Below are 115343 nucleotides of genomic sequence, written 5' to 3'. Positions count from 1 at the left end.
CTCCGACAGTGTGCAGCTCGCCGCCGGCTGCACCGAGCCGTCCGGCGGCAACGCCCAGCAGGGAGTGGACGTCACGTTCGCGTCGCTCATCGTGTTCGGGCTCCCCCAGCTCAACGTGACCTACCACTGCGAGGTGTTCTTCCCGGAGGGGATCCTTGCCACTCAGAACCCCGGCGAACCGCTCCCGGAACTTACGTACAGGGGCTACGAGTGCACCCCAGCCTGACCGGGACACACGCGTGACATGGTGCGCCGCTCTCCTGCAGAGCGGCGCACCACCACGGCGCAGTTTCCCGCCATGGACGGCCACCACGACGCATCCGGGACGCGCCATGGCGATGCCGTTTCGTCATGAGAAAGACCCGCGCAGGCGGGCGATGCGGAGGGCTTACCAATTACGGGTACAAGTTGTCTACTTAGTGGGTCAGACTTTAGGGGAACTTGAATCGAACTGGGTGACATCCGTGCCAGTGGCCAAAGGGGCGACACGTGAAGTCGAGCGAGCAGATGGCCGCGTTGGAGGAGCTCCTGCCGGAGGTGCTGGCGGTGGCGTTGGAGTATGTCCGGGGACTTCCGCAACGGCAGGTGCGGACCGAGGTGCCGGACGAGGAGCTACGGGCGATCCTCGACGACGGGCTTCCTGCTGACCCGTCCGAGCCTGCCGAGGTGGTACGCCAGCTGGTGGCAGCTGGTGGGGGCCTGGTGCCGTCGGGGAGCGGGAAATATTTCGGGTACGTGGTGGGTGGGACGCTGCCGGCGGGATTGGCGGCGGACTGGTTGACGAGCGTGTGGGACCAGAACTGCATCGTCCATGACGGCTCCCCGTTGACGGCGGTGCTGGAGGAGATCTGCGGGCGGTGGCTGGCGGAGCTGTTCATGCTTCCGGCCACGACGAGCTACGCGTTCACTCCCGCCTGTACCCACGCCGACCTGCTGGGGCTGACCGTCGCGCGCCACCAGGTCTTGGCACGCCACGGCTGGGACGTCGCTCGGCAAGGGCTGCAAGGAGGACCGGCCGTGGCGGTCCTGGTCAACGAGTCGATACATGCGGCCGTCACCCGGCCTTTGCAGGTCCTCGGCCTGGGCGGGTCTATCCGCTCCCTGCCGACCGACACTGAGGGCCGCATCCTCCTGCCTGCCCTGAGGGAAGAGATTGACGCCGTGCGAGGGCAGCCGCTGATCGTGTGCGGGCATGTCGGGGAGATCAACACCGGAGGCGTCGACCGGCTGCGCCCGCTGGCCGAGCTCACCCATGAGGCCGGCGGGTGGTTACATCTGGATGCCGCGTTCGGGGCCTGGGCGGCCGCCTCACCTCACCTGCGCCACACTCTCCTGGACGGGCTCGAGCTGGCCGACTCCCTGGCGACCGACGCCCACAAGTGGCTCAACGCGCCCTACGACTGCGGCATCGCTCTCATCGCCGATGCCCAGGCCCACCGCGAGGCGCTGCCCCTGAGCGCCGACTACCTCAACCTCCCGGACGACCAGCGCCACCCCGTCCAGTGGGGCCTGGAGGTCTCCCGCCGCTCTCGCGTCATCCCTCTCTGGACCATCCTGCGTCAGCTCGGAGCTGCCGGCGTCGCCCAACTTGTCGAGGAACGCTGCGCACAGGCCCAGCGGCTGGCCGGACATCTCCGCGCCGAGCCCGGCATCGACGTCCTCAACGACGTCGCCCTCAACCAGGTCCTCGTGCGCTTCCACCACTCCTCCGGCCCGGACGACGACACCCACACCCAGGACGTCGCCGACGCCTTCCAGGAGCACGGGCAGGGCTGGGCCGGTACGAGCCTCTGGAAAGGTCGCACCGTGCTGCGCCTGTCCCTGTCGAACTGGGCCTCCACCAACGACGACATCGACCAGGCCGCCCGCTCCCTCATCGCCACTCACCAGAACCTCACCGTGACCGGGCAGTGACTGTGACGGTGGCGGATACCGCCGCTGGCGCCGTCAGCTGAGCCGGTGCACAGTGCCGCGGCGAACCGGTCGGCGGCGCTCTCGGCATAGCCGAGGAAAAGGAACAGGGCTATCACACGGGCGGCCGTCGGGAGGGGCGGAACCACAGCGACCTCTTTCGGTCTGGTACGCCGCTGCTCCACGGGCGAGCCGCAACACATCGGCCACCAGGGAAGCCGCACGCCGCGGTCTCGGCCGAGGCCGACGGCTCCGCACAGCGAGCGGCCCCGCCAACAAGACGGATCGATCACCATGACACGGGGGACATGCGAGATGACCGAAGACCACCGGACAGTGACCGTTGGAAAGTACCTCGCGCTCAGGCTCCAGGAACTGGGAACCAACCACCTGTTCGGCCTTCCTGGGGACTTCAACCTCGCGCTGCTGGACGAGATGCTGGACGGTACCGGGCTGGAATGGGTCGGTTCCACCAACGAGCTCAATGCCGCCTACGCCGCCGACGGCTACGCTCGCATGCGCCGCAGCGTGGCAGCACTGGTGACGACGTACGGGGTGGGCGAGCTCTCCGCGATCAACGGGATCGCAGGGTCCTATGCGGAGGACGTGCCGGTCGTGCAGATCACCGGGGCGCCTTCCACGCAGGCCTCCTCTGACGGAGCGCTGCTGCACCACACGCTGGTGGACGGGGACCATGGCCATTTCGAACGCGCTTACCGAGAGGTCACCGCGCACACAGAGGTGCTGCGCGCCGAGTCAGCCGTGCAGCAGATCGACCGTGCGTTGATGACTGCTGTGCGTGAGTCGAAGCCCGTATACATCTCGGTGCCAGCAGACGTCGCGGTCGCCGCCGCGGACGGCGGGAACCTGAGTCGGCCGTTGCCATCACCGCGAAGCGACCCAGCCATGCTCGAAGACTTCCGGTCCGCGTTGAAGGAACGCCTGAGCGCCACGGCATCCGTCACCGTCCTGGCGGGACCCCGCTTGCACCGGCGTGGGCTTGAGCGGGAGGTCCAGCTTCTGGCGGAGTCGCCGGGCGTCCGCATCGCCTCCCAGCCGGGCTCGAAAGCGATCTTGGACGAGGAGCATCGTCGCAGCCTCGGCACCTACATGGGCCAGATCACCCGCTCCTCGGCGGCGCGCGCGACCGTCGACACAGCCGAGCCCATCGTGCTTGCCGGCGTCGTGCTCAGCGACGTGCTCACCGGACTCTTCTCGCACCGGTTCGACGTCGCCGACGCCATCGCGCTCGACGTGGTCGACGCGAGGATCGGCGGGAGCCGGTTCTACGGAGTGCTGCTCGAGGACTCCGTACAGGCGTTGCGCGACGTCGTCACAGAGCTGGACCTCGACGATCAGCTCGTCGATCCCGTCCGTCTCGGAGTCGCACCCGCGGCCCTGGACGAGCAGCCCCTGACACAGGCGCAGTTCTGGACAGCGATCCAGCGCTGGCTGCCGAGCGGCACAACCGTCATCGCCGACGCCGGAACCGCCTTCTACGGCGCCCTCGAGCTCGCGATGCCACCCGGCTGCGACCTGCTCGGCCAACCGATCTGGTCGTCCATCGGCTACACCCTCCCCGCGACACTCGGCGCCTGCCTCGCGCAACCGGACAAGCGAGTCAGCCTGTTCATCGGCGACGGCTCCGCACAGCTCACCATCCAGGAGCTCGCCACCGTGCTGCACCGAGGTCTCGCGCCCGTCATGTTCCTCATCAACAACGCCGGATACACGGTCGAGCGAGCCATCCGAAGCCCGGACGCTCCCTACCAGGACGTCACGAGCTGGGACTGGCTCGCGCTTCCCGGCGCACTCGGTGCACCGGACGCGGCCATCACGATCCGGGCATCGACCGGAGCCGAACTGACAGCCGCGCTCGCGCTGGCCACGAGCCGCACCGATGTCCTCGTTCTCATCGAAGTAATCATGGACCGTCTCGACACACCGACGATCCTCACGGAGCTCACGGCAGGGCTGGCCGCAGCCAGCCCAGCACCATCCCACGCGACCACCAGCAGAAGCACTCAAAAACCCCCGGAGGAACCGCACGTCACCGATCACTGACCATGCCCGGCAGGGGCTGGCACAGGAGCACACACGCGCCAAGCAGACCCGCTCCACAGACGGTCCGGCTCCCACCGCTTCGAGTTAAGGCCCGCCCGGTTCCGACGATCAACGGGACCGTTACACGGACAGGGGGCGACAGCCCTCTTTACGGGCTGGCTACCTGCGCATGCACGTCGATGTTCCGGAATTGCGGGGTTTCCCACGTGTCGGATGTGACCCTAGTAGCCGTCTGGGCACTCCGAGCGCGCTGACAACGGGATCTGGACGCCAGACGCCTCTGTCGCACGCCACGCGCGATCTCGACCCCTGGAGGATCCGTTCAGACAGCGCTTCAGGCGCCTGTCGGCAGCCAGACCAGGGCTGCTAGGTCGGCGGCCAGCGTTGGGCCGGACTACATCGGGCGCCGAGTTCAGCAGGTGGCGAGCATGCGGTCCGGCCCGCGCATGCCGAGCTTCAGGGCCTCAGCTGGCACCCGCTCGGCCACGCCGTGGAGATGCCAGCGAGGTCGAGGTCATTCGTGACCCAAGGCGGAGCAGTTCGAGGGCGATTGCGGGAGGCTCAGTAGACCTGGGGTATGCGGGTCCGCTGGGTGGCGCGATCCTGCTCGTTGGCCGGGAGACCAGCGGCCTGGCCGACCCCCTGCCCCTGGGCTCGGAGCCGCTTCTCGAGCGCGATCTGCTCGCGGAGCTCATCCTCGGTGGGCCAGAGGCCGATCCCGAGGATGAGGAGGAACGTGACGATGCTGACCGCCATCACGAGCGGCACGAGCAACTGCATGGTCGACGCACCCGCGGGCACGGTGTCGACCGGATTGACCACCGAGACACCGGCCATGCCGGTGTAGTGCATACCGGTCACCGCGATCCCCATGACCAGTGTCGCGACGATGGTCGCGAGCGTGCCGCGGATGTGGACCGTGCACCACAGCGCCGCGGTGGCGGCCACGACCGCGATGACGACCGAGGTGATGACGTAGGTCGGGGCGTAGACGATCTGCGCCGACATCTCCATGGCCGCCATGCCCATGTAGTGCATGGCAGCCACTCCGACACCCGCCAGGACGCCGCCGAGCACCAAGGCGGGCAGCTTGCGCTTGCCCAGCTCGGTGATGAACAGGCCCGTACCGACCATCACGATGGCGACGGCGGCGCTGAGCAGCGTCTGCGGGATGTCGTAGCGAATCTCGACGCCGGAGGCGGAGAAGCCGAGCATGGCGACGAAGTGCATCACCCAGATCCCGGTACCACCCAGGGCGATAGCTCCCAGGACGAGCCAGACCGCTCGCGCGACGGGGGTGGCGGCACGTGCCCGCGAGGTGCACGCGAGGCCCGTCGCCGCGCCGGTGCACGAGATGGCGTACGCCAGGACGGGGGTCAGGAACCCGAAGGTGAAGTGGTCGATTGCGGGCATGACGAACGAGGGCCTCTCGCTGATAAGGCTCGCGCGCTTCTTGCGCGAATGCCGGAAACCTCCCGACCGGGTGAAACCTAGCAGCCCTAGGTTGCTCGCCCGCGAACGGAGCAGGTCCAACGGCAGCGATCACGACAGGTCTGGGGATGTCTACCGCCCGACATGACGCAGCCACCGCAAGGCCAGCACGCCATGACCCGTGCGACCCCAGGCGCCTGCTCACCAGCCAGCCCGGGGTGGTGAGCTCCAGGCACCGTCGACGGAGGGTCGTGCGTAGGTCGGGACTGCTGCACGGATAGGCGACGACTGACTCGTGGCGCCAACAGGCATCGTTGGAGGCGGTGTTTCACCGTGCGTGTGCGCAACCTGCAGGGCCACATCCCTCACACCAAGGCCGAGCCCCGCACAAGTCGCCCCGCCGGCAACTGCCCCTTTCGCGCTGGTGTTAACCGATCAGCACCGTGGCACCCGCAGCCGCGAGGTGCAGCAGCGGATCCGCGGTGCTCCTCAGCCGCGCCCCTCGACTTCGGGATCGATCCGTGGCGGTTGCACGCCTCGCCGGTCGAAGAACCTCCTCATCGCACCCGAGTAGGGCGCCTCGATCGCGAACTCGCCAAACCGCTCTTCGAGCTCGTCCCACGCTAGGTCAAGCAGCCCTCGGCCCCGTTCGTGCGGGTGAAGCCAGATCCAGGTCAACAGCCAGCCGCCGTCGGTGCGCGACAAGCCCGCCGCACCAGCCGCCAGCGGGAACGACGCCTGGAACCGAGAAAGGATCAAGACCGTCTCGGACTCAGCGTCCGTAGCCTCGTACGGCTCCAGTGTGTAGCCGAGCTCGCGCCGGAACTGCTTACCGAAGTACTGCGCAGCCTGCCGGTGAGCGCTTGAAGTGACGGACACCAGCAGACTCCCATCGTTGCCAGGCTCGTCCTCCAGCAGGGGGACCATCGCGATCTCGTACCGCGGAGGCCTTCCCAGCGCCCGCAGGTCGACCAACCGCTCCGGATCACACGCGAGCCTGCCGAGAACCTCCGTGATCGTCAGGTCACGCCGGTCCTTGTCACCGCCCCACATCTCCAGCACGGCCTCGGCAGCCCGGGCCTGGACGTCGGGAAGACCAACACTGGTGAGCGTCTGAGAGATCTCGTCCATCTCCGGTGCCCATCGCCACGCACGTGCGGCGACACCAGGCACTGCGTCCACGGCGGCCAGGATGTCACCAGGCATCGTCGCCGCCTCCTCAGCCAGGAACTCACCGACGTCGTACTTTCGCGCCAGCGCGTGCGCGACCGCAGCCAGCGGGCGTGCAGCCTTCTGGAAAGAGGCGAACGCCATCTTCAGCGCAGACGCAGCCCCTATATCGGACCCGACGTCGCGCACCGTGACGCGCGTTCCCGCGAACAGCCCGGCCACGACCGCAGTCAGCTCTGATGGTCCGGCGAGGTAGAGCCGGGCCTCGACCTCACGGGGCGGTGGCCCGATGATCGCGCCGTCGATCACTCGACCAAGGCCCGGCAAGAAGCTGATACGCGCGTACTTCTCAGGACTGATCGCATTCGCCTCGACATACAACCCGGCGTACCCGATCTCACTGACCTGATCAGCGACCTCTCGGGCCACGGCCGGTGGGCAGATCGACAACACAACCTCCGCGTGGCTTAACGCGTCCTGCAGGCTCGCTGCCGGCGTCAAGCCTGCTTCAGCTGCGCGTCGTGCGGTGGACTCGGACCGATCGGTCGGCACCCACAGCACGGTGTGCCCGTTGGCCACCATGTTGGCGCCCACTGCGGCACCCATGTCACCAGGGTGAAGAAGGCAGACGGTCGTCATAGAACTCCGATCCTCAGACAGCCAGGTGCCGATCGAGCCTCCCGCATGTCACAGATCGCTCGCGGCCAATCCGATCCACGGCACCAATCGTTCCAGAGCAACAGTGCAGGTAGGCGCTACAACACGCCCACCGCCGCCCCGGTTGGACCCCCCCTCGGCTTCGACGGCCACGCGCGGAAGAGGCCGAGTAAAGCCGACCTTCCCGGCAATGCAACACCACGAATCCCCAGCGACCAGCGCGCTGCAACCATGGTGCACTGATCTTCGCCACCGCCACTGCCAGCGCCCAGCCGCGGCACTCGCGACGGCGCGGCCGGCTACGACTCGGCCCGGCCGGCCGGCCGGCCGATCGTAGGCTGCACCCTCGGGGCATGTGAAAGCGTTCTCATAATCTTGGTCTTGTAGCCCTCTGTTTTGATTGCCACCGACCGCGGCGCGACTGATGATGAAGCTGTGACTACAGATCCTGCGTCAGGAATCGAGTCCCCAGGATACGAGAGCAGCCTGGAAGAAGTATTTGCGGCGTACCCAATACCGCTCGCCGAACACCAGATCTTTCAAACTTCCGATCCCAACATTGCCCGTGAACAGGTATCTCGAGCGCTCTTTCCGCACGAACTACGCGTCAAAGATGACAGCCGCTATTTCGAGGCTTCGATCCGCAACGCTCGACTTCGGGCGGTGAGCATCACCGTCCTCGCTTACGGGGCCGAAGTCGAACTCGTCACGGGGCGAGCAGATGCCTCGTTCATCGTCGCCCACGCACTCGTTGGACGAGCGACATTCAGCTTCGGCGCGCAGTCGGTCACCGTTCGGCCCGGGACTGCGGCGGTGTCCACGCCGGGCAGCCCTATCCGTATCAAGTGGTCGCCCGGGAGCGTCATGATGGTGATCGCCATCGACCGCGCCGCACTGGAAGCGGAGTTCGAGACATGGGTCGACGCCGAACCGAGCGTCCCCCTTCGCTTCGAGCCCGTCGTCAACGCTTGGGACATGCCAGCCGCTAGTTGGTGGTCCGCCGTCGACAACCTTGTCGAGGACATCGATTCATCAACACCGATGCTCCGCCATCCTGCCGCGACGGCCGTGGCCGAACGAGGATTGATGGTCGGACTGCTACTTGCCATGCCGCACAACTATTCAAGCCAACTCTGGGAGGCGCGGCCACCGATCGGCCCCGAATGGTTCAGCCGCGCAGTCGATCTGATCGACCAGCTTCCGGAACGTGCGTGGACAGTGCCCGAACTAGCGCGAGCATCCAACACGAGCACGCGGGCGCTGTATGACGGATTTCGGCGGTGGCTGGGTACAACCCCCATGGACTACCAGCGGCAGATCAGGCTGCGACGTGCCTGGATCGAGCTACGAACCGCCGATCCCAACGCAGAGACCACTACGGTTACTGCGATCGCCTCCCGGCTCGGGTTCACCAACCTGGGGCGATTCGCCGCAGAGTATCGTCGGCGCTTCGGCGAGCTTCCATCGATGACGTTGCAACGTGGCCGTGACGGCTACTGATCCTCTCCCCCTCCCGCCTCGTGGTACATGCGCGCCGTGCATGGCGGCGGACCATCGGCCGTGTCAGCTCGTAGGCCGCCCGTTACCGCGCTCCCACGTTTTGGCGCCGCCGATGGTCCGCCGCTTTCTCTACTTGACGGCTCCGGCGGTGAGGCCGGCGATCACCTGGCGCTGCAGGATCAGGAAGAGGCAGATCGGTACCATCATCACCAGAGTTGCCCCGGCCACCGCTCCGGTGACGTTGAATCCGAACTCCGACTTGAACCCTGCCAGCACCAGCTGGACGTTCCGGTTCTCTTCCGATACCAGCAAGAGGTTTGCGAAGAAGAACTCGTTCCAGATGTTCACGAACGCTACGACCGCCACGGTCGCCAGCGCGGGTCGCGTCAACGGCAACACGATGCGGAACAGCGTGGTGAAGTATCCGGCGCCGTCGATCATCGCGGCCTCCTCCAGCTCAGGCGGGGTTGAGACGAGGAAGGACCGCAGCACGACGAACGTGAACGGGAACTGCAGCGCCGAGTAGAAGATCACCATCCCGAGCCGTGAGTCGAACATCCCCAGCTCGCGCACGACGAAGAACACCGGAGTCGCCAGACCGACCAAGGGAAGCGCCAGCGCTAAGGAGAATAACGCCACCAGCGCGTTGCGCCCACGGAATGAGAACCGCGCCAACGGGTAGGCCGCCAGGAACGCCGCCCCCAGCGCACCGACCGTTCCAAACCCTGCGTACAAGAGCGTGTTCAACATGTATTCGTGTAACTGGATCTGGGTGAACGCGTCGATGAACCCTTGGAATGTAAAGGGCGATGGCCAGAACCCGTTCCCGGAGAAAATCTGGTTCCCGGTCTTGAAGCTTGAAAGCATGACCCACGCCGTCGGGGCCAGTGCCAGCAGCACAACAGCACCCAGGAACCCGTAGATCGCGACGTTCGCCAAAACTGATCGACGTTGGGCGGTGGTATTTCCTATGCCGTTCATAGTGTTCGTTCTCCGATCCGAAATACCCGCCGGACGGTGACGATCAGCACCAGACCGATGACGATGATCACGGAGCCGACTGCGTTGGCGTACCCCCATTCCCCGTTCAGGTATGCCCGGTACGCGTACAGCGCCAGCGTCGCTGTCGCGTCGTCCGGCCCTCCGGCGGTCAGGATGAACACGAGGTCGAACATGCCGATGTCCACCAGGAGTCGGATGAGGATCGCAGTGCCGATGACGTTGCGCAGCAGCGGCAGGGTGATTCGCGTGAGCTGCTGCCATGTGGTGGCGCCGTCGACCGAGGCCGCCTCGTACAGCTCGTTCGGGATCGACGCGATCTCGGCCATCACCAGCACGACGACGAATCCGATGATGAACACGAAGGTCCCGGCCACGGCCCATCGCGCCGTCGCGGTGTCGAAGAGCCAGTCCCTGTTGCCGGGAAGACCCAGTGCCCCGAGGGCGTTGTTCAGCAGGCCTGCTCTCGGGTTGTAGAACATGGAGAAGATGAGGGCGTAGGCCGCGCCGGAGATCACGAACGGCACGAAGATGATCGTCCGTAGCGTTTTCCACCCGCGCGGCCGCAGCGCGAGCACCAGGCCGACGCCGATCCCGAGGGGGACCTGGATGAACACCGACGCGGCGGCGTAGAAGAGCGTGTTGGCCATCGCCTTGAAGAACACGGGGTCCTGGAACATCTTCTGGTAGTTGTCGATCCCCACCCATGCGAAGTCCAGACCGCTCCATCGGGCGAATGCCGTCCCTGTCAGGACCAGGAACGGCACCATGAAGAACGTGCCGAAGAGGACCAGCCCCGGGAGCAGTGACACCGCGATCGGGCCCCGCATGCCCCGTGGGATTCTCGTTCCCGAGGAGGGTTTAGGGGGCCGCCTGGGGGATCGCAGTTTCACCTGTTCGCCGTTCGCGTGCTCGACGGTTGGACCTCGGCCGTTGCCGGAGCCCGAGCGTGGCGGCCGGTACTTTGTGAGAGCGCTCATCGTCGGCCGCCTACTGCGCGCTCGACGCGGAGTCGTCGGTCAAGCGCTGCAGGAACTCGTCCGTGTCCATGTCGCCCTTTACATATGCGGGCCACAGGTTCTTCCACGACGTGTCGAGTCCCGCAGGTCCGTGCACGCGCGCGTGTGGGTAGATGTACGTCAGGCCAGTGGCCTGCTCGATCAGTTCTGTAGCCAGTGGTTCCAGGTCTGCAGCTTCAGTGGCCGCAGCATCGACCTGCACTGGAGGGTTGGCACCGGTCGCCTGTGCCTGCGTGAGCACCTCGTCCTCAGATGTCATGAACTTGACGAATGCCTCGACGGCTTCGAGTTCTTGCTCGTCGGTCGTACTGGAAACCCATCCCGCACCGGAGACGACGACGGTGCCCTGGCCGCCAGCCGTCCACCCTGGTGCGGGCGCGTAGCCCGTCTTCTCGTACAGGCCCGGGGCGGCTTCCGCCGTGAGGTTGGTCTTGACGAACCACGGTCCATTGGGAACGATCGCCGCTTCCTCGGTCAGGTATGGCGCGGACGCGTTCTGGAAATCGCCGGAGAACGCGTCCGCGTTCACGTAGCCCTGGACGTGCCAGTCACGGAGCCGTTCGGTGGCCTTCACCACCGCGGGTTCGTCCCCCCAGTCCTCGAGATCGACGATCGTCTTGCTGAGGAACTCGGCTCCCCCGGGTTGGGTCCCGATCAGGTTGGCCCACATCAGCTTCGTCGCCCAGTCGCCGTCCAGTGCGATGGCGATCTTGTCCTGCTGCTTCAGCTCTGCGGCCAGATCCTCGAGCTCGTCCCACGTCGCCGGGAACTCGTCGTATCCGGCCGCTTCGAGCAGTTCCGAGTTGTAGTAGATCCCGATCGCGTCGCGCTGCTGCGGGATCGCCCAGATCTGGCCTTCCGGGCCCGTCAGCGCGTCGAAGGCCTGGTCGTGGAAGCTTGTCGCCCACTTGCTGTCGGCCTCCAGACTCGGCGCGAAGTCGTGGAGCTTGCCGGTCTCTTGCATCGCCTTGATCTCGCCGGAGTTGAGCTGGAAGAGATCAGGCAGGTCGTCGGCGAGGGCGAGACGCTGGTAGTACTGCAGCCGGTCGTCACCCGAGCCTGCGTTCGGGTTCTCGATGGTCTCGATCCGGTATTCGCCGGCGAACTCCTCGTTGAACCGTTGAGCAGCCTCGTAGTTGTACTGCAGGAACGGATCCGTCGGGCTCTCCTGGCACGTGGCGCAGGTGACCACCACCTCGCCAGAGCCGGAACCCTCCGAAGCGGAACTGCACCCCGTGACTACCGCCAGCATGGCGGCGGCCGAAACTGTTGCCATTGTGGTCCTACAGGTCTTGTCCATGACATCATCTCCTTTGATGATCTCGTCGTGAATAGAGGTTGTCGTCGCCGTCGACGTCAGCCGCTACTTTTCCTTAGTAGCCTGTGATCCGCGGCCAATGCCGCTCGATGCCGGCCTCGTCGATTTCCCGCGTGAAATCGGCCAGCAGCTCTTCATCCGCTCGGACCTGGCGCGGCGTTGCCTTGTGTTGCACACAGAACGCGATCAGGTGACCGGTGACCTCGCCGATGTTCCACTCCATGAGCGGCATGCGGTAGGCGCCGTTCGTGATGTGCGTCGTGCCGATGTTCTTCGCCCCCGGGAGCAGGTTCTCCACGCGGATCGGCATCAGAGCGCCCAACGGCAGCTCGAACGGGCAGCATCCGATGTCAATGTACGGATCTCCGCCAGTGGAGGGGTGCAGGTCGATCCGGTACATCCCCACGCCGACGCTGTCGGGGTAGGAGACGGCGCCGGCCTCGCCCCGCACCGCGAGCGAAAGCTCTTGTTCCACGATGGTGTGCTCGGCTCGAATACGGCGCGACTCCCGGATATATGGCGTCTTCGCGAGTCCGTCGTCAGTGTCACCGACGATGTCGCCGCGCAGGCGCAGCCCTGGCCATCCGGTGCCACCGTCGGGTCGGGGCGCCTCGCTCTGCAGCCAGTACAGGAACGATCGGCTCAGTTCCCGTGCGGCACGCGCGTGCGCGTCGGCCTCCGGATGGTCGAAGACCGGCCCACCCCAATAGTCCATCTGCGGCCAGTTGACCAGGGTGAGGTCGCTTGGATAGGTGTCCGGCTGGAAGTTCGCCCTGGCTGCGATCCGGCGGAACGTCCAGAGGTTCCGGTCCATCGCGCCCACCCGCTGGTCCGCGTAGTCGGGTCGGATCAACGCGGGGTCGTCGTCGGGGTTCGGCCAGAATTGGTGCTGGACCGGTTTGCGTGTCTTCGGGTGTGGCGCGGTCAGCGAGAGCTGGCCGTTCGGCCAGTCAACGGCACGGTTGGCCTTGAACCGGTCGTATGCCTCCGGTTTGTCGATGGTGTGGTCCTCGTCGGGCCGGTAGTCGAGCACGAAGCACACCGACACCGGCTGCATGTTGAGAGGGTCGGCGACTTCGGCCGCATGGGGTTCACCGGTCTCGTCTCGGGCCTCGGAGCCTGTGACGTACTCGACGCCCGCCAGCGGCAGCAGTTCCCCGGTCTCGCTCGCGTCGATGACCCACTGGGCTGATATCGCCGTCGACACGCCGGTGCGGCGGCTGCGCACCGTCACCGCCGTGATGCGGTCGCCGTCGGTCTCGGCGGCGAGGGGCTCGTGCTCCATGAGGATGCGCAGCTGCCCCGAGCCCCTCAGCGGCGCGACCAGGCTTTCGAGCACGGCCACCGTGACCCGCGGCTCATGGCAGAGATCCGAGACCTTCGCGCTGCCGGGATTGAATGCGCGCCGTCGCAGCGAAGCGTCGGTCAGGGGGTAGTGCCGTCTGTAGTAGTCGCGCACCGAGTTTCGATACTCACGATAGGTCGCAGTGCTGCCGAACTGCTCGATCCAAACGTGTTCGTCCGGCGGAACCGCCTGAGCGGTCAGCACTCCGCCCAACCAGTCGGTTGGTTCGGTGAGCATCACGCGGATACCGCGGCGGGCCGCGGTCACGGCGGCCATGACGCCGCCTACGCCGCCGCCGACTACCAGGAGCTGTGTCTCAGTTTCATGCATACGAATCATGACACCAGGATTTGAGCGCCATTAACATGACTGCAATACACTGGTCTGTGTCTCAGTTTGATGCCAACGCCCGTCGCCTCCGTGTCGTAGACGCCACGGCGAGACATTTTGTGCAGCCCGCTGGTTCCAGGATCGGGCCACGCCAGCAGCAGGAGATCCAGCTGATGCTGATCCATTCGGGGTCGATGGACCTGTGCCTTGACGACGGCGCCCCTCGTCACGTGTCGGCCGGCGAGATATGCATCCTCCTGCCGGGTCACACGGAGGAGATCACGTTCGACGAGCATCTCGACACCAGTGAAACGCTGGTCCGGGGGCGGATGGAGGACGCGACGGCACAGATGCGCGCGTGGCTCGATTCACTCCGGCCCACCAGGACTCTCTCGTCTGCCCTGACCTATCTGGCCCGTGAAGCCGTCACCACGGAGCAAACTCGGCTCACCGCCGACGGAGCACTGGTGGACGCGCTCGCGACAGCGCTGCTGTGGCGGTTCATAGCGGAGTTTAGGAACCTTCCCGCCGCGCTGCCCGGTTCGATCGAGAACGCCCGCCTGTTCATCCACAGGCACCTCGAACAGCCGATCACACTCACCGATATCGCTGGGGCCGCGTCGGTGGCCCCAGCTCATCTGGTGCGGATGTTCCGCGCTCACATGGGCACCACGCCGATCCAGTATCTCTGGGACCGCCGTGTCTCCCTCGGTGTCGAGCTGTTGACCTCCACAGGCCTTTCGGTCGGCTCTATTGCTGTCCGCTGTGGGTTCAAGACCAGCTTCCACTTCTCCCGGAAGGTCAAGGAGGCGACCGGCCTCTCACCAACCGAACTGCGGACTTCCACCGCGCGACGCGATCTGGCTTCCGCCTCACCTGCTGCACCTGAGTCATCAGACACGACAGTCGATGACGGTTCACGCTCGTCGGCGCTTACCGCGGAGGCCTAGCGCGGCGACGCCGACGAGGACGACTCCAGCCCCGCCCATCGCTGCATGCGGTCCGGAGAGAGTCGTCACCCACCCACCCAGCAGGCCGCCCAACGGGTATCCGACGCCATAGGCGGCCATCCGGGCCGCCGTGTTCACCCGTGACCTCAGCCCGTCGGGAGTGCTGAGCTGACGCCATACGACCGTCGCCAGCACGACGGCGAGATATCCCGAGCCCCAGACCGCGGTGAACGCCAATGCCACAGGCACCACCGTCGCGATCCCACATCCGACCGCACCGGCCGCTGCCACCCACATTCCTGCGAGTGCGACGCGCTGCTCCCCCTTGCGTGTAGCCATGGGGACGACGACGGTGGCAGCCAGGCCGCCGACGGCCCACGCTGCGAACAGCATCCCGGTCGTGGCTCCGTCTGCTGAAGCATCGAGCCGCCGCACTGCCCAGGGAACCACCTGGGATACGAACACTCCTTGGCTGACCGTTGCCGCGACACCGAGCACAACGGTCGATCGCACCTGCGGATGGGAAACCAGCCAGCCCGCGCCGTCGAGTATGGCGCGGTACATACTCCGCGGTACCTGTGATGCCGCGCTTCCGCGCGGCAAACGCCCGAACCGGAAGCAGAGGTAGGCCAACACCGAAGCTGATGCACCAAAAGCCATGATGGACGAGCTGGGCAAGTAGGCCGACATCGCGCCAACGAGTCCGGGGCCCGCCATCTCCACAACGCTGCTCGTGGCGAACAGCAACGCCGTCACAGCGGCGAGGCGGCCCGGGGGCGCCAACGCGGGCACCAACCCGAAGTTGGCCGCATCCGCGAAGACGAAGGCCGTACGCGCGACAGCCACAGCAATGACGATGTGCACCGGCGTGAGCCGATCCACCGCCGCGGCGACCGGAATCGTAGCTATTGCCAGCGCGATGATCAGTTCGCAGGACCGGAGTATGAGCGACCGATCGCTCCGGTCGGCGACCGCCCCGGCGACCGGCCCGAATACGAGGTAAGGGATGCCGTGAACCGCAACCAGAGCCGAAACCCACAGCGCCGAAGAGGTCAGTTGGTAGACCGCCATCGGCGTGGCGACCAGGACCACGGAAGCAGCGACCAGAGACAGAACCCGCCCCAGCCAGTACCACCGCAGTGCCCGGTCGCCCAGCAGCCGAACCCACTCCCACACGGGACTTAGAAAACCGTCAGGGTTTCGAGCCGGACTGCCGCTGCTGGATCGATCGCCTCCTTTGGATCGATGAGGCCAAGGTTGCGTCCGATCTGGAGCACCCGCTGTGAGAACTCAACGTTCGCTTCCCGAGCCTGCTCGAGCGCTTCGGGAGCTGGCTGTGCGTTCTCGACCGCCATGAGCCAGTCAGCCTGGCTCGCGTAGGAGATCGGCCACCGGAACCCATGGAAGCGGGTGGAGTTCGGCTCGACCGCGACCGCACCGCGGCCGAGCATCATCGCCCAGTAGAGGGCGTGATATGAGTTCGATACCACCACCTTCGCCGACGCGAGCCGCGTCAAGGTTTCGAAGATGTCCTCGGTGTTGTTCGTGATGTGCTCGAACTCAAGCCCCTCGGCCAGCGGCTGAGTCGTGTCTATGCCACGTTCGTAGTGGTTGAGGACGATGAACTCGTGCTCCGGTTCACGCTCTCGCAGCACGTCGAACGCTGGCAGCATGCAACTGGCACAGGGCACCCAGGGCATACCTGCGTCCCAGTCGCGGACGCCCACCACATCCGCCTTAGCCAGCCACTCAGGCCAGAGCCTGGTGATGCCGTCCTTCAGCACACGCCTGCGCCACCCCGTGGTCGGGTCAAGATGAACACCTTGCTGGAAGTTGTGGCCGATACCCCACAGCGCAACGGATGCCGGCCGCTGGCCGAAGACCGACTCCACAGAAGACTCGAACCTTCCTGGCCCGATCAGACCGCTCCCCCCGATGATCACGAGCTTTCCCTGAAGGGGTGAGTACTTGCCCAGACCTTCGAGGGAAGCCGCCTCATACAGGCTGATCGTCTGACCTAGACGTTCAACCCACTCGACCGTTCTGCCCACCGCGGACCAGTGGTCACCAACGTTGCGCATGCTGTTGCTCTCGGAGACCGCAATGACGGGTGCATCCTTGAGTAGTTCCACGAGCTCAGGGACGCTCCTCATCGCGGAAGCCGTTCCCGCGGCCTGAGATGAGAACGCCATTGTTCCCTCGATATCAAGGCCGCGCGACACTTTCTCGAATTCCTTACTGGCGCGCGTCACATGCATGGCTCTGAATCCTCTCGATCATGACGGGTCCGACCGCAAAACATGTCGGGCTGCCAGAAAATCCGGCATGACCACGATGCTATTAGCCAGAGGGCCAGCGGCCTGTACGTTTCGTGCTGATCTTGCGGCCGATAATTGCAGCGACCCCATCGCATACGCAGATTTATAGAATCTAGGTGGCGGCACTGTTACGGCTGTGAGAACAACGTTCCTCCGCGACGCTCAGTCTCCGGAGCGGGATAGCTCATCGGGGGTGAGCGCCGGCGCCAGCATGGGGACCAGGTCGGCCAGCGCCAGCCGCAGGAACCGGTCGGCAGCGCGCCGCCTGCCGCCGGACATGTCGATGCGCATCGCGATGGCCAGCGCGAGGTTGTCAGACGTGCGCGGTCCGGTCCGCACGATCACCGCGGAGCAGGCGACGTCACTGCGCCACTGGCCGTACTCGGTGTAGACCCCCGTCTCAGCGGCGATGCGGAGCTCGTCGTCGAGTTCGTCCTGGCTACGAACGGTCCGTCCGGTGAAGGGCCGCAGTCCGGACGCCTTCAGGTAGCGATGGCGGTGTTGGGAAGGCATGGCGGCAAGCAGAGCCCTTCCCGCGGCGGTGGCATGGACTGCCTCGGCCAAGTCGTCTGCCATGCCGTCCAGACGGAGGGCTCCAGTGGTCTCGCCATGGGCGATCACAGTCAGCCGCTCATCTCGGAGCGAGGTCAGAAGTACTCCACATCCGGTGTCGGCCGCCAGACGTTGGAGAACCGGCTGGACCCGGTCGAGACGCACGGTCACGTCAGCGACGGAGCCGAGGGCGTCCGGGATGAAGTAGTGGCGGCCATCTTCGCCGCGCCAGGCCCACCCCCGGTCGATGATGGTCTTCAGATGGTGGTAGACCGTCTTCACCGGAATGCCAGTGCGGCGGGCGAGCTGCTTGGCCGTGAGCCCCTGCGGGCTACGGCTGAGGTGCTCGATCAGCCGCAGCGCCCGGTCGGGGCTGCGGAGCCCTGAGGAGGCGCCGGTCGGATCCGAGGCAGATAACAGGTTCGCTCCAGGGAGATAGTTGTGTGTAGATCGGCTCTCTCTTGATCGCCGGCGAATCTCTCGGCTACGCACGGAACCACTCCATGGTCGTTCCACCCGGCACAAGAACTCAAAGAATTTCACGCCCAGGTTTTCCGTCATGAGAAACCGGCGTGATCATGATTTGCGATTTATTGAGCAACCTTGGTGAGCGCTCTTCGGTGACTGTGGCGAAAACCGCACGCGGCCCGGGAACATCCAGATCGCCACGCGGATGACGGGTGCAGGCTCGATCGGGGTCGATGGTTAGGCCAAGGCACGGCCAACTGACCGGGACGCCGGTTCTCCGGTCGGCACCAGGGCAAGTGCAGCGGCGCGACGCCCAGTGCGACGAGTAGACGAGTGTCGCTGCGCACCCGTCGCGATGAAGCCTGGCTAGCGTCTCAGCCGTGGCACTCCGTGACGACGCCTCGGCACATGCGTGTCGGCGAGCCCGCGCAACGCTATTGAACACGTCCACGCGCGGTGGAGACCAGGCGGCGAATCCTGAGCACTGCGGGATGGCGTACGTCGCCGTTCTTGCCCAGACCTGGGCCGCCGTCGAGCCACGGCAGCGGTGGGTCGAAATGGATACGGCACGGCACGGACCATCGACCAACTTGTCAACGGCTTCCTCCTGGCCAACGATCCATTCCCCGTTGGCACCGCGGTGTTCGCGGCCCGATGGCAGCCAGGGCAGGGGCTGGCCTCCGTCGTCAGCCGAAACGACATGGACGAGTGGGCCGTGGCGTTCATCGACGGCAGCGGGAAAGTCGTGCGCGACCACGTTGAGCTCTGCCCCGCGCGCTCTGACCGACCGAGCAAATGTTCCGGGCTCGGAGCGGTCTTTGCGTCGCACCCGCAGTTCGACCAGGTGGCAATCAAGCCCGTGAAGACCATCACAGAAAAGTGCGGGCGCCAGTACGCCTATGACGTCATCGTCCATTCGGGCGTAGTCGACGCGACGTGGACAGCCCTCACAGACGTTGCAGACAATCCGCAGCACTACTGAAGCCGCGACGCAGGTGCACAAGGCTGGGCTGGTTTCGGACGTTCATCCCGCCCGCCTTCGGGCCGCGCTGTGGAAATTTCTACCAGCCCCAGCCGCCGACCTGCTCGGATGCCCGTTCAGCGGCGTCGCGTCGGGCTCGTTCGTCTGCGTCGCGGCGTATCTGGGCGGCGCGGGCTCGCGCGTCGGCCAGGACCACCGGGACACGCTCCATCGACCGCCGCGGTCCCGAACTGCTTAGCTGCAGGGCCGGTTCCTGGTTGGTCGTGATGGTTTCCAGGGCTCGTGCGGCGGCAGCGTACTCTTCGCCTCGTTCCCCTTCGGGCACTCGTGGTCCGAGCGGGCTGACCTGGTCGGTGACCTGGTAGCGGTCGCGGTAGGCCACGACCTGGCGCATTGCCGCCTGCCATGCCCCGCGTGCCCGGACGTCCGGAGGCGGCGAGGCGATGCTCTCCATCCACAGCTGCGGATTCGTGACCGCGTCCTCCACCAGGGCGTCCAAGCGCGTCGCGATGAGGTCGGCATGCCGGGCAAGCCACGCCCGTACGAGCGGATCGATGACCGGTCGCTCGCTCGCTGCCGGTGCGGTGTCGCTGGCCTGGACTGCGCCGTCGACTCCGAAGCTGGCATCGGTCTGAGCTTCGTTGGTGATGAGGTCGGCGAGGTGGTCGGTCATGACCTGGCGGGCCGCGCCGACATCGAGCTGCTCGTGGTTCTCGGCAGACGTGTGGCCGACGGTGTGGGCGACGTGCTCGACCAGGGGCCACCAATGGTCCAGCTCGACGCGCCCGTAGATGTGGTCGACCAGCGCACGCAGCATCGGGATCTGCCGCTCGAAGTGGTCCAGACCCCGGATGGTCTGCAGGTTGGGTCCCATCGCGAACCAGGTCAGTGGAACGGTCCGTGCCAGTGCCGTGGCGAGCTTCTCGGGGGCGTCAGTCGCGGTCTGGGCGGGGTCGGTCGGCAGGTCGAGTGCTTGGGCGTGGGTGGCTTCCTCGGGAGTGAGCATGGCCCAGACCCGGGCCGCTGCGGTGCGCCCGGCGGTGTCGGGGTCCAGGGCGACGATCAGGTCGGTGAGGTCCCGGCCGGTCGCGTCCCGCAGTGCTTGCAGGTGCTGCTCGGTGATGCCGGTCCCGCCTGCGGCGACCGGCACGATCTGGACCCCGGTCTGCTCCGCGAGGTGGTCGGCGGCCAGATGGAGGGCGGCGTGGTCGGTCGGTCCCTCGACGAGCACCGGCCGGGCTCCCGCGGCCAGGCGTGTGATGGCGTCGGGGTCGAGGCCGTAGACGAGCTCGCCCTTGCGGTACGCCGCGGTCTCGGGGGTGTTCAGGTACTTCGGGGCACGCCCGTCGCCCGTGTCTGCCTCGGCGGGGTTGATACGGCCGGTGACGCCGACGACCTGCCCGGTCTGGTCGCGGTAGGGGAACACGACCCGGTTGCGGAACTTGTCGATGATCCGCCCGGTCCGGGTACGGGTCGCCACCCCAGCTGTGACGAGCTGGTCGGGCGTGTACCCCAGGGACTGCAGGTGGTCAGTCAGGCTGGTCCACGTGCCGGGGGCAACACCCCACTCCGCGTCGGTCAGGCCTCGGCTGGTCATGTACCGGGTGGCCCAGTGCTGGGTGGTCTTCTGCTGGGTCCACCAGGTCCAGGCGTGGCCGGTGATCTGGACCACCAGGTCCCGCTCCCCCACGTCCACTGCCACGGGCTCCTGGGCGTCACCGACCTCGGTCGCGTTGCGATTCGTGCCGGTCGGGACGCCCGGTGGGGCCGTGGCGCCGCTGTCGGTCCCAGCCTCTTGCCGTGGTGCGTCATGCGACGACGTGGTCGCGAACAGGTCACCAGGACCGTCCGCACCGACCGTCGTCGCGGCAGTCGGCGCGTCATCGGCCCAGACAATCTTGTCCGTGGTGTCGGGCGCGGTCGTGATCCACACCGGCAGACCCCGCTCGTCGTTGTCGTGGGTTCGGGGTAGGCCGATGCGATGGTGCAAGACCTTCGCGATCGACCGGGCGTCCCCGAACCCTGTCCCGGCCGCACGCCGGACCACGGACGCGGGGTCAGCGCCGGCCGCCTCGTGCATAGACAGGCGCTTGGCCAACACCGGCCAGACCTCGTCGGCCAAGACACGGTCTGCGACCCGCTCAGGCAGCACCGACCGCACGGCCTCGGCAAGGCGCCCGACACGGCCCGGCTCGAGGAACGCGAGGTACGCGTCCTCGTACTCCGGCACCAGACGGGCCAGGGAGTGCGCGTAGTCCCACTCGTCCTCGATGACCCGGGAGGCGGACTGTTCCTCGCCGTCGCGGTCCAGGACGCCCTTGAGCGCGTTCAGGACCGCACGCTCCAGGTCCGGCTGCCGGTGCGGGTCCAGGTCTAGGACGTCGTCGGTCTCCACGTAGACCCGGTTCGAGTCCCGGCCGCGGGTGATGGCGGTGTAGAGCTCGTTGCGGGTCATCCCAACCCCGACCATCGCGTGGCTGGTGTCGATGGTCATGCCCTGCACACGGTGGATCGTCGCCGCGTACCCGAGCTCGACGTGGGCGGCCACATAGTCCGCCGGCAGCACCACCACCGCCCCAGACTCCATGTGCCGGGCCTGCAAGGCACCGTCCTCGTCGCGGGCGACGACGCGCCACAGGTCGCCGTTGCGGACCCAGTCACGGCCCCAATCGATGTGGCCGTCGTCGTGCTCGGCGCGCAGGTGGCGGTTGTTCAACCGGGTCACGATCACGTCGCCGATCCCTGCCCGGTTCTCGTCGCGCAGGACGACGCCGTCTTCCTCGACCTCGCCACGGGTCACTCGGTGCAGCCGCGCACGGGCGGAGAGCTCGGTGACGAGGGTGTTGGTCGCGGCGATCATGATCGTCTTGCAGCCGTGGTCGGAGTCGGTCTGCCAGTTCGCGAACATCTCCTCCGCCATCTGCGCGGCGGACCCACCTTGGGTGCGGTGCTCGGTGATGTAGAAGTCCAGGCCCCGGTGGTCGCCGTCCCGGATCTTGAGGGAGGCGTCGGCTTCGCCGGGGGTGTGGAAGCGGTGGATCTGGGTCAGCTCGACCGCACCCGCCTGTTGCGCGATCAATCGCAGAGCGCCACCGGCGGCGACGGCACCGAGCTGGGCCGGGTCACCGAGCAGTCGGACGCTCCCGCCCGCGGCCTGGGTGATCGACAGGACGTGGGCCAGGGCGAGGGTGCCGGCCAGGCTGGCCTCGTCCACCAGCACCACCGTCCCCGGCTCGACCGTGAGGCGTTCGCGCAGGCGTTCCTCGCCTGCGCCGTGGTTGGCCAGGAGGAACATGTCCAGGGTCTCCGCGGTGATCCCCTCGCCGAGGTCGGCACCAAGGACCTCCGCGGCCGCAGCCGACGGGGCCAGCGCGATGAGCTTGCCACCCGATCCCTGGACCGCGTCCGCGAAGGCGCGCATCGCGGTGGTCTTCCCGGTCCCCGCCGGGCCGATCCCCGCCACCAGGACCGTGCTGGCCGCGAAGTGCGCCACCAGGTCCCGCTGCCCACGGTTCAGGACCTGCCCCTTGCCCAGCCGGACCTGTTCGATCGCACCCTCGACCACGGCTGGGTCGATGATCAGGCCACCAGGGGTACGGGCTGCAGTCAGGAGCTGGTCTTCGGCCTCCAGGACCGCCAGGGAGGTGTATCGGGTCGAGCCGTGCACGAAGTAGACCGACTCGCCGTCCTTGCGGCGCATCACGTCCGGCGGCTCGTTCAGGTCCGGTGGCGTAATCACGAGGCTGCCGGCTTCCGCGTGCCCCGAGATCGTTGCGGCCAGGGCGAGCAGGTCGGTGCCCTTGGGGGCGTGCTCACGTGCCAGGCGGGTGGCCTCGGCCTGCAGGTGGTAGGTGGTCCACGTCGCCCTCCGGCCGGCCACGTTCGTGAGGCAGGCGTCGACCAGGTCGCCCTGGGCGAGCACCTGCGCGGCCAGATCCGCATGGACGATCTGGCGGCCGGTTGGTGTGCGCCACCGGAGCTCTCGGAAGGCCTGCGCGCGCGGCCATACCGCCGCGAGGCGCTCGACCGCGTCAGTAACGTCCTGGGCCGCCCACCGGACTATTCCCCGACCGGCGAGGTCCTGGGCGACGGCGGGCCACAGGTCTTTGAGCTCGTCGACCACTACCTGCCCCGTGTCCGGGCGGGGATGGAGCGCACGGGCGAGCATCCTCGCTACCGCGTCCGGGCCGCCCAGGATCTCGGCTGCCATCCGGGCCCACTGCGGCAGCCTGTGCCGCAACCCGACCGGGGCACCCTTGCCCTGCCGGGTGTCCAGGTTGGCCTGCTGCGCCAGCCCGAACGCGGTCTTCGTCGCGGGCTCGTGCCCGTACTTGGCTCGGTAGGCGGCTTGGAGGGTCTCGTAGGACTCCTGGATCGCGGCGCGGCGTCGGGAGAAAGCGTCCCGCAGTGTCTTGGGGATGCCGACGATCTCGCGGACACCTTGCTTGCCCCGGCCGCGGGTCTCGGTGTGGAACGCGACCCCGAGACGCTCGACCAGGAGCTGCTCGATCCGGGTGTTGTACCGCTCCGAGGCAGCAGCGCCCAGCGAGTACAGGACCCGGCCGTCCAGAGCACGCCAGATCCCGTCCATTCCCAGCACCTTGGTGGAGACCGCGACGTGGGTGTGCAGGTTCGGGTCCCCAGCTCGGGAGTCGAGGTGGTCGAACGCGACGGCGGTCAGGCCGTGGGTGTCGATCTGCCGCACGCCACCTGCGCCGCCCCGGGTGAGCGCACCTTCGGCTTCGATCCAGGCGAGGGTCTCCTTCCAGGCCTGGGTGTGCGCGCTCGTGATCGCCTCGCGTGTGGCCGAGTGGCCTAGGCCCCACAGGACCGAGATGCTCTTGGACGGCGTGAACACCAGGTCGTACCCCGCGACCGCTTTGCGGGGCTGCTGCCCACGCTTGGCCATCCACCGCGTGACATCCGCATCCGACAGCTCGCCCGAGCCGCCCTTGTCGGTGTGCTCCCGCTGAGCGAGAGCACGGGCGACGTTCCAGCGGATCAAGTCTCGCTCGACCCCGGCTTCGGGCGGGCGATCGTTCTCGGCGGCGAACGCAGCGAACGCCGCCTCCAGCGCGGCCGTGTACCCGTCGTCGGGCCGGGCCTTGAACTCGGGGAACGCCCGACCCAGCGCGCCCACCCGGGCCGCGTCCTGCTTCGACATGCCCCGGGCGAGGGCCTCGACCTCCAGCCGTTCCGCGTCCGGGTGCCGGCCTTGACCGAACAGGGACTTCATCTGCTTCTCGAGCACCTGCCCGGACACCCCGAGCTGCTCCAGCCCGGTGCCGACCCACTGGCCGGGTGGGTTGCCGTGCTGCATGTAGTAGTCCGTCAACGACATACCCCGGCCCCGCGGCACGTCCCCCGAGGCGACCTGCTGGGTCAGGTACGTGTAACCGCTCCCAGCGCTGAGCACGTGGACCGTCATCATGTCCCCCACCCCCTCCCCTGAGGCTTGTCGGGCTGTTCCGGGTCGCTCGGCGGCCCCCGCTCACGGCTTGTGCAAGAGGTGTGTGGCCTTCGTCGGGCGGTCCGCGGGACCCGCTGTCCCCTGCCTCGCCTGCCCTAGCCACGCCGCCGCGTACGTCGTGTCGTGTCGTGTCGCCAGTCGCGCGTGTGCGTCGTCGCGTGCGTGTGCGTCGCCGTCGCTGCTCGTCGCTTGTGTCGCTGCTGCCGAGGACCACGGCAGCGGGATCCCAACGGGGGACTCCCATGCGGGGTCTCGCTGCACGCCTCCCAGGGCATGCGAAAGGCCGCCATCCCCGATCCGGGGATGGCGGCCTCCTGACCCTGATGCTACGCGGCGGGCACTACCGGGACCCGGCGGCGGCGGGCTGCGCGCTGCGAGCCTGCTTCTGGTCCTTCGGCACGACCGGCTGCCGCTTCCCGGCTCCCTCCTCGGTCGCTGCCCCGGCGTCCGGGGTCGTGGCCCTGGTCGGGTTGAGGACGGGCTTCTCCAGGGCCTTAACCGCGTTGTTGTCGGTCGTGGTCGGGACCTGAGGCTTGGCCTGGCCCTTGTTTGGGGTGGCAGCCTTTCCGGGGCTGGCCACCTTGGCGGGGTTGGTGACCGGTGCCGGGTTGTCGGCCTTGGGCTGCGCCCCGGACTTGGTCGCCGGTGCGGCCGGAGCCGGGTTGGTGGTCGGGGCCGTCTTCGGGGTCGTCTGCTTCGCGGCGGGGCATGCCGGGGTCTCCTGCGGGCCGCGTGCGATCTGCTCGACGTCCGACAGGTTGTACCCCCACACCTCCAGGGCACGCAGGTAGCGGGACTCCGTGCCGGGCCTGCGCCAGGTGTGCAGCCCGGTGCGCTCTTCGATGGCTGCCAGGGCCAGGACGAGCGCGATGTGCAGGGCGCGGGCCGGGGTCGCCTTGGCGATCAGGTCGTTCAGGGCCTGCCTGCTGCCCCACCCACCGGTCGTCTTCAGACCGAGCCACTCGCAGGCCAGAGCGTGGGCGCCCGAGCCTGCCTTCTCGATGCTGTGCGTGTCGGCCGTGAACGACCCGGCGATGAAGTTGGCTGCGTCCTTCGGGGCGCTCTTGCGCTTGGCGAACTGCGCCAGCCACTCGCGGCGGACGGTCTCGGCGGACTTCCAGGCCTTGTTGTTCGTGATGACCTCGGCTCGCTCGGCGCTGGCGGCCTGCTTCTCCTGCTCGGTGCGGGTGTCGTTGACGTTGGTGCGGTTCAGCTTGTGCCCAGCGGCCTTGTAGTCCAGGCACACGTGCCGGGTGTGGATGTCACCGTTCCAGGACGTGCTGATGTAGGCGGCGCGCTGCGGGCAGATCGCGTGCCCTTCGGGGGTCAGGGTCTTGCCCTCCCCTGTCTGCAGCTTGTCCAGTTCCTGGGCTGCCCTGTTGTCCTTGACCTCGGTGTTCCAGTTGGTGACCTGCTTGATCCCGGCGTCCGCCAGTGCCTTGACTGCCTTGGCCAGCCGGGCGGCGGCGTCGCGGTCGTCGCGCCGCTGCTGGGCAGCGTGGGCGAACCGGTCCGGGCTCTTGATCGCGATCTCGGTCAGGGCCTTGACGGCCTCGGTGTCGTTCTCGAACTCGGCCAGGACGGCGGCCTGGTCCAGGGTGAGGTCGTACTTGGCCTGCACGGCCTTGGCCTTCTTCGTCTTCGCGACGGTCAGCGCAGCCTGCACGTCGCTGGTGCTGTGCCCTGTCGTGTTCGCGATGTCCACGGCGGACACGCCGAGCAGGGACATCTGCTCGAACGCTGCCACGCGGTCGGCGTGCCGCAGGCCCTGTCGGTCGTCGTTCTCGGCCATCTGCTCACGGATCCGCCGGACCTGGTCCTCGTCGCCCTGGACGATCATCGCCGGGATGGTCTCCAGGCCTTCCTCGATGGCGGCCAGCGTGCGGCGCTGCCCGGCGCGGACCCGCAGGCCCTGCTCGGTCCGCTGGACGAGGATCGCGATCAGCACCCCGTTGTCGCGGATGCTCTTGAGGAAGCGGGGCGTGAGGTTCGCCTCGGTGCGCACGTTGGTCTCCACCAGAAGCGTGCGGGGGTCGAGGAGGCCGAATTCGACCTTCACTTCCGGGCTGTTTCCAGCCCGCTTTTCGACGTTCTTGTTCTCGATCTGCACAGACATGCTCGGCTCCTTGTGCCGTCCTGACCCGGGGCTTCTCCCCTTGGCCTGTACCACAATTCTACGACACCAAGCGCCGCTCAGCGATTCGAAACCGCTTCAAACTGCCGATTTATCTGTGTATTTGAGTTTCTTGTTCATAGTTCGCTGTCGATGGCGTCGAAATCCGCTTGCGTGCCGATCCTGGCTCCGGGCACCTGGGCCTTGGCCTTGCTCGCGACGCCCCGCCACCAACGCACCCCGAGCCGCGCCACGTCTCCCTGCTGGGGCCGCTCCCCTTCCCCGTACACCACTGCGCGCGGTCGCGGCATCGCCCGCAGTTCGGCGACAAGGTCCGTGACCGCCCGCTCGGTCGCCTCCTCCAAGAGCGCCTCGACCTCGGCGAGCTGGGCAGCGAGTCGCACCGGGGTGAAGGTCTTCCCGCGCTCCCAGTCCCGGATCGTCTCGGCGTTGTTCCCGAGCAGTCGCGCCAGATCCGACTGCGTCAGCCCGAGCCCCTCCCTCGCACACAAGAGCTCGGCGCTCGTCATTCGCTCCAACACGTCATTCGCTCCAGCCTTGCGTCCTGAGTCCGCAGCTTGTCTTCGTCACCATCACCCGGAAGCCCCGAGAGTGGGCCTGATCCTAGTTCGGCGCAGGTTTCCGCGACGAGCGGCGTGGGATGCAGGGCCGCGCGCCGACGACTCGGCGCACGCCCTTTCCACCAGCAGCGGCGGCATGATTTCAGATAGTGAATTCATGGCGCTATGGCCTTGCAAAGCCCGCACACCTATGGCGTGCGGGCTTTTTGGACATTCGTCCAAAAAGGCTGAGGTATGGGCACAGCGACCACGTGAGGGATCGAGCGGACGACTTGGTGTGCGCCCCTGACCTGCGCCGATGCTCGCGCACACCATGGTGTGCGCGCAACATGGTGTGCGCAGAGCGTGCGCTCATCTGCCACCGTTCCACGCATGACGCCCGCGACCAATTCCACGCCTGCGCTCGGCGCGCACTGCTTTGCGCTCGTAACGGAAAGGCTATTTGCCTTGCACCAACGATCCGGATCGGCGGTAATGGTCTCCCCCAGTTTTCACTCGCACGACATTCTTGAGCTCGTCGGCGATCACGGCGCGCCGTCCCAGCGGCACGCCGAGGGAGGCAGGCCCCCCAGCATGCGCACCACACGACCTGTTCTCACAGCAGCATTGCTGCTTGCGCTAGCCACCGGGTGCACGACCGGCGCCGGGTCAGCCTCGCCCACCCCGATTGATTCGCCACCAGCACCGACTCCGTCAGTCTCTGCGGTGCCCTCGCCGAGCCCGACCGATCCGAAGGCCCTCGCTCGGGCATCCGCCGAGGATCTTGTCCGCGAGTACTACGCGGTCACGGACGAGGTCGGCGCGAACCCCGATGCTCCGATATCGCGGCTCAAGCGCGTTGCGACCAGCTTGGAACTGAGCACCCGACAACAGATCTTGGAGCAGTGGCGTGCCGACGGCTGGCGCAAGACAGGACAGACTCAGATCGCCGACCTGATCGTGCAGTCGGTGAGCTTGGACAACTCCGATCCTGAATCGGGGCGTGTTCCGAACGTCCAGGTCGATGTCTGTTATGACGTCAGTGACGTCGGCCTTGTGGACAGGTCCGGAGCCTCCATGGTGAGCCCGGACCGGCCAGACCGGGCGTGGGAGCGCCTTCAGGTCGCCAACTATGACTATGAAGCAGACCCCTTCAATGGGTGGCGTGTGGCGTCACTGGAAACGCTGGAGAAGGCCCCGTGCGCGGGCTGACGGCAGCCGCTACTGCTGCGGCGGTACTTGCACTCAGCTGGGCAGCGATGCCGGCCTCTGCAGACCCTCACTGCAGGACATTCGATCGTGATGCCGGCGTCTGTGTCATCAAGGCACAGGACCCTGGTGTATCCAGCGGTCCAGGCACCAGCCAACCGTCTTCCGGAACAGAGTCGCGCTCCGAAGCAGTGACCAAGCCGGCGCGCCAGTCGAGCACGGGATCGGCTTGCACGTGGGAGCCGCAGGGCAGCATCACGATCCATCTCGAGGCAGCGCGTGGGCCCGTGCCGTGCACGTCCGAGCACGGGGTGTGGAGCGAGCGGTGGAACTGTTACCTAAGCGTGGCCATGCCGCAGCCGCCCGCCACTTCGCCTGAGTGGGAGGGCCACGAGCCGGGCGACGGAGCGATCTACGAGTGCCGCCTCCCCAGCGGCGGGCTCCTGGGCGGGATCTGGTTGGCTGCGCCACCTGACGCAGCAGACGCCGGCCCTTCACCCGGTGAGGTGGCGCAGGTAGCGGTGGAGCGAATGAACCTGCGCGCGATCGAGATCGGGATCTCCCCAGAACCTGATGGTCCCGGGATTGTGGCGTTGCCGACGTGGCTGTGGGTGCAGAACCCGGGCGAGCAGACGTTCGGTCCGATCACCCGCACGGCGTCGGCGGGTTCGGTGACAGTGACCGCGACGGCCCGGGTGGAGCGGATCGTGTGGGACATGGGCGACGGCACCCAGGTGGTGTGCACCGGCCCGGGCACGCCGTACGAGCCCCGGTTCGGTCGGTCGGAATCGCCGGACTGCGGGCACACCTACACACGCGAGTCCGGACACGAGCCCGGGCAGAAATACACGGTCACGGCCACCAGCGAATGGGTCGTGGACTGGGAAGGCGCCGGACAGTCCGGGTCTTTGGACGTGGACAACCTGTCGCGCAGCGTGCAGGTCGCGGTCGGCGAGGCGCAGGTACTGGTGAACTGACGGGCTGCCAGGCAGGGCGGCCAAGGGAGTAGCGAAGATGACGACCACGACCACGCGAGGACCATCGGCGCCAGGGGTGCCACCGGCAGGAGCAAGGCTGGCACCACCGAAGCTGAAGCGCCGTCCCATCCTGGCGATCGTGATGATCGCGGCGATCGGCGTCGGCGCGCTGGGTGCCGTGCTGCTGTGGGCGACGCTGACCGACACCCGCACGGTGCTCGTAGCCAGGGACACGATCGTGCGCGGCTCGGTCATCACCGCCGAGGACCTGACCGAGACCCAGGTCGGAGCAGACGTTGCTCTGAACCTGATCGGCGCCGGGGCGCGAGCCGACGTCGTCGGGCAGCGGGCAGCGTGGGACGTCGCTGCCGGTGCCCCGCTGACGACAGGTGTAGTGACCGAGGAACTCGTGCCGCCGGCGGGCATGTCGGTGCTCGGCATCGTGCTGCCGCCGCCGGCCTCCCCTGGCCTGGCCCTGCTCCCCGGCGACCGGGTGCGGGCGGTGGTCACGGCGCCCGATGGTGGAAGCGAGCAGACTCCGACGTTCCATGAAGCCGAGGTGGTCGCGGTCAACCCGCCCGCTCCGGACGGGCAGACCGTCATCGACGTGCTGATCTCCCACGAAGAGGCCATCACGCTTGCTGCCGAGGCCGCCGCCGGGAAGGTGACGCTCGTCCTGGACTCCCGCGAGCTCGACGAGCAGAACACCACACCACCCGACGACGGGACCGAACCTTCCCCCTTACCCAGCGGCTCGCCCACGACCGGGGAGGGCTGATGGCTGTCATTGCGCTCTGCTCCGCGTCTGGTTCGCCGGGAGTCACCACGACTGCGGTCGGTCTGGCCATCGCGTGGCCGCGCCCGGTCCTGCTGATCGAGGCCGACCCGGTGGGCGGGTCGGCGATCCTGGCCGGGTGGTTCCAAGGTGCCCGGGACCACGACGCGGGTCTGCTGGACGTCGCGTTCGCTGCCGAGCCGGTTGCCGCCGCTCTGGACCGGGTGGCGATCCCGCTGCGTGACGGGGTGCGGTTCGTGCCAGGTGTGCGGTCGCATCTAGAAGCACGAGAACTAGGCGGCCTGTGGGGGCCGCTGGCCGATGTGCTGGCCGGACTGGACGCGGCCGGGCAGGACGTGATCGTCGACGCCGGGCGTCTCGGCATGGCCGACTCCCCACGACTGCTGCTGGAGCGCGCCGACCTGACACTGCTGGTGACCCGGACCGATCTGCCCGCCCTCGCGGCGGTCCGGTCGTACGCCGACCTCGTCGTGCGGACCAGAGCGTGGAAGCAGGCCGGGCTCCTGGTGATCGGTCCAGGCCGCCCCTACTCCGGGCGGGGTGCGGCCAAGCTTCTCGGGCTGCCGCTGGTCGGGAAGATCGCCCACTCCGCCAAGGACGCCGAGACCTACCACCAGGGTGTGAGACCACGGGCTCGGTTCCCCAAGGGAGCCTTCGCCCGATCCCTTCACGCGACCGCGGGCGCCCTGCACCAGCGGACCTCCCTCGGCACACCCTCGACTACCGCGCTCTCCGCCGAACCAGACGGCGCAACGGACGTGGCCCAGGGGCGGGTACCGGGTCCAGGAGCGATATGGGCCACCGCTGCTGATCGGCGACAGGAGCAGGCATGACGGCCGAGCCCCGCACCGAGACGCCCGAGGGAACCGACCCGGCGGACGTTCCCTACTTCACGCGCCCCGTGCCGCACGAGCTACCGCCGAACCTGCGCCGCAAGGCCAACCCCTGGGTCGGCTCCGGGCAGCCGGAGCCCACAGACCCGGTCGACGGGCCATCCCCCACAGGTTCAGCCCCAAGGCGCGACGGGCGACCCGGTGACCGCTCCGCTGTCACGATGTCGCGGTCGGTGCCGGTGGACTGGGCCCTGGTCGCCGCGTTGCGCGACCAGGTCTCCACCGAGCAGGCCGAGCGGTTCGAGCCAGGCACCGACGCCCTGGTCCGGGAGGAAGCCGGCAAGGAGGCCATCAACCGGCTGGTGAAGCAGGCCTCCACCGACCGCCGCAACGACGGGAAGACGGAGTTCACGCTCGCGCAGCGTGAAGCGCTGCGTGACGCGGTGTTCAACAGCCTGTTCCGCATGGGCCGGCTCCAGCCGCTACTGGACAACGACGACGTCGAGAACATCGAGATCTACGGCCACCGCAACGTCCAGCTCCAGTACGCCGACGGCACGTGGGTAGCCGGCCAACCGGTCGCGGACTCCGACGACGAGCTGATCGGCCTGGTCCAGGACATCGCCTCGAGGACCGGCTCGGGCGCCCGGCCGTTCTCGGAGCGGAACCCGTACGTGGACATGCGCCTGCCCGGTAGCGGTGCCCGCCTGGCCGCTTCGGCGTGGGTGACCGACCGGCCGGTCGTGGTGATCCGGCGTCACCGCCTGGTCCAGGTCACCCTCGACGACCTCGTCGAGCTGGGCATGCTCTCGCCCGTGGCGGCGTCGTTCCTGGCCGCGGCGGTCCGGGCACGTAAGTCGATCGTGGTCTCCGGCGCAGCCAGCGCCGGCAAGACCACCCTGACCCGCGCGTTGTGCGATCAGATCCCGGCCGGGGAACGGATCGCGACGTTCGAGACGGAGTACGAGCTCGGGCTGCAGGACCTGCGCCCGAACGTGATCGCGTGGGAGGCCCGCCCTGGATCCGGTGAGGTCGGCCTGGACGGGCGGCAGGCCGGGGAGTCCACCATCGCCGAGGCCCTGTGGCGGTCCTTCCGGTACAACCGGTCCCGCCTGATCGTCGGCGAGGTCCGCGGCGCGGAGGTCTGGCCCATGATCAAGGCGATGGAGTCCGGCACCGGATCCCTGTCCACCACGCACGCCACCAGCGCGGTCGCCGCCATCCGGAAACTGGTCACCTGCGCGATGGAGGGCGAGGAACAGGTCACCCACGACCTGGCGACCTCCAAGCTGGCGCACGCAATCGACCTGATCGTGCACGTCGACCTGTCCTACGACCCCACCAGCCAGGCACCACGACGCCAGGTCGCCGAGATCATCTCCGTGGCCCCCGGCGAGCGGGAGACCGGGTACGCCACCACCCGGATCTTCGCACCCGGGCCGGACGGCGCCGCAGTGCCCAGCACCATGCCGGACCTGGACCACCAAGGCCTGGAGGCCTACGGGTTCGACCTGCACTGCTTCACCGAAGCCCTGCACCAGGCGGGCCCGGCGGGCCGGACCACGACGGCGGTCCGCTCATGATCATCGCGGCCCTGTGCGGTGCCCTGATCTGCGGCGGCCTGGTCGGCCTCGTCTACGCACTGCGCCCCGCACGTCAGGTCCTGCCGCAGACCACACGTCCACCCCGGACCAGCCTCCTTGTTCGGGCTCGGGCGGGGCTTCGCCGGATGCCGCGGCGGACCCGGATCCTGATCGGGGTCGGGCTCGCCGCCGGCCTGGTCGCGTGGTTGATCACCGGCTGGCCGCTGCTGCTCCTGGTCGGACCGGTGGTCTCGGTCGGGGTCCCGTCGATGCTGTCCAACCGGGCCCAGGGCGAACGGATCGAGCGCCTGGAAGCGATCCAGGACTGGACCCGGTCCCTGGCCGGGTCGCTGTCCGGCGGCAAGGGCCTGGAGAGCGCCCTGCGGTCCACGGCCTGGACCGCGCCGGCCCCGATCGCACCGCAGGTCCAGGCTCTGGCGGCACGGCTGGAGTCACGATGGGACCCCCGGGCTGCGCTGTTCGCGTTCGCGGACGACCTGGCCGACCCGACCGCGGACATGGTCGCCCAGTCCCTGGCCACGGCCATCGAGCTGCGCGGCCCGGTCGCGACGGTGCTGGACGATCTCGCCGACGACGTCGCCGACCAGGTCCGCGCCCGCCGTGAGGTCGAGGCCAGCCGCGCCACCTACCGCGCCACCGCGACCTGGCTGACCGTCATCACCGTCGGCACCATCGCCGCGATGCTGCTCAACGGCACCTACATCGAGCCGTACCGCACCCCACTGGGCCAGCTCGTCTTCCTCGTCCTGGCCAGCTTCTTCGCCCTGACCCTGTTCTGGTTCAACCGGATGTCCAACGGCACAGGACCCACCCGCCTCTTCACCGCCGGAGGCCGTTCATGACCGGGCTCTTCTGGGCCGGCCTGACCGGCGGATCTCTCGCGCTCGCGCTCGCGCTCCTGGTGATCCAGCTCCTGCCCGCGCACGTCGACCTCGCCGACGGCCTGACCCGTCTGGCCCCGGCAGCCCATCCGTCCCGCTCGCGGCCACGGGAGCAGTCCGTGCCGGGCGGCACCGAACGGCTGGGCCGGTGGGGTCGCGACCACCTCCCGGCCGGGCTCTGGTTGCGCACACCACACCGCGACCTGGCACTGCTCGGTATCTTGCCCGCACGGTTCTACGGTGAACAGCTGGTGTGCGCCGTCATGGGCGTGGTCGCTGCTCCCCTGCTGTCCCTGGGCCTTGGGGTGCTCGGCATCCAGGTGCCGTTCACCGTCCCTGCCCTCGGTGCCGCGCTGCTGGCCGCGGCGCTGTTCCACATTCCGCACTACACGGTGGCGGACAAGGCGACCAAGGCCCGCACCGAGTTCCGTCGCGCTCTGTCCCTCTACACCAGCCTGCTCGCGCTGCGGCGCATCAGCGGGTCCGGTGTTCCCCAGGCGATGGAGCACGCCGCCCAGGGCACCGGCTCCTGGGTCCTGAACCGCATCGCGGTCACCCTGGCCCAAGCCCAGATGTCCGGGGTGCGGCCCTGGGACGCGCTGAAAGACCTGGCCGACCAGGTCGGCGTCGGCGAGCTGCGCGACCTGGCCGAGACCCTCGAGCAGTCCGCGACCGAGAACACCGCGATCTACGACAACCTCCGCAAGAGCGCCAAGGCGCAACGCAACGCCCTACGCAACGAAGACCTCGCCGCGGCCAACGCGATCGCCGTCCGCATGAGCGCGTCAGGCGCGGTCATGGCCCTGACCTTCATCGCCCTGCTCTTGGCGCCGTCAGTCATGCGCCTGCTGACGCCTGTGTGACACCTACCCACTCCCATCTCCGAAGGGACGACCGTGACGACCAGCGCCGTGCGCATCCCGGACCAGCCCCGCACGCCGGTACGGCGTGCGCACACCCTCGCGCCGGTGCGGGTCCTGACTGCGGCTGAGGCGCGCACACCCTGGTGTGCGGGCCGTGGACGGGAGGAGGCCGGGCAGGCAGCGATCCAGACGGCGATCCTGCTACCACTGGTGATCTTGCTGATCATCGCCGCGGTCCAGGCGACGTTGTGGTTCGCCGGACGCCAGGTCGCGATCGCCGCAGCCAGCGAAGGAGCCCGCGTGGCCGCCGCCGAGTCCGGCACGGCCGGCAGCGGACAGACTGCCGCCGTCCAGTTCGCCAGCACCACCGGACGCGGTTTCCTCCTGGCACCCCGAGCCACGGTCACCCGCACCGCCACCACTGCGACCGTCACCCTGACCGGCAGCACCCAGTCCCTGGTGGCGGGCTGGGACCTGACCATCACCCAGTCCGCGTCGATGCCCGTCGAACGCCTCACAGCTCCGGGGATGCCATGACCCGCCGACGCAAGGCACGCTCGGACCCGCCCGGCCAGTCCGAGGCAGGGGTGGCAGCGATCGAGGTGGTCGTCATGGCCCTGCCCGTCCTGGTCGTGTGCTGGGCGATCATGTTCGGCGCGCTGTATGCGCTGGCCCACCAGTCCGTGCAAGCCGCTGCGGCCGACGCTGCCCGGTCCGCCTCCTTGGCACGCACCGTGCCCGCCGCGCAGGCCGGCGCGCACACCGCGGCGACGATGACCCTGGCCAACCAGGACTTGCGCTGCGCGACCACCGACGTCGCCGCGGATACCAGCGGTCTGCTCGCCCCTGCGGGGCAGCCCTCGACCGTGTCCGCCACGGTCACGTGCCACCTCGATCCGATCCGGCTCGGCCTACCCATCGGACGCCCGGTGACCATCTCGGCGACGATGTCGTCGCCCGTCGACACCTGGAGGTCCCAGTGACCCAGCAACCCCCCACCCCCGGTCCACCGTCCTGCGGGGCGGACCGTGAGGCGGGTTCGGTGCTGCCCTTCCTGGTCGTCTGCATGGCAACGCTATTGCTGTGCGCGGCGTTCGTCGTCGAGCTCGGCGGGACCCTGCAGGCGCAACAGCGCGTCAACGACCTGGCTGCTCAGGCGGCACGCACCGGCGGACAGCAGATCTCCCTCGCCTCAGGGACGACCTCGGGGACTCAAACCCTGACCGTCGACCCCTATGCCGCGCGCACGGCCGCGCAGGCCTACCTGTCCGCGGCCGGGGTCACCGGGGCCGTCACGGTAGCCGACGCCACGCTCACCGTGACCGTCTCGGACACCTACCGGTCACCGATCATCGGTTCGATCGCCGGGCCCCGGGAGGTCTCCGGCTCGGCCACCGCACGCCTGGCGCGCACGCTTGCCGGCACAGAGCAGGGAGGACGCTCATGAGGACCCCACCCACCGCGAAGCGCGCACTCCAGCGCGCACGCCCTGGTGTGCGTCCCACGACCGGCGACCGGCTGCGCGGCCTCGCCGCGACGATCGGGCTGCTGCTGCTCGTGGTCGGTGTCCCGGTGGTGCTGGAGCTGGCGCGCCACCGCCTCCTGCCCGCCGGGTTCGGGTGGGACGACCTCGGGCTGGTCCTGACCAGTGCCGGCAGCACCACCCTGGTCGTCATCGTCCTGGGATGCGTGACCTGGGCCGCTTGGGCCTACCTGACCCTCACGATCGGCCTCGAGCTCGTCGCGCTCAGCGGCCGGATCGCGCTGCCGGGCCCTCTCGGGTTTCCGCGCGGCCTGGCCCGCCGCCTGCTGAGCACCGCGTCACTGCTGTTCGTGGTCTCCGTCCCGCCTGCGCTGGCGGACGTGCCTGCCGATGCAGCCACGTCGCACACCGAGAGCGCGGCTGCGCACACCACTTCGGCGAGCCCTGGTGGACCGCGCACACCTGCGCACACCACCGCGCACACCACGTCCGACGGGCGCGGACACAGCTCGGGGTCGGGCCCGGTACGGCCGCGGACCGTGCCGTACACGGTGGTCGAGGACGACAGCCTGTGGAGCATCGCCCGCGACCAGCTCGGCGACCCGATGCGGTTCACCGAGCTCAAGGACCTCAACCAGGCGGCACTGGCCGACCGGCCGGACTTCCTCGTCCCCGGCACCGTTCTGCGCCTGCCCGCCTCGCCGTCCAACGACACAGAGGACAGCACTAGACCGGACATGGCTGCGGCCGAGACGACGGCGAACAACGAGGCCCCGCGCGACGCGACCTACGTCGTGCGGGGCGGGGACACGTTGACGCAGATCGCGCTGGACAAGCTCGGTGACGCCGACCGGTACCCCGACATCGCACGCGCCTCTCGGCAGACCGTGCAGCCCGACGGGGACCAGCTGACCGACCCCGACCGCATCAAGCCCGGCTGGCGGTTGACCATCCCCGCCATCACACCCACTCCGGCATCGCCTTCAACCTCCACCTCCGCGCGCGACACCACACAAGGACGGTCTGCCGAGACGGAGACAGCGGCCAAGGACCCGCGCAGCGTGCCCGACACGCGCGAGCAGGACCGTGTACAGGAGCCCGCCGTGTCCGGAGACAAGACGGGCGTGGACACCGCCACCGGGCCCGACGTCACGACCCCAACGCCCGCTTCTCCCGTTCACCCTGGGAGCCTTCCGGGATCCACCACCTCGTCTCCGGACGGGTCCGCCGCACACGACGGTGTGCGCGACAACACCAGATCCCCGGACGCTACCGCACCGGCCCCGCACACCAACCCCTGGGCAGGGCCGACCGACCCACCTCGGTCCCAGTCCGCTCCCGCCCCAGCGGGCAGCGAGGAGCAGCAGAGGACCGGGGCCCAGTCAGCTCCGGAGGACAGGACAGAGGAGGACCAGAGCGAGATCGTGGGTCCGGGGTGGCTTCTGCCCGGACTCGCTGGTGCGGGTGGGATGCTCGCGGCCGGGCTGCTGGTCGCGCTGCGCCGCCGCCGCGCGACCCAGTGGCGCTACCGGTATCCCGGCCACCGCATCACCCCCGCGCCCAGCACGACAGTGCCGGTCGAGCGCACCATCGCGACGACCGGGCAGGCCTGGGTCGGGGACATCGACGCCCTGGACCGCCTCCTGCGTGGCCTGGCCGAACCGCTGCGCGATGGCTCGACCGGTGACGTGCCCGCCCTGGTCGCTGTTGAGCTCACCGGGTCCGAGGCCGTCGTCCATCTGGCCGAGCCGGCGGACCTGCCGCTGCCGTGGGTCGGGTCCGGCACGCGGTGGACCGCTGCCTTGACGGAGGCACCGCCTGAGGCGCAGACGAACGATCTGCTGGCGCCGTACCGGCTGCTGGTGACCGTCGGCATGGACGACGCCGGTCACGTGTGGTTGCTGGACCTCGAACAGGCCGGCACCGTGACCGTCACCGGTGACAGCGAATCGGTCGAAGCCTTCGGGCGTTACGTCACGGCCGAGCTGCTCCTGCATCCCTGGGCGGAGAACACCACCCTGCACACGCTGGCCACTGGCTGGGACGTGACGGGCCTGTCCGACTTCCGCCACCACCACGACCACACCGACGACCACGACACCCTCGCCTGCGTCAACGAGGTCGACCAAGCCGTCAACGCCACGCGACGAACCGCTGAGCGCGAGCGGGACGAGTCCCACGCCCTCATCGCCGCGCCGCGCATCGGGACGACCACACGCTACGCACTGCACACCCTGACCGCGAACCTGCACGCGAACCAGGACCGGGCGGGCGGCCGGCCCGGCGCGGCGGTCGTCCTGCTCGGCGCAGCTACCGGACCATCACCCGCGCTCACTGGGGATGCGGCACAGGGGCTCGTCCTCGACGTGCGGGAGGGCAGGCTGCGTGTGCCCTACCTGGGGTGGGATCTGACGGCAGTCGGGCTGGCCGAGCACGAACTGGCCGCGTCGGTCGCGATCGTCGAGGTCACCCGTACCGCAGAGAAACCACCACCCGACGAATCCACGACCCAGGACGCCGTCGATGTCGCAACGGCCCAGCCCGCACCGGTCGAGCCCGTCCACGCAGGGCATGTCCCCGCCGAAATGGGCGCGGAGCCACCGGTGGCGCAGCAGCGTCCCGTCGACCCTCAGGCACCGGCCGGGCCCTGGTCGCTCCTCCCCGCGCCGACCGCCCACTACGTGGAGGCTGCCGCAACGACGGCGCAGGACGTCGAGGTCCTGGCGCCGGTCATGTCCCAGTCCACGACGAGCGAGAAGGCGCTCGACGCCGACCCCACCCTCGGCCAGGACGTGGCCGCATGGTTCGATCCCGACCGATACCGCCGCCCCCGGCTGATGCTGCTCGGCCCGGTGACCGCGACCGCGTACGGACGGATCACCGAGCACACAGCACGACTCAAGGCGCTGCATGTGGAGACCCTGGCCTACCTCGCTCTTCATCCTCGTGGCGCAACTCCCGCCGAGCTGGCCGAGGACTTCGCGATCGCGGAAGGCCGTGGCCGCTCGCTGGTCACCGGGGTACGGGCCTGGCTCGGCACCGACCCCGCCACTGGTCGGCCCTACGTGCCGGGTGCGAACAAGACGGCGGCGTTCGCCACCTCGGGTACGCCCGCCTACCAGGTCGAGGGCCTCTTGGTCGACATCGACCTGTTCCAGCGCCTGCAGGCCCGGGCGCGAGCCCGGGGCGCGGACGGGATCGACGATCTGGTCACCGCGCTGAAGATCGTGCGCGGCCGCCCGTTCGACAAGACCCGCACCAAGGGGTGGACCTGGCTGTTCGAGGGCGACCGGATCGACCACACCATGACCGCAGCGATCGGTGACGTCGCCCACCTGGTCTATACACGTGCGATGGCCGAGGACGATATCGAGCTGGCCCGGTGGGCGGCGCAGGTCGGCAAGCAGGCCAACCCCGACGACGAGACCGCACGGCTGGACGACATCACCATCCAGTACGTCACCGGTCACGCCGAGCTGGCCCGCAAGCGACTGGCCGAGGAGATCTACGACCGCACCGATGACGAGTGGCCACCGCCCGACCCGCCGGAACGCACCCGCGAAATCACGGCCCGGCGCGGCATGACACCAGGACCGTCCGGGAAGAAGCACCGGGGAGCCTGAGCAGACGATCTGCTCGACGCCGAACCGGCCCGAGAACGGCCGAGATCAACTGTTCGTACCCAGGGGCGCTCACGTACGAGCGAGGCGTCAGGACCTTGTCACTTCGCGCCGCCGTCAAGGCTGAGGGGCGGGGGGTGTCGGGCTGGCGACCCATGCGGTGAAGCGCCCGACAGCGGTGACGAGAGGCAGGCCAGGGGCTCGAGGTAGGTCCGAAGAGATGAGGCGGCGGGCCCGCCGCACACCTGCCGCGGACTGGGCGCGCACCTGCTGCACACCGGGTCGCGATGCCTGATCTGGACGGGCCTTCGGGTGTCCAGCTGGCCCCGCCAATCCTGTGAGAAACGAACTGGTGTGCGCGGCTGACCAGCGGGAACACTGCGCACACCCCTGGCGTGCGCGGTGTTAGGTGTGCGGAAAGCGTGCGCTGGATCGTCAAGGTCGAGCCATGGACACCACGCATGAGCTCGACCCCGCGCCGTTGACGGCTGCCCGGCGCGCGGCCGACACCAGCAGCACCGGTGAGGCTGCCCGGCTGCTGGCTGCGGCGGGTGTGCCGGTCTTCCCCTGCGTCCAGGGCAGCGCCCGCCCCCTGTCGGTGCGAGGTTCCCGGGGCGCGTCCACGGACCTGGATCGGGTGGCGTGGTGGTGGTCGCGTTACCCGACGACCAACCTCGCAGTCCCGACAGGAGCCGCCTCCCGGCTCGACGTCCTGGAGGTCCGCGCCGATCGCACCAAGTCGGGCATCAGCACGCTCCGGCGCGCCATGCGCGCGGGGCTGCTGCCCCAGCCGGGGCTGGTGCTCAGCACACCGACCGGTGGGCTGAGCCTGATCTTCCCTCGCTCGCCGCAGGACACCCAGCAGTCCTGGGACGCGCCGCGCTCAGGTCTCCTATTCCACGGCGATGGCAGTCAGGTCCTGCTGCCGCCGTCGCTGGTTCTGCGCGCCGACGGCGTCGTCGCGCGCGCCCAGCTGGTCGGTCCCGGCAGCACCCGCACGGGCCCGATCGATGCGGACACGCTGCGGCACTTCGTTGATCCCGCCCTCGCGAGAGGCGGGAGGCCGGCCCTGTCACCCAGCGCCGCGGTGCGGGCGGGACGCAGCTGGGGCCGCACCGCTGACCCGCGCCCCATGACGGGTGCGAGGTCCATGTCGCGTCCCGACCCCGACGGCTCCAGCCACCGACCCCCGGAGGTGGTGAGCCTGTGAACCTTCAGTCTCCGCACTCACAGCACGGCCGAGGCCCGCGCGCCCAGCCGGCCCCGCCGAAGACCCCGGCCCCGTCGTCGAGCACCGATCCGCATGCGTTCGACGACCAGGCCCGCCGCAAGACCGCCCGGGCGAAGGCCCCGGCCCGTTCGCCCAGGGATCGGGAGATCGCCTGGGTCCGCGCCGGGGACCTGCCCTCGCTGTTCGCCAGGCGAGTCCTGGTGCGTGGCGTGGACCTGCACGCCGCGCTCGTACGCCGGGCAATGCGCCGACCGACCGCGGCGGCGAAGAACGCCGCCGGGGTCGCCAAGCGGGCGCTCACGCCAGGTGGCCGGCAACAGGAACGGACCGAACCGCAGCAAGGCACCGAAGGGATGGGTATCTGATGACTACCACGACGCTTCCCACCACACCCGAAGCCAGCGAGACCCAGGGCGAGCGGCCGTTGTTCACGACCGGTGAGGGCCTGCGGATCTTGCTGATCCGCCTGCACATGGACGGCCAGCGCGCCTGGTCGACCGATCCGGAGGCCACCGAGCTGATCGAGTTCTGCATGGCCAAGTATGCGGGCATGGCCAAGAAGTACCGGCAGACCCCGCACGACGCCGCCTTCGCGGCGTTCGAAGCCCTACGTGCCCCGGCGACCGCGGAGGCCGACGACCCGTGGGGTGTGGTGACCCGGGCAGTGCAGCTGTCGTTGATGGCCGAGGACCGGGCCAACGGGCTGTTGTGCGACCAGTCCCGTGCCCGGCGCCTGCTGACGTCCGACCAGCACGACGCCACCAGGTTCAGCGACTACGAGCTCGACGGCGCCCGCTCGATCGAGACCGTCACCGGTGCAACGATCACGGTCGACCCGGCCCTGCTGGACCACCTCGACGCCGTCGACGCCGCCGTCTCGTCACGCCCCTCGCAGATCGCAGCGGTCGAGGCCCGCACAGCGCTGGATGTCGCGGCCAAGGTGCTGGCAGGCTTCGGCTGGGACCCCACCGACGCCCGCGGGTGCCTGGACTACATCGCCGAGCGTCTCACGATCACCGGGGATACGGCCCGGGCGTTCGAGTACCTCCGCCGGGACAAGACAGCGCTGGGGCGGTTCGACCTGGAGCTGCGGCGGTGGACCGCGCTGTGCGCCGTCGTCCTCGGCCACCCCCACCACCCCGCCCTGGCGGTCCGCGACGGGTTGCTGGCCCGGCTGATGCGCGGGCAACGCACCACCGAGCTGCTGGGCGACGAGCGCCTCGTGCGCGCTCTGGTCGCCGCCAGCCCCGACCGCACTCCCGCGCCCGAGGACTCGGTGTGGCCCGATCTGCGGGTGGTGTGCGATGCCTGAACCCAGGACACAGAAGCAGGACACCGCGGAAGGTCTCCTGCGCCTGGACGTGGCGGTCGACTCGATCACTGTCGGCGAGCGTCACCGGCACGACCTGGGCGACATCGACGCGCTGGCCGCCTCGATCCAACGGTTCGGGCTGCTGCAGCCGATCACCGTGACCCCGGACACGGTCCTGGTCTGCGGATACCGGCGCCTGATCGCGATCCAACGCCTGGGCTGGACCACGACCCGCCCCTGGGTGCGGCGCGGGATCTCCGACCGGCTGCAAGCCGTGCTGGCCGAACGCGACGAGGAACAGCTACGCAAGCCGCTGGATGATGTCGAGGCAGCACAGCTGTACCGGGAGATCAAGCAGCTCCTGGCCGAGGACGCCGCGCGCCGTCAGTCGATCACCCGATTCGGCGCGCAGGACGACGGCCAGGACGCGCCCGCACAGACCGCGTCACAGGCTGCTTCGCAGCCAGGGGCTAATTCGGACATCGACGGTGGTGGCAAATTGCCACCACCGCGTGACCTGCGGGAACGCTCTCGTGCCCAGGCAGCGCGCATGGTCACCGGAAAGGCCTCCTACAAGCGTCTGGACCGGATCGGGGCCCTGTCGGACATCGCCGAGGACCACACCCGTCCCGAGCGGGTGCGGGCCCTGGCGGCCGATGCCCTGGAGCAGGTCCGGGCTGGCGCGTCCGTGTTTCCGCTGTACGACCGCGTCAAGGCCGAGCTCGCAGCCACCGACCCGACCGCCCAGGCAGTCGAGCCGGTCAGCCAGGACGAGGCCGACGAGGTCGTCGCCGCCGCTGTCCAGCGGTTGAGCCAGCCCGAGCCCGCCCGGGACACCCGCGGCAAGGGACGCCGATCGCTGCGGGCGTGGGCGCTGCTGTGGGAAGGCCTGGACGGGTGGTGGGAGCACTACGACCCCACCGACGTCGGCGCCGGCACTGACGAGAAGGACTGGGCCGTCTTCGAGAACGTCCTGGACCAGACCACCCGGTTCGCCGCCGCAGCCCGCGCCGCACGCGACCAAGCCCAGGCCGCTCGCCGAGACCGGACGGAGGCATGAACATGCGCAACTCACTGAAGACCTGGGTCTTGGCGCACCGCTTCCTCAGCGTCCTGATCGTCATGCTCGCCCTGGTGCTTGTCGCCGTCGGGCTTCGGCTCCTGACCCCGAGCGCCGCGGAGGACCACCGAGCAGCTGCGTCACCGGCGGCCCCCTCCGGTGCGTCGCGCGAGGTCGACGGCCCTGCCCACAGCGCCCCCGACCCGACAGCGGTGCCGAGCGCCCCGATCCGCCAGACAACAGATCCGGACAGGTTCGTCCGGGCAGTCGCCGAGGGCCTGTTCGCCTGGGATACCACGAGCACCAATCTCCCCGGCCTGACCGAGCAGCTCCTCACGGTGGCGGATCCGACCGGTGAGGAAATCCCGGGACTGCTGATCGACCTGCGGACCTACCTGCCCAGCCCGAAGGTCTGGACGCACCTGGGGCAGTACCGGACGCGTCAGTGGCTCGAGGTCACCGACGTGGTCGAGCCGGCGGCGTGGCGCGAGGCGCTCGCCCAGGCACCCGACGGTGCGGTCGCCGAGGGGACGACGGCGCGCACCGTGACCGGAGTGCGGCACCGGGCCGGGACCTGGGACGGCGAACCCGCCGCTGTGAGCTCACCGGTGCAGTTCACGGTGTTCGTGGTCTGCGGCCCGGCCTACGACCAGTGCCACCTGCTGCGTCTGTCCGCCTCCGACGCAGCCCTGCACTGAGGGACACCCATGATGCGCTTTGTTGCAGTCGTCGCTGTGGTGGTGTTCCTGTTCGGGCCCGCCACCGCGCTGACCGCATACGCCCTCCTGGCCCCGGCCAACAGCGCTTGCGCGCCCAGCGGCACCGCGGTCGGTCCGGTCGGATCGGTGCCCACTGCGCTGACCGCGTCCACGACCGGTGGGGACGTCGTGCGCCTGGACCGCGTCCAGCTCGGCCATGCCGCCACCATCATCACCACCGGATCAAGAACCCAGGGTGCGGGACGGGACGGGATCCTGGTCGCGCTCATGGCGGCGCTGACCGAGTCGCACCTGCGGATGCTGGCCAATCCCGGCGCCTACCCCGACTCCACGAGCTATCCGCACGACGGGACCGGGCAGGACCACGACAGCCTCGGACTGTTCCAGATGCGCCCGGCGGCCGGCTGGGGAACCGTCGCCCAGCTCATGGACCCCGGCTACCAGTCCGCGGCGTTCTTCGGCGGTCCCACCGGACCGAACCATGGGTCGCCGCGGGGCCTGCTCGACATCCCCGACTGGCAGCAACTGCCCAAGGGAGCGGCAGCCCAGGCGGTGGAGGTCTCGGCGTTCCCCGACCGGTACGCCCAGTACGAACCCGTCGCGCGCGCCATCCTCGAGCGGCTCACGACCGAGCCCAGCACGGGCACACCCGGCCAGGCGGACAGTCCAGTCGTGTCGTCGCGGATCGTGTTCCCGCTGCCCGCCGGCACCTGGACCCGCACGTCCGGATTCGGTATCCGGACCCACCCGGAGACTGGGGAACGGAAAATGCATGCCGGGACCGACTATGCCGCCCCCGCCGGCACACCGGTGCTCGCGCTGGCCGACGGTGTCGTCGCCTACGCCGGGCCGGACCCGTACGCGGGCAACCTGATCGTCATCGACCACACCATCGCGGGCCCTGGTGGGGCTCAGCGTGTGGCCTCGGCGTACGCGCACGTGATCGACGGCTCCACTGCGGTGGTTGAAGGTGACCACGTGAACGCCGGGGTTCAGATCGCACAGGTTGGCTCAACGGGGCTATCGATCGGGCCGCACCTGCACCTGGAACTCCACCCGGGCGGGTTCGACGCCCCGGCGATCGACCCAGAACCGTGGCTCGCAGCTCACTCCCCTACCAGCGTGGACGGCTCAGCCGTCCAGCCGGCCACCGGGTGCTCGATGGAGGCGACACCATGACGACCTCACCAGTTTCGCTGGTAGTAGCCGCCAGCCTGATCGCAGGGGTCGGCCCGGACTTCGGTGCGGTGACCGGCAGCCGCCTGTTCCCGATCATCGGCGCGCTGCTGACCATCGCCCTGGTGATCGCGGTGGCGATGCTCGCCGTCTGCGCGTTCACCTGGGGCATCGCGTCAGCCTCCGGGAACTGGCAGATCACGAGCAAGGCCAGGGCGGGTGTCCTCATCTGCGTCGCTGGCGCGGTGATCATCGGTGGGGCCTTGGCCTGGACGAACTGGCTCATCGACCTCGGCAACACCCTCTAGCGACCCGCGGCCGGCGATCACGCCTACCAGCAGCACCGCCGGTTCTCCCCCGCATGGTGCGGGCGGCACACCTGCCCAGCGCAGACATCACCGCGCTGAGGGAGAACCGCCATGCTGCACAGCCTCCACACCACCACCCACGCCGTCTCAGCGGCCGCTACCCACGCCTCTGAGCACGCCGCCCTATTCGCGACCAAGCTCGCGGCCCGGCTGCCCCGGGACGTTGACATCCGGCCGAACACGGACGGCCTGCCGGGGATCCCGCAGCTGAAGGAGATCGTCGGCGCGATCATGAGCATCGGCCTGATCCTGGCCGTGGTCGCCCTGATCATCGCCGCGATCGTGTGGGCGTTCGGCGCCAACAGCTCCAACCCGCACCTGGCCGGCCGGGGCAAGACCGGGATCCTGGTCGCCGCCGCGGCCGGCGTCGTCTGCGGAGCCGCCGTCGCGCTGGTCAACTTCGGCTGGGACCTCGGGCAGCAGATCTGATGGACGTCTGCTCTCTGCCCCTGGTCGCGCAGGTCTGCGCCGGGTCCGCCTCAACAGCTGTCTCACCGATCCAGCCCGTGGCGGACCTGGTCGGTGACCTGGCCGCCTGGGTCCTGGAAGGCATGTGGGCCCTCATGGTCACCACGACCATGACCGACGTCACCAGCGCGCCCTTTCGCCGGGTCTACGCCCTGGTGTTCGGCATCGCCGTCCTGGTCATGCTGCTGTTCTTCCTGCTGCAGATCATCACCGGCATGGTCCGCCGCGACCCCGGCGCCCTCGGCCGCGGTGCCCTCGGCCTGGGCAAGTCCATCCTGGGTTCCTTCGTGGTCGTCACACTGACCGCGGCACTGCTGGAGATCACCGACCAGCTCTGCCATGGGCTGGTCCAAGCGGCGGGAACCACGATGGAAGAGGTCGGGCACCGGCTGATCGTCATGGTCACCGGTATCGCCATTTCCAACATGGCTGTCGGCGTCGGCCCCCTGCTGACACTTTTCCTGGCCGGACTGGCGTTGTCCGGAGCGTTCGCGGTGTGGATCAGCCTGCTGGTGCGCTCGGCCCTGATCCTGGTCGCGATCGCCCTGGCGCCGCTGGCGTTGGCGGGCGCGTCGTGGGACGCGACCCGCGGGTGGGTGACGAAGTGGGCGACGTTCACCGTCGCGCTGATCCTGTCGAAGCTGGTGATGGTGGTGATCTTCCTGATCGCGACCGAGCAGATGTCCGCTCCCATCGAGGCCGACATCGCCTCGCTCGCTGAACCGCTGACCGGGATCGTGCTGCTCGTGGTCGGCGCGTTTGCGCCGTACCTGACCTACAAGGTCATCAACTTCGTCGGCTTCGACCTGTACCAGACGATGACCACGGAGTCCGACGCCAAGGAAGCCATCAACCGCCCAGTGCCCTACATGCCAGGCGGCTGGTCCCGACCTAGCCCCGCCAAGGTCCTGGGTTCCGACGGCACCGCCGGCGACGGAGGCGGCGGAGGCGGCGGAGGCGGCGGCGGAGAGGGAGCAGGCGCTTCGCGCACCACGACCGCCTCGAGTGGCACCAGCGTAGGCGGCGGCACGGAAGCAACCGGTGCTGGCTCCGCGGCCGGTACCGGCGCTGGTTCGAGCGCGGGTGCGGGTGCGGCTGCTGGCTCGGGCGCGGGTGCTGCGGCGGCCGGGCCCGCAGCTCCGGTCGTCGCAGGAGCCGCCTTGGCCAAAGCCGCATTCGATTCGGGTGCGACCACCGGTCAGGCACTGAGCGGCCAGGCCGCACAGACCAGCGACGGTGCGACACTTCCCTCCGCCGAGCAGCTCGCACAGGCCGGTGCCCCGTCCAGTGCACGCCCGACCCAACCGGCCAGCACAGGCGCGGAACCGCCGTCGACGCCGCCCCGGGACCAGCCCGGGATCCTCTTCCAGGACGGGGAGTAAGCCATGACCGACCATGCCCAGACAGGTGGGCAGCTTCGTGCGGTGAAGTTCTCTCGCCTGTCCAAGCGGGCCCTGCTGCTGGGCCTGACCGCGACCCAGCTGGCCACGATCGGTATCGGTGGACTGCCTCTGGTGGTCGCGCTCTACACCGGCACCGGTGCCCTGTATGCGATCCCCGTCCTGATCGTGGCCGTCGCGGCGGCACTGATATCCGTAGGTGGGCGGCAGGCAGTCACCTGGGTCCCGATCGTGGCGTCCTGGGGATGGCGCACCATCAGTGGGCAGCTGAGCTTCCGCGCCCGGATCACTGGCCGGACCGCACGGCCTCGCCCGGCCGGAACCCTGGCCCTGCCCGGGGACGCCGCGGCGCTGCGCCAGTACACCGACCCGGTCACCGGGGCCGTGCTCGTGCACGACCCCCACGCCCCAACTCTCACCGCGATCCTGCCCGTCACCCACCCGGCGTTCGTGCTGCTCGACCCGGGCGAGCAGCAGCGCCGCGTCACGGCCTGGGGCCGGGTCCTGGCCACGGTCTCCCGCTCCGGGCACATCGCCGCGCTCCAGGTGGTCGAGCGCACGCTGCCCGGCTCGGGGGCCTCGTTGGCCGACTGGTGGCAGACCCACGGCATCGACGACGCGTCCTTCGCCAGCCGGACGTACGCGGACCTGATCGACCGGGCCGGGCCGGCTGGCGAACAGCACGCCACCACCATCGCCCTGTCCCTGGACATGAACACCGCCGCACGCACCATCCGCGCCGCTGGTGGCGGGCTGCGAGGAGCCGCCGCCGTGCTGCGGCAGGAGGTCGAGACCCTGACCATCGCGCTGCGCGCCGCCGACCTCACACCCGGCCAGCCCTACGACGCAGGCCAGCTCGCGGTGCACCTTCGTACCGCCTACGACCCCGCCATCGGGCCCGCGCTGGAACGCCACCCGACCCTGGGTCGGGAGCTGGCTGCCGCGGGACCTATCGCGGTGACCGAGACCTGGGGCAACCTGCGCGCCGACGGCGCCCACCACTGTGTCCTGTGGATCTCTCAGTGGCCCCAAGCTCAGGCCTACCCGGGGTTTCTGGCCCCGCTGCTGCTGTCCTCCGGCGTCCAGCGGAACCTGTCATTGACTTACCGGCCCGTGCGTCCAGACGTCGCGATGCGGGAGCTTCGTCGTCGTCGCACCGGGCACCTGTCCGACGCGACCCAACGCGCCCGCATGGGACAGACCACCGACGCCACCGACCAGGCCGAGCTTGCGGACGTCCTGCAGCAGGAGGCTGACCTCGCCGCCGGGCACAGCCTCCTGACCGCCACGGGACTGATCACCATCAGCGCCGCCGATACCGAGCGGCTCGAGCACGACGTCGCCGCCGTCGAGCAAGCCGCAATACAAGCCGGTATCGAGACTCGCCGCCTGTGGGGACACCAGGCGCAGGCGTTCGCACGCTCGATCCTGCCCAGTTGAGCCGACTCCCGACCCCTGGTGCCAGGTGTCTGGTGGACGAACGCGATCAGCCCGACACGGTGGGGCCTGCGCACCTGTCGTCCATGAACACGCGCACACCTCAGCTCAACACGGGGCCGGTCATCACCCAGGTCGGACCGCTGTATCTCTCGCTGCGGCACGTCGGCGACGAGCCGGGCGAGAACGGGGACGTCCTGCACCGGTACAGCTACCTCGTGATCGACCAGGGACCGGCCGGGCAGCGATACCGGGCCACGGACCTGCACAACCAGGGCGCCGTCGATACCGACGCGGCCATGTGCAGCCTGCTCGGGCACCTGTGGGCGATCGGCCGCACCTTCCAGGACACCGAACCCGACGGCTCGATGGACGACCTGCCCCAGTGGCTCCAGCGCACGGCCGCCGACTACCTCGACGAGCTGATGGAAGGCATGGAACTACACGAGGAGGTGCTGCTCGGGCCGACCGACAAGACGTTCGACTTCGACGACCCAGAACCCTGACCCCGTTCCCGACCACCACTTCCGCCACGAACCGGCTTGCGCCCGAGAAGGAGCCACCATGACCACCTCGCCTTGGGTCATCGATGCGGACCCCGTCGAGACCGCATCCGCCGTCGCGAAGACGATGCGACGCCTGGTCCACGAGACCAGCAGCCTGACCAGCCTGGACGACCAAGCGCCCCAGATCACTGCCGAGCTCCTGAGCGTGCTGCGGGAGATGGCCGCTGTCACCACGCACCTGGCCAGCCTCAGCTTCGAGCACCCCACACCCCCGGCGCCGGACGGCGACCTCGGCGCCTTCCCCCGCAGCTCGCCCGCTGTCCGGGCGGCCGACGGGTTCAACGACGCCACCAACCTGCTCTACCTCGCCTGCCAGCCCCTGGCCGGCGCGAAGAACGAGACCACCCGCCCGACCGGCACGGCTGAGACCGACCGCAAGCCGCCCAGCCCCGGCCCGGGCCCGGATCACTCCCGGCGCGAGGAACCCACGTACCAGCCCTCGCTGTAGCCACCACCGCTGGAACCGATTCCGGCCGCTATCCGTGGGCTGCGGGCCGCGTGAGCCAGTTCATGGCCCGCGCGGCCAGCGGCATGACCGGACCTCGCCACGCCACACGGTTCGCACGCGGTCAATGCGCCCGTGCTTGTCCCGCACACCTGTCCGGCATGAACAACGACACCTCCCCCAGCACCCGAAGGCTGGTCACGCGCCAGGCTGGTTCGCTGAGCCTGGCGCTATGGCACGACGGCGCCGCCCCGGACGAGCACGGCGGCTACCGGCAGCTGTACGCCTACCGCATCGCCGACGCCACTGTCCCTGGCTCGGTGCCGCACGACGGACGGGACATCCACTCCGGTGTCGGCGCCGACGTCGACGTCGTCACCGGGATGGGGACGCTGGTGACGTTCCTGTCCGCGGCGGCCGACGCGTACCGGTACCAGATGAGCAATCCGGTCAGCGCCCCGGAGAACCTGAACCTGTTCCCCGCCTGGGTCGTGGAGGCCGCGTACCTCAACTCGGACGAGCTGGCCATGCTCGCCCTCGAGCTGGAACACCCGAACGGTCCCGCGGTCGTCGAGCCCGCCACGGTAGAAGCACCGCCGATCGCCTCTCCTGTTCAGGAGGTGGCCGACGACGGGCCGGCGTGGCCACCGGGCCGCTACTACACCGTGGTCTTCCTCCAGGACGAGGAAGGGCACGCGGTCGTGGACCTGCTGGACGAGCACGGGGTAGAGGCCGCGATCGAGCACCTGGCGCAGTGGGACTTCGGGTCCGAGACCCTGGAGGCGGCTTTGTTCAACGAGGACTACCACGCCGAGGTCCCCACCTACCAAGGCACGCGTGAAGCACGCAGCGACTCCTACGTCCTGAGCTACCAACCTGGGCTGGGAACCGTGCACCTGTTGCGCGAGCTCCCCACCGAGAGCCCCGCAGGGTGGCCCGACCGGTACACGGGCTTTCGCAATCCGGCAGCCAACGCCCTTGCTGAGCGGCCGCCGCAGACGGCGGCGTCCGAGCGCGCAGGTCGGCACGCGCCGCATTCCGAGCCCCCACAGACCAGGCCCGACGACGGGTTGTCCCTGTGACGGTGCCCGGCGCGCACCTGCTCGATGTCCCAGCACACCGAGGCTCAGGAGCTCGTCATGGACAACACCAACCCGCAGCACGACGCCGAGGACGCCGCCGAGGCCCTGCGCCGACTGGCGCAGTCCACGCGCACCTTAGATGACCCGTCGGACACGTACTGGGTGATCACCGACCTGGCCGCCGTGGTCCGCCGTCTGGAACAGGTCATCGCCCAGGTCCAGGCCGCGCACCGGGACAACCTGCAGTTGGCGCACGACGACCAGGGCAAGGCCTCGACCGGACAGGTCCAGGCGCTCACCGCGGTCGAACACCTGCGCAAGGCCGGCCAGCTGTTCGGCCTGGCGTACGTCAGTCTCGACCTCGCCATGGGGCACTCCGGGGCCATCGCCTGGTACCCGGGCACCAACACCACCGCTGGGGCAGGCGGTCGACGGCCTCGCGCCCAGGCACGGCACGCTCGCCACGACGACGAGGCTCGCGAGGCTGTCCGCCCGGGCACGCGGTCTGTCGGCCAGACCGGGAAGCACGCACGATGACCCGGCAGCGCTGCAATGGAGCTCGACCGGGCATCCGGCACGACTTTGGGCCGACGCTGTGAGGCCCATCGAGCGGATCCACACCGCGACCCTGACCACTGGTCGTGAACCGAGGTCGGTGCGCCGCGGCCGCCAACGAGCCGCGGCAGCGGTCCTGGCCCGAGCTCGCCAGGACCGTTTGCGGTCCGACCAGTTGCGCATGGAGGCCGAGCGAGCCGAGTCCCAAGGTCAGCGGTTCCTGCCCCGTGCCGGCGACCGTGGCCCGGCCGCGCTACGCACCCCCGTCCGGTTCCGCGTGCCACGTCACCAGGACACGTCCGCGACCTGGGCTGGCGCTTACCCGTTCCTCGCCGAGGGCGGGCTCGGAGCGGACGGGGTGTTCGTCGGCCGCGATCTGCACTCTGGCAGCAGCTTCGTCTACGACCCGTGGGTGCTGTACCAACGCGGTTTGGTCACTGCACCGAACATGGTCGTGGCCGGGATCGTCGGCGCCGGCAAGAGCGCCCTGGCCAAAGCCCTCTACCTGCGCTCCCTCGCGTTCGGGCGCCGGGTCTACATCCCCTGCGACCCCAAGGGCGAGCACACCGCAGTCGCCCACGCCGTCGGCGGTCGAGCCATCGCACTCGGCCCCGGGATGGCTGCACGGCTCAACCCGCTCGACGAGGGCCACCGGCCAACCAGCACCGACGCGGCGGCCTGGGCGGAGCAGGTCACCGTTCGACGGCGGTCCCTGGTCGGTGCGCTGACCGAGGCGATGTTCGGCCGGGCCCTGCACCCGGTCGAGCACACCGCGATCGACATCGCCCTGGGCGCCACCGTCCGGACCAGTGACGTCCCCGTGCTCCCGCGGGTCGTCGACTACCTCATGGCCCCGGACCGCAGCGATGACACGGACGGCCGCCTGGCTGAGGACGGCAGGCACGTCGCCCACGCGCTACGCCGGCTCGTACGCGGCGACCTCGCCGGCCTGTTCGACGGACCCTCCACCATCCAGTTCGATCCGTCGTTGCCGATGCTGTCCCTGGACCTGTCGCGGGTCGCGGAGAACAACTCGGCCCTGAGCGTGCTGATGACCTGCGCGTCCGCATGGATGGAAGGAGTACTAGCCGACCCCGACGGCGGGCAACGCTGGGTGGTCTACGACGAGGCGTGGCGCTTGATGTCCCACCCGGCGCTGCTGCGGCGCATGGACGCGCACTGGCGCCTGGCCCGCCACTACGGCATCGCCAACATGCTCGTCATCCACCGGCTGTCCGACCTGGACAACGTCGGCGACACCGGCAGCGCGCAACGCTCCCTAGCTGCTGCGCTCCTGGCCAACGCTGAGACCCGGGTCATCTACCGGCAGGAGACCGACCAGCTCGGCACCACCGCAAAGGCCCTGGACCTGACCCGTACCGAGGCCACACTTCTGCCCACCCTCGGCCTGGGGCAAGGCCTGTGGCGCATCCGCAACAGGTCCTTCCTGGTCCAGGCCCAACTCCACCCTGCCGAAGCCCACCTCTTCGAAACTGGCTCGAAAGCCGCCGGGACCCCCCAGAGGACTGCGCGAACCTGAAGCTTTCTCCGGGCCGCTGCCGGTGCTGCAGCCGCGTTAAACGCGGACAGCAGCTCCGGCAGCGCCTGCTCGAGCTGAGTGCGAAGACAGCCAGGATAGGTCCCCGCGCTGGAGTCAGCCTGCCTTGCTCTCCAACTCGGCAGATCGAGCCCGCCTGAACCTGAGAACCGCGAACACAAAGGCGGCCAGTGAGCCAACCACTGGCAGGAATATGGCTGCCGCCAAGACTAAGAGTCGCCGAACCAGCGGTATATCGCCCCAGGTGGCGTATGCTGCGGCCACGATTCCTGCGCTCCATACGACGAGCAGGATCCACTCCGCCGGCGTGATTGCGAACACTAGACGTTCCACCTCGTGACGATCGTTCCGTACCCGTTACAGAGTAGGCCCTGCGTGCCGAACCTGGTGTCCTGCAGCGGCGTGGTCAGTGCCCAGTCTGTCTTGCACCACCCTGACGGAGCATTCGCACCGGTACGACCCGAGTAGCTCGAGCTATCGATCGATCGGAACGGAACGTAGTTCACGTGCGTGTTCCAGCAGTTCTGGATCGACGTCACTGAGGCACCATTGGTGGTGAATGTCATTCGAGTGTAAATGCGGGTGTACGCAATGCCGAAAATCTTCCAGTCCTGCTCGACGTACCTGGTGCGCGTGGCGAGGGCCCCTACGTCACTCGGCCCCGAAACTGGATCGCCACCCTCCTTCAATGAGGTCTCGACCTCGGGGTTCGCGGCGAGATCGAAAGCTGGTGTGAGGAAATCTTCGTCGTTCAGAATCTCTAGCGAACGCGCTTGCTGCTCGGCAGTCAGCTCATTCCAGAGTGCTTCTTCCTCCGCAGGAAGCTCGAGCTTGACGTCGGAACTGGTGATACTCATTGTGGAGACTGGCTCCTCCTCAGCCACTGAATTCATCGGGCTCAGGCTGGTACCCGCGACTGCCAGCGGCAGCACCGCCTTGACGATCATCAACTTCAGCATGGTGGATCCGTTTCACTCGTCGCTTCACAGCCGACACCTCGTGTGACGGCCCCGCCGAGCATAGTTGGGCATCTCGGATATTTGCCACGTAAGTGGCACACCCGGCTGCGTCACTCGCGGAAACCAGGAGCCCTCTGTCAGGCCGATCCCCTGTCCCGCCTAGACCCCCGGCGCTCTCACGGACGCCCTTGACGGTGTGTGTGCACCTGGTTGGTACCAGATGCACGCACATCCAGAGGGCACAGCATGGACGAGCAGCAGTCGCACGGCGCGGAACAGTACCTCACACCGGCAATGAGGCGAGATCTATCCGAGATCGCGGACAGGGCGATCGACGAGCGCGCGGCACGGATCGTCCTCGCCCTGGCGTGCGAGCCCGGGGACCAGCTCGCACCCCAGCTTGTGGCCGCGCACGGCGCCGTCGACCTCGTACGGCAGGTCTCCGACGGTGCACTACAGGGAGAGACCCCACGGTTGGCCCGCTGGCGGCAGGATGTCGCCGGTCGTCTGGACCTCGCCGAGGTCAGCCGGGTCCTACTGCAGACCGAAGAGCTCGGGCTGGGCACTCTGATCCCCGGTGAACCCGGCTGGCCAGCCCTGGCGGGGAACCCGGCGACCCACCCGCTGGTGCTGTGGACCCGCGGTGACTCGTCGCACCTGACCAGCGACGCGCCGCGGGTCGCGGTGATCGGGGCGCGTGTCCCCACCGACTACGGCCGGGACGTTGCCCGCGCCCTGGCGATCGACCTGGCCGACCGTAGAGTCACGATCCTCGGGTCCGGCTGGCCTGGCGTCGACGCCACAGCCGTCCTGGGTGCAGCCTTGGCCGGCGGGCCTGCGATCGCGGTGCTTCCTGCGGGGCTGGACCGTCCCTACCCCAGCAGCAATGCGAACCTGTTCCGGGCCACCGTCGCCAACGGTGGTGTTCTGGTCAGCGCCTGCCCACCCGGACGAGACACGAACAGAACCCGCACCCAGGCCCGCGGCCGGCTTCTGGCCGCGCTGGCTGACGCCGTCGTGGTCACCGAGGGCGCCTACCGGTCCCACGCGATCAAGATCGCACAGGAGGCCGTGCGCCTGGGCGTGCCCGTCGGCGCGGTTCCCGGACCGATCACCGACGTCACGAGTACCGGCACCAACGACCTGCTGCAACGGCGCGTGGCGCGCATCATCACCCACGCCACCGACGCGACGAACCTGATTACCGCACCCCGCCCGGCCACACCGGCAGCGGCAGGCCGCTCGTCCGGGCAGGAGCCCGTGGCGCCACGGCCTGGGAATGACAGCCCGTCGACCCCACCGGCTTTGATCCCGCTCTGACACCAGAAAGGAACCCGAGACCCGCCCTGCCGCACGACTGGAGACTGCGATGACAGACGAGCCGATGCTTCCTCAGGCGTGGGACCTGCCCGTGGTCCGGGCCCTGGACGCGATCAAGTCCCTACCCGGGCTGGATTCCGACCATGTCGAGTTCGACACGTTCCGGTTCTCCGCGCCGAGCGCGAGTGGCCCGACGCAGTCGGCCATGATCCATGCCTACCAGCCCGTCACAAGCGCACGGTTCACCGTGAAGTTCACGGTCCGGGGCAGCACCTATGACGTGCAGAGTCACGACGGGCAGCCGTTGACCGTGAGTGGCGTCGCCGACCTGCTGCACCTGCCGCTGGCCAGCGCCGACCGGGCTGTCACCCTGCTCAAGGCCGGGCTGAGCGAGGCGCTGAGGATCTACAACGAGGCCCACGCCCCGGCGCCCCACCACGAAGGACGACCCGCCACCATCGCAAGGGCCAGAGAGCCGTGGCCGTTCGCCGCTCGACCAGGAACCGACGAATCATCGGACCTGAACCTCTGACCTTGGCCCGCGCCCGGCTTGCCGGCGAGAACCGACCTGACAGGGCGCGGTGGACAGCGGTCGGCGCACGGCTGCGCCACACGTCACCAGGATGATTACTCCGAGCCGGGTTCGGGTGGCTGCCGGGTGGTACTACCGGGGATCCGACTGTGGTCGGCGTGCCAACGCCCGATCAGATATCCGCCGACGAACGCCAGCAAGATGGCCCCCGCCATCAGCAGAGCCAGCAGCGGCCAGGTCACAAGAGCCCCCAGCCCAGGCCCGGCCAGTACGTCTGCTTCCAAGTGGTTGGGCAAGAGGTCCACTGGCGGTCTGCGGTGCGCTGAAACGTCACCGCGGCGTTGTGTTCCACCTGAAGATCGTGCCCTTCCATCGTGTACGGCACGACCCGGAGCAGGACTGTGTCCGGCCGGCTGATGACCTGTTCATCCTGACCGCGGCCCCCCTTGCATACGAGAACTGCCCGTGGCGTGCCCCCACGGGCAGCGCTCGGCCGTCACAAGAACTAGCGGTCGAACATGGCGTCGCCGACGCACCTACCTCCCACACGACCTGTGGGAGGACCAAATGCGCAACGACACTCGCTCGCTCGAGCAGAAGATCGCCGATCGCGACGACGCGCGCTGCGACCAGCCGAGGAGTATCGCGAGCCCACCGACAGCGAGTGGGACGAGTTCCTCGGCCACTTCGCCAGGCGAAAGCTCGAGCTCGGGACCTTCGGACGCGCCTACGGCACCGGCTGCCAGCACGAGCACGCATGCATCCGCTGCCCGATGCTGCGCCCTGACCCCGCCCAGCAGGACCGGCTCGAACAGATCATCGCCAGCCTCGGTGAACGCATCACCGAGGCCGCGGATCACGGCTGGAAGGGCGAGGCCGAGGGACTGCGCACGAGCCTTGCCGCCGCGAACGCCAAACTCGTCCAAATGCGTCGCACCGCGACGAACCTCGGCATGCCCACCACCCGCCCCGACACCAGCCGACCGCGGCCCTCCTCCTGAACCCCACCGTGGCGGTGGGCAACCCACGGACCCACCGCCACGGACACGGCGACGGCGACGGTGGCATGCCAACCACGCCGTCCTGCACGCCGAGGTCACCAGCATCCCCTGGAGGCAGGTCTTTAGTTGCGGCGCGCATGCGCGAAGCCGACACGGGCGGACAAAGCACGCGTCTGGGTCTTTCCCATTTCTCGCCGGATCGCAAGTCCGCCACTACCAAAGCCGAGCGCAGAGAATCCGGCGACAGTTCAACGTCGGGCACGCACCCGTTTCCGCAGGAGCACTGCGAGGGACTCGCTGGGCAAGCACACCGGTCGGCTACCCCGCTACCGGCTCTCGGCCCTGGGGACTGCCCAGTCCGGACCGACGATCCGCTCAGAATCCGCTCAGCCCGGCCGACGTGCATCTCGACGTTCCGCGCAAGATCGTCGATCCCACTGGTGACGCTGAGGTGCGCGAATGGTCCCGAAGGGACGACGTGCGGGGTCAAGGCTGCGCTGGTTGAGACCAACAGCGAGTCACCAACTCGAATCGGTGAGATGCCGCGTGGCCCCGAGCTGAACGCTCGAGGCCACGTGGATCTGTCTGGATACTGACGGCATCTGCTAGCCGACAGTGGCTACATCCCAGCCGAGTCGGTTCCCGACGGCCACCACTGGCGTGGCGAGGATGACGGGACTGCACTTGCGGTCGAACATCCCGTCACCGCCCGGTACACCTCGGCAGTTCCCGCTGGACTCGGACACGGGGCCACCGGAGACGAGGCCGACGGCCAGTCGCTGGGTGCCCGATCCGGAAGTGACCACCTCGTAGCCAGCCCCGCCGCTGTCACCGTCCCCGGCTGCTGGGAGGCCTGCCTCTTGCTCGGTCCGGAATCCTGAGACCGAACCCAGATCGCCGCCGAGGTTGTACGGGACCGCACTCGCGGTGACGATGCTGCCGCACAGCGTGCCGCTGTATGAGCCCGAGTAGCAGATCTCCTGCCCGATGTACGGCGTGCGCTGCCCATGCACTGGCGCGAAGGTAGTCGACTCCCATCCACCGGTCCAGACGTAGGGCTGCGAAAATCCGGAATCGATGATCGCGCCGTCATAGTCGGTGTTGCGCTGGATCATTGTCCCGTAGGAGTACGCGTAGGTGCCGTCGGACGTGATCCAGGTCGATCCCGTCTCGCCACAGTGTGCGGCGGTCATCATCGCTTGGCGGCTGGGGTCGTCGGAGTCGACAACAGCGAAGCCCGAGGTGCAGTCCGCGACGATGTAGGGGTCCTCGAACAGTGAGATGCGCGCACCACCAAGGTGGTAGTTGACGTCGTTCTGCCGCGAGTTGAACGCGTCGATGGATGAGGTGTCGAACGTGACAGGAATGTCAACGCTCTCCGCCAAAGCAGCCCGTGCGACCGAGGAGCCCGGCTGTAGGGAGACATGAACCGCTGACGCGTCGTGCTCCGGCGTCACCGACGTGACCGCCGGGTCCGACATAAGGGTCTTAACGGCACTGCGGACGATGCCGGGCGAGTAGGGCGTCTGCTTGATCTTGACCGACACGTCCTTCGCGCCACCGATGAGTCCGCGCATGTCGCTCGGCACCTTGCCGTGCCAGTGGACGATGAGTGCGGATCGATCGCGAAGGACCTCCGCGGAGGCGAACTGACGGTGGGTGGCGTAACGCTCGGTGATCGTGGAGGCGAGTGCGCTCATCTCCTCTGTCACGGGCGGAAGCGCCAAGTCCTCCACACCGGGACCGGAAGAGGAGGATGCCCTCTCGGGCCCTAGTTCCGATTGGGCGATGCTGCCACTGGCAGGTACGAGCGGATCACGCCCATCTGCCGCTGTAGCCACGCCGCCGACGGCGAGGAGCGAGGACGTTGCCGCTAGAGCAAGAGCAATTCTGCGGAATCTCAAGGTGTCTCCTTGTGCTTCGCTTGGAAGTTGCTTGCCCCAGCAGTCTATTTCTGGGCATAGCAGACACAAGGTGACTCAGGCACCAGCCCGGGTGAATCGGGCATCACGCCCGCATATCAACCAGTACCGAAAGGCATGATTCGGTCGGTTGTGGCCTGGACAGGGATGTCGAGTCGTGTGGCAAGTTCTGCCGCAAGTTCGTCTGCGCTTGCTCCCGGATCGACCGTGATCGTAAGTCCAGTGAAGTCGTGCATCGACATCGCGGATGTCACATCCGGTTCTGTCTCGACGAGCGTGGTGGCAGTGTCTCGGAGCAAGCCAGGCTCTATCGGCGCATCACGCACGTCGACCTGGATGTCTGCTGCGATGTCGTGGACACGCTGTGGAACAGAACCGTGCCAGTAGACGAAGAGCTGACCGTCGTCGACTCCCGCAGAGCCGAAGTCACGATCGTCTGCGAACGTCTCGGTCAGCCGTGCGGCGACCGCGCCCACGTCCGCGCGCGGCGTCGTGGCGGGGCTGGCGGGGCTGGCAGGGCTGGCGGCGACGCTCCCCGACTCCGTCGTGACCGGAACGCGCGCAGGTGTGCTTGTCGCGCACGATGCAAGGACGGACGCGATCGCCGCAGAAAGGGCGATCCACCGTACGTGATACCTGCTCACAGCCACCTCACTCACCCCTCGCGGGCCGCTCTCACGCTAGCAGCAGGCGATAGACGAGGAAAGAGACGGTCGGGACCATTCAGCTCTGGCCGTCGTCCAGGTCTCCTGGGATGCCGATCGACCCCAGCACTTCACGTTCCTCTGCGCTACAGATTTCAACTGGCTGGGCGAGGAGCTGGGGCGTCGCGCACACCTTCCTGACGAACCCGTCAGGAGGCCTGGATGCGCACCAGTACACGATTCGCCGAAGACCAAGCTGTCGACGACGGCGGCATCATCGCCAGACTCTCGTGCCCTCGCGGACGGTCAGGATCGCCGGTCGGCGACGTAAGCGGCCCAACTACCGGCGGCGTCTGCGAAAGCGCTGGCGCCGGTCGCGAGTCGCAGGTCCAGGACTCCGCCGACCACGGCTGGTGGCAGCTCGCGGGAGAGCCGGCCGAGGGCCGCCAGACGCAGGAGGCGTGGTGCGATGCCCGCGCGGCGCAGCCTGCTGCCGGGCACCGCGGCCCGCAGGTGCGCGCCAGCGTGCCCTCCGGTTGGTGCAGAAAAGAGCTCGGGCACGTCGTCCTGCATGACAGGGACAACGTCGACGCTGTCGTCCATCGCGGCATTGCCGAGGTCGGGGCCGAGTCGTTCGCCTTGATGATTGCCGCTTCGCACGGCATGAATACCAAGCAGTGCACCGTGCCGTACGTCGCGACCTGGGCTTCCCGCGTACGTGGGCAGGACCCGGTCACGACCATCCAGCAGACCGCCGCACGCGTCCGCGCCGCGGCCCTGCAAGCCCTCGACCGGCTCGAGGTACCACAGGTCCCGGACGGAGCACCGCCCACCCCGACGACCTCCACGCCGGTGTCCGACCGCTCGGAGACGTCGCAGCGCAACCCGCCGCGCACCGAGCAGCCCGCACCGGCCCGGCCCACACCGAGCACACCCCTTATGGAAGGACCGGGACTGTGAACGGGCGGCACGTGCCCGTAACGCTGCCCCGGGCTCGCTTCGACGTCGACCCCGACGGACATCTGGCGGTGTTCGTCGACGGCCAGCCTTGGCAGCCCCCGACCGACGAGCGGGCCGCGGGCGCCGGCGGGGGCATGGTCCGGCTGGGGCGCAGCGACGTGCTGTGGGCCAGGCAGCAGATCGCCAACGAGCTGGGCACCCCCGTCCTGGTCGAGGTCGTCGACACCGGCCAGCCGTACTCCGACGTGATCGATCCCGACGGCTATCAGGCCACAGAACCGCCCCGACGTGGAGCGCCTCCCGAGCCGGAGCGTGGCCGATACGCGCCGGGCGAGCCGGTCGCGATCAGTGTCGTCGTTGCCCGTACGCACGCCGACGAGCACGGACATGTGCGCTATCGGCTGCCAGCCGCGCTCGGCAACAAGACAGTCCTCGTCCACGGCGAGACCTCCGGAACCACGCTCCCGCTGGACCCGACGCCTCTCCCCGCGCGAGCCACCAACACCAGCGAGACACGCTCCCGACCGTCGCTCACCGGCCACAGTGTCGATGCGCGCCGGCGCCAGCCCAGTGCAGGTCATGCCCCGCAGCCCGCCCGGCCCACGCCTCGGGAAACGCCTGACGCCGGGATGGGGGCGCTGTGAGGACGCCGTCGTCGGCGCCAGGGCGCGCCATGGGTGACGAGCTGACCGACCTCGGCCTGATCAGCCTGGGTGCGCTCATCGGGTTGGCCACGGTGCTCCGGGTAGCGGGCAGCCTCGCCGCGTGGGCCACCGGTGCTGGTGCACCGACCGGGAGTGCGCTGGCCGGGTTGGGTGTCCTCCTTCGGCCAGCCGACCCCGGTGGCGTGCTCGGTGCGGACGGCCTGCACCCGGTCGCGTACTGGGTCACGGTGGCCCTGCTCTTCGCTGCCCTGGGCGTCGGGGTCTGGCAGGTGATCCAGGCGGTACTGGGGATGAACCACCGACAGGCCCGCAGCCCGCACCACACCCCCGGGACCGCCACCCGCCGCGACGTCACCCACACCGCCTCCGAGCGGGTGCTGGTCAAACGATCCGGCACCCTACGACCGTCGCTGCCCAAGCCAACGGCCCCTGAGGTCGGGTACCAGCTCGGGACCGCGCACGGACAGGGCGTGTGGGCCTCGGTCGAGGACTCGCTCCTCGTCCTGGGGCCACCCCGGTCAGGCAAGGGCCTGCACATGGTGGTCAACGCGATCCTCGACGCACCCGGAGCGGTCGTGACAACCTCGACCCGGCCCGACGCACTGACCGTCACCCTCAAGGCCCGCGAGCGGATTGGTCCAGTCGCCGTGTTCGACCCGCAAGACCTGGCCAAGGGGCTGCCCGCCGGGCTGCGGTGGTCGATCGTGCGCGGCTGCGAAGACCCCTTGACGGCGATGATCCGCGCCACCGGCCTTGCCTCCGCCACCGGGATCGGCGGCGGCAGCACGGAGAATGGCGGGTTCTGGGAGGGCATGACCCGCTCCGCCCTGCAGGCCATGCTGCACGCCGCCGCCCTCGACGGCCGCTCGGCCCGGGACCTGTTCGCGTGGTCCAACTCTCCGTCCGCGGCCGAGGACGCCGCGGCGATCCTGGCCTCCCACCCGGACGCGGCCACGGGGTGGGGGCAGTCGCTGGAGTCGATCATCCAGGCTGACCCCCGCACCCGGGACTCCGCGTGGATGGGCGTCAAGCAGGCACTGGCCTGCCTGGCCGACCCCCGCGTCCTGGACAGCGTCTCCCCCGGCCCGGACGAGTCGTTCGACCCCGAGGCCTTCCTCCGGAACAACGGGACCCTGTACCTGCTGGCCACCGGTGCCGGGGCGGTGACCTCAGGGCCACTGGTGGCGGCGTTCATCGAGGACCTGGTCGAGACCGCCCGCCACCTCGCCGCGGCATCCCCCGGCGCCCGCCTGGACCCGCCACTGCTGCTGGCCTTGGACGAGATCGGCAACCTCGCACCCCTGCCGTCGCTACCCACGCTGATGGCAGAGGGCGGCGGTACCGGGTTGACCACAATGCCGGTTCTGCAGTCCCTGTCGCAGGCGCGGGACAAGTGGGGTGAGAACGCGGCCAACGCGATCTGGGACGCCTCGATCGTCAAGGTCATCCTCGGCGGATCCTCCTCCTCGAAGGATCTGGCGGACTTCTCGAGCCTGATCGGGGAGCGTGACGAGTTCACCGACACCCACATCCGCGGCGAAAGAGGCGCCCGCACCCTGCAACGGGCGGTCCGCAGGGTCGCGATCATGCCGCCCCAGGCGATCCGCATGCTGCCGTTCGGGATCAGCCTGGTCCTGCTGCGCGCGGCGCCACCGATCATCACCGATCTGCGCACCTGGACCACCAGGCCCGACGCAGATCAGCTCACGACGGACCGCACCCAGGTCGAGACCCTGCTGCAGACAGCAGCTCGCCGCACCCGCCAGACAGAGGCCGGGTCAGACCGCCCGCGCCCGCCACTGTGAGCCGCCAGGTCCAGAGCAGGCACGGGAAGGGCACAGGAACGACCCAGGACGGCAAGAGGGAGCGCACGTCATGGACGAGAGATATGTGGGCGGGCCGGCAGGCGAGCAGAGCGAGCGACTCGATGGGGGTTTCGATCTCGCCGCGGACCTGATCATGGGCCCGGTTAACTCAGACCTGGATTTGGCGGGGCAGGTGGCCGCGGTGATGGACCGCCTGGCACTGGACGCGCATCTGCAGGTCTCGGCCGTCGACCGGCACTGGCAGATCGCGATCCACCTGTGGCCGGCGCTGAAGACCGTCACGAGCAGAACAGGACTCCTGACCGGGAGCCTGGTGGCCACGGGAGTCGATGCCGACATGCTCGCTGGTGTCGGTCCGCACCCGCACTACCCGCGAGACCCGCGCCGGCACCTCACCTTCCACGCCGCGACGCCACCCACCTCCCAGTGGCCCCATCAGGACCTGCCGGGTTACGGACTCGGCCGTCACGGCGATCCTGGGCGGTACGACCTGGTGCTGCTCAACCTGGCCTTCCACGACGCGGCCTTGCTCGACCCCGACCGGCGCACCCGCCTGGGCAAATACCACCGTGAGGTGCTGGCCAGCGCGCTGGAACGGACGACACCGGGCGGGCTCACCGTCGCCCTGACTTCGCCGGTGTTCCTGGACCATCCCGACTCCGACCTGCGCCGGGCGGTCGCCGAGCGGGCCGACCTGGTCGGGGCGGTGCGCCTGCCTGCCGGTGCGATGCGCCCCGACAGCCACGCCGAAGGCCCGACCGACGTCGTGCTCCTGCACCACCGCCGCCCTGGTCAGCCCGGCCCCGGTATCCCCGCAGCGCGCGAAGTGACGACCAACAGCGGCCGTGGGCACCTGAACGAGTACTGGCTCGACAACCCCGACCACGTGCTCGGCCACCTCGAGCTCTCGGAATCCGGCACCTTCACGGTCCGACCCGGGGGTGAACCGCTGGGCCGACTCCTGCAGGCCGCTTTCGACCAGATCGCCTCGAACGCCATCAACATCCTGACCGCCAGCCCGAGCTCACCACGCCCTGCCCCACCGCCGGGGCTGTCCGCCGGCCCAGGACCCACAGACCCGGGTAGCGCCCCGCGCCTGTAACGGGCTGCGGCCTACCCGCCGCGCCACAGGGACACGCGGTGGTGCGGGTCGCACACCTGAACAACGACCGCGGTGCGGCCCGATCGCAGACCCGGCCAGGGCCTGCACCAGTCACCGCACGCGACGCGCGGGCCCGCGCCGAGCAGGGCCACGGCGCAGGAGCTCAGGGGAGGGTGTCATGAACCGGTACGAGGAGCGTCTGATCGAAGCCGACCGGCTCGCGATGACCGCACACACCCGTGCGGACGCGACCAGCGGGCACCACTTCCTCGCCCGGCAGATCTGGCACACCGCCCAGGCGCTAGGCGTGCCGCCCGGCTCAGATGTCCTGGTGACCGGGTCCGGCTCCGCACAGCTGATCGGCACCGCCCCGGTCACGCATCCGACTGGGAGCATGTGGGAAGGGTCAGTCCCGTGGCGGGCTCAGATTCCGCCTCGGTGGCCCTACCCCGCGTACACCGTCAACCCGCAACCGGCCGATGGTCGCGCCCGTGGCCCGTTCGCCGTCCAGGTGATCTCCCAGGTCGGGCTGGACGTGCATGTCCGTAGCCTGGCGGCCTGGTCCTACCAGCAGCGCCGGTTCCACGAAGACCTCACCACAGCACTGCAGAGGTCCGCGCCGGGCGGGCTCGTGTTCGCGTTGGCCCATCACTCCATCTTGGACAGTGCCGGGCTGGACGACTCCGCGCATTCCCCGTGGGAGCAGACCGGCCAGGTCGCGGACTTCCTCGGCGCCGCCCGCCTGCCGTCCCACGCGCTGCGGGCCGAGGACCGGTGCGACGCACCGGCCGACCTGCTGATCTTCCGCCGCCGCTCCCCCGGACCCGACCAGCCGGGTAGCGCGCTCATGGTGCCTCGGTCGCAGTGGATGCCGGGCGCCGGGATCCCCGTCACCACCTACTACCGCACCCATCGTGAGCATGTCCTGGGCCTGCCGATGGCCCGGACCGATCAGTGGGATCAAGAACAGCTCGCCGTCGTCGACACCAAGCGCACCTGGCAGCACCGACTGCCACGCGTGCTGGACCAGATCGCCCGCGCCCACAGGCCGGCCGCCGGGCCGGGGACACCCTCGGGCCTCGACGTCCTGGCCACGCCCCGCCCGACGACGCGCCCGAGACCGCGGGCCGGGGTCGAGACCACCCGACCACCACGGGCCACGGACCCCGTACCGCCCCTATGAATCCACCCGCCGGGACCGTGCTGGTCACGGCCTTGTGAACACGACCGTTTAGCGACAGGAGCAGCCCGATGAACCCGACGACCACCCGCACGCTGACACCTACCGAGCTGCGTCGCGCCATGGGCGCGGGCGACCCGGCCGCGCTCGCCGATGCCTGGCAGGTGGGCCGGCACCTGTGGCCGGTCCTGCGGGCCCTCGGCTACGACAGCGGGTACCTGGGCGGACGTGGAGCCAACAGCGACGCCCTGGCCGGCCGGGCACCCCACCTGCGGCGCGCCGGCTCACCACCCGGGTACCTCGCGTTCGTCGCGATGATCCCCGGTGCGTCGGGGCACGACCGGATCCGGCTGCATCACCAGGGCGCTGACCTGCCCCGGCTCCCTGAGCATCGCGGGCATCTCGGCGTCGTGTTGCAGGACGTCCCGTTCAAGCAGTCGCCATCCACCCCGCAGCGGGCGCAGGCCCTGGCCGACTACGGGACCAAGGTCCTCACCGAGGGAGTCGTCCTGTCGGCCCGGAGTGGTATCAGCGTCTCGCTCGTGCATCCCGAGGTGTTGGACAGCCCCAACCCCGCCGGGCGCAAGAATCTCGCCCGCCAGGCCGACCTGGTCGGCGCGCTTCGGGTGCCACCACGCCCCTCGCCCGGTGGGCTGGGCATGCCGTTCGACGTCGTCCTGCTGCGCCGCCGACCGACCGGGGCACGCAGCGCGGGCCACCCGTTCACCGACATCTCGACGATCGAGCTCGGCGGGCGCTTCGCGACGATCAACGAGTACTTCGCTACCCACCCCGAGCATGTGCTCAGTCGGGTCCTGCCCGGGCGCGGCAGCTCGTCCCTGCTGGTCCCGGAAGCCAACCGGACCCGCCTGGGGCAGCGGATGCAGGAGGCGTTCATGCGGATCGGGGGTGCCGCTACCCAGCGCGGGCTGACCGCACCCGGCTTCCTGCACCCGCCGACGCCCGACCGAGCTCGAACCCCGGCGGCGCCCCGGCCCCTCGACCGGGGCGAGCGTCCGGGCGCGAGCGACGACCTGCACCTGTGACGGCCTGCCTTAGGGCCAGCGGTGTGGCCTCGCGCGGCTGTTCGACGATGCTGCCGGCCAGGCACACCTCCGGATCGTCATCCCCTCGGGCAGTGGTGATCTCGTCGTGGCCAACCGGTGTCACGGAGATCACCACCGACCGGCTCGCGCCGGACACACGGATGGTCGACCGCACCATGGATGCTGAGCGAGACCATCACCAACATGAAGGTCGTGGCCACGATCGACACCCGCCGCAGTCCGCGGCGAAAAGCCCTCCCAAGCCCGCGAGATCAAGGCCGAGACCACGACTCCGAGGCCGGCTGCGACGATCTGGAAGCCCAGGTCCCCGAAGGCTGGCAGATGCTGAACGTCAGGGTGCCCGACCGGGCCGACACCTACCAGCCTCGACGACACTAACCCTCCAGCGGCACCCGCTCCCGACTTGCGGCGAGCCGGGTGTGCCGCAGTGTTCGCACATACAATAGAACGCATGTTCGACACCGTGGCACCTCCGACGGCCCTGGAGCGTGCTCGCGCTGCGCTCCAGTCGGTGGAGCGTCGTGTCGGGGTCGAGCATCGCGACCAGGTCGTCGAGCTCGCCCCACCCTCCCCCGCTCCCCTGACCGAGCTGCTGCCCGACGGCGATCTGCCCCTCGGCACCGCGGTCACCGTTCAGGGCTCGGCGAGCCTGATGGGCTGGCTCCTGGGCGCCACCCAGCGGGACCGGTGGGTGGCCCTGGTCGGCTGGCCCGAGCTCAGCCCCGTAGCGCTGGCCGAGGCCGGCGTCGACCTGGAGCGCGTCGTCGTTGTGCCCGACACAGGCGGTCGCACGGCCGATGTCCTCGCCGCGCTCCTCGACGGCGTCGAGATCGTCGTCGCCGGCCCCCAAGTCCGGCTCACCGCGAGCGAACGACGCCGGCTCCTGGCCCGGGCCCGGCAACGCGCCACCACGATCCTGTCGCCCACCCCCTGGGAGAGCGCAGCGTTCATGCTCGACGTCGAGCAGACCAGGTGGAGCGGTCCTGACCACGGTGACTTCTGGCTGCGGGAGGCCCACCTGTCCGTGCTCCGTCGATCTCGTATGGACGGTGCCGGCACCCGCTTCGAGGTCGCCCGGCACGGCACCACCGCACCGACCGCGCTCGCCACCCTTGCCGCGGCCCGCCGCCGGGCAGGGTGACCGTGGTGTACGACCTCGCGGGGCTGATCAACGATTGGCCGGCGTCCGCCGTCGGAGGCGTGCCCGTCAAGCCCTCCTACTCCTGGGACGCCGTCGCTGTGCTGGCCCGTCTGTGCTGGCCGGACCGCTCGCTGTGGGTGCCGGGCCACGCCAACCGGTGGAACCAGCACTTCGTGCTGGTCTACGTGACGCCCGACGAGAACGACCGCCGGAGCGAGACAGGGCTCTGGCTGCACTGGACCGATGTCGCCCGCGCGGTGCCAGCCGAGCCATCCAGGGCGCCGAAGCCTCCCGACGTGCCGAGCTCCCGGGCTCGCACGGAGGCGCAGATCCGGGCGCGTTGGACCAGGCGCCCTGACCGAGCGCGACACCTCTGACGTACGCCCGCTTCACGGATACCTCGATCAGCCAAGCCGCTCTCGCGGCTGCCCGCAGGTGTCGTAGGGCCACTGGCACATCGTCACCAGGAGGCGCGGTTCCACAGGCAGCTGCGGTGGTGGGCGCACACCTGCCAGGGGAAACGGACGCTACCCGGCGCCCGCGACCCGAACAGGGAGCCATCATGACGATCCCCATTCGCCAGTGCTTGGAGGGCGTGTTCCTAACCGGGCTCCGGCCCGGCGCCACGCGCACAGGCGTGCCCGTGCTGCGTGCACGGGTACGCGCCCAGCAGTGGCGGCACGAAGGCGAGACGTTCACGCTCCAGGAGCCGGTCATCTGTGACCTGGTGGTGTTTAACGAGTCGACCCAGCGCGCCCGAACCAGGTTCCGACCCGGTGACGCGTTCATCGCCTCGGGGCACGTCAACACCTACGAGGTCACCCGCGACGGCCAGACGGTGCCGTGCGAAGAGTTCGTCGCGCGCCGGCTCGGGCACGACGCGGCCCGTACCCGGTACAAGGTCACGCGCACCCGCCGCCGCCTGCGCCCGGCCACCCCACCCGTCGTGCAGGCAGATTCGGGACGTGCGTCGTGAGCGGCCCGGACCAGGCATCCGGCGACCCGACCGAACCCGATCTGCCCGGACACGAGCTCCCGGACGAACTACCGGCCACCCAGGACGGCACACCGGTCGATCCGTCTCAGCTCTCGCTCCTGCGGATGCTGGGCTGGCGCCCTGGGGACCCTCTGCCCGACGTCGATGACCTGGACGACCCGCTGGACAAAGTGAGCGACGACGCACCGCCGTTTCCCGCGAGCCTTGGAGCCGCCTCGGGCCGAGGCAGGGCCGCGGCATCCTCGGAGGCTGACCTGCTGCTTCCGGCGGAGCCGGAGCCGGTGGTGCCGATCAACTGGAACACGTTGGACGCGGAGCGGGCCGAGCAGGAGTGGTGGCAGCTGGACGCATTCGTGTACTGGCTGCGCGACACCTTCGGCCTCACGCCGCAGGAACTGCCGCCGATGTGGCACCGGCACCCCGAGCTGGTCTGGGAGCTGTCCGCACTGCGCACCTCGTGGCTCGCTGGGCACGCCGAGGACGCCCACCCGGGCTCACCTCTGATGTGGCTAAGGGACCTGGGCGACTGCCGACGCCGACTGCGGGACTGGGTTCAGCGGTGCGGCACGACCTTGACCGAGGACCGTCCCACCCGCCGCACCGCCTGGCCCGGTGAGGAACCTGCAACCAGCCCTACGCCGGTCGAGGTCACCGACCGGGCCGCGGACTTCGCGGTGTTCGTCGCCGACGACGTCGACCAGCGCCGCCGGATCGAGGCCGAGGCCCAGACCGAGATCGATCAGATCCGCGCCGAGCGGGTCAGCCGGCTACGCCGGTCCTGGGGCTCGCCCATGGCCGGCGCCGACGATCCTGGGCCAGACGCGGTGACGCCCGACGTCAGGGACGGGGAGGACCCGTCATGACCGCCGCATCGCACACGCCGCTTGCTCGAGAGCGGGCGGACATCGCAGCGATGACCGTCCAGGCCAACGCTGACGCCACCGGTGCGCACGCTCAGCTCGCGCCGATGGTCTGGGATCTGCTGCGGGGCTTGGGGGCGCCGGTCGGTGGGCGGGCACTGGCGTTCGGTGTGGATCCGCAGGTCCTACTGACGGGTGATCCGAACCGGCCCCAGGCTCGGGACGAGGACGGTTTCCCGGTGCACGACCGGTGGCAGGGTCCGGTGCCCGGACCACGGCCGGACGCCTATCGTGACGCGTTCGCCGTCACCCGGTACCCCCTCAACCTAGCGATGGCGCGGCCGTTCGACGTCGCGGTGGCGTCGATGCCGCACAACGACATCCACCTGCGCAGCCGCGAGGCCCGCGCGATGCGACTGCACAGCTTCCATGTCCAGGCCATTGAGGCTCTGGACGGGCTGGCACCGGGTGGGCACGCCGTGTTCCTGGTCAACCACACGGTCCTGGACTACCCGGACCCATCGCGCTGGGCACGCCTGGCACAGATGGCCGACTTCCTCGGCGCAGCGCGGCTGCCCTCCCACGCGCTGCGCGCCGAGCGGGCATGCGACGCTCCGGTCGATGTCCTGGTTCTGCGGCGCCGCGATGGCGGGTATCCGGACGCGGCACTGCGGTTCCCCCACGTGCACTGGTCGCCCATGGACGGCCTGCACGAGAGCACCTACTTCACTACGCACCCCGACCGGGTACTGGGCACACGTGACGTGGGCACCGACCACTGGGGCATGCAACAGCTGGCCGTCCACGACCCCAACCGCACCTGGTCTACACGCCTCGCTGGAGTGTTTGGCGAGGTCGCCCGCCAGCACCGTCCTGCTCACACGGCTCCAGATCCGGCGACGGATCACGGCCTGGCTAGATCCCGGCGCAACTCCACACCACCGCGCCACGAGCCGCCCGGGCCGCACCTGTAGCCCCTGGATCACCGCCACCCGGATCACCTGACCAATCGACGGAGTGAACATCATGGACTTCAGCAAGGCCGAGCGGGACGCGGCACTCGAGGACATTGCCGTCGACCTGCACCTCGACACCCCCGCGGTCGACGCACACCACACGATCGCGACCCAGATGTGGGGACACATCAAGGCCCTGGAGTACACCACCGGGCGCCTCCTGGCCGTAGGGCGCGACGCCGAGATCCTTGCCGGCTCTCCCCCGGGCGCGCCCCGCACACTGGACGGCCTCACGACCGACAGTGACTCACCCCTCCCGAAGGACATCGCTGACCAGATCCTGCTCTCCGGCAACCTGCCTGAAGCGACGCAATGGCCCCACCACGATCTCAACCTGGAACCAGTCGACGCCTCGACGGTCGAGGCCGCCGGATTCGACACGGCGGACGTCGTGATCGCGAACTTGCCCTACGCCGACACCCGGGCACTGACCCGCGACCGTCAGATCGACATCGCCATGGCGCACCACGGTCTGATCCGGCAGGCCCTGACCTGGCTACGTCCCGGCGGGCTCCTGGTCGCCCTGGCCCACCGCCAGCTCCTGGACGGCACCGACGCTCAGCCGCGGCGCTCGATCGCCAAGCACGCCGACCTGATAGCAGCCTCCCGGCTGCCCGCATCCGCGCTGCGCCAGGCACCCCTGCTGGACAGCCCGGTCGACCTGCTCATGTTGCGCCGTCGCGAACCCGGCCACCCGCCCAGCGGGCTGCCATTCATCCGCCGCACCCCGGTTCGCGTTCACGCGCACCCAGACATGCTGATCAACGAGTGCTACGCCGTCGCGCCCTGGGCAGTGCTGGGCGACATCGTCCCGGACCCCGTCCAGCCTGGCATGACCACGGCGACCCCTTTCGGTGGCGCCTTCGGCGTCGACCTGGGCGACGTGCTCCACGACCAGACGACCATCGCGATCGACTTCAAGCTGCACGCTCAGGTACGTCCCACGCCTCGGCCCGAGCCTCTGCCCTCGCCGGCGGACCAGTCGCGTGGACCGGCGCCGGATACCGGTGGGCCGGCGCTGTAGCACGCGGCCCGCTCACCAACCGGCACCGAAGAGAGAGCCGTCATGCCCGCAATGAACTTCGACCAAGCCCTGCGCGCCGAACCCTGGCACGCCCTCGCCCTCGGCATCCCCGGCATGAGCCCTGGAGCCAACGCCTCCCGGTTACGCACCGCGCGACGTGTCTGGCGTGAGTACCAGACCTACAGCCAAACGGTCTACGACTCGCAGATCTGGACCTACGATCCCGACCCACAGCCCTCGTTCTGTCTGTACCCACTGATCGAGGCCGGTGGGAGCATCCAACGCGTCGTCGACGCACCCAACTTCGCCACCAAGGTCCTGGACCATATAGGGCGCGGATACCGGGAAGAGATCGTGTCCGATGAGGACGGAACCCGTTGGGAGCGTTTCGGCCCAGGAATCAACGACTACCGCGCCGCAGCACGCGAAACCGCGCACATCCGCGCTCAGCTGCAGCTACGTGGCCTCATCCTGCCTCGCCCACGCGGGCACGCGGTGACCTATGGGTTCCTGCCTCCTCGCTACGAGCCACCTGCCGCCCCGGGCGTCGAGCCCTCATTCTGAACAGCCGCAGTCCCGTCTCCTGCGTGGTTCGCGTCCAGGGCCTCAAGCAGCGTCATCGATGGCGCACCTTCCCGATACGCCCATCCAGACACGGACGATGACCCAGTACGAGCACTTCGAGAGCGGCCTCGCGGAGCCGGCCGGTCTGGCCGCCCTCATCGACCGCGAGACCACCGACGCGACCGAGCCACACGAGCAGATCGCCGCGGAGCGAAGGGCGGCCCCGGCCCAGCCACCGCGTGACCACCTCAGTCCGTCGGCGCCAATCCCTCGAGGATGGTCGCGGTCATGGGATCGACCTTGTTGTTCTTCTCGATGTAGTACCTCTTCGTAATTGCCGACGAGGTGTGCCCGAGAGTCGCGGCAGCGAGATCAGCATTGCCTTCCTGCCCACGTTCGATCGCAGTCGCAACCGTCCGTCGGAACGAGTGGGGAGCCAGGCCAGTGATACCCACCTCGGCCAGGATCGTTCGGAGCCTGCGCCGTACGTTCGCGGATGTCAGCGGAGTGTGGTTCCGGCTCAAGAACAGCAGATGCTCCGGCGGCTCTTCGGTGATCAGCTCCAGTCGCTCACAAAGGGCAAGCCGTTGCCATCCGCGCGCCAGGTGAATACCGCTCCCCTCGACCCGGAAGCGGACACGCGCGAGCTGTAGACCGCACGCTTCCGAGCCGCCAGCCGCGACCAACCAGCCGGCGACGGCGGAGATCACGGGCAACCCACTGCTCACCGCGCGTTCGACATGGGCACCAGTAGCGCTGTTCTCGTCTCATCAAGGTCGATCCGGATCAGCCGCCCGATTCGGTACGCCCGAACCGATCCGTCCGCGATGCGACGCCGGATTGTCTTCACCGAGACGCTAAGGTCGTCTGCCGCCGTGGCGAGGGATACGAGCTGGCCGCTTGGCATACTTTTCTTAGCCCTAGTTGCAGGGTTCTGGGAACTCATCACCGTGCTCCTCTCCTACGGCGCTTCGGCCGTCGTCACCAACAAGGTGCGCAATCTCTTCCAGAGCAGACAACGTCCACCCACGCCTGACTCATGCAGATTGCCTCAACTGAGCCGGCCCGCTTCTCGTGCGTCCGTGCGGGATTCCTCCCGCGCCTTCCGCGCCCGGCGGACGGCGAGCTCGTCCTGGAACGCTGTACCGACCTTTTCTGCGATCGCGTGGCGTCGCGCCTCGTCCCCGACGTGCTGGTAGTGCAGCACGATCGTCGGGTGGGCGTGCCCGGCGATCGCCATCAGTTCCTTCAGTGTCGCCCCGGCGCGCGCAGCCCAGGTCAGCGCGGTGTGCCTCAGGTCATGGACGTGCAGGTCATCGAGCCCGACCTTGCCTCGGGCCACCTTCCAGTTCCGTTCGACGACCGATGCGTGCAGGGCTCCACCGCGCTTCGCGGGGAACACCATCCCGTCGCTGCCAGGTCCGGCGTACTTCTCGAGATGCTCCTTAAGGATCGGCACAACGAACGACGGGATCGGCACGTCACGGACCGACTTCTTCGTCTTCGGCGGACCGATCTCGTTGTACCGCCCGGCCTGCTTGTTGTTCGCCGCCGTGCCCCGCACCTTCACCACGGCGCGGTTGGCGTCAGTCAGAACCAGGTGCCGTCGACGTAGCCCGCGCAACTCCCCGTTGCGTAAACCGGTGGTTACCGCCAGCGGCACCAGTGCCTGCAAGTAGTCGGGCAGCAGCTCCGTCAGGTGCCACATCTGGTCGGGCGTGAGCACCACGGGCTCGTGTATCGCTTCGTACTGCAGGCCGCGCTTCACCTTGGCGGGCGACGCGTCCAGCAGCTCGTGGTCGACAGCGTCGTTCAGGATCGAGGAAAGCACCTGGTACGCGCTGAACAGGACACCTCGCCCGTCGTTGTTGCCTTTGTACCCGTTCGCCTTGCGGGCCTTCGCCTCAACGGACACCGTCGCCGCGAGACGCGTATACCAGTTCGCCACGTCCAGACGAGTCAGGTCCTTCAGCGGGACGTCGCCCAGTTCCGGGAGGATCCTCTGCTCCAACGCCCGCTCGTACCGGTTCCGTGTCGATGGCCGGAGCTTCTTGTTCGCGACCGACCGTTCGGCCCACTCCGCGAGCGTGATGGCCCGCTGTCGCGCCAGGCGCTCCTCGCGCTCACGTACTTTCGGCGGCTTCCACTCACCACGGTCGATGAGGATCCGCTCTGCGTTGAGCCAGGCTTCGGCCGCCATCTTGTCCCCGAAGGAACGGGTGTGTTTCTCCGTGTCCGGGCCAACGTAACGCGCGCGGACGCTCGTGACCTTGCCGGTCACCGCGCTCGTGCGTTCCTCCAGGAGACCGAAGGTGCGACGGGTAGTTCTGCTGCGTGCCATGGGTGGGTCCTCTCGCCCACCAGGTGCACCCACCGCGCCAGCCCCACCTCGCTGGGACTTCGACACACCCGCACATATCCCGAGGATGGCCCGCGACCTGCGGACTCATCCTCGGCCCCGTGGGACTTCAGTGGGACTTCGGGTGGCCTCCCGAGGCCACCCGCGTCCACTTCCGTCTCACGGGCCGGAGGATGAAACAGCAGGCCAGGTGGCATTTCCCCAGTTGAGGGAGCTGCCACCTGACCTCCCAAATCCTCAGACGTTGAACCCGAGCATCCGCAGCTGCTCCTTGCCGTCGTCCGTGATCTTTTCCGGGCCCCACGGCGGCATCCAGACCCAGTTCACGCGGAACCCGTCCACGATGCCCTCGAGCGCCTGCGCGGTCTGGTCCTCGATCACGTCCGTCAGCGGGCAGGCCGCCGACGTGAGCGTCATGTCGATGGTCGTGTGGTTGTTCTGGTCCACCTGGACGCCGTACACCAGGCCCAGATCGACGACGTTGATCCCCAGCTCGGGGTCGATCACGTCGCGCATCGCTTCCTCGACGTCCACCGCGGTGGTGGGCGACGGGCCCACTCCCTCAGCGGGAGCGGCCGGGGCTTCCTGCCCGACCTCGGTACTCGCCTCAGTCATCGGTCTCTCCTCAGCTCGTTGCCAGCGCGCCACTGCGCGCCAGCGAGTCCTTGAGCGCCGCCCAGCCGAGCAGCGCGCACTTGATTCGCGCGGGGTACTGCGACACGCCGGTGAAGGCTGTCGCGTCACCGAGGGCGTCCTCGGCATCGTCGTCGTCCAGGCCCTTGCCGCGGGAGGACATCAGGTCGTGGAACAGCCCGTCGAGCCGCGCCACCTCGGCAAGGTCCGCACCCTTGACCAACGAGGTCATGACTGACACCGACGCCTGGGAGATGGAACATCCCTGCCCCTCCCACGAGACGCCCGCCACCGTGCCCTCCGGCGTGACGTCGACCCGGAGGGTCACCTCGTCACCGCACGTCGGGTTCACCTGGTGCGACTCCCCCGCGAGGTGCCCGTGGCTCCCCGCGAGGTCGACGAGCCCGTGGCCCACCGGACGCTTCGCGTGGTCCAGGATCACCTGCTGGTACATCTGCTCGAGCGTACTCACGACGCTGCCTCTCTCGATCGTGCGAGCAACCGTCCGAACCCTCGTCCGGACGGCCTCGCCGAAGTTCTCACTCTGCTCCGAAGAACGCGCGGACCCCCGCCAACGCTTCCCGGAACGCCACTACTTCTTCGACCGTCGTGTAGACCGACGCCGACGCGCGGGCCGTCGCGGCCACGCCGAACCGGCGGTGCAGCGGCTGTGCGCAGTGGTGCCCCACGCGAACGGCGATCCCCTTGTCGTCCAGGACCTGCCCGACGTCGTGCGCGTGCACGCCGTCGACGACGAACGAGACGACGGCCAGACGACTGATCTCTTCACCCGCCCCATCCGCCCCCAGGGGACCGATCACGCGGACGCCCGGGATGTCGGCGATCTTCAGCATCTCGGCGGCCAGCTCGGTCTCGTGCCGGGCGACGCCCTCCATGCCGAGCTCGTCGAGGTACTGGGCCGCGCACCCCATGCCGACGGCCTGGGCGACCATCTGGGTCCCCGCCTCGAAGCGCTGCGGGGGCGGTGCGTACGTGGTGCTCTCCATGGTTACCACCTCGACCATGGACCCGCCGGTGACGGTGGGCGGCATGGCCTCGAGCAGCTCACGCCGCCCGTAGAGCGCGCCGACGCCGGTGGGGCCGAGCATCTTGTGGCCGCTGAACGCGGCGAAGTCGACGCCGAGCTCGTGGAGGTCCACGGGCATGTTCGGCACGGACTGGCAGGCGTCGAGCACCGTGAGGGCGCCCACGCGCCGGGCGGCCGCGACGAGCGTCGCGACGGGCGCGACGGCGCCGGTCACGTTCGACACGTGCCCGAACGCGAGGACCCTGGTGCGCTCGGTGACGAGCGCGTCGAGGTTCGTCAGGTCGAGCCGGCCGTCGTCCGACACGGGGATCCAGCGCAGGACGGCGCCCGTGCGGGCGCACAGCTCCTGCCACGGCACGAGGTTCGCGTGGTGCTCCGCCTCGGTAACGACGATCTCGTCGCCCGGCGCGAGCCGGAACCGCTCGGCCGCGTCACCGCCGCGGCCGAGTGTCGCGTTGGAGAAGGCGTAGGCCACGACGTTGATCGCGGCGGTCGCACCCGGCTGCCAGACGATCTCGGCTTCGTCGGCCCCGACGAACGCAGCGACCGCGGCGCGGGCCTGCTCGAACGCCTCGGTGGCTTCCTCGGCGAGCTGGTGCGCGCCGCGGTGGACCGCGGCGTTGCGCTGCTCGTAGAAGTCCACCTCGGCGTCGAGCACGACCTGCGGCTTCTGGGACGTCGCGGCGGAGTCCAGGTACACGAGGGGCTTGCCACCCCGCACCGTGCGCTCGAGCAGCGGGAAGTCCGCCCGCACGGCGGCCAGCTCGGTCGTCGAGAGCGCGGTGGCGGATGCGTCGTCCGGGCGCACGGTGGCGGTGGTGGTCATGGTGTCCCCTCGTGATACGTCAGCGGTGAATCAGGCCGAGACCGACTTGTTCGCGCCGAGGTACTTGTCGTAGCCCTCTTCCTCGAGGCGGTCGGCCAGCTCGGAGCCGCCCTCCTCGGCGATCTTGCCGTCGACGAAGACGTGCACGAAGTCGGGCTTGATGTAGCGCAGGATGCGCGTGTAGTGCGTGATGAGCAGGATGCCGATGTCGGTCTCCTCCTTGGCCCGGTTCACGCCCTCGGACACGACGCGCAGCGCGTCGACGTCGAGGCCGGAGTCGGTCTCGTCGAGGATCGCGAAGCGGGGCTTGAAGAGCTCCATCTGCAGGATCTCGTGGCGCTTCTTCTCACCACCGGAGAAGCCCTCGTTCACGGAGCGCTCGGCGAAGGCCGGGTCCATGCGGAGGTTCTCCATCGCGCCCCGGACCTCCTTGCCCCACGTCCGCAGGGCGGGGGCCTCACCGGAGATGGCGGTCTTGGCGGTGCGCAGGAAGTTCGCGACCGACACGCCGGAGACCTCGACCGGGTACTGCATGGCGAGGAAGAGGCCGGCGCGGGCGCGCTCGTCGACGGACATGGCCAGCAGGTCCTCGCCGTCGAGCGTGGCGGTACCCGAGGTGACGGTGTACTTGGGGTGGCCGGCGAGCGCCGACGCGAGGGTGGACTTGCCCGAGCCGTTGGGGCCCATGATGGCGTGGGTCTCACCGCTGGCGATGGTCAGGTCGACACCGCGCAGGATCGGCTTGGGGCCTTCCTTGGTCTCGACGCTGACGTGCAGGTCGCGGATCTCGAGGGTGGGCATATCGGTTACTCCAGGGTTGCTTGCGAAGTCAGAAGATTCAGGAAACAGGCACGGTGACGTCGATGTCGACGAGCACCTTGTCGCCGTCGACCGTCACCGGGTAGACGGGCACGGGGCGCACCGCCGGAAGCTGGACGGGCTGACCGGTCCGCAGGTCGAACTGGGAGCCGTGCAGCCAGCACTCGACCAGGCAGCCCTCCACCTCGCCCTCGGACAGCGAGACAGCGCCGTGGGAGCAGATGTCGGAGACGGCATGGAAGTTGCCGTCCGCGTCACGTGCCACCGCGACCGGGACCGGGGCACCGTCGGCGCCGTCGAGCTCGACGAGCATCGCCTCCTCGGGCCCCAGGTCGTCGGTCATGCAGGCCAGCTGCGCGGTCATGCGGTCGGTGCTCCGGTGATCACGCTCATCGACTTCTCCAGCTCGGCCTCGATGGAGGCGAGCAGGCGCTCCTCGACCGACGGGACGCCGATCTCGTGGATGAGCTCGGCGAAGAAGCCGCGCACGACGAGCTTGCGCGCCTCGGTCTCGGGGATGCCCCGGGCCTGGAGGTAGAAGAGCTGCTCGTCGTCGAACCGGCCGGTGGCGCTGGCGTGGCCGGCGCCGGCGATCTCGCCGGTCTCGATCTCGAGGTTCGGCACCGAGTCCGCGCGTGCGCCGTCCGACAGGACGAGGTTGCGGTTGAGCTCGTAGGTGTCGGTGTTCTCGGCGGCGGCCCGGATCAGGACGTCACCCACCCACACGGTGTGCGCGCCGGAGCCCTGGAGTGCGCCCTTGTAGGTCACGCGGGACTTGCAGTCCGGCACCGCGTGGTCCACGAAGAGGCGGTGCTCCTGGTGCTGGTTCGTGTCAGCGAAGTAGAGGCCCACCATCTCGACCTCACCGCCGGAAGCCGTGAACTCGGCGTCCGGGGTGACGCGCACGACGTCGCCACCGAAGGTCACGACGACGTGCTTGAGCTTCGCGTCGCGCCCGATGCGGGCCCGGTGCGAGGAGGCGTGCACGGCGCCGTCGGCCCAGTCCTGGACGCTGACGACGGTCAGCTGCGCACCGTCCTCGACGACGATCTCGACGGTCTCGGCGAGCGTACCGACGCCGTCGTGGTCCAGGACCACCACTGCCTCGGAGTGCCGCTCGGCGCGGACCAGCACGTGGGCTGCGCTCGCGTCCTGCGAGACGCCCCGGACGCGCACGGAGGTGACGTCGGAGGCCACCGCCTCCTTGGGGATCGTCACGATCGTGGCCTGCTGGAAGGCGTTCCACGCGGTGACGGCCGTCCGGTCGCCGGGCTTGCCGGCGGTGCCGAGGCGGGCGTCGTCACGGTCGACGGTCTCGACGGTGACCTCGGGGGCCGCGGTCACCTCGACCGTGACGCCCGAGCTGCCGAGGTCGGCCTGGAACAGCGGCTGGAGGCGGTCGGCCGGGGAGAAGCGCCACTCCTCCTCGCGGCCGGCCGGGATCGGGATGTCCTCCAGGGAGAACGAGGTGCGGCGCTCTGCTCGCGAGCCCTGGGGCTTCACGGTGCCGTGTGAGTGGGCGCCGTCGGCAACAGCGCGCGTGTGATCTGTCGTCAGATCAGTGGTAGCAGTCGTCATCTCAGCCGACGGACCCTTCCATCTGCAGCTCGATGAGGCGGTTGAGCTCGAGTGCGTACTCCATGGGCAGCTCACGCGCGATGGGCTCGACGAACCCGCGCACGATCATGGCCATGGCCTCGGTCTCTTCCATGCCCCGGGACATGAGGTAGAACAGCTGGTCCTCGCTCACCCGCGAGACCGTGGCCTCGTGCCCCATGGACACGTCGTCCTCGCGGACGTCCACGTACGGGTAGGTGTCGCTGCGGGAGATCTGGTCCACCAGCAGCGCGTCGCAGAGGACGTTGGACGCGGAGTGGGAGGCGCCCTCGAGCACCTGGACCAGACCGCGGTAGGACGTGCGGCCGCCGCCGCGCGCCACGGACTTGCTCACGATCGACGACGAGGTGTTCGGCGCCGCGTGCACCATCTTGGCGCCGGCGTCCTGGTGCTGGCCCTCGCCGGCGAAGGCGATGGACAGCGTCTCGCCGCGGGCGTGCTCGCCCAGCAGGTAGATCGCCGGGTACTTCATGGTGACCTTGGAGCCGATGTTGCCGTCGACCCACTCCATCTGGGCACCCTCAGCGGCCGTGGCGCGCTTGGTGACCAGGTTGTACACGTTGTTCGACCAGTTCTGGATCGTCGTGTAGCGAACGCGGGCGTTCTTCTTGACGATGATCTCGACGACCGCGGAGTGCAGGGAGTCCGACGTGTAGATCGGCGCCGTGCAGCCCTCGACGTAGTGCACGTACGAGCCCTCGTCGGCGATGATCAGCGTGCGCTCGAACTGGCCCATGTTCTCGGTGTTGATCCGGAAGTAGGCCTGGAGCGGGATCTCCACGTGCACGCCCGGCGGCACGTAGACGAACGAGCCACCCGACCACACGGCGGAGTTCAGCGCGGAGAACTTGTTGTCGCCGGCCGGGATGACCGTGCCGAAGTACTCCTGGAACAGCTCCGGGTAGTCGCGCAGACCGGTGTCGGTGTCGACGAAGATGACGCCCTGCTCCTCCAGGTCCTCACGGATCTGGTGGTAGACGACCTCGGACTCGTACTGGGCGGCGACGCCCGCGACGAGGCGCTGCTTCTCCGCCTCGGGGATGCCGAGCTTGTCGTACGTGTTCTTGATGTCGTCGGGCAGGTCCTCCCAGGAGGTGGCCTGCTTCTCCGTGGACCGCACGAAGTACTTGATCTTGTCGAAGTGGATGCCCGACAGGTCGGAGCCCCAGCTCGGCATGGGCTTCTTGCCGAAGAGGCGCAGCGCCTTGAGCCGCTGGTTCAGCATCCACTCGGGCTCGCTCTTCAGAGCCGAGATGTTGCGGACAACCTCTTCGCTCAGGCCACGCTGCGCGGACATACCCGCGGCATCGCTGTCGTGCCAGCCGTACTCGTAAGAGCCGATGCTGGCGATGATCTCATCGTCGGAGCGCTGCTCTGGCGCTTGCGTTTCTGCGCTCATCACTTTCCTTCGGTGGGGGTCGTCACGGGGTGGTTCAGGGGGATGTTCACAGTCAGGTTCACGGGGATGTTCGTGGTGCAGGCGTGCGCGCCGCCCGCGATGGTCGCGAGGCGCTGGACGTGCGAGCCCAGCAGCTCGCTGAACGCGCGGGCCTCCTGCTCGCACAGCTCGGGGAACTCCTCGGCCACGTGCTGGACCGGGCAGTGCCCCTGGCAGAGCTGCACCGCACGGGCGACCGTTCCGGCCGTGGGGCCGGTCAGCGGTGCCGGGACGGGCCGCACGGAGGCGGCGTAGCCGTCCGCGGACAGCAGCTGGACGAGCTGGGCGGCGCGACCCTCGGCGGTGTCCGCGGTGAGGTGCGGCGCGTAGCTGCGGGCGACGGCGTCGAACCGCTCCTTGGCGAAGCCCGCCACCGCCTCGCTGCCGCCCGTGTCCCGCAGGAACCGCAGGACCTGCCGCGCGATCTCCTGGTAGCCGCCGGCCAGCTCGGACTGGCCACCGCCCGTGACGACGTACCGCCGTGCGGGTCGGCCACGGCGGGGCGCGCCCGACCGCGAGGCCTCGTGGACGGCGATCTTGCCGTCCTCCTCCAGGAGGGTCAGGTGCCGACGTACCGCCGGGGCGGTCAGCTCCAGGACGGCGGCGAGGGCGCCGGCGGTGACCGGGCCACGGGAGGCGACGAGCTCGAGCACTCGCCGACGCGTGGTGCCGTCGGTCTCGTGGCTCGCCACGTGCCCCGTTGCCACCTGTGTCGCTGCGCTCATGCTGGTCACCTCCCTCACGTCGTCCCGCAGGCATGCCTCACCGGTGGGTGTGCACGCCTTCGTAGACGCCAATGCTTTTGAGAACATCCTTGTTCCCTAATTCGAGATGCGCAAGGAAGGCGAGCCTCAGTTCGGCCCGATCGCGACACATCTCACACGTGCGGTCCACACCCAGGTCACGTAGTACGACGACGCTCCGCGCGCTGCCGCCTACGATTGTGCGGTGCCCTTGTCCGACGCGCCCGCGATCGACCCCGCCCAGGCGGCCACCGCAGGAGCCACCACACCCACTGCCGAGGCCCGTGCCGCCGGCGCGGCCACCGGCCCCGACCAGGCGGTCGCCGTCGAGGTGCGCGGCCTCGTCAAGCGGTACGACGGACGCGCGGTGGTCGACGGTCTCGACCTCGTCGCCCGTCCCGGCGCCGTCACCGCCGTCCTCGGCCCCAACGGCGCGGGCAAGACGACCACCATCGAGTGCTGCGAGGGCCTCCGCTCCCCCGACGGCGGCACCGTCCGCGTGCTCGGCCGCGACCCCGTCGCCGACGCCCGCGCCCTGCGCCCCCGCGTCGGCGTCATGCTGCAGGACGGCGGCCTCCCCACCGGCGTCCGCGCGCTGGAGCTGTTGCGCCACGTCGCCGCCATGTACGCCACCCCCCGCCCCGTGGACGAGCTCGCCGAACGCCTGGGCCTGCACGGCTTCGCCCGCACCACGGTGCGCCGGCTCTCCGGCGGGCAGCGTCAGCGCGTGGCCCTCGCCGCTGCGGTCGTCGGGCGGCCCGACGTCGTGTTCCTCGACGAGCCCAGCGCCGGCATGGACCCCCAGAGCCGGCGCGCCGTCTGGGACCTCGTGCGCGAGCTGCGCGCGGACGGCGTCGCCATCGTGCTGACCACCCACCTCATGGACGAGGCCGCCGACCTCGCCGACCACGTCCATGTCGTGGACCACGGCCGCGTGATCGCGTCCGGCAGCGTCCGCGAGCTCACCGACGCCGGCACCGGACCGGGCACCGTCCGCATAGAGGCCGCGCCGGGCCTGGACCTGACCCCTCTGCTCACGACCCTCAACACGCCCTCCACCCCGTTGAGTGCTGGGTATTTGTCGAGTCAGAGCCCTCCAGTCCAACAAATACCCAGCACTCAACGAAGTGGGCAGGAAGGGTGGGTCGGCTCCGAGAGCGAGGCCGGGGTGTACACGCTGACCGGGGCGGTCGACCCGGCGGCGCTCGCCGCCGTGACGGCGTGGCTCGCCGAGCGCGGCGTGCTGGCCCGGTCGGTCACGACCGGCCGCCGCACCCTCGAGGACGTCTTCCTCGACCTCACCGGGAGAAACCTGCGATGAGCGTCCAGACCGCGCCGGCCGCCGCACCGACACCGGCCGCCGCACCCGCCGTCCGCCGGATCGCGGCCCAGGCCTCGTTCGAGACGCGCGCGATCCTGCGCAACGGCGAGCAGCTGCTCGTGACCATCGTGCTGCCCGTGCTGGTGCTGGTGGGTCTCGTACGCACCTCGTTCCTGGACCTCGACACGCAGGGGTACACACGCATCGACTTCGTGACGCCGGGCGTGCTGGCGCTGGCGGTGATGTCCACGGCGTTCACGTCCCAGGCGATCGCCACCGCGTTCGACCGGCGCAACGGCGTGCTCCGCCTCATGGCCACCACGCCGCTGGGCCGCGGAGGCCTGCTGGCCGGCAAGGTGCTCGGCGTGCTCGCCGTCGAGCTGGTGCAGGTGGTCGTCATCGCGGGCGTCGCGGTGGCCCTCGGGTGGCGGCCGGAGCTGGGCGCGCTGCCTGCCGTCGTCGGCGCGGGGCTGCTGGGGACTGCCGCGTTCACCGCCCTCGCGCTGCTGCTGGCCGGGACTCTGCGCGCCGAGGGAGTGCTCGCCGTGGCGAACCTCGTGCTCGTGCTGCTCACGGTGGGCGGCGGCGTGCTGCTGCCCGCCGAGCAGCTCGCGGGCCCGCTGGCGCACGCCGCGGTCCTGCTGCCGTCGGGCGCGCTGGGCGAGGCGATGCGCGGCGCGCTCCTGCACGGCTCCGTGCCGGCATTCTCCGTGGTGGTCCTGCTGGGCTGGACCGCCGCGCTCGGCGCCGGCGCCGCCCGTCTCTTCCGCTGGCACTGAGCACCCGCTGGCACTGGACACCCGCCGATCCCGCTGACTTCGGTCGGTTGCGCTGAGATCGGTCGTTCAACCGACCGATCTCAGCGCAACCGACCGAAGTCACGCCGACCGCTCTGCAAGCGACCGATCTCGCGGTTCGCCCCCATCCGGGTAACTACCTACAGAGAACCCATACGCGGAAGCTATGACCAATTCGTGGGGTTGGCGGGTGAAATCTACGCTTTTAGGGTGCGTTTCACCTACATTCCCAGGAGGCAACGTGACTCCCACTCACAGCAACCGCCGTCGGCTGATCGTCGGTGCCGGTATCGCGATCGCACTGGCGGCGGCACCGGCCGCGGCGGCCATGGCGTCCTCGGCGCCGGACGAGGCGCCGGCGCCCGTCGCGGGCGCCCTGATCGAGGACTCGTACATCGTCGTGCTGAAGGACGGCGACGTCGCCAGGTCCGAGGTCAAGAGCACGGCCAACGGCCTCGTGAAGAAGTACGGCGGCGAGGTCCGCCACTCGTACACCACGGCGGTGCGGGGCTTCTCCGCGTCGATGTCGCCAGGCCAGGCAAAGAAGCTCGAGGCCGACCCGACCGTCGCGTACGTGGAGCAGAACCGCGTGATGACGGCCAGCGACACACAGTCGCCGGTCCCCTCCTGGGGCCTGGACCGCATCGACCAGGCAGAGCTGCCGCTCGACGACTCGTACACCTACGGGAACTCGGGCACGGGTGTGAAGGCGTACATCATCGACACCGGCATCCTGACCACCCACGAGGACTTCGGCGGTCGTGCGGTCAGCGGCATCGACACCGTGGACGGCGACGACGACGCCACCGACTGCGCGGGGCACGGCACGCACGTGGCCGGCACCGTGGGCGGCTCGGAGCACGGCGTCGCCAAGGATGTCTCGCTCGTCGCGGTCCGCGTCCTGGACTGCGCGGGCTCGGGCAGCTTCGACGGCGTCATCGCCGGCATCGACTGGGTCGCCGCAGACCACGCCGCCGGCGAGCCGGCCGTGGCCAACATGTCGCTCGGCGGGGGCTTCTCGCAAGCGGTGAACGACGCGGTGTCCGCGGCTGTCGCGGACGGCGTCACCTTCGCCCTCGCGGCAGGCAACGACAGCGCGGCGGACGCCTGCGACGGCTCGCCGAGCTCCACCGCGGAGGCGATCACGGTGGGCGCCACCGAGGACACGGACGCCCGCGCCGCGTACTCGAACATCGGCACCTGCGTGGACATCTTCGCGCCGGGTTCCGGCATCACGTCGGCCTGGTCCACCGATGACACGGCGACGAACACCATCAGCGGTACCTCGATGGCCACGCCGCACGTCGCCGGCGCCGCGGCGCTCGTCCTGGGCGGGACTCCCGCGGCCACGCCTGCCGAGGTCGGCGACGCCCTGACGGGTGCGGCCCTGCCGGACGTCGTCACCGACCCGGGCACCGGTTCGCCCAACCTGCTGCTGAACGTCAGCGGTCTCTGACGCACCCGGACGTACCCGGCAGACCGCACGTGTCAGGCGCCCAGATCGCTCCCCGCGACCTGGGCGCCTGACACGCCACGGGTTCATGTGGCGTTCCTGACAGCTCGTCGGCAAAGAATCACAGCGTTTCCGGCATCTGCGCGGGAGGCGACGCCGTCGTCGGCCGCTAGCGTTGTGCTGTGACCGCAACCGCCGCCCCCACCTCCCGGCTTGCCGCGCTCGCCGGACGGGTCGACCGCTTCCGCCACTGGACCCGCGCCGTCCTCATCGCGAACCTGGTCGGCCAGATCGGCATCATCGGGACCGGCGGTGCCGTGCGTCTGACGGGGTCGGGCCTGGGCTGCTCCACGTGGCCGAACTGCGAACCGGGCCAGTTCACCCCGCAGTTCCACGAGGCCACCTCGTTGCACCCGTACATCGAGTTCGGGAACCGCACGCTGACCGGTGTGCTGGGGATCATCGCGGTGCTCGTCGCGATCGCGGTGTGCACCGACCTGAAGCGTTCCGCGTCCTACCGTCTGCTCGGTCTGGTACCGATCGTGGGCGTGCTGATGCAGGCCCTGATCGGCGGCGTCGTGGTGCTGCTGCACCTGCACCCCGGCTGGGTCTCGCTGCACTTCGGCGTCTCCGGCGCGCTCGTGGCGGCGTCGTTGTACCTGTTGCACCGGTCCGGCGAGGGCGACAACGTCCCCACCCTCGTGGTCGGTCCGCGCGTGCGCGCCCTGGCCTGGACGCTGGCCGGGCTGACCGCCGTCGTCGTCGTGCTCGGTGTGCTCACCACTGGGGCCGGTCCGCACAGCGGCGACGCCGAGGTGGGCTACCGGATCGCCGTCGACCCCGCGCTGCTGACCAGGTGGCACGCCGTGGCCGTGTGGGCGTTCCTGGCAGTCCTGGTCGCCTACCTGGTGTCCGTGCGCGGCGGGCCGGCGCCGGTGCGCCGCGCCGCACTGATCCTGCTCGTGATCACGCTGGCGCAGGGCCTCATCGGGTACGTGCAGTACTTCACCGACCTGCCCGAGCTGCTGGTGGGGCTGCACATGATCGGCGCGGCGGTGCTGATCGCCGGCACCACGCGCGTCGTGCTGACGACGCGGGTGCGCTGAGGGAGCCGGCTGCTCCCCCGCCACGCCCACCGACTTCCCGACCAGGCCACCATGCAGCGCTACGACCCGACCGCGGCTCAGCGCACGACCGGCAGCTCCGGCGGCGTCCAGCTCGCGAAGCGTGCCATGCCGTCGAGCATCAACCGGGCCGGGACCACCCGCAGCGCGGTGTTGCGCAGCCCGACCAGCGCCGGGTTGCTGAGCTGCTCGCCGAACCTCGCGCTCGCCCACGCGGCCCGCAGCACGCCCGCGGTCCGAGGCCGGCGCACACGATCGTAGGCCGCGAGCCCTTCGACCACCGGGTCGTCGCCCGAGACCGACGCCGCGAGCACCACGCCGTCCTCGATGCCCTGGCTGCCGCCCTGGCCCACGTTCGGCGGCATGGCGTGCGCGGCGTCGCCGACCAGCGCGACCCGGCCGCGGACCATGCGCGGGATCGGCCGGGGGAACCCGTAGAGGTCGAGCTGCTGCAGCTGCTCCGGCTGGGTCGCGGCCAGCACCTCCGGGATGGGGTCGTGCCAGCCCGCGAACGCGGCACGAGCGGCGGCCAGGTCCTTGACGGGGTCGCCCGTAGGGCTCCCCGCCGGACGCACCTGGGTGCCGTACCAGTACAGGTGGCCGTCGCCGAGCGCGATCAGGCCGACCTCGCCGCCCGGGCCCCAGGTCTGCGACATCTCGGAGACCCCGGGGTTGTCGAGCACGGCGAGCCAGGTGGTCGAGCCGACGTAGACGGGCTCCGCCGCGTCCGGGGCGACCGCGGCGCGCAGGCGCGACCGGACGCCGTCGGCCGCTACCACCAGGTCCGCGCTCAGGGTGGAGCCGTCCTCGAGGGTGACCGTGGCGGACCGCGCGGCGTCGCCCGGGTCGACCGCGACGGCGGCCGCGCCGTACGTCACGGTTCGGTCGCCCAGACCACCGAGCAGCGCCTCCTGGAGCCGGGGCCGGTGAAAGGCGTTGGCCACCGTCCCCAGCCGGGCCGCGATCTGCTCCGGCGAGACGTGCACCAGCGCGCGCCCGCTGCCGTCACGAAGCGTTCCCGGAGAGGCACGCTGCCCCACGGCGCGCACGGCGCCACCGACTCCGGCAGCGTCCAGGCCGCGGAGCGCATTGGCGAGCAGGACGATGCCGGCGCCGGTCGTGCGCGGCTCGGGCGAGCGCTCCAGCACCCGCACGTCCCACCCGCAGCGCAGCAGTGCGTTGGCGGCGGTCAGCCCGGCGATGCCGGCCCCGACGACTATCGCGTCCCTGGTCATGCGGCACATCATGCGCTACGGGCGGCGCCCGCCACCAATGCCGTCCCCGACCAGGGCGCCGGGCCCCGCTGTGAATCAGTTAAGTCCGTTGCCTGCGCGGACCGGCGCGCCGACCGTCTGAGGTGCGCTCGCTCCGCGGGCGCCGTTCAACGACGCACGCATCGGAGGCCACGTCATGAACCGAGCCCGAAGGCGGAGAGCCCTAGCCGCCGCAGCACTGGCCGCACTGTCTCTCGACGCCCTGGGCATCCTGCCGGCAGCCGCCGGCCCAGTCGGCGCCGAACCGGCAGGAACCGCCCGGACGACGCCGCGCAGGCGGCGCCCCGCGCTGTGACCGGGGAGTACGCCGACCGGTTCCTGGCGATGTACGAGAAGATGCACGACCCCGCCAACGGCTACTTCTCGGCGCAGGGCATCCCCTACCACTCGGCGGAGACGCTCCTCGTGGAGGCGCCGGACTACGGCCACGAGACCACGTCGGAGGCGTACAGCTTCTGGCTGTGGCTGGAGGCGTCCTACGGCCAGGTCACCGGCGACTGGGAGCCGTTCAACCACGCGTGGGAGACGCTCGAGGCGTACATGATCCCCACCACCGAGAACCAGCCGACCAACAGCGCGTACAACCCGGCGTCGCCGGCCACGTACGCCCCGGAGCACAACCATCCGAGCGCCTACCCGGCGCGCCTCGACTCGGGTGTCGCGGTGGGCCAGGACCCGATCGCCGACGAGCTCAGCCGCACCTACGGCACCGACGAGGTCTACGGCATGCACTGGCTGGCCGACGCCGACAACGTCTACGGCTTCGGCGCAGCGCCCGGCTCCTCCGAGCTGCTCGGACCGGACTACGAGGGCACGTCGTACATCAACACGTTCCAGCGCGGCCCTCAGGAGTCGGTCTGGGAGACGATCCCGCAGCCCGCCATCGACGACTTCTCCTACGGCGGCCCGAACGGCTACCTCGACCTGTTCACCGGCGACGCGAGCTACGCCCGTCAGTGGAAGTACACCAACGCGCCCGACGCCGATGCCCGCGCCGTCGAGGCCGTGTACTGGGCCAAGCAGTTCGCGAACGAGCAGGGTGCCGGGAGCGAGATCTCCGGCACGGTCGACAAGGCGTCCAAGATGGGCGACTACCTGCGCTACTCGCTGTTCGACAAGTACTTCAAGGAGATCGGCTGCGAGTCCACGAGCTGCGCGCCCGGCTCCGGGCGCAGCTCGGCGCACTACCTGCTGTCCTGGTACTACGCCTGGGGCGGTGCCCTGGACACGAGCGGCCCCTGGGCGTGGCGCATCGGCTCCTCGCACGCGCACTTCGGCTACCAGAACCCGCTGGCGGCCTACGCCCTGTCCACCGACGCCGACCTGGTGCCGGCCTCCCCGACCGCGCAGGACGACTGGTCGGCCAGCATGGACCGGCAGATCGAGTTCTTCCAGTGGCTCCAGTCCGCGGAAGGCGGCATCGCGGGCGGCGCCACCAACAGCGTCGACGGCGCCTACGGGTCGCACCCCGCGGGCACGCCCACGTTCTACGACATGGTGTACGACGAGGCACCGGTCTACCACGACCCGCCGTCGAACCAGTGGTTCGGCATGCAGGGCTGGGGCGTGGAGCGGATCGCCCAGCTGTACCACCAGACCGGTGACGAGCGGGCGCAGTCCATCCTCGACAAGTGGGTGCCCTGGGTGCTGGACGAGATCACGGTGACCGCGGACTCGTGGCAGGTGCCGTCCGAGCTCTCCTGGTCCGGCGCGCCGGACACGTGGAACCCGGACAGCCCCGGAGCCAACGCGGGCCTGCACGTGGACGTCACGTCGCACGGGCAGGACGTCGGCGTCGCCGGCGCCATCGCCCGCACGCTCATCTACTACGCGGCGGCCTCGGGCGACCAGCAGGCGGCCGACACCGCCAAGGCCCTGCTCGACGCGATGTGGGAGCAGAACAGCGACGAGAAGGGCATCGGAACCGTCGAGTCCCGTGCCGACTTCGGCCGGTTCGACGACGAGTACCAGCCCGGCGGCGACGGCGTCTACGTCCCGGAGGGCTGGACGGGCACCTACCCGAACGGCGACGAGGCGTCCGCCGGCGTCTCGTTCCTGGACATCCGGTCGTTCTACGAGGACGACCCCATGTTCCCCGAGGTCCAGGAATACCTGGACGGCGGCGACGTCCCGCAGTTCACCTACCACCGGTTCTGGGCACAGACCGCCGTCGCGACCGCGATGGCCGAGTACGACCGCCTCCTGGGCGCGGGCGCCCGATAACCCACCCTGCCGAGGTAGTCACCTAGCGAGGTAGTCACTCAGCGTTGGCCGAGTGACTACCTCGCCAGATGTCTACCTCGCCACGTGTCTACCTCGGGTGGACGGGACGGCGGGGGTCAGACCTCCGGGACCCAGAGGTCCTCGCCGTTCGCGGGCGTACCGACCGGGCCTGCGCCCACGGGCACCGGCACGGGCATGGCCTCCGGCAGGTCGCCGAGAGCGCGCTGCGCGACAGCGCCGGAGGAGAAGTTCGCGTAGCACTCGGGGCAGTACCAGTCGGGCGTCGGCACCGGGGTGTCGAAGCCGCCGTACACGACGTCCGGCTCGAGCTTCGGGTTGTCGTGGATGGCCTGGCCCCACACGATGCGCTTGGTGGCGCCGCGCTGGCCGCACGACGGGCACGACGGGCGCATCTGGGCGCGCTGCGTCAGCACCGGGTGCGGGTGCAGCAGTGCGTGGCACGGTGCGCACACCAGGAAGGTCTGCTCGATGAGCTCGCCGAGGGGCCGCTCACCGGTCTGGCCGGTGTGGGCGCCGTCGTCGTGCGGGCGCAGCTGCATGACGTCGACGAACCGCTCGCACGAGGCGCAGCGCTCCTCACGGCGCAGGTCGGTGCCCGCCACCTGCTTGTGCCCCAGCAGGCGCAGGACGTGCAGGTTCGGCGACAGCTCGTCGTTCTCGCAGTTGCCCGCGTCGAGCGTGCCGGTGGCGCCGTGCTTGTACTGGTGGGCGATGCCGTCGAGCACCAGGCGGGCGTGCTCCTGCGGCAGCCAGCCGGACGACCGGGCGTACGCCGCGGCGCCGTTGAAGAGGTCGTCCCAGACGACAGGCTTGTCCGGGCCGAACACCTCGTCGCTGACCCAGTCCTCACCCTGGCTGGTGCCCATGAGCTCGACCGCGGCCACGATGCCCGGCTCGGAGCCCACGACGGTGACGACGACGTCGCCGCGCTGCGGGCCGTCCGCGCCCCCGGGCAGACGGTGCTCGTGGCTGCGGCTCGCGATCGCGACCGCCTCGCCCAGCCAGTCCTCGGACCAGTTGAGGTAGACGGACGGAACGAGCCACGCCGGAAGGGACGAAACGTTGGGAAGCATGTCGGGTTCGCTGGTCACGCGGGGAGAATAGCGCAGCCCGACGACTTTCTTATGACACGCCTGGTACGCGGCTTTCGAGACTTACCGGAACTGGACCACCACCTGGTCGTATCCGGACGAGGACAACATCACCTCAAGGGTCTTGGCCGTGTTCGTCCGGGCCCGTTCGTCCAGGTCGGAGTCCTCGGCCGCGGCCGCGATCTGCCTCTGCGCCGCGGCGAGCGCCTCCTGGCGGGCGTCGGTGTCGGTGTCGAAGAAGTCACCCACCCGGTCCACCAGGCCACGCTCCTCCGTCAGGGCGCGGCTGGTGTCGAGGTCGATGCGGGGCTCGGCGAGCTTCGGCTCCGGGAGCGTGACCGACACCGTCCTGCCGTCGTCCGAGATCTCGATGTCGTCCTCCGTCAGGCCGGCGAAGTCCACGTACGCCTCGACGGAGCCGTTCACGACGAGGACCGTACGCTCCCCCGCGACCCAGCCGGGCACGTACTTCACGTCGCGCTCCAGGTCGACGAGGACCTCGTACTCCGCCTCGCTCGCCACGAACCGGGCAAGGTCCCTCATGCTGAGCAGGACCGGCTGCTCGGACCGGTCGACCTCGCTCGTGGTGAACGGGTTGAGCCCCTCCACCAGTACCTGCCAGAACGCGGCGCGAAAGTCGTCGCGCAGCGCGGACAGCACGCTGAAGAGCAGCACGGCGGCCAGCGTCAGGCCGACGAGGAACCCGATGACGCCGGCCAGCCAGGACGGCAGGCGACGGCGCGGCACGGGCCGGCCCGTCGCCGGCCCGTCCGTGTCCGTGCCGGACGGCGGCCCCGCCGCGCCGGTCGATGTGCTCACGTGCTCGGTGTCAGCCTCGGTGCCACTCATCGCGCGCGCCCCTCCAGGAGACATGTCGGGCATATCTCTCTTGAGAACACACGCTAGCCCTGCCCACCGACACTCGCCCCGCAGCGGGCGGGTCCGCGCCCCGTCAGTTCTTGCGGTACTCCCACGGGCTGTCCACGGGACGCAGCGTCTCCCAGTCCGAAGCCCGCCCGATGGCCGCAGCGAGCACGCCCGCGATGGTGGCCGCGTTGTGCAGCTTGCCCGCGAGCGCGAGCGCGGCGGCCTCCTCCAGCGGCACGGGAACCACCACCATGTCGGCCTCCTCGGCCTCACGGGTGTGCAGCTCGTCGTCGGGTACCGGCGTGAGGTCGCGCGCCAGGTAGACGCGCACCGCCTCGTTGCTCCCGCCCGGCGTGGGCAGCAGGTCGAGGAGCACGTCCCAGGTGCCGGCGGTCATGTCCGCCTCCTCGGCCAGCTCGCGAGCGGCCGCGACGTGCGGGTCCTCGCCGTCCAGGTCGAGCAGGCCGGCGGGCGCCTCCCAGAGGAAGGCACCTACCGGGTGCCGGTACTGGCGCAGGAGGAGCACGTCGCCGTCATCGTTCAGCGCGACCACGACCACCGCTCCCGGGTGCTCCACATACTCCCGGCGGACGATGCCGCCGGCCTCGCCCAGGTCGACCTCGTCGGAGACCATGTCGACCACGAAGCCCTGGAACGGGACGTCCAGCCGCCGCGCGGGGCGCGGGTCGATGACGTCCGTGACCTCCTCGGCGCCCATCAGGCCCGCTTCTCGAGCGCCGCGGCGATCAGGCCGGCGAACAGCGGGTGCGCCCGGGTCGGGCGCGACTTGAACTCGGGATGCGCCTGCGTCGACACGTAGTACGGGTGCAGGTCGGCCCGGAGCTCGACGAACTCCACGAGCGACGAGTCGGGCGACGTGCCGGAGACCAGCAGGCCCGCCTCCTCCAGCTCGCCGCGGAAGGCGTTGTTCACCTCGTAGCGGTGCCGGTGCCGCTCGGACACCTTCTCGCTGCCGTAGGCCTTGGCCACCACGGAGCCGGCGGTGAGCTGCGCCTCGTAGGCACCGAGGCGCATGGTGCCGCCCATGTCGCCCTCACCCTCGACGATCGCCTTCTGCTCGGCCATGGTCGCCACGACGGGGTGGCTGCTCGTCGGGTGGAACTCGGTGGACGAGGCGTCCGCCCAGCCCAGCACGTTGCGCGCGTACTCGATGACCATCGACTGCAGGCCCAGGCAGATACCGAGGGTCGGCACGAGGTTCTCGCGCGCCCAGCGCAGCGCGCCGACCTTGCCGTCGATGCCGCGCACGCCGAAGCCGCCCGGCACCAGGATGGCGTCGACGCCCTCGAGGGAAGCCTGCGCGCCCTCCGGCGTCTGGCAGTCGTCGGCGGCGACCCAGCGGATCCCGACCTTCGCGTCGTTCGCAAAACCGCCGGCCCGCAGCGCCTCGGTCACGGACAGGTACGCGTCGGGCAGGTCGATGTACTTGCCGACCAGCGCAACCTCGACGTTGTGCTCGGGCTCGTGCACACGCTCCAGGAGGCGGCTCCAGCCGTCCCAGTCGACGTCATGGAAGGGCATGCCGAGGCGGCGCACCACGTAGGCGTCCAGGCCCTCGGTGTGGATGACCCGGGGGATGTCGTAGATCGACGGGGCGTCGGCACAGTTGATGACTGCCTCGTTGTCGACGTCGCACATGAGCGCGATCTTGCGCTTGATGCTGTCGGGCACCACCCGGTCGGAGCGCAGCACGATCGCGTCCGGCTGGATACCGACCGTGCGCAGCGCGGCCACGGAGTGCTGCGTCGGCTTGGTCTTCAGCTCGCCCGACGGGCCGATGTACGGCACCAGCGACACGTGCAGGAAGAACACGTTGTCGCGCCCGAGCTCGTGCCGCACCTGGCGCGCGGACTCGAGGAACGGCTGCGACTCGATGTCGCCGACGGTTCCGCCGATCTCGGTGATGATCACGTCGACGGCGTCGGAGGCCTGCTCGCGCATCCGGAACTTGATCTCGTCGGTGATGTGCGGGATGACCTGCACGGTGTCACCGAGGTACTCGCCGCGGCGCTCCTTGGCGATGACACGGGAGTAGACCTGGCCGGTCGTCACGTTGGACGAGGCCGGGAGCTCGATGTCGAGGAACCGCTCGTAGTGCCCGATGTCCAGGTCGGTCTCGGCGCCGTCCTCCGTGACGAAGACCTCACCGTGCTGGAACGGGTTCATGGTGCCGGGATCCACGTTGAGGTAGGGATCCAGCTTCTGCATGGTGACGCTGAGGCCACGCGATCGCAGAAGACGGCCGAGTGACGACGCCGTCAGCCCCTTGCCGAGAGAGGACGCCACACCACCGGTGACGAAGATGTGCTTGGTCGGCGTGGAGGCGCCGGACCGCTGACGGGACTGGAGACTGTTTCGGTGTTCGACCACGGAACTCCATCCTAACCGAGGTACAGCGTGCTGGTGGTGTAAGAACCAGCACACGCGCTCATCACTCGGGGATCGTCGGTGTGTTCCGACCGAGTCTGCCCCCGCCGGGCCCGTCGCGCTCGCTCAGTCAGGCCTTCCGGGAGATCTTCCTCCGCAGCCCGCCCAGCCGCGGTCCGACGGCGGAGCGCAGGTCGCGGTCGAGCAGCACGGCGATCACGAGCGTGACGAACGCCGCCAGCAGGCCCACGGCCAGGCCGAGACCGAGCTGGGCGGCGAACGCGCCGCCGTCGAACGGCACCTCGCTCCGGTGGGAGAACTCGGACCAGCGGAACGGGAACTTCTGCCGGCTCAGCGAGGCGGGCACCAGCCACCCGACGGCGGCTCCCGCGCCCGCGGCCACCACCAGCACCAGCAGCGCCCGCCAGACGCCGCTCAGCGCGTCCGGGCCCAGGTGCCTGCGCACGGCCAGCAGCAGGCCGAGCCCGGCCACGATCATCCCGGCGGTGCCGACGGCCCCCAGGCCCGCCATGACGTCGGCCCGGAGCGCCAGGTCCGAACAGGCCGGGGTGGCACAGTCTCGCCCCGGTGAGCGACCTGCGAAGAACAGCGGCACGAAGGCCGCCCCGATCGCGGACACCCCCCACCCGCTCGCGGTGGCGATGACGGCTGCCCGGCCGTGGTCGACGGCGTACAGCGCCCTCGACAGGTGCAGGATCAGCGCGAACCCGATGAGTCCCGGCGCCAGGAAGACGAGCCCGACGGCCAGACCGGGGGCGTCCCCGCGCACGATGAGGTCGAAGACCCGCTCGACGAACGGCGCGGCGGCCATCAGGGCGGCCATGCCGGCGGCCGTCACGAGCAGCAGGCTGCGCGTGGTGCGCGCCACGAGAGCGCGCAGCTCGTCGAGCCGGCCGGCCGACGCGTGCTCGGCGAAGTGCGGGAACGCGCTGGTCGCGATCGGGAACGCGAGCACCGCGTACGGGAGCAGGTAGACCTGCTGGGCGTACAGGTAGACCGACAGCGTGCCGTCGCCGCCCGCGGCGTTGGCCGCGCGCAGCGTCAGGAAGACGGACAGCTGCTGGACCACGAGGGCGCCCACGCCCGCGAACGCCAGGCGCGCCGCGCGGGGGCCCTCCCCCGACGGGAACCGCAGCGTGGGCCGGAGCCGCAGCCCGGTGCGCCGCACGGGCACGACGAGCGGCAGGGCCAGGAACAGGACACCCGCGGTGGTGCCCCACGCCAGCCACACCAGCGCCCGCCCGGACAGCGCGGCGACGTCCTGCTGGTCGCCGTTCGCCAGCGCGCCGAAGACCGCGTAGACCACGATCACGACGAGGCTGGAGACCAGCGGCGCGAAGGACGGCCAGAAGAACCGCTTGTGCGCCTGCAGGATGCCGCCGAGCACGACGGCCAGGCCGTACAGCGGCACCTGCACCGCGAACACCCGCAGGAAGGCCGTGGCGACGTCCACGTGCACGGGGTCGGTCAGTCCGGTCAGTCCGATGATGGGGCGCGCCAGGAGGGCCATGAGCCCGGCCAGCGGCACGAGCACCACGAGCGTCCAGCCCAGCAGGGCCGAGGCGATCCTCGACGCCTGCTCCTTCGAGGCGTCGGTCCCGTCGGACGAGAACGCGGCCCGGCTCAGCGGCCCGGCCAGCAGCGGCACGACGGCGCCCGCGAGCGCACCACCCGCCGCCACCTCGAACAGCAGGTTGGGTAGCTGGTTGGCGGAGTTGAAGACCGTGCCGACGCCGTCGGACCCGAGCCATGCACCCTGCGCGAGCCAGCGGCCGAAGCCGACGATGCGGCTGGCGAGGGTGACGACCGTGACGAGCAGCGCGGCGCTCGCCAGGGTTCTGACGCGGCTCACGCGCCCGGGGAACCCATGGGGTCGGAGACGGACGTCGAGCGCACCCCGCTCGCCGTGCCGGAATCGCCGGCCGAGCCCGCACCGCTGGTCGAGCCTGTCGAGACCGCCGCCGGCTCCACCGGCCGCCTACCGAGCATGTCCACCTTGTTCAGCCACTCGTTCCCCGCGATGACCTTGGAGAAGCTGACCTTCTCGGAGGCGAGCATGAGCCCGACCACGCCCGCTAGCGCCGCCCAGCGCACCGCGCGGGGCGTGCCGAACGCGATCTGGCTGCCGACGAGCGCGCCGAGGGCGTTGGCGCCGCCGTCGCCCAGCATGTCCTTCTCCCCCAGGTCGCCGGGGGCCGCCGCGGCCGCTGCCCCCACGACCGCGCCGGTGGCGGCACCCGCGCCGCCCAGCACGAGCGGGAGGCTCGCCAGGGTGCCGGCCTTCAGCGCCCGGCCGGGGCGCAGATCGAAGAGGTTGACCAGGTTCGCGGTGCCCCCGATGAGCGCGCCGTTGAGCCCGACGTCGACCAGGTGCCCGAACGCGCTGCCCGTGCGGCGGGTACCCGCCGCCGCGGCGACGAGCGCGGAACCGGAGATGCCGAGCACCTTGAGGCCACCGGTGGTCAGGCGGCCCTCCAGGAGCGCGCCGAGGTGGCCCCTGAGGCCCTTGGTGGCCTGGGACGTGTCCTCGGCGAGGTCGTCGACCAGACCGAACCCGGCAGCGGCAGCGGTCGCGAACGCCGTCGCGCCCGGGGCGTTGCCACCGCTGACCGCGGCACCGGCCACGAGGCCCGCGGCGACCGCCGGGCCTTCCAGCAGGCTGATCGGCTCGCCGCGATGGTTGGTCCGCGTCCACGTCGACGCGCCGCCGAGGCTGCCCTCAGCGACCTTCTCGTCCAGCTTGCGGCGCGCGAGCGTCGTCGCGGCCGCGGCGACGACGCCGGCGGCGATGAACCTGCCTGCACCCATGGCTACCCCTCGGTCTGTGTCAGTTCTTCAGGTCAGTTCTTCAGGTCGGTGCTTCGATCTGCGCTGAGGCCGGACCCTGGGTCGAGCCGCTGCCTCGGTCGGCCGCTACTCGGCGTTCGTGTCCGTGTCGGCCTCGGCGTCGACTACTGGCGGCAGGACCGCCGTCGCGTCGTCCTCCAGGCCGTACTGCCCGACGACGCCGCTCAGGCGCGCCGCGACGGCGAGCGGAACGTTGATGCGGCCCGTGAGCCGGGCGATGCCGCTCACCGTGGTGACCTCAGCGGCGATGTCCTCGTCGTCGCGCACCGCCTGCACGATGTCGCCCGGTTCGGTGGTCGGTCCGGCGAGCACCGCCGCACCGGAGATCTCCTGCGCGGACCGGGTGACGGAGACCCACACGTCCTCGGTGCCCGGGTCAGCCTCCTCGGTCGCGCCGTCGGCCGTCTGCTGCGGCTGACCGGCCGAGCCGACCAGGAGCACGAGCGCCTCCGCGGCCTCCGTCTGGTCGTCGCCCGGCTCGACCAGGCCGAACCGCTCCAGCTGGTCCTCGAGGTCGGTGGCCTGCGAGCTGCGGCCGGGACCACCCCCGTTGCCGGTCAGCGCGACGGCCAGCGCCGCGCCGAGCGTGGCGCTCGGGTCGTCGGCCTCGGGCGCGATCTCGCCCAGGTTGGCGCGCAAGCCCTCGGCGAGGGTCTCGCGGGACGACTGCTGGTCCGGATCCGTCCACGCCTCGGTGAGCGCCGTCTTGGCGACGACCGTGGCGCCGGAGGTGTCGAGCTGGTTCAGCACGCCGTCATGCACGTCCTGGGGAACCTCACCGAGCTGCACCACCGCGACGCGGGTGCCGTCGAGCGATCCGGTGACGAGCTGCGTGCCCACCGCCTCGATGTAGCGCTCGTCGCCGTCGAGGGCGCTCTGCGTGGCGTCCAGCTCGGTGCGCAGGTCGGTGCGCTCGGCGCGCAGCGCGTCCACCTGTTCCGTCAGGGTCTCCCCGATCGCGCCCTGCAGCGGGCCGGCACCGAGAATGATGCCGACGGCGAGGGCGAGGAAGACGGAGATGAGCGAGACGAGGTGGTATCGGAAGTCGATCACGGTACGGGAGAGTCCTTAAGCGTGTTCCGAGCGGTGAGCGCCCGGCATCAGGTCGGGGCGGCAGAGATCCGGAGCGTGCTCCGGGCCGGTCAGCCGCCGAACAGGTGGGTGATCCAGGACACGACGTCGTCGAAGCGTGCCCCGATCAGTCCGAAGAAGGTCTGGCCCGCCGAGGTCGCGGCCAGGGCCGCGAGCACCGCCGCGACGCCGGCGCCCGACAGCAGCGTGAGCTGGGTGTTGGAGATCCGCGTGCGGTAGAGCCGCGAGACGCCCTTGGCGTCCACGAGCTTGCCGCCGACACGCAGCCGGGTGAGGAACGTGGAGGCCATGCCCGCGCGCCCCTTGTCGAGGAACTCGACCAGGGTGGCGTGCGTACCGACGGCGACGATGAGCTCGGCACCCTTGTCGTCGGCCAGGAGCATGGTGATGTCCTCGCTGGTGCCGGTGGCGGGAAAGACCACGGGGTCCACGCCGAGGGCCTTGACCCGCTCCAGCCCGGGGGCCTTGCCGTCCCGGTAGGCGTGCACGACGATCTCCGCGCCACAGGCCAGCGCCCGGTCGGACACGGAGTCCATGTCGCCGACGATCATGTCGGGCTGCCAGCCCGCGTCGATGATCGCGTCCGCGCCGCCGTCGACGCCGATCAGCACCGGCCGGTTCTCCCGGATGTAGGACCGCAGCAGCGCCAGGTCCTCCCGGTAGTGGTAGCCGCGCACCACGATGAGCACGTGGCGGCCCTCGATGGAGGTGCGGATGTCGGGCACGCCCACACCGTCGAGCAGGAGGTCCCGCTCGCGGCGCAGGTACGTCATGGTGTTCTCGGCGAACCGCTCGATCTCGGCCGACAGGCCTTCGCGGGCGGCCGCCTGGTCCGCTGCCACCGTCTGCGGCGTCTGGTGGGTGCCCTTGGCCACGACGTCGCCGTCGACGAAGATCTCGCCGCCGACGATCTGGACCTCGGCCCGCTCGTCGATCGCCATGATCGCCGGGCCGAGGTCGTCCACCAGGACGATCCCGGCATCGACCAGGATGTTCGGGCCCGTGTTGGGATACCGGCCGGACGTGGACGGGGCCGCGTTCAGCACCGCGACGGGCCCTGCGGACACGAGTGCGTCCGCCGCGACGCGGTCGATGTCGACGTGGTCGATCACCGCGACGTCACCGTGGTTCAGCCGGGACGTGAGCTCCTTGGTACGCGCTCCGATCCGGGCAGGTCCATGTACTGCGGCCTGCACAAGGGCCGTCTCGCGGTCGGCGGCACTCTTCGCTGCGCTCTTCTCGGCGCGCTTCTCGGGTCGGGAGATCAGCTTCATCCGCTCTATCGTCCCACGACCGAGGACTCCAGGAGCTCCAGTGCGTGGGTACGCGCCGTCTCCGAGTCGTCCTGGCCGGACAGCATCCGCGCCAGCTCACGGACCCGTGCGTCGTCCGTGACCTCACGGACCCCCGTGACCGTGATCATTCCGTCATCTCCGTCGCCCGAACCGGCGTCGCCGTCAGAGCTCTTGGTGACCACGAGGTGCGCGTCCGCGAACGCCGCGACCTGGGCCAGGTGGGTCACGACGACCACCTGGGTACTGCGGCCGAGCTGCGCCAGACGGCGGCCCACCTCGACGGCCGCCCGGCCACCCACACCGGCGTCGACCTCGTCGAAGACGAAGGTGCTGCGCGGGGTGTCGGCGGTGCGCTCGGCGGCCGCGCCGCCCGAGGTGGCCAGGGCCACCTCCAGCGCGAGCATGACGCGCGAGAGCTCACCGCCGGACGCGCCCTTGCCGAGCGGCCGCTCCGGCGCGCCCGGGTGCGGCACGAGCAGGAACGTGACCTGGTCCGCGCCGAACGGCCCGGGCTGGTCCAGCGGCTCCACCGAGACCACGAGGTGGGCACCGCCCATCGCGAGACCGTGCAGCTCGTTCGTCACCGCCTCGGCGAGCTGGGACGCGCCGCGGGTGCGCTCGGCCGTGAGGATCTCGGACAGCCTGGTCAGCTCGCCGTCCAGCTCGGTCACCCGGTCGCGCATGGAGACGAGTCGGTCGCCGCCGTCGTCCAGGTCGAGCAGGCGCAGGCCCGCGTCGCTGGCCCACTGCAGCACCTCGTCGATCGTCTCGCCGTACGAGCGCGTCAGGGCGTTCAGCTCGGCCATCCGGTTGTGCGCGGTCTCCAGCCCGGCCGGGTCCGCCTGCAGGTCGTCGACGTACGCGGCGACGTCGGTCGCGACGTCGGACAGCAGGTAGCCCACCTCGGCGAACCGCGTGGCGAGCGCTCCGAGCTCAGGGTCGGAGTGTGCGGCCGAGTCCAGGGCGCGGCGAGCTCGCTCGACGAGCGCGATCGCGTTCTCCCGGGCACCGTCGGCGTCCTCGCCGGCCACCGCCTCGTGTGCCTCGGTGGCCGCGGTGCGCAGGCCCTCGGCGTTGGACAGGCGCTCGATCAGGGCCTGCAGCTCGGCATCCTCGCCGGTCTGCGGGTCCACCCGCTCGATCTCCTCCAGGCCGATCCGCAGCAGCTCGACCTCACGCGCCCGCTCGGCGCCGCGCGCCTCCAGGTCGGCGATCTCGGCCAGGAGCCCGCCGCGCTCGGTCCACGCCGTGCGGTACGCGGCCAGCACACGCTGGTGGGCCGGGCCGACGAACGTGTCGAGCGCGTCGCGCTGCTTGGCCGACGTCCGCAGCCGCAGCTGGTCGGACTGGCCGTGCACCGTGAACAGGTCCTCGGCGATCTCCGCGAGCACGCCCTGCGGCACGGCGCGACCGCCCAGGTGGGCGCGCGACCGGCCGTCGGCGATGGTGCGCAGGATGACCACCGTGCCGTCGTCCTCCACCTCGCCGCCCGCCTCGTCGACGCGGCTCACCACCGCGTCACGTCCCGAGACGCGCACGCGGCCCTCGACGGCCGCCGACGACGCCCCCGGGCGCACCGACTGCGGGTCGGCCTTGGCACCCATGAGCAGGTTGAGACCCGTGAGCACCATCGTCTTGCCCGCGCCGGTCTCACCTGTGATGACGGTCAGGCCGTCGGACAGGGGTACCCGGGCCGAGCGGATGACGCCCAGGTTCTCGATAGCGATCTCCTCGAGCACCTGACTCCTTAATTCTCTGGTGTGGTGTCTGTGGTGTCGGCCTGGTCGGTCGTGTCGGCTGGGTCAGAAGGTACATCCTGCACCTCGACGTGACCTGAGCCGACACGGTCCCGCCACCCTGACACGGGCAGGTTGAACTTCGACACGAGACGGTCCGTGAACGGCGCGTTCGACAGCCGTGCGAGCCGCACCGTACCTCCCTGACGCACGACGACGCGAGACCCGCGCGGCAGCCGGATCTCCCGCCGGCCGTCGCAGGTCAGCACCCCTTCGACCGTCGACTGGGGCAGCACGTCGACCGTGTACCGCGACCGGGGGCCGATCACGAGCGGCCGCGCGAACAGCGCGTGCGCCGACAGCGGCACCATGAGCACCGCGTCGACGTCGGGCCAGATCACCGGACCGCCGCCCGAGAAGGCGTGCGCCGTGGAGCCCGTCGCCGTGGCCATGATCACGCCGTCGCAGCCGAACGACAGGAGCGGACGGCCGTCCACGCCGATCGCCACCTCGAGCATGCGGTCGCGCGTCGCCTTCTCGACGGTGGCCTCGTTCAGCGCCCAGCCCACCACGGGCTCCGCCGTGCCGGGCAGGTGCACCGAGACGTCGACCGTCGCGCGCTCCTCGACCTCGTAGTCGCGCGCCGCGAGCCGCTGCACGGCGGCACGCAGGTCCTCCCGCTCCGACTCCGCGAGGAAGCCCACGTGCCCCAGGTTCACGCCCAGCAGCGGGACGTCCGTGCCGCGGGTCAGCTCGGCCGCGCGCAGGATCGTGCCGTCACCGCCGAGCACCATCACCGCCTCGGCCCGGTGCACCCCCTCGCGGACCCGGTTGGCCGCCATGTGGTCGCCGAACTCCTCGGCGAGCGCGTCGTCGTGCAGCGTGTACTCGAAGCCCGCCGCCTTCAGCTCGCGCAGGGCTTCGGCCAGTGCCGCGACCGCCTGAGGGCGTCCGCCATGGGTCACGATCAAGACGCGCCTGGTCACGGCTCCCGCTCCTTCTGCTCGTCGGTCTGCTGGTCAGGCCGTTCGTCCTCCCGCACGACGACGGCCGGCGGCTCGGGCGGGAGGCCGGGCCGGTCCGCGGGCCCGCGCCGCGCCGGGTCCCAGGCCACCGCGGCCTCCACGGCGTCCGCCAGCGCCTTCTCGCTCGCCGCACCGACAGCCCCCGGGGCGGCGTCCGGCACGAGCCAGACGAAGAACTCCCGGTTCCCGCTCGGTCCGGGCAGCGGGCTCGGCACCACTGCGCGGGCCCGCAGACCCACGCGTTCCCCGGCACGCACGACGCTCCGCACGGCCTCGGCGTGCAGCCCGGGATCACGGACGACGCCGCCGCTGCCCAACCGCTCGCGTCCGACCTCGTACTGCGGCTTGACCATCAGCAGCGCCTGCGCACCCGGCCGCAGCACGCTCGCCACGGCGGGCAGCACCATGGTCAGGGAGATGAACGAGAGGTCGGCGACCACGAGGTCCGGCGCCTGTGCCAGATCGGCCGGCGTCAGGTCGCGCACGTTGAAGCTCTCCACGACGGTCACCCGGTCGTCGGCGCGCAGCGCCGGGAAGAGCTGGTCGTGGCCCACGTCGACAGCGACCACGTGCGCCGCGCCGCGGCGTAGCAGCACGTCGGTGAATCCCCCGGTGGACGCACCGAGGTCGGCGCAGAACGCGTCCTCGACCTGCGGCCCGCCGGGCACGCGCGCCAGCGCGTCGAGCGCACCGGCCAGCTTGAGCGCGGCGCGGGAGGCGAACTCGTGCTCCGGGGCGGACCCGGGCATCACCGACACGTCCGCGCCGTCAACCACCGCCGCCGACGGCTTGACCACCACGCGGCCCGCGACGAAGACCCGGCCGGACGCGACCAGCTCTGCGGCGTGCCGCCGAGACCGGGCCAACCCGCGGCGGACCAGCTCCACGTCCACCCGAGTACTCGCTGTCGTCGTCACCACCGTCAGGCGTCACCGCTCAGGTGCGCCCGCAATGCGTCGTGCACGGCCTCGAACCGGGCCACGTGCTCGGCGGGCGGCAGATCGTCGAGCCCGTCGAGCGCGCCGAGCGCGCTCCGGACGCCCGCGTCGGGATCGGCCGGGCCGCTCGAAAGTTCCTCGGTCTCGTAGAACTCGTCCATCGTGCGTCAACGCTCCACTGTGCTCGTCCGTGCTCGTCGGCCACCGCCGTTGCCCTGAGCCGTCTGCCTGCTGCCAGACACGGTACCCGTCACCACCGACAGAACCTGGGAGAAATTGGCAGGGTTCTCTGGGCACCGGCCACACAGAGCAACACGCTCCGAGTCTCCGGCCCCCCGGCTCAGGTCACTCCGGCGCGCTGCCACCCCCGGGGACAGTCCCGGTTCAGGCCGGCAGCTCCGGCACCGTCTGCGGGTCCAGGGCCTGGCCCGCGTCGACCGTTGCCCACGCCGCCGCACACGCTGCCCGCACCAGGTCGATCCCCGACCCGTCGAGCCGCAGCTCGCCGTCGGACACCTGGGCTGCCGCACCGCCGCACACGTACCAGCCGTCCGTGAGGGCCGGTGCCGGGTGCGGCTCGAGCAGCGCCCGCAGGTCAGCGCCGAGGAACGACGGGCGCTCCCCCGGAACGGCAAGGACTGCGTCACGCGCCGTCGACACACCGGTCAGCACGTGCAGTCCCGGGTACCCACCACCGCGCGCACCGGCGAGATCGGTGTCGAGCCGGTCACCGATCACCAGCGGCCGGCTCGCCCCGGCCCGCTCGACCACGAGCCGGTACATCGTCGGCGACGGCTTGCCGGCGCTGTCCGGCGTGACACCCGTCGCTGACACCACGGCGCCCACGAGGGCACCGTTCCCCGGCGCGAACCCACGCGCCGTCGGGAGCGACAGGTCCAGGTTGCTCGCCACGTGCCACGCACCGGCACCGACCGCGTAGGCGGCCTCGGCGAGCTGTGTCCAGCCCACCTCCGGCGCGTATCCCTGCGCGACGGCATCCGGCTTGTCCTCCGCCGACCCCACCACGGTGAAGCCCGCCGAGCGCACCGCCGTCACCAGCCCCTTGCCGCCGACGACCAGCACCTTCGCCCCCGGGTCCAGCCGCGTGGCGAGCAGCGCGGCACACGCCTGCGCCGCGGTCATCACCTCGTCCGGATCCGTCGGGATGTCCAGGCCCGTGAGCTGGCCCGCGACGTCCTCCGGCTCACGCGACGCGTTGTTCGTCACGAACACCAGGCGCATCCCGCCCGAGCGCGCGGCGGCGAGGCTCGCCGCCGCGTGCTCGATCGGCAGGTGCCCCTTGTACGCCACGCCGTCCAGGTCGACGAGCGCCAGGTCGTACGCAGCGGCGAGCGGTGCTTCGCTCGCCAGCAGTCCGCCGCTCGCGATCACGCCTTCTCCTGCTCTGCGTCGGACCGGTCGCCCTCGGCTCCCGGCTCACCCTCGGCATCGTTCACCTCGGGGTCGGACGATGCCTCGTCGACGACCGGCTCGTCGTCCGCGGGCTCACCTGCCTCGTCGGCCTGTTCCTCTGCGGAGCCCTCGTCCGACTCGGGGTCGCTCGGCTCGTCGACGGCGTCCGCCTCGGGCTCGTCCTGGTCATCGCCGGACGTGCCGTCGCCGGACTCGACCTCGTCGGACTCGTCGTCATCCGCCTCGGGCTCGTCCGCTGAGTCGGCCGAGTCGGCCGAGTCGGCTGAGTCGGCCGAGTCCGCAGAGTCGGCCGAGTCCCCAGAGTCCGCGGACCCGTCGTCCTCGTCGTCCGAGTCCTCGGCGTCCGAGTCCTCAGGCTCGTCACCTTCGTCGTCGGACGTGTCCTTCACGAGCGCCTCGGGATGCTCGGCCGCGTACTCCTCCTCGGCGAGCGCCGCGTCCTCCTCGACGTCGAACACCGTGATGTCCTCGTCGAGGGCCTCCGCGCCGATGGCCCGCTCGAGTGCCTTGCTGTCGACCGACGCCAGCACCGCGGCCGCCTCGTCGGTCCGGCCGGCGGCCTCGAGTGCCAGAGCGCGCGCCTGCACGACCCGGAGCGCCGAGTCGCCCGTGGCGTCCTCCGGCGCGATCTTGTCGAGCACCGCCAGTGCGGCGTCGTGCTCGCCCAGGTCGGAGCGGGCACCGCTCGCCACGATCGCGAGCTCCACCCGGCCGGTTGCGTCGAGCGACTCGGCCTCCTCCGACGCGGCGAGCGCCAGCGCACGCTCCGGACGGCCGAGGCCGCGCTCGGCGTCCGCCATGATCGGCAGGTGCTCCGACGAGCCGTTCAGCCGGCGGACGGTGCGCAGCTCGCGCAGCGCCTCCGCGAACCGGTTGGTGTGGTAGGCCGCCAGGCCTGCCGCCTCACGCACGATGTCGATCCGCCCGGCGCCGCGCAGCGCCGCCTGGGCGTGCTCGTAGGCACGCTCGGGGTCGACGTCGATCAGCCGCCCGGCCATCAGCAGGTGCAGGCCGACGTACTCGGCGTGGTCCTTGCTCAGCCCGCGCAGGCGCGAGCGCACGTCACGGTCGAGCTGGCTGAACGTGACGCCCTCGGCGATCTCCGGCTCGGGGACGCGCGGCGCGCGCTCCTCACGCTCGTCACGAGCCGGGCGCACCCGGTCCTCGCGGTCGTTGAACGAACGGCGCGGACGGTCGGTGCCACGGTCGTCGCGGCGTACCGGACGGTCACCGGTGTTCGAGCGGACCGGGCGGGCACCGCGGTCGTCCCGGTCGCCGAACGAGCGGCGCGGAGCATCATCCCGACGTGCCGGACGATCGGTTCCCCGGTCGTCACGGCGGGCCGGCCGGTCGCTGTCGGCACGACGGGGACGGTCGTCACCACGGGGACGGTCGTCACGGCGCGGACGGTCCGTGCCCCGATCCTCGAAGCTGCGGCGCGGACGGTCGTCACGGTCACCGAAGGAACGACGCGGACCGTCGTCCCGGCGTGCCGGACGGTCGTCCTCGCGACGAGCCGGGCGGTCCGTGCCCCGGTGCTCGAACGAACGACGCGGACGGTCGTCCTCGCGACGCGCAGGACGGTCGTCGTCCCGGCGCGCCGGACGGCCAGTTCCGCGGTCCTCGAAGCTGCGGCGCGGACGGTCGTCACGGTCACCGAAAGAACGACGCGGACCGTCGTCCCGGCGCGCCGGGCGGTCGGTACCGCGGTCCTCGAACGAGCGGCGCGGACGATCGTCTTCGCGACGAGCAGGACGGTCGGTACCGCGGTCCTCGAACGAACGACGCGGACGGTCGTCCTCGCGACGAGCAGGACGGTCGGTGCCCCGGTCCTCGAACGAGCGGCGCGGACGGTCGTCACGGTCACCGAAGGAACGACGCGGGCCGTCGTCCCGGCGCGCCGGGCGGTCGTCCTCGCGGCGCTGCGGGCGGTCGTGCTCGCGACGCACGGGGCGCTCACCGTCGCGGCGAACCGGACGGTCTCCGCCGCGGTTGTCCCGGTCCTCGAAGCTGCGGCGTGGCCGGTCGCCGTCGTTCCCACGGTACGGCCGGTCGGTGCGTGCGCCGCGGTCGTCGCGGCCACCCCGGTTGTCGCGGTCACCGGAGGAGCGACGCGGGCGGTCGTCGTCGGTGCGGCGAGGTGCGCGGTCGGAAGCGCCCCGGTCGTCCTGACGGGGACGGTCGGTACCCCGGTCCTCGTACGGTCGGCGCGGGCGGTCGGCGCCGCGGTCGTCGCGGCGAGGGCCGTCACTGCCACGAGGGCCGTCGAACCGGCGGCCCCGGTCACCACCGCGCTCCCCGCCGCGGTCGTCGCGACGCGGCCCCCGGCCTTCGTTGCGACTGCCGCTCGTGCGCTCGCCTCGGCGGTCGCCCTCGCGGTCGTTCCCCTGGTCACGGGGCGTTTCGTTCACGGTGTTCCCTTCGATGACAGATGCCCGCCCATTCTCCCATGCGGGCGGCCGTCTCCTGGGGTCGAAAGGCTGTGACGTGCGCGGCCGACAGCGGGATCACACCCGCACCGGCGCGACCTCGGGGTTGAGAGCGTCGGGCTTGCGCAGCATCCGCATCGCCGTCAGGGTCAGGGCGGCGATCACGACGAGCAGCACGACCATCCCGGCGTTGAACGCGAACCCGAAGATCCACAGGTACCCGACGCCTCCCGCCGCGAGGCAGTAGTACGTCATCGGCAGGATCGTCTTGCGGATCAGGTCGCCCTCCCGTCCGAGCAGCCCGACCGTCGCCGCCGCGGCGACCACGTTGTGCACGGCCACCATGTTGCCCGCGGCGCCGCCCACCGCCTGCAGGGCGGCCACCGTCTCGGGCGACGACGCGCCGATCCCCAGCCCGGTGTTGAACTGGAACAGCGCGAACATCATGTTGGACACCGTGTTGGAGCCGGCCACGAATGCCCCGAGCGCGCCGATGAAGGGTGACACGATCGGCCAGCCCTGCCCGGCGACGTCAGCGGCGGCCTGCGCCACGGTGACGGGCATCGAGTCGATGCCGGCAGCGTTGAAGTCCGGTCCCGAGTTGATGAAGATCCGCACCAGCGGCACCGCGCACAGCAGCGCGAACGCCGCACCACCGAGCTGTCCGCCCGCCACCTTCCACGAGGCCCTGATCTGCTCGCCCTTCATGCCGTGCAGTGCGTAGGTGATGAGGCACGCGAGCAGGAAGATCGCACCCGGCGAGTACAGGAGCTCCATGTTCTGGCTGATCCCGGTGCCGAAGATGTTGTCCACCGGGAGCACCGCCGGCCCGGTCAGGAACTCCTTGATCGCCGGGACGTTCCGGGTGACGAGCAGCAGCGCCGCGACGATCACGTACGGCGACCAGGCCCGGACCATCGACATGTTGCGCGTGAGCGTGGCCGCTTCCTTCGTGGGGTCGACGGTGCCCATCCACCGGTCGCTCCAGCGCTCACGCGGCGGGAAGTCCCACACGTCCCTCGGCATGAGGAAGCCCTTGGAGGAGGTGAACATCACGAGCACCAGCCCGAGGAACCCGCCGAGCATGGCCGGGAACTCCGGCCCGAGCAGGTAGGCCACCGTCACGTAGGGCACGATCATCGCGAGCGCCGCGTAGACCGCGAACGGCGCGACGGCGAGGCCCGAGCGGAACGACCGCTTCTCACCGTAGAAGCCGCACATCAGGGTGACCAGGATGAGCGGCACCAGGATGCCGACGATCGCGTGGATGGTCGCGACCTGCGTGGCGGTGTGGGCGACGAAGCCGAGGTGGTCCAGCCCGAGCGCGTCGGCCCGAGCCTGGACCTCGGGCGCCAGTGCGCCGGAGGTGTCCGCCAGGCCGGTCCCGAGCCCGGTCAGCATCGGCGTCCCGACCGCTCCGAAGCTGACCGGGGTGGACTGGATGATGAGCCCCGCCATCACGGCGGCGGCCGCCGGGAAGCCGAGCGCCAGCAGCAGCAGCGGCGCGACGACGGCGGCGGGTGTACCGAACCCGGCGGCGCCCTCGATGAACGACCCGAACAGCCAGGCGACGATGATCACCTGCACCCGCCGGTCCGGGCTGATCGTGGTGAAGCCGGCGCGGATCGTCTGCAGCGCGCCGCTCTTGGTCAGGGTCTCCAGCATGAGCAGCGCGCCGAAGATGATCCAGAGCAGGCCGACGGCGATCAGCAGCCCCTGGACGATGGACGCACTGACGGCGACCAGTGACATCTTCCACGCGAACAGTGCGACGACCACGACCACCGCGAGGCCGACGGGCATCGCCGTCCGGGCGGGCCAGCGGAAGCCGAGCAGCAGGGTACCGACGACGAGGATCGGGAGGAGGGCTAGCAGGGCGAGGACGCCGAGGTTGTCCATGGTGGCTCCAGTCCGGCCACGCTGCCGGGTCGGGTTCGCTGACAATTTCGCATGTCGGAACTATCACTCCACGTGCCGACAAACGTAGCAGTTACCTCCGGCGAACGGGAGTACCCGGACTCACCCGCGCAGCGTCTCCGGCCTGGCACCGCGCAGGGACGCGTCGAGCACCAGCACCATGTGCGCGGATCGCATCTCCCGCCCCTGCCGTCGCAGCGCGTCGGTGATCTGCAGCAGACATCCCGGGTTCGACGTGACCAGCAGCTCCGCACCCGTCGCCACGACGTTGGCGGCCTTCCGGTCGCCCAGCTGGCGCGCCGGCTCCGGGTTGGTCAGGTTGTAGATGCCTGCCGACCCGCAGCACATGTCCCCGTCGGCGATCTCCTTGACCACCAGGCCCGGGATCGTCGCGAGCACCGAGCGCGGCTGTACCTTCACGCCCTGGGCGTGCCGTAGGTGGCAGGCGTCGTGGTACGCGACGGTCATCGGCAGCGGATGCCGTGTCGCCACCGGCTCCAGCTCCGCCAGCACCTCCGAGATGTCGCGGGTCCGCGCCGCAAAAGCCGCTGCGCGCTCCGCGTACCCGGGGTCGTCCGCCAGCAGGTCCGCGTAGTCCTTCATCGTGGAACCGCACCCTGCGGAGTTCGCCACGATCCGCTCCACGCCCGCACCCTCGAACGTGTCGATGAGCGCTCGCGCGTAGTCGAGTCCTTCCGTCTCCCGCCCGGCGTGCACGGACAACGCGCCGCAGCACCCCTGGTCCGGCGGCACCACGACCTCGCACCCCTCCGCGGCGAGCACCCGCGCCGTCGCGGCGTTGACCCCCGGGTAGAACTCCCGCTGCACGCAGCCGAGCAGCATCCCGACGGTCATCCGCTGCACGCCGACGGCGGGCACCAGCGCGGGCACCGGGATCCGCGGACCCACGGGCGGCGCGATGGCCTCCATGGTCGCCAGTGTCGGGGATACGCGCGCGAGCACCGGCCGCACCAGCCGCGACAGCCCGCTGCGCTGGTACAGCGCGAGGAACGGCCGGACCAGCCGCAGCCGCTCGGGCCGGGGGAACAGCGCGAAGATCGCCGACCGCAGCAGCCGCTGCGCGCGCGTGCGGTGCTCGGCGCCGCGCCGTTCGACCTGCTGCCGCGTCGCCTCGACCAGCTTGTCGTACTGCACCCCGGACGGGCACGCGGTCACGCACGCCATGCAGCCGAGGCACGCGTCGACGTGCTGCACCAGGGACTGCGACATGGGCTCGCCCTCGAGCCCTTCCTTCATCAGGTAGATCCGCCCGCGCGGCGAGTCCATCTCCTCGCCCCACAGCGAGTACGTCGGACAGGCGGGCAGGCAGAACCCGCAGTGCACGCAGTCGTCCACGAGCTCGCGGGCCGGCGGATGGTGCTCGTCGAAGGCTCCCTTCCCGTCGAACGAGCCCAGCAGGTCCGGCTTCGCCTCGGTCATCAGATGCCTCCCACGAATCGGCCGGGCGCGACGTTGCGCCCCGGATCGAGCCGGCTCTTGATCGCGCGCATCAGGTCGAGCCCGCCCACGGGCCCCCAGGCGTCGAGCGCCGCACGCACCTCGCGTGACGCCCGCAGCACCGTGACGGTTCCCTCGCGCGGGCTGGACGCGGCCCCCCGCAGGTGCCCGACGGCGGCCGCCGTCGCCTCGGGTGTCCCCGTCACCGCCGCGTGCAGCACCCCGCCGGCGCTCCCCCGCAACGCCACGCCGACGCCGTACCGCTGCTCGGCGTCCTGGGCCGCGGCCAGCAGGTCGGCCACCCCGGTGAGGGTGGCGGTCGCCTTGGCATAGGTAACGTCTCCGCCCCCGCGGGTCGAGCCTGTCGAGACCTCCGCACCCGGCAGCGCCGCCCACCACTCGGGTGGCTCCCCTTGGACCCGCCCGCCCAAGATCTCGACCACGGCGGCAGCCCGCTGCCCGACGGCGCCCCCGGTGCCCTCCAGCAGCACGGCCACCTCGGCGACCTCGCTGCCCACGGGCCGGTCGAGCTCCACGGCGGCCGGCGCCAGCTGCGACCCGACGACGCCGCGGGCACGCGCCGCGACATCGGCCGACGGGCCGGTGGCAACGACGAACGCCCGGTCGGGCCGGACGGGGTGCAGCCGGAACGCGGCCCGGACCACGATGCCGAGGGTGCCGTACGCACCGGTCAGCAGCTTGGCCAGGTCGTACCCGGCGACATTCTTGACGACCTTGCCACCGGACGACGCGACGGTGCCGTCGGCGAGCACGACGGTCGCCCCGAGGACCAGGTCGCGGATCCCGCCGCGCTGCAGCCGGCGGGGTCCGGACGCTCCCGTCGACAGCGCCCCGCCCACGGTCGAGCCGGCCGCGAGCCGCTCCGGCGGCAGGTCCACCACCAGCTCCTGCCCCGCGGCCCGGACGGTCTCCGCCAGGGTCGCGACAGGCAGGCCCGCCTCGGCCACCACCACCAGGTCGCCCGAGCCGTGCTCCACGAGGCGGTCCAGGCCCGTGGTGTCCAGGATCAGGTCGACGCGCTCGGGCGGCGCGCCCCAGTCCAGGGCCGTACCGGCCCCGCGCGCCACGGTGGCCAGTCCCTGGGCGGTCGTCTCGCGCAGCACGGCCGCCACCCCGTCCGCCGACACCGGTCGGGCGACCGCGGTCGCCGGCACGCCGTCCACCGCGTCCTCCGGTCCCGCGTCCCGGACCTGGCCGCCGTCCCGCTTCAGCGTGTCCTCGAGCCGCTGCAGGTCGGCCATCAGAAGACCTCCGCCACGCCGGACTCCGCCAGCGGGTGCGCACCCCGGTGCCGGCCCGGCTGCTCCCCGCACAGCCGTGGTGTCGGGAACACCTTGCCCGGGTTGGAGATGCCCTCGGGATCGAAGGCGCAGCGCACCGCCTGCATGGTCTCCAGGTCGTCGGGCGTGAACATGCGCGGCATGTGCTTGGCCTTGTCCGCACCCACGCCGTGCTCGCCGGTGATGGAGCCGCCGTGCTCCAGGCACAGGTCGAGGATGCCGCCCGCCACCGCCTCGGCCCGCTCGACGGCGCCCTCGACCGCACCGTCGAACAGCACGAGGGGATGCAGGTTGCCGTCGCCGGCGTGGAAGACGTTCGCGACCCGCACGCCCGCGCTCTCGCCGAGCGCGGCGATCTGGCGCAGCACCAGGGGCAGCGCCGTCCGTGGGATCACGCCGTCCTGGACGATGTAGTCCGGGCTGATCCGGCCGACCGCGGCGAAGGCTGACTTGCGGCCCTTCCAGATCAGGGCACGCTCGTCGTCGTCCGCCGCGACACGCACCTCGAACGAGCCCGCCTCTTCGCACAGACGCACCACGTCGTCGAACTCCCCCGCGACGTCGGGCGAGGGCCCGTCCAGCTCGACCACGAGGACCGCACCCGCGCCGGCCGGGTAGTTGCAGTGCACCGCCGCCTCCGCGGCCTCGATCGCCAGGGCGTCCATCATCTCGATGGCGGCGGGGATCACCCCGGCGGCGATGATCGCGGAGGTCGCGGCTCCGGCGTCGTCCATGGACCGGAAGGCCGCGAGCAGCGTCCGCACCTCCTGGGGCAGGCGGGTCAGCCGCACGGTGGCGGCGGTGACGATGCCGAGCGTGCCCTCGCTGCCCACGAGGGCGCCGAGCAGGTCGTACCCCGGCGGGTCCGGCGCCTTGCCGCCGATCTCCACCTGCTCGCCGGCGGGTGTCACCAGGTCCACGCCGGTGACGTGGTTGGTGGTGAAGCCGTACTTCAGGCAGTGGGCGCCACCGGAGTTCTCGGCGACGTTGCCGCCGATCGAGCACACGGACTGGCTGGAGGGATCGGGCGCGAAGTAGTAGCCGTCCGGGCTGGTCGCCGCGGTGAGCTGCAGGTTGATCACCCCCGGGTCGACGACGGCACGCTGGTTCTCGACGTCGGCCTCCCGGATCGTCCGCATCTGCGACATCACCACGAGCACACCCTCGGAGTGCGGCAGCGCCCCGCCCGACAGCCCGGTGCCCGAGCCCCGCGCGACGAACGGCACGGCGTGCCGCGCGCAGGCCCGGACCGACGCCGCGACGTCGTCGGCGCTCTGGGCGAGAACCACCACGCCGGGGACCACCCGGTAGGCCGCGAGCCCGTCGCACTCGTACGTCCGACGACGCTGCCGATCCGTGATGACCCGCTCACCGCCCAGCGCGTCGACGAGCTCGGCGATCACGACGTCCAACGCCGCCGACGCATTCCCGACCATGGCAACCTCCTCGTCGCGAACCACTACCTCCCCGTTGAGTGCTGGCTATCTGTGCTCCAGAAGCGGTTTGAAGCACAGATAGCCAGCACTCACCGCGGCATGTCAGGCCATGCGGGCGTAGGCCGGGAGGGTCAGGAAGTCCGCGTACTCGTCCGCCACCGCCACCTCGAGGAACGTCTGCTTCGCCTCCTCGTAGTCTGCCGCGTCGCCCGGCAGCTTGGCGATCTCCTCCTCGACGATCCGGTCGATCAGCTCGCGCGTGACCTGGTGGCCGGTGTCGGCGAGCGTCACGTCGTTGTGCAGCCACTGCCACACCTGTGACCGCGAGATCTCGGCGGTGGCGGCGTCCTCCATGAGGTTGAAGATCGCGACGGCACCCAGGCCACCGAGCCATGCCTTGAGGTACTGGATGCCCACCGAGATGTTGTTCCGCAGGCCGGCCTCGGTGACGTCGCCGGGCGTGCTCGCGACATCGAGCAGCTGTGCTGCGGTGACCTGCACCTCCTCGCGCGTACGGTCGATCTGGTTCGGCTTGTCGCCCAGCACCGACGTGAAGACCTCCTTGCAGAGCTCCACCATGCCGGGGTGCGCCACCCACGACCCGTCGAACCCGTCGTCGGCCTCGCGGGTCTTGTCGTCACGGACCTTCGCGAACGCGGCCTCGTTGACCGCCTCGTCACGGCTCGGGATGAACGCGGCCATGCCACCGATGGCGTGTGCGCCCCGGGTGTGGCAGGTCTTGACCAGCAGCTCGGTGTACGCGCGCATGAACGGCACGGTCATGGTGACGGCGTTGCGATCCGGCAGCATGAACTCGATGCCCCGCGTCCGGAACGACTTGATCACCGAGAACATGAAGTCCCAGCGCCCGGCGTTCAGGCCGGAGCTGTGCTCGCGCAGCTCGTAGAGGATCTCCTCCATCTCGAACGCCGCGGGGTAGGTCTCGATGAGGACGGTGGCCCGGATGGTGCCCTGCGGGATGCCGAGGAAGTCCTGGGCCAGCACGAACGCGTCGTTCCAGAGCCGTGCCTCCAGGTGCGACTCCATCTTCGGCAGGTAGAAGTAGGGCCCCTGGCCCTTCTCGATCTGCCGCAGGCCGGCGGTCGCGAGGTAGAGCGCGAAGTCCACCAGGCTGCCCGACACCGGGCGGCCGTCCACCAGGACGTGCTTCTCCGGCAGGTGCCAGCCGCGCGGGCGCACGATGATCGTGGCCAGCTCCTCGTCGGGCTTCAGCGCGTAGTGCTTGCCGTTCTCGCCGGTGAAGTCGATGGTGCGGTTGATCGCGTCGAGCAGGTTGAGCTGCCCGCCCACCACCGCGCTCCACTGCGGAGTGTTCGCGTCCTCGTGGTCAGCGAGCCACGCCTTGGCGCCGGAGTTCAGCGCGTTGATGGTCATCTTGCGGTCGGTGGGCCCCGTGATCTCGCACCGGCGGTCCTCGATACCGGGCGCCGGCGGGGCGACGCGCCACGTCGGGTCCTCGCGGATGTGCCTCGTCTCGGGCAGGAAGTCCAGCGTCCCGCCGGCAGCCAGGTCCGCGACCCGCCGCTGCCGGGCCTCGAGGAGCTCGAGCCGTCGGTCGTCCAGCGCGCGGTGCAGGGCGACGATCAGCTCCAGCGCGCGTGGCGTGAGCACCTCCTCCGCGCGGGGTGCGATGTCGCCGGTGATCGTGAGGCCGTCCGGAGTGTCCACGTGTCTTCCCTCGCTCGAGTGACATGGTCCGGATCTCTTGCTATTCCACGATCCGGAAACCAAATACTTCCTAGCGAAAACACTAGGTCCCCGACGGGGCGCGGTCAACGGGACGGTCAGCCCTCGGACAGCTCCGCACCCACATCGCGCGCCACCTCGTGCAGCACCGGCACTGCCCGCTCTCCGAACTCGAACGACACCCTGGCTGCCGGCCCTGACACCGACAGCGCCGTCGGCACCGGCGCGCCCGGCACGATCACCGCGAAGCACCGCACGCCGATCTCCTGCTCGCCGTCGTCCACGGCATAGCCGCGCTCGCGAATCTCGGCCAGCGCAGCGAGCAGCCCGTCGACGTCGGTGATCGTCCGGTCCGTCGCCGGCGACAGACCCGCACGGTCCGCGATGTCGCGGACCGCCGCATCGGGCAGCTCGCCCAGGAGCGCCTTGCCGACGCCGGTGCTGTGCAGATGCACGCGCCGCCCTACCTCGGTGAACATCCGCATCGAGTGCGACGACGCCGCCTGCGCCACGTAGACCGCCATCTCGCCGTCGAGCATCGCGAGGTTCGCCGTCTCACCGAGCTCGCGCGCCACGCGCGCCAGGTGGCGCCGGGCGCCGGCGCCGAGCTGGCGCCCGGCCGACTCGCCCAGGCGGATCATCCGCGCGCCGAGCGCGTACCGACGCGACGGCAGCCGACGGGCGTAACCGCGGGCGACAAGGGTGCGCATCAAACGGTGGATGGTCGGCAGCGGCAGGCCGGACTGCTCCGACAGCTCGCTCAAGCCGGCATCACCGCCGAGCTCTGCCAGAATCTCGAGCAGATCGAGCGCTCGCTCGACCGACTGCACACCAGGCTCTGCCACGTGTCCCTCCCCATCCGAAACGCCGGACCTATCGGCTAACGGAAACAGCATTCCACAGTGCGGAACGACACGGTGGGGCCGAGCGCTGACCGGGGCGTTTCTGTGGGGGAATGCAGTCAGGGGGTGGAACCAGCACCACCCGTAAGGGTTGTGCTGGTTCCACCCCCTGCTGGGAATGGTTGTCCGGCGGCGTCCTACTCTCCCACCCCGTCTCCAGGGCAGTACCATCGGCGCTGTAGG

General features: G+C 70.0%; 102 protein-coding genes (1 of these 102 running past the window's edge). 55 read left to right on the top strand and 47 right to left on the bottom strand.

Translation table 11 applies throughout. The features are described 5' to 3' along the window. The 3 genes from LUM46_RS23715 to LUM46_RS23705 form a co-directional block, all read left to right on the top strand. Window positions 1-226, top strand: the 3' portion of a protein-coding gene (locus tag LUM46_RS23715) for a hypothetical protein (protein ID WP_274997537.1). It extends 158 nt beyond the left edge of the window; only the last 226 of its 384 coding nucleotides appear in the window; its start codon lies beyond the left edge, outside the window; its stop codon occupies window positions 224-226. Between the two features lie 263 nt (window positions 227-489). Further along, window positions 490-1914, top strand: a complete 1425-nt coding sequence (locus tag LUM46_RS23710; protein WP_274997536.1) for a pyridoxal phosphate-dependent decarboxylase family protein — start codon at window positions 490-492, stop codon at window positions 1912-1914. Window positions 1915-2226: 312 nt separating this feature from the next. Beyond that, window positions 2227-3975 carry an alpha-keto acid decarboxylase family protein gene (locus tag LUM46_RS23705; protein ID WP_274997535.1) on the top strand — a complete coding sequence of 583 codons (1749 nt, stop codon included), beginning with the start codon at window positions 2227-2229 and terminating at the stop codon, window positions 3973-3975. Between the two features lie 561 nt (window positions 3976-4536). Here the strand turns inward: LUM46_RS23705 and LUM46_RS23700 are convergent. After that, window positions 4537-5388 carry an MHYT domain-containing protein gene (locus LUM46_RS23700; RefSeq protein ID WP_274997534.1) on the bottom strand — a complete coding sequence of 284 codons (852 nt, stop codon included), beginning with the start codon at window positions 5386-5388 and terminating at the stop codon, window positions 4537-4539. A gap of 507 nt (window positions 5389-5895) precedes the next feature. After that, on the bottom strand, window positions 5896-7215 hold the full coding sequence (locus LUM46_RS23695; RefSeq protein ID WP_338109908.1) for an NAD(P)-dependent oxidoreductase: 1320 nt from the start codon (window positions 7213-7215) through the stop codon (window positions 5896-5898). Between the two features lie 453 nt (window positions 7216-7668). On the opposite strand from LUM46_RS23695, the gene LUM46_RS23690 reads away from it, so the two are divergent. Further along, complete coding sequence (locus LUM46_RS23690; RefSeq protein WP_274997532.1) at window positions 7669-8733, top strand: AraC family transcriptional regulator; 1065 nt, start codon at window positions 7669-7671, stop codon at window positions 8731-8733. A 129-nt stretch (window positions 8734-8862) separates the two neighbouring features. Here the strand turns inward: LUM46_RS23690 and LUM46_RS23685 are convergent, their stop codons facing one another. From LUM46_RS23685 to LUM46_RS23670, 4 genes are all read right to left on the bottom strand, one after another. Then, window positions 8863-9714, bottom strand: a complete 852-nt coding sequence (locus tag LUM46_RS23685; RefSeq protein WP_274997531.1) for a carbohydrate ABC transporter permease — start codon at window positions 9712-9714, stop codon at window positions 8863-8865. After that, window positions 9711-10562, bottom strand: coding sequence for a carbohydrate ABC transporter permease (locus LUM46_RS23680; RefSeq protein WP_274997530.1), 852 nt, complete (start codon window positions 10560-10562; stop codon window positions 9711-9713). Before LUM46_RS23680 ends, LUM46_RS23685 begins: the two co-directional genes overlap by 4 nt. Window positions 10563-10722: 160 nt before the next feature. Then, complete coding sequence (locus tag LUM46_RS23675) at window positions 10723-12051, bottom strand: ABC transporter substrate-binding protein (RefSeq protein ID WP_274997529.1); 1329 nt, start codon at window positions 12049-12051, stop codon at window positions 10723-10725. A 73-nt stretch (window positions 12052-12124) separates the two neighbouring features. After that, window positions 12125-13744, bottom strand: coding sequence for an FAD-dependent oxidoreductase (locus LUM46_RS23670; protein WP_274997588.1), 1620 nt, complete (start codon window positions 13742-13744; stop codon window positions 12125-12127). Window positions 13745-13917: 173 nt separating this feature from the next. On the opposite strand from LUM46_RS23670, the gene LUM46_RS23665 reads away from it, so the two are divergent. Then, window positions 13918-14694, top strand: a complete 777-nt coding sequence (locus LUM46_RS23665; protein WP_274997528.1) for a helix-turn-helix transcriptional regulator — start codon at window positions 13918-13920, stop codon at window positions 14692-14694. On the opposite strand, the gene LUM46_RS23660 is transcribed toward LUM46_RS23665, so the two are convergent. The 3 genes from LUM46_RS23660 to LUM46_RS23650 form a co-directional block, all read right to left on the bottom strand. Next, complete coding sequence (locus LUM46_RS23660; RefSeq protein WP_274997527.1) at window positions 14662-15786, bottom strand: MFS transporter; 1125 nt, start codon at window positions 15784-15786, stop codon at window positions 14662-14664. The genes LUM46_RS23665 and LUM46_RS23660 overlap by 33 nt on opposite strands. Before the next feature lie 89 nt (window positions 15787-15875). Next, window positions 15876-16952: a glycosyltransferase family protein gene (locus tag LUM46_RS23655; RefSeq protein WP_274997526.1), complete on the bottom strand. Its 1077-nt coding sequence runs from the start codon at window positions 16950-16952 to the stop codon at window positions 15876-15878. Window positions 16953-17174: 222 nt separating this feature from the next. Beyond that, window positions 17175-18125, bottom strand: coding sequence for an IclR family transcriptional regulator (locus LUM46_RS23650; RefSeq protein WP_274997525.1), 951 nt, complete (start codon window positions 18123-18125; stop codon window positions 17175-17177). 622 nt (window positions 18126-18747) lie between these two features. Here LUM46_RS23650 and LUM46_RS23645 point away from each other — a divergent pair. Then, window positions 18748-19014: a hypothetical protein gene (locus tag LUM46_RS23645; protein ID WP_274997524.1), complete on the top strand. Its 267-nt coding sequence runs from the start codon at window positions 18748-18750 to the stop codon at window positions 19012-19014. A 79-nt stretch (window positions 19015-19093) separates the two neighbouring features. Here the strand turns inward: LUM46_RS23645 and mobF are convergent, their stop codons facing one another. From mobF to LUM46_RS23630, 3 genes are all read right to left on the bottom strand, one after another. After that, window positions 19094-24445, bottom strand: a complete 5352-nt coding sequence (gene mobF / locus LUM46_RS23640; protein WP_274997523.1) for a MobF family relaxase — start codon at window positions 24443-24445, stop codon at window positions 19094-19096. A 379-nt stretch (window positions 24446-24824) separates the two neighbouring features. Then, a complete protein-coding gene (locus LUM46_RS23635) occupies window positions 24825-26600 on the bottom strand; it encodes a ParB N-terminal domain-containing protein (RefSeq protein WP_274997522.1) in 1776 nt (591 codons plus the stop codon). Between the two features lie 134 nt (window positions 26601-26734). Next, window positions 26735-27127, bottom strand: a complete 393-nt coding sequence (locus LUM46_RS23630) for a helix-turn-helix transcriptional regulator (RefSeq protein WP_274997521.1) — start codon at window positions 27125-27127, stop codon at window positions 26735-26737. A 423-nt stretch (window positions 27128-27550) separates the two neighbouring features. Here LUM46_RS23630 and LUM46_RS23625 point away from each other — a divergent pair, with 423 nt between their 5' ends. From LUM46_RS23625 to LUM46_RS23500, 26 genes are all read left to right on the top strand, one after another. Further along, entirely contained in the window at window positions 27551-28369 is an 819-nt protein-coding gene (locus tag LUM46_RS23625) for a hypothetical protein (protein WP_274997520.1), read from the top strand. Window positions 28370-28887: 518 nt separating this feature from the next. After that, a complete protein-coding gene (locus LUM46_RS23620) occupies window positions 28888-29343 on the top strand; it encodes a hypothetical protein (RefSeq protein WP_274997519.1) in 456 nt (151 codons plus the stop codon). A gap of 37 nt (window positions 29344-29380) precedes the next feature. Further along, complete coding sequence (locus LUM46_RS23615) at window positions 29381-30121, top strand: SAF domain-containing protein (RefSeq protein ID WP_274997518.1); 741 nt, start codon at window positions 29381-29383, stop codon at window positions 30119-30121. Next, the gene (locus LUM46_RS23610) at window positions 30121-30972 is read left to right on the top strand and encodes a CpaE/TadZ family protein (protein ID WP_274997517.1); all 852 of its coding nucleotides are present in this window, start codon (window positions 30121-30123) and stop codon (window positions 30970-30972) included. The genes LUM46_RS23615 and LUM46_RS23610 overlap by 1 nt, the downstream gene beginning before the upstream one ends. Then, the gene (locus LUM46_RS23605) at window positions 30969-32555 is read left to right on the top strand and encodes a TadA family conjugal transfer-associated ATPase (protein ID WP_274997516.1); all 1587 of its coding nucleotides are present in this window, start codon (window positions 30969-30971) and stop codon (window positions 32553-32555) included. Before LUM46_RS23610 ends, LUM46_RS23605 begins: the two co-directional genes overlap by 4 nt. Further along, window positions 32552-33418 (top strand): type II secretion system F family protein, encoded by an 867-nt coding sequence (locus LUM46_RS23600; protein WP_274997515.1) that lies wholly within the window; start codon window positions 32552-32554, stop codon window positions 33416-33418. Before LUM46_RS23605 ends, LUM46_RS23600 begins: the two co-directional genes overlap by 4 nt. Next, window positions 33415-34320 (top strand): type II secretion system F family protein, encoded by a 906-nt coding sequence (locus LUM46_RS23595; RefSeq protein WP_274997514.1) that lies wholly within the window; start codon window positions 33415-33417, stop codon window positions 34318-34320. The genes LUM46_RS23600 and LUM46_RS23595 overlap by 4 nt, the downstream gene beginning before the upstream one ends. Window positions 34321-34353: 33 nt before the next feature. Further along, window positions 34354-34857, top strand: coding sequence for a TadE/TadG family type IV pilus assembly protein (locus LUM46_RS23590; protein ID WP_274997513.1), 504 nt, complete (start codon window positions 34354-34356; stop codon window positions 34855-34857). Next, window positions 34854-35303, top strand: coding sequence for a TadE/TadG family type IV pilus assembly protein (locus LUM46_RS23585; protein ID WP_274997512.1), 450 nt, complete (start codon window positions 34854-34856; stop codon window positions 35301-35303). The genes LUM46_RS23590 and LUM46_RS23585 overlap by 4 nt, the downstream gene beginning before the upstream one ends. Before the next feature lie 59 nt (window positions 35304-35362). After that, the gene (locus tag LUM46_RS23580) at window positions 35363-35767 is read left to right on the top strand and encodes a hypothetical protein (RefSeq protein ID WP_274997511.1); all 405 of its coding nucleotides are present in this window, start codon (window positions 35363-35365) and stop codon (window positions 35765-35767) included. After that, the gene (locus LUM46_RS23575) at window positions 35764-39426 is read left to right on the top strand and encodes a LysM peptidoglycan-binding domain-containing protein (RefSeq protein WP_274997510.1); all 3663 of its coding nucleotides are present in this window, start codon (window positions 35764-35766) and stop codon (window positions 39424-39426) included. Before LUM46_RS23580 ends, LUM46_RS23575 begins: the two co-directional genes overlap by 4 nt. A 445-nt stretch (window positions 39427-39871) precedes the next feature. Further along, a complete protein-coding gene (locus LUM46_RS23570; protein ID WP_274997509.1) occupies window positions 39872-40633 on the top strand; it encodes a bifunctional DNA primase/polymerase in 762 nt (253 codons plus the stop codon). Beyond that, on the top strand, window positions 40630-41019 hold the full coding sequence (locus LUM46_RS23565) for a hypothetical protein (RefSeq protein ID WP_274997508.1): 390 nt from the start codon (window positions 40630-40632) through the stop codon (window positions 41017-41019). The genes LUM46_RS23570 and LUM46_RS23565 overlap by 4 nt, the downstream gene beginning before the upstream one ends. Then, window positions 41019-41966: a hypothetical protein gene (locus tag LUM46_RS23560; protein ID WP_274997507.1), complete on the top strand. Its 948-nt coding sequence runs from the start codon at window positions 41019-41021 to the stop codon at window positions 41964-41966. The genes LUM46_RS23565 and LUM46_RS23560 overlap by 1 nt, the downstream gene beginning before the upstream one ends. Then, window positions 41959-43026, top strand: coding sequence for a ParB N-terminal domain-containing protein (locus LUM46_RS23555; protein ID WP_274997506.1), 1068 nt, complete (start codon window positions 41959-41961; stop codon window positions 43024-43026). Before LUM46_RS23560 ends, LUM46_RS23555 begins: the two co-directional genes overlap by 8 nt. A 2-nt stretch (window positions 43027-43028) precedes the next feature. Then, window positions 43029-43724: a hypothetical protein gene (locus LUM46_RS23550; RefSeq protein ID WP_274997505.1), complete on the top strand. Its 696-nt coding sequence runs from the start codon at window positions 43029-43031 to the stop codon at window positions 43722-43724. Window positions 43725-43733: 9 nt separating this feature from the next. Beyond that, a complete protein-coding gene (locus LUM46_RS23545) occupies window positions 43734-44924 on the top strand; it encodes a M23 family metallopeptidase (protein ID WP_274997504.1) in 1191 nt (396 codons plus the stop codon). Then, complete coding sequence (locus LUM46_RS23540) at window positions 44921-45229, top strand: DUF6112 family protein (RefSeq protein WP_274997503.1); 309 nt, start codon at window positions 44921-44923, stop codon at window positions 45227-45229. The genes LUM46_RS23545 and LUM46_RS23540 overlap by 4 nt, the downstream gene beginning before the upstream one ends. A 111-nt stretch (window positions 45230-45340) precedes the next feature. Further along, window positions 45341-45718: a DUF6112 family protein gene (locus tag LUM46_RS23535; protein ID WP_274997502.1), complete on the top strand. Its 378-nt coding sequence runs from the start codon at window positions 45341-45343 to the stop codon at window positions 45716-45718. Further along, entirely contained in the window at window positions 45718-47139 is a 1422-nt protein-coding gene (locus LUM46_RS23530) for a conjugal transfer protein TrbL (RefSeq protein WP_274997501.1), read from the top strand. The genes LUM46_RS23535 and LUM46_RS23530 overlap by 1 nt, the downstream gene beginning before the upstream one ends. Before the next feature lie 3 nt (window positions 47140-47142). Continuing rightward, window positions 47143-48597, top strand: a complete 1455-nt coding sequence (locus tag LUM46_RS23525) for an SCO6880 family protein (protein ID WP_274997500.1) — start codon at window positions 47143-47145, stop codon at window positions 48595-48597. A gap of 32 nt (window positions 48598-48629) precedes the next feature. Beyond that, window positions 48630-49100, top strand: a complete 471-nt coding sequence (locus tag LUM46_RS23520; RefSeq protein WP_274997499.1) for a hypothetical protein — start codon at window positions 48630-48632, stop codon at window positions 49098-49100. A gap of 58 nt (window positions 49101-49158) precedes the next feature. Continuing rightward, window positions 49159-49608, top strand: coding sequence for a hypothetical protein (locus LUM46_RS23515; protein WP_274997498.1), 450 nt, complete (start codon window positions 49159-49161; stop codon window positions 49606-49608). A gap of 158 nt (window positions 49609-49766) precedes the next feature. Continuing rightward, window positions 49767-50687, top strand: coding sequence for a hypothetical protein (locus LUM46_RS23510; RefSeq protein WP_274997497.1), 921 nt, complete (start codon window positions 49767-49769; stop codon window positions 50685-50687). Window positions 50688-50744: 57 nt separating this feature from the next. After that, complete coding sequence (locus LUM46_RS23505; protein ID WP_274997496.1) at window positions 50745-51224, top strand: hypothetical protein; 480 nt, start codon at window positions 50745-50747, stop codon at window positions 51222-51224. A gap of 199 nt (window positions 51225-51423) precedes the next feature. Further along, window positions 51424-52782: an ATP-binding protein gene (locus tag LUM46_RS23500; RefSeq protein ID WP_274997495.1), complete on the top strand. Its 1359-nt coding sequence runs from the start codon at window positions 51424-51426 to the stop codon at window positions 52780-52782. A 338-nt stretch (window positions 52783-53120) separates the two neighbouring features. On the opposite strand, the gene LUM46_RS23495 is transcribed toward LUM46_RS23500, so the two are convergent. Continuing rightward, complete coding sequence (locus tag LUM46_RS23495) at window positions 53121-53759, bottom strand: hypothetical protein (RefSeq protein ID WP_274997494.1); 639 nt, start codon at window positions 53757-53759, stop codon at window positions 53121-53123. A gap of 294 nt (window positions 53760-54053) precedes the next feature. Between LUM46_RS23495 and LUM46_RS23490 the strand changes: the two genes are divergently transcribed. The 3 genes from LUM46_RS23490 to LUM46_RS23480 all read left to right on the top strand — a co-directional run bounded on the left by LUM46_RS23490 (window position 54054) and on the right by LUM46_RS23480 (window position 56612). Beyond that, entirely contained in the window at window positions 54054-55079 is a 1026-nt protein-coding gene (locus tag LUM46_RS23490; protein ID WP_274997493.1) for a DNA-processing protein DprA, read from the top strand. A 49-nt stretch (window positions 55080-55128) separates the two neighbouring features. Further along, window positions 55129-55611 (top strand): hypothetical protein, encoded by a 483-nt coding sequence (locus tag LUM46_RS23485; protein WP_274997492.1) that lies wholly within the window; start codon window positions 55129-55131, stop codon window positions 55609-55611. 773 nt (window positions 55612-56384) lie between these two features. After that, window positions 56385-56612, top strand: a complete 228-nt coding sequence (locus LUM46_RS23480; RefSeq protein WP_274997491.1) for a hypothetical protein — start codon at window positions 56385-56387, stop codon at window positions 56610-56612. A 605-nt stretch (window positions 56613-57217) separates the two neighbouring features. Here LUM46_RS23480 and LUM46_RS23475 read toward each other — a convergent pair. Beyond that, window positions 57218-58312 carry a chymotrypsin family serine protease gene (locus LUM46_RS23475; RefSeq protein WP_274997490.1) on the bottom strand — a complete coding sequence of 365 codons (1095 nt, stop codon included), beginning with the start codon at window positions 58310-58312 and terminating at the stop codon, window positions 57218-57220. Between the two features lie 320 nt (window positions 58313-58632). Continuing rightward, a complete protein-coding gene (locus tag LUM46_RS23470; RefSeq protein WP_274997489.1) occupies window positions 58633-59010 on the bottom strand; it encodes a hypothetical protein in 378 nt (125 codons plus the stop codon). A 390-nt stretch (window positions 59011-59400) separates the two neighbouring features. Here LUM46_RS23470 and LUM46_RS23465 point away from each other — a divergent pair, with 390 nt between their 5' ends. The 14 genes from LUM46_RS23465 to LUM46_RS23400 all read left to right on the top strand — a co-directional run bounded on the left by LUM46_RS23465 (window position 59401) and on the right by LUM46_RS23400 (window position 71580). After that, window positions 59401-60138 carry a hypothetical protein gene (locus LUM46_RS23465; RefSeq protein ID WP_274997488.1) on the top strand — a complete coding sequence of 246 codons (738 nt, stop codon included), beginning with the start codon at window positions 59401-59403 and terminating at the stop codon, window positions 60136-60138. Window positions 60139-60149: 11 nt separating this feature from the next. Next, the gene (locus tag LUM46_RS23460) at window positions 60150-60782 is read left to right on the top strand and encodes a hypothetical protein (protein WP_274997487.1); all 633 of its coding nucleotides are present in this window, start codon (window positions 60150-60152) and stop codon (window positions 60780-60782) included. A 29-nt stretch (window positions 60783-60811) separates the two neighbouring features. Next, window positions 60812-62608, top strand: coding sequence for a type IV secretory system conjugative DNA transfer family protein (locus LUM46_RS23455; protein WP_274997486.1), 1797 nt, complete (start codon window positions 60812-60814; stop codon window positions 62606-62608). A gap of 70 nt (window positions 62609-62678) precedes the next feature. Continuing rightward, complete coding sequence (locus LUM46_RS23450; RefSeq protein WP_274997485.1) at window positions 62679-63731, top strand: hypothetical protein; 1053 nt, start codon at window positions 62679-62681, stop codon at window positions 63729-63731. A 178-nt stretch (window positions 63732-63909) separates the two neighbouring features. Further along, window positions 63910-64914, top strand: coding sequence for a hypothetical protein (locus LUM46_RS23445; protein WP_274997484.1), 1005 nt, complete (start codon window positions 63910-63912; stop codon window positions 64912-64914). A gap of 68 nt (window positions 64915-64982) precedes the next feature. Further along, window positions 64983-65957 (top strand): hypothetical protein, encoded by a 975-nt coding sequence (locus LUM46_RS23440; protein WP_274997483.1) that lies wholly within the window; start codon window positions 64983-64985, stop codon window positions 65955-65957. 180 nt (window positions 65958-66137) lie between these two features. Beyond that, window positions 66138-66356, top strand: coding sequence for a hypothetical protein (locus LUM46_RS23435; RefSeq protein WP_274997482.1), 219 nt, complete (start codon window positions 66138-66140; stop codon window positions 66354-66356). 73 nt (window positions 66357-66429) lie between these two features. Further along, window positions 66430-67119 carry a hypothetical protein gene (locus LUM46_RS23430; RefSeq protein ID WP_274997481.1) on the top strand — a complete coding sequence of 230 codons (690 nt, stop codon included), beginning with the start codon at window positions 66430-66432 and terminating at the stop codon, window positions 67117-67119. A 5-nt stretch (window positions 67120-67124) separates the two neighbouring features. After that, window positions 67125-67496: a hypothetical protein gene (locus LUM46_RS23425; RefSeq protein ID WP_274997480.1), complete on the top strand. Its 372-nt coding sequence runs from the start codon at window positions 67125-67127 to the stop codon at window positions 67494-67496. A gap of 185 nt (window positions 67497-67681) precedes the next feature. After that, window positions 67682-68095, top strand: a complete 414-nt coding sequence (locus tag LUM46_RS23420) for a single-stranded DNA-binding protein (RefSeq protein ID WP_274997479.1) — start codon at window positions 67682-67684, stop codon at window positions 68093-68095. Next, a complete protein-coding gene (locus LUM46_RS23415; RefSeq protein ID WP_274997478.1) occupies window positions 68092-68979 on the top strand; it encodes a hypothetical protein in 888 nt (295 codons plus the stop codon). Before LUM46_RS23420 ends, LUM46_RS23415 begins: the two co-directional genes overlap by 4 nt. Continuing rightward, complete coding sequence (locus LUM46_RS23410; RefSeq protein WP_274997477.1) at window positions 68976-69950, top strand: class I SAM-dependent methyltransferase; 975 nt, start codon at window positions 68976-68978, stop codon at window positions 69948-69950. Before LUM46_RS23415 ends, LUM46_RS23410 begins: the two co-directional genes overlap by 4 nt. Before the next feature lie 52 nt (window positions 69951-70002). After that, window positions 70003-71016: a class I SAM-dependent methyltransferase gene (locus LUM46_RS23405; RefSeq protein WP_274997475.1), complete on the top strand. Its 1014-nt coding sequence runs from the start codon at window positions 70003-70005 to the stop codon at window positions 71014-71016. A gap of 42 nt (window positions 71017-71058) precedes the next feature. Beyond that, on the top strand, window positions 71059-71580 hold the full coding sequence (locus tag LUM46_RS23400) for a hypothetical protein (RefSeq protein ID WP_274997474.1): 522 nt from the start codon (window positions 71059-71061) through the stop codon (window positions 71578-71580). 248 nt (window positions 71581-71828) lie between these two features. Here LUM46_RS23400 and LUM46_RS23395 read toward each other — a convergent pair whose 3' ends face one another. The 11 genes from LUM46_RS23395 to LUM46_RS23345 form a co-directional block, all read right to left on the bottom strand. Then, entirely contained in the window at window positions 71829-72290 is a 462-nt protein-coding gene (locus LUM46_RS23395) for a tyrosine-type recombinase/integrase (RefSeq protein ID WP_274997473.1), read from the bottom strand. A gap of 14 nt (window positions 72291-72304) precedes the next feature. Then, window positions 72305-72487, bottom strand: a complete 183-nt coding sequence (locus LUM46_RS23390) for an excisionase family DNA-binding protein (protein ID WP_274997587.1) — start codon at window positions 72485-72487, stop codon at window positions 72305-72307. Window positions 72488-72631: 144 nt separating this feature from the next. Next, a complete protein-coding gene (locus LUM46_RS23385) occupies window positions 72632-73921 on the bottom strand; it encodes a tyrosine-type recombinase/integrase (protein ID WP_274997472.1) in 1290 nt (429 codons plus the stop codon). 255 nt (window positions 73922-74176) lie between these two features. Then, window positions 74177-74554, bottom strand: a complete 378-nt coding sequence (locus LUM46_RS23380) for a metal-sulfur cluster assembly factor (RefSeq protein ID WP_274997471.1) — start codon at window positions 74552-74554, stop codon at window positions 74177-74179. A 10-nt stretch (window positions 74555-74564) separates the two neighbouring features. Continuing rightward, window positions 74565-75044 carry a Fe-S cluster assembly sulfur transfer protein SufU gene (gene sufU / locus LUM46_RS23375; protein WP_274997470.1) on the bottom strand — a complete coding sequence of 160 codons (480 nt, stop codon included), beginning with the start codon at window positions 75042-75044 and terminating at the stop codon, window positions 74565-74567. Window positions 75045-75111: 67 nt separating this feature from the next. Then, window positions 75112-76446: a SufS family cysteine desulfurase gene (locus tag LUM46_RS23370; protein WP_274997468.1), complete on the bottom strand. Its 1335-nt coding sequence runs from the start codon at window positions 76444-76446 to the stop codon at window positions 75112-75114. A 30-nt stretch (window positions 76447-76476) separates the two neighbouring features. Then, window positions 76477-77247, bottom strand: coding sequence for a Fe-S cluster assembly ATPase SufC (sufC, locus tag LUM46_RS23365; protein WP_274997467.1), 771 nt, complete (start codon window positions 77245-77247; stop codon window positions 76477-76479). 37 nt (window positions 77248-77284) lie between these two features. Beyond that, window positions 77285-77629, bottom strand: a complete 345-nt coding sequence (locus LUM46_RS23360; RefSeq protein ID WP_274997466.1) for a non-heme iron oxygenase ferredoxin subunit — start codon at window positions 77627-77629, stop codon at window positions 77285-77287. Then, entirely contained in the window at window positions 77626-78843 is a 1218-nt protein-coding gene (sufD, locus tag LUM46_RS23355) for a Fe-S cluster assembly protein SufD (protein ID WP_274997465.1), read from the bottom strand. The genes LUM46_RS23360 and sufD overlap by 4 nt, the downstream gene beginning before the upstream one ends. Window position 78844: 1 nt before the next feature. Next, window positions 78845-80281: a Fe-S cluster assembly protein SufB gene (gene sufB, locus LUM46_RS23350; RefSeq protein ID WP_274997464.1), complete on the bottom strand. Its 1437-nt coding sequence runs from the start codon at window positions 80279-80281 to the stop codon at window positions 78845-78847. After that, entirely contained in the window at window positions 80281-81045 is a 765-nt protein-coding gene (locus LUM46_RS23345) for a helix-turn-helix transcriptional regulator (RefSeq protein ID WP_274997463.1), read from the bottom strand. The genes sufB and LUM46_RS23345 overlap by 1 nt, the downstream gene beginning before the upstream one ends. Window positions 81046-81268: 223 nt before the next feature. Between LUM46_RS23345 and LUM46_RS23340 the strand changes: the two genes are divergently transcribed. The 4 genes from LUM46_RS23340 (at window position 81269) to LUM46_RS23325 (ending at window position 85740) form a co-directional block, all read left to right on the top strand. Next, window positions 81269-82384, top strand: coding sequence for an ABC transporter ATP-binding protein (locus tag LUM46_RS23340; RefSeq protein WP_274997462.1), 1116 nt, complete (start codon window positions 81269-81271; stop codon window positions 82382-82384). Then, on the top strand, window positions 82381-83163 hold the full coding sequence (locus tag LUM46_RS23335) for an ABC transporter permease (RefSeq protein ID WP_274997461.1): 783 nt from the start codon (window positions 82381-82383) through the stop codon (window positions 83161-83163). The genes LUM46_RS23340 and LUM46_RS23335 overlap by 4 nt, the downstream gene beginning before the upstream one ends. A 259-nt stretch (window positions 83164-83422) precedes the next feature. Beyond that, on the top strand, window positions 83423-84637 hold the full coding sequence (locus LUM46_RS23330) for a S8 family peptidase (RefSeq protein WP_274997460.1): 1215 nt from the start codon (window positions 83423-83425) through the stop codon (window positions 84635-84637). A 179-nt stretch (window positions 84638-84816) separates the two neighbouring features. Next, window positions 84817-85740, top strand: a complete 924-nt coding sequence (locus tag LUM46_RS23325; RefSeq protein WP_274997459.1) for a COX15/CtaA family protein — start codon at window positions 84817-84819, stop codon at window positions 85738-85740. 77 nt (window positions 85741-85817) lie between these two features. Here the strand turns inward: LUM46_RS23325 and LUM46_RS23320 are convergent, their stop codons facing one another. Then, a complete protein-coding gene (locus LUM46_RS23320) occupies window positions 85818-86993 on the bottom strand; it encodes an FAD-dependent monooxygenase (RefSeq protein WP_274997458.1) in 1176 nt (391 codons plus the stop codon). A 330-nt stretch (window positions 86994-87323) separates the two neighbouring features. Here LUM46_RS23320 and LUM46_RS23315 point away from each other — a divergent pair, with 330 nt between their 5' ends. Then, window positions 87324-89255: a glycoside hydrolase family 48 protein gene (locus tag LUM46_RS23315; protein WP_274997457.1), complete on the top strand. Its 1932-nt coding sequence runs from the start codon at window positions 87324-87326 to the stop codon at window positions 89253-89255. A 116-nt stretch (window positions 89256-89371) separates the two neighbouring features. On the opposite strand, the gene LUM46_RS23310 is transcribed toward LUM46_RS23315, so the two are convergent. The 14 genes from LUM46_RS23310 to LUM46_RS23245 all read right to left on the bottom strand — a co-directional run bounded on the left by LUM46_RS23310 (window position 89372) and on the right by LUM46_RS23245 (window position 105071). Then, entirely contained in the window at window positions 89372-90367 is a 996-nt protein-coding gene (locus LUM46_RS23310; RefSeq protein ID WP_274997456.1) for a hypothetical protein, read from the bottom strand. A 63-nt stretch (window positions 90368-90430) separates the two neighbouring features. Then, entirely contained in the window at window positions 90431-91186 is a 756-nt protein-coding gene (locus tag LUM46_RS23305; protein ID WP_274997455.1) for a DUF4230 domain-containing protein, read from the bottom strand. Between the two features lie 133 nt (window positions 91187-91319). Further along, complete coding sequence (locus LUM46_RS23300) at window positions 91320-91952, bottom strand: NUDIX domain-containing protein (protein ID WP_274997454.1); 633 nt, start codon at window positions 91950-91952, stop codon at window positions 91320-91322. After that, complete coding sequence (locus LUM46_RS23295; protein ID WP_274997453.1) at window positions 91952-93625, bottom strand: CTP synthase; 1674 nt, start codon at window positions 93623-93625, stop codon at window positions 91952-91954. The genes LUM46_RS23300 and LUM46_RS23295 overlap by 1 nt, the downstream gene beginning before the upstream one ends. A gap of 127 nt (window positions 93626-93752) precedes the next feature. Further along, window positions 93753-95495, bottom strand: a complete 1743-nt coding sequence (murJ, locus tag LUM46_RS23290) for a murein biosynthesis integral membrane protein MurJ (RefSeq protein WP_274997452.1) — start codon at window positions 95493-95495, stop codon at window positions 93753-93755. Continuing rightward, window positions 95492-96451, bottom strand: a complete 960-nt coding sequence (locus LUM46_RS23285) for a hypothetical protein (RefSeq protein WP_274997451.1) — start codon at window positions 96449-96451, stop codon at window positions 95492-95494. The genes murJ and LUM46_RS23285 overlap by 4 nt, the downstream gene beginning before the upstream one ends. A gap of 105 nt (window positions 96452-96556) precedes the next feature. Then, the gene (locus LUM46_RS23280; protein ID WP_274997450.1) at window positions 96557-97543 is read right to left on the bottom strand and encodes a copper transporter; all 987 of its coding nucleotides are present in this window, start codon (window positions 97541-97543) and stop codon (window positions 96557-96559) included. An 89-nt stretch (window positions 97544-97632) separates the two neighbouring features. Further along, complete coding sequence (gene steA, locus LUM46_RS23275; RefSeq protein WP_274997449.1) at window positions 97633-98856, bottom strand: putative cytokinetic ring protein SteA; 1224 nt, start codon at window positions 98854-98856, stop codon at window positions 97633-97635. Window positions 98857-98861: 5 nt separating this feature from the next. After that, entirely contained in the window at window positions 98862-100616 is a 1755-nt protein-coding gene (gene recN / locus LUM46_RS23270; protein WP_274997447.1) for a DNA repair protein RecN, read from the bottom strand. Window positions 100617-100624: 8 nt separating this feature from the next. Continuing rightward, a complete protein-coding gene (locus LUM46_RS23265; RefSeq protein WP_274997446.1) occupies window positions 100625-101599 on the bottom strand; it encodes an NAD kinase in 975 nt (324 codons plus the stop codon). Next, window positions 101596-102558 (bottom strand): TlyA family RNA methyltransferase, encoded by a 963-nt coding sequence (locus tag LUM46_RS23260; RefSeq protein WP_274997444.1) that lies wholly within the window; start codon window positions 102556-102558, stop codon window positions 101596-101598. The genes LUM46_RS23265 and LUM46_RS23260 overlap by 4 nt, the downstream gene beginning before the upstream one ends. 2 nt (window positions 102559-102560) lie before the next feature. Further along, window positions 102561-102737, bottom strand: coding sequence for a hypothetical protein (locus LUM46_RS23255; RefSeq protein ID WP_274997443.1), 177 nt, complete (start codon window positions 102735-102737; stop codon window positions 102561-102563). A gap of 223 nt (window positions 102738-102960) precedes the next feature. Then, window positions 102961-103965: an HAD-IIA family hydrolase gene (locus LUM46_RS23250; RefSeq protein WP_274997586.1), complete on the bottom strand. Its 1005-nt coding sequence runs from the start codon at window positions 103963-103965 to the stop codon at window positions 102961-102963. After that, window positions 103965-105071, bottom strand: a complete 1107-nt coding sequence (locus tag LUM46_RS23245; RefSeq protein ID WP_274997442.1) for a hypothetical protein — start codon at window positions 105069-105071, stop codon at window positions 103965-103967. The genes LUM46_RS23250 and LUM46_RS23245 overlap by 1 nt, the downstream gene beginning before the upstream one ends. On the opposite strand from LUM46_RS23245, the gene LUM46_RS23240 reads away from it, so the two are divergent. Beyond that, window positions 105036-106496: a hypothetical protein gene (locus tag LUM46_RS23240; protein WP_274997441.1), complete on the top strand. Its 1461-nt coding sequence runs from the start codon at window positions 105036-105038 to the stop codon at window positions 106494-106496. The genes LUM46_RS23245 and LUM46_RS23240 overlap by 36 nt on opposite strands. Window positions 106497-106517: 21 nt before the next feature. Here the strand turns inward: LUM46_RS23240 and LUM46_RS23235 are convergent, their stop codons facing one another. From LUM46_RS23235 to LUM46_RS23210, 6 genes are all read right to left on the bottom strand, one after another. Next, window positions 106518-108338: an L-lactate permease gene (locus LUM46_RS23235; protein ID WP_274997439.1), complete on the bottom strand. Its 1821-nt coding sequence runs from the start codon at window positions 108336-108338 to the stop codon at window positions 106518-106520. 120 nt (window positions 108339-108458) lie between these two features. After that, a complete protein-coding gene (glcF, locus tag LUM46_RS23230) occupies window positions 108459-109796 on the bottom strand; it encodes a glycolate oxidase subunit GlcF (protein WP_274997437.1) in 1338 nt (445 codons plus the stop codon). After that, complete coding sequence (locus tag LUM46_RS23225) at window positions 109796-111076, bottom strand: FAD-binding oxidoreductase (RefSeq protein ID WP_274997435.1); 1281 nt, start codon at window positions 111074-111076, stop codon at window positions 109796-109798. The genes glcF and LUM46_RS23225 overlap by 1 nt, the downstream gene beginning before the upstream one ends. Continuing rightward, window positions 111076-112551 (bottom strand): FAD-linked oxidase C-terminal domain-containing protein, encoded by a 1476-nt coding sequence (locus LUM46_RS23220; RefSeq protein WP_274997434.1) that lies wholly within the window; start codon window positions 112549-112551, stop codon window positions 111076-111078. The genes LUM46_RS23225 and LUM46_RS23220 overlap by 1 nt, the downstream gene beginning before the upstream one ends. A gap of 102 nt (window positions 112552-112653) precedes the next feature. Then, on the bottom strand, window positions 112654-114240 hold the full coding sequence (gene aceB, locus LUM46_RS23215; protein ID WP_274997433.1) for a malate synthase A: 1587 nt from the start codon (window positions 114238-114240) through the stop codon (window positions 112654-112656). Between the two features lie 116 nt (window positions 114241-114356). Continuing rightward, complete coding sequence (locus LUM46_RS23210) at window positions 114357-115154, bottom strand: IclR family transcriptional regulator (RefSeq protein WP_374726928.1); 798 nt, start codon at window positions 115152-115154, stop codon at window positions 114357-114359. Between the last annotated feature and the right edge of the window lie 189 nt (window positions 115155-115343).

The organism is Promicromonospora iranensis, from assembly GCF_028994805.1.
Taxonomy (GTDB): Bacteria; Actinomycetota; Actinomycetes; order Actinomycetales; family Cellulomonadaceae; genus Promicromonospora; species Promicromonospora iranensis.
This window is presented reverse-complemented; position numbering and strand designations above follow the sequence as displayed.

Coding starts and splice junctions, on each gene's coding strand:
- LUM46_RS23705 (WP_274997535.1), top strand. CDS start 2,227: ATGACCGAAGACCACCGGACAGTGACCGTTGGAAAGTACCTCGCGCTC.
- LUM46_RS23700 (WP_274997534.1), bottom strand. CDS start 5,388: ATGCCCGCAATCGACCACTTCACCTTCGGGTTCCTGACCCCCGTCCTG.
- LUM46_RS23695 (WP_338109908.1), bottom strand. CDS start 7,215: ATGACGACCGTCTGCCTTCTTCACCCTGGTGACATGGGTGCCGCAGTG.
- LUM46_RS23685 (WP_274997531.1), bottom strand. CDS start 9,714: ATGAACGGCATAGGAAATACCACCGCCCAACGTCGATCAGTTTTGGCG.
- LUM46_RS23680 (WP_274997530.1), bottom strand. CDS start 10,562: ATGCGGGGCCCGATCGCGGTGTCACTGCTCCCGGGGCTGGTCCTCTTC.
- LUM46_RS23675 (WP_274997529.1), bottom strand. CDS start 12,051: ATGGACAAGACCTGTAGGACCACAATGGCAACAGTTTCGGCCGCCGCC.
- LUM46_RS23670 (WP_274997588.1), bottom strand. CDS start 13,744: ATGCATGAAACTGAGACACAGCTCCTGGTAGTCGGCGGCGGCGTAGGC.
- LUM46_RS23665 (WP_274997528.1), top strand. CDS start 13,918: ATGCTGATCCATTCGGGGTCGATGGACCTGTGCCTTGACGACGGCGCC.
- LUM46_RS23655 (WP_274997526.1), bottom strand. CDS start 16,952: ATGCATGTGACGCGCGCCAGTAAGGAATTCGAGAAAGTGTCGCGCGGC.
- LUM46_RS23650 (WP_274997525.1), bottom strand. CDS start 18,125: ATGACGGAAAACCTGGGCGTGAAATTCTTTGAGTTCTTGTGCCGGGTG.
- mobF (WP_274997523.1), bottom strand. CDS start 24,445: ATGATGACGGTCCACGTGCTCAGCGCTGGGAGCGGTTACACGTACCTG.
- LUM46_RS23635 (WP_274997522.1), bottom strand. CDS start 26,600: ATGTCTGTGCAGATCGAGAACAAGAACGTCGAAAAGCGGGCTGGAAAC.
- LUM46_RS23630 (WP_274997521.1), bottom strand. CDS start 27,127: ATGACGAGCGCCGAGCTCTTGTGTGCGAGGGAGGGGCTCGGGCTGACG.
- LUM46_RS23625 (WP_274997520.1), top strand. CDS start 27,551: ATGACGCCCGCGACCAATTCCACGCCTGCGCTCGGCGCGCACTGCTTT.
- LUM46_RS23615 (WP_274997518.1), top strand. CDS start 29,381: ATGACGACCACGACCACGCGAGGACCATCGGCGCCAGGGGTGCCACCG.
- LUM46_RS23610 (WP_274997517.1), top strand. CDS start 30,121: ATGGCTGTCATTGCGCTCTGCTCCGCGTCTGGTTCGCCGGGAGTCACC.
- LUM46_RS23605 (WP_274997516.1), top strand. CDS start 30,969: ATGACGGCCGAGCCCCGCACCGAGACGCCCGAGGGAACCGACCCGGCG.
- LUM46_RS23600 (WP_274997515.1), top strand. CDS start 32,552: ATGATCATCGCGGCCCTGTGCGGTGCCCTGATCTGCGGCGGCCTGGTC.
- LUM46_RS23595 (WP_274997514.1), top strand. CDS start 33,415: ATGACCGGGCTCTTCTGGGCCGGCCTGACCGGCGGATCTCTCGCGCTC.
- LUM46_RS23585 (WP_274997512.1), top strand. CDS start 34,854: ATGACCCGCCGACGCAAGGCACGCTCGGACCCGCCCGGCCAGTCCGAG.
- LUM46_RS23575 (WP_274997510.1), top strand. CDS start 35,764: ATGAGGACCCCACCCACCGCGAAGCGCGCACTCCAGCGCGCACGCCCT.
- LUM46_RS23570 (WP_274997509.1), top strand. CDS start 39,872: ATGGACACCACGCATGAGCTCGACCCCGCGCCGTTGACGGCTGCCCGG.
- LUM46_RS23560 (WP_274997507.1), top strand. CDS start 41,019: ATGACTACCACGACGCTTCCCACCACACCCGAAGCCAGCGAGACCCAG.
- LUM46_RS23555 (WP_274997506.1), top strand. CDS start 41,959: ATGCCTGAACCCAGGACACAGAAGCAGGACACCGCGGAAGGTCTCCTG.
- LUM46_RS23550 (WP_274997505.1), top strand. CDS start 43,029: ATGCGCAACTCACTGAAGACCTGGGTCTTGGCGCACCGCTTCCTCAGC.
- LUM46_RS23545 (WP_274997504.1), top strand. CDS start 43,734: ATGATGCGCTTTGTTGCAGTCGTCGCTGTGGTGGTGTTCCTGTTCGGG.
- LUM46_RS23540 (WP_274997503.1), top strand. CDS start 44,921: ATGACGACCTCACCAGTTTCGCTGGTAGTAGCCGCCAGCCTGATCGCA.
- LUM46_RS23535 (WP_274997502.1), top strand. CDS start 45,341: ATGCTGCACAGCCTCCACACCACCACCCACGCCGTCTCAGCGGCCGCT.
- LUM46_RS23530 (WP_274997501.1), top strand. CDS start 45,718: ATGGACGTCTGCTCTCTGCCCCTGGTCGCGCAGGTCTGCGCCGGGTCC.
- LUM46_RS23525 (WP_274997500.1), top strand. CDS start 47,143: ATGACCGACCATGCCCAGACAGGTGGGCAGCTTCGTGCGGTGAAGTTC.
- LUM46_RS23515 (WP_274997498.1), top strand. CDS start 49,159: ATGACCACCTCGCCTTGGGTCATCGATGCGGACCCCGTCGAGACCGCA.
- LUM46_RS23510 (WP_274997497.1), top strand. CDS start 49,767: ATGAACAACGACACCTCCCCCAGCACCCGAAGGCTGGTCACGCGCCAG.
- LUM46_RS23505 (WP_274997496.1), top strand. CDS start 50,745: ATGGACAACACCAACCCGCAGCACGACGCCGAGGACGCCGCCGAGGCC.
- LUM46_RS23500 (WP_274997495.1), top strand. CDS start 51,424: ATGGAGGCCGAGCGAGCCGAGTCCCAAGGTCAGCGGTTCCTGCCCCGT.
- LUM46_RS23495 (WP_274997494.1), bottom strand. CDS start 53,759: ATGCTGAAGTTGATGATCGTCAAGGCGGTGCTGCCGCTGGCAGTCGCG.
- LUM46_RS23490 (WP_274997493.1), top strand. CDS start 54,054: ATGAGGCGAGATCTATCCGAGATCGCGGACAGGGCGATCGACGAGCGC.
- LUM46_RS23485 (WP_274997492.1), top strand. CDS start 55,129: ATGACAGACGAGCCGATGCTTCCTCAGGCGTGGGACCTGCCCGTGGTC.
- LUM46_RS23480 (WP_274997491.1), top strand. CDS start 56,385: ATGCTGCGCCCTGACCCCGCCCAGCAGGACCGGCTCGAACAGATCATC.
- LUM46_RS23475 (WP_274997490.1), bottom strand. CDS start 58,312: ATGAGCGCACTCGCCTCCACGATCACCGAGCGTTACGCCACCCACCGT.
- LUM46_RS23465 (WP_274997488.1), top strand. CDS start 59,401: ATGCGCACCAGTACACGATTCGCCGAAGACCAAGCTGTCGACGACGGC.
- LUM46_RS23455 (WP_274997486.1), top strand. CDS start 60,812: ATGGGTGACGAGCTGACCGACCTCGGCCTGATCAGCCTGGGTGCGCTC.
- LUM46_RS23450 (WP_274997485.1), top strand. CDS start 62,679: ATGGACGAGAGATATGTGGGCGGGCCGGCAGGCGAGCAGAGCGAGCGA.
- LUM46_RS23445 (WP_274997484.1), top strand. CDS start 63,910: ATGAACCGGTACGAGGAGCGTCTGATCGAAGCCGACCGGCTCGCGATG.
- LUM46_RS23440 (WP_274997483.1), top strand. CDS start 64,983: ATGAACCCGACGACCACCCGCACGCTGACACCTACCGAGCTGCGTCGC.
- LUM46_RS23435 (WP_274997482.1), top strand. CDS start 66,138: ATGCTGAGCGAGACCATCACCAACATGAAGGTCGTGGCCACGATCGAC.
- LUM46_RS23430 (WP_274997481.1), top strand. CDS start 66,430: ATGTTCGACACCGTGGCACCTCCGACGGCCCTGGAGCGTGCTCGCGCT.
- LUM46_RS23420 (WP_274997479.1), top strand. CDS start 67,682: ATGACGATCCCCATTCGCCAGTGCTTGGAGGGCGTGTTCCTAACCGGG.
- LUM46_RS23410 (WP_274997477.1), top strand. CDS start 68,976: ATGACCGCCGCATCGCACACGCCGCTTGCTCGAGAGCGGGCGGACATC.
- LUM46_RS23405 (WP_274997475.1), top strand. CDS start 70,003: ATGGACTTCAGCAAGGCCGAGCGGGACGCGGCACTCGAGGACATTGCC.
- LUM46_RS23400 (WP_274997474.1), top strand. CDS start 71,059: ATGCCCGCAATGAACTTCGACCAAGCCCTGCGCGCCGAACCCTGGCAC.
- LUM46_RS23390 (WP_274997587.1), bottom strand. CDS start 72,487: ATGCCAAGCGGCCAGCTCGTATCCCTCGCCACGGCGGCAGACGACCTT.
- LUM46_RS23385 (WP_274997472.1), bottom strand. CDS start 73,921: ATGGCACGCAGCAGAACTACCCGTCGCACCTTCGGTCTCCTGGAGGAA.
- LUM46_RS23380 (WP_274997471.1), bottom strand. CDS start 74,554: ATGACTGAGGCGAGTACCGAGGTCGGGCAGGAAGCCCCGGCCGCTCCC.
- LUM46_RS23370 (WP_274997468.1), bottom strand. CDS start 76,446: ATGACCACCACCGCCACCGTGCGCCCGGACGACGCATCCGCCACCGCG.
- sufC (WP_274997467.1), bottom strand. CDS start 77,247: ATGCCCACCCTCGAGATCCGCGACCTGCACGTCAGCGTCGAGACCAAG.
- LUM46_RS23360 (WP_274997466.1), bottom strand. CDS start 77,629: ATGACCGCGCAGCTGGCCTGCATGACCGACGACCTGGGGCCCGAGGAG.
- sufD (WP_274997465.1), bottom strand. CDS start 78,843: ATGACGACTGCTACCACTGATCTGACGACAGATCACACGCGCGCTGTT.
- sufB (WP_274997464.1), bottom strand. CDS start 80,281: ATGAGCGCAGAAACGCAAGCGCCAGAGCAGCGCTCCGACGATGAGATC.
- LUM46_RS23345 (WP_274997463.1), bottom strand. CDS start 81,045: ATGAGCGCAGCGACACAGGTGGCAACGGGGCACGTGGCGAGCCACGAG.
- LUM46_RS23335 (WP_274997461.1), top strand. CDS start 82,381: ATGAGCGTCCAGACCGCGCCGGCCGCCGCACCGACACCGGCCGCCGCA.
- LUM46_RS23320 (WP_274997458.1), bottom strand. CDS start 86,993: ATGACCAGGGACGCGATAGTCGTCGGGGCCGGCATCGCCGGGCTGACC.
- LUM46_RS23300 (WP_274997454.1), bottom strand. CDS start 91,952: ATGGGCGCCGAGGAGGTCACGGACGTCATCGACCCGCGCCCCGCGCGG.
- LUM46_RS23285 (WP_274997451.1), bottom strand. CDS start 96,451: ATGGGTGCAGGCAGGTTCATCGCCGCCGGCGTCGTCGCCGCGGCCGCG.
- steA (WP_274997449.1), bottom strand. CDS start 98,856: ATGAAGCTGATCTCCCGACCCGAGAAGCGCGCCGAGAAGAGCGCAGCG.
- LUM46_RS23255 (WP_274997443.1), bottom strand. CDS start 102,737: ATGGACGAGTTCTACGAGACCGAGGAACTTTCGAGCGGCCCGGCCGAT.
- LUM46_RS23235 (WP_274997439.1), bottom strand. CDS start 108,338: ATGGACAACCTCGGCGTCCTCGCCCTGCTAGCCCTCCTCCCGATCCTC.
- glcF (WP_274997437.1), bottom strand. CDS start 109,796: ATGACCGAGGCGAAGCCGGACCTGCTGGGCTCGTTCGACGGGAAGGGA.
- LUM46_RS23225 (WP_274997435.1), bottom strand. CDS start 111,076: ATGGCCGACCTGCAGCGGCTCGAGGACACGCTGAAGCGGGACGGCGGC.
- LUM46_RS23220 (WP_274997434.1), bottom strand. CDS start 112,551: ATGGTCGGGAATGCGTCGGCGGCGTTGGACGTCGTGATCGCCGAGCTC.
- LUM46_RS23210 (WP_374726928.1), bottom strand. CDS start 115,154: ATGCTGTTTCCGTTAGCCGATAGGTCCGGCGTTTCGGATGGGGAGGGA.